The organism is Vibrio iocasae, from assembly GCF_042245395.1.
Lineage (GTDB): Bacteria > Pseudomonadota > Gammaproteobacteria > Enterobacterales > Vibrionaceae > Vibrio > Vibrio iocasae.
On sequence record NZ_CP145311.1, the window covers coordinates 57672 to 173014 of the forward strand.

Below are 115343 nucleotides of genomic sequence, written 5' to 3' on the forward strand. Positions count from 1 at the left end.
CTGAGACTGGCAAGAGTTTCCTGAGCAACATTCTTGAAATGGGTGGTAGCGAAGAACCTATGGAACTGTTCAAACGCTTCCGAGGACGTGAGCCTGAAATTGACGCTCTGCTAAGGCATGCAGGAATTAGCGCTTAAAAAGTGAATTATAAGGCCCGGAAATCGGGCCTTTTTTATGGATTCACGTTTCTGTTAATCGGGTTCTGAAGGGAGATTAGAGTTTCTGTTGACTGAACCTCATCAATCGCCTGAAGCTTATCAATAAGCACGTGTTGTAGCTCTTCGATGGATTTACACATCAACTTTACGAAAATATTGTAGGCACCTGTGGTGTAGTATGCTTCCACCACTTCATCGAGAGCATTTAGTTTTTCCAGAGCCGAGTGGTAATCTCTTGCTGCGTTCAGGTTGATGCCAATAAAACAGCAAACATCGTAACCAAGTTTCTTCGGGTTAACGATGACTTCCGTTCCTTCAATAATTTCTGCCGCTTTCATCTTCTCTATGCGTACGTGAATAGTTGCGGGGCTCACATCAAACTGTTTAGCCATTTCCGCATAGGGTCTGCGTGCATCTTCTAACAGTGTCTTCAGAATTGCTCGGTCCAGATCATCCAGACGAATAGTAGAATCCATATATTGGTACCAGCTTTTGTCAAACTTGTTGAATCGTAAAAGTATATTTTATTGTCTATGGTGATACTATACGTCGTTAACTTTTTCTAGGGAATTGGCAACTGTGCACAGGTTCATATGCTTTGTAGTACTGTTCTGGAGTAGCCTGATACAGGCAGCAGAAAATGATGTTCTTGTTATGCACTCCTATCACAAAGGCTACTATTGGACTGATGAATTTCAGCTGGGTATCGAATCGGAATTAGATAGTAGTGAAGTCTCATATCGTACGGTTTATCTTGATACCAAGCGCTTCCAGAGCCCGGAATATCTGAACGAGCTCTATTCCCTATACAAATTCAAATTTACCCAGGAGCGATTCTCAGCCATTGTTGTTAGTGACAATAACGGATTGAACCTGTTGCAAAGGCTCGCACCAGTCATTGGTGACACTCCTGTTATTTTTAGTGGCATCAACGGATACACTAAAGATATGCACTCTGATCTAAATGCTACAGGTGTTAGTTCCAGAGTAGAGATTGCATCGAACATTGCCTTAATTAAGAGACTCCAACCTAAGTCAGAGAAAATATTTGTCATTACCGAAGATACCGTGACCGGTCAGGCTGTAAGAAATACCGTGAATCAATATCTGGCGGAGCATCCAGACGATAAAGAGCGGGTAAAACACTTTATTCCGACGAGTTACGAAGTGCTCAAAGAGTTCGCCTCTAACACGCCTGAAAATTCAGCCATCCTTTTTTGGGGATATCGCGAGCCTGGTAAACCAACCGATCAAGTGATGAAGTTAAGGTTGCGCATCGATGATTATGCAAATGCTCCGGTATATCTGTTCCATGACAGCGGGTTTGGCTATGGCGCTGTTGGTGGATATATCCATAGTGGTGTTTCTCAGGGTAAATCGGTAAGTAAGCTTCTACTGGAGATACTTGCTCATCCAGATGCTCTCCTCCCAGAGATAAGAAATGCGACGCCAGAGCTCAAGCTTGACTATGAAGCTGTGAAGAAGTGGAACTTAAACTTTAGCCGCAGCGACAAGTTTTTTAATTCGCCAAAATCGACAAAAGAGAGTTTAACGGCTCAGCTTAAATATGTTGCTGTTGCGCTTTTAGTTCTTATCGCCATCATTTTAGCGCTCCTCTACTATATGCAAAGGCTGAGGACGAGTGAAATGAGAGCCAAGCAGAGCCAGTTGCTTCTGGAGTCCATTTTTGATCAGAGCCACCAATATATTGGCATTCTTGATGAGTATGGTCGCTTGATTTCCTGTAACAACAAGCTGCATAAGCTTTTGTTTGAACAGGGTTTAAATTTGGAACGACCTGTCTGGCAGCATAAAGGATGGGGTGAAAAGAGTCGCTCAAAAATACTTGAGTACTTTGAGAGTGGAAAAAGTTACATGTCGATTCGCCTGGAAGCAGAGGTGCTTTGCCAGGAAGTTGGAAGCCGTTTGCTTGATGTCGTCATCAATCCACTGCCTTCGGTAGATGATAATGAGCGCCAGTTCCTGTTTGAAGGTACAGATATCACTGCAGAGAAGCTAGCGGAACAGAAGCTGGTAGAGCGTGAATCCAACATGCGAGCTTACTACGAGCAACAGCCAGTTATGATGCTGACATTGGATGAGCGTAATCGTATTCAAGCCGCTAACCGTTTTACCGAAGAACTGTTGGGTTATGAAGATATGGCGATTCTCGGCCACTATCTGACAGACTTTTATGTTGATGAAGGCTCTCTTCCCGCCAGAAAAATGCTGCTACAGCCTAAACGTGCGATGAAAGACGTATGGCGAAGGGAGATTCGCTACAGACATAAAAGCGGTAATGCCCTTTGGATTCGCGAGAATATCCGACCTCTTGATGATACCGGGCAACTGTTGATTGTTGGTGAGGATATAACGGAGATTCATAGTCTTACGGAGCAATTAGAGTATCAGGCTCGCTATGATGTTTTAACCGAAGCTTTCAACCGGAACCACTTTGAAGCTGAGCTCGAGGATGCTCTTGCAGAGGTTCACAATCAGTTCAGAACTCACGCCATGCTTTATATCGATTTGGACCAGCTTAAAGTTCTGAATGATACTGCCGGACATGAAGCAGGGGATTCTGCAATTAAGTTCTCAGCAACAATCATAGAATCACTCCTGCCTTACAAATCAGTATTGGCACGTATGGGGGGAGATGAATTTGCGGTTCTTCTTCGTGACTGTACGGAAACGGATGCTAAGAAAATAGCTAAGGGCATTATTACTTCACTCGCCGCTAATCCATTTAAGTGGGACGATATCGTTCTTAATATTACGTGCTCAATCGGTATTCGTCTTATCGATGAAACAGCAACGTCTACCCAAATGGTACACGCTCAGGCTGACACTGCTTGCCACGCTGCAAAAGAAGAAGGGCGCAACCGTCTACACCTCTATCATGTTGATGATGAAGATCTTCGTCGTCGTCAGTTAGAGATGGAAAGTGTTAACTTAGTGCATGATGCTTTGGCAAAAGACAGGGTTGAACTGTTTGCCCAGAGAATATTGAGTCTTAATGAAGATCAAGAGAAAGAGTACTTTGGGTTCGAGATATTAGTCAGAATCCGGGATACCAATGGCGACTTTATTTCACCGGGTATTTTTATGCCCGCGTCTGAAAAATACAATGTTGCTCACCAAATCGATAAAGCGGTTGTTACTAAAACTCTGGTCTGGTTAGAGGCTCATCCTGAGGTTGTTGAACGTCTTGGAGCGTGTGCTATTAATTTGTCAGGCCAGTCATTCGGCAATAGGGAGTTTATTACTTATCTGGTTGATGCTATTCAGCATAGCTCTGTACCTGGAGAGAAGCTTGCTATCGAGATAACTGAAACAGCAGCGATGGGGAACATTAGTCAAGCGATTGAACATTTCTCTATGCTGAAAAAGTGTGGATGTAAAATTGCGCTGGATGACTTTGGCTCGGGACTCTCCTCTTTTGGCTATCTAAAACAACTACCGGTTGATACGGTTAAAATAGATGGATTGTTTGTTCAGGACATGGATAAGAACGAAACGGACTATATTATGGTGCGCTCTATCAATGACCTGGCGAAGCAGATGGGCAAGAAGACGGTTGCAGAGTTTGTTGAGAATGAACAAATCCTAGAAAGGCTTATTGAACTGGATGTTGACTTTGCTCAAGGGTATGTAATTGCTCGTCCAAAACCACTTGCAGAACTCATCGGTGAGTTAATGCCTGAGTTGAGTTAGAATAGCGCGCTTCAAAAACCAGTACACCGGAGAATACCTTGCAACTACAGTTAATATGTGAAGAGCCAGCACAGCAGTCTGCGTTGAATAAAATCGCTTCAGACTGGCAGCTAACGCATGATGAAAACAGTGAGTTTGCTTTGGTACTGACGCCAGAAAGATTAGAGCTGCGTAAACTGGATGAGCCGAAATTAGGTGCCATTTACGTTGATCTGGTTGGTGGAGCTGTTGGGCACAGACGCAAGTTCGGTGGTGGCAAGGGACAAGCAATTGCGAAAGCAGCGGGTCTTAATAAGGGAGCGACTCCGACAGTACTTGATGGTACCGCAGGTTTAGGTCGCGATGCTTTCGTTTTGGCCTCTTTAGGCTGTAAGGTCAAAATGGTAGAGAGAAACCCGGTTGTAGCTGCGCTTCTTAACGACGGGCTAGAGAGAGCTAAGCAAGATCCTGATATAGGTGCCTGGGTTTCTGAGAGAATGTCTATGGTGCATGCCTCTAGCCATGATGCTCTGGAGGCTCTTTCTGCTGATCCCGAGTTTGAAAAACCTGATGTTGTCTATCTTGACCCTATGTATCCGCATCCTGAGAACAAAAAGAAAAGCGCACTGGTTAAAAAAGAGATGCGTGTTTTTCAGTCTCTGGTTGGGTCGGATAAAGACGCTGACTCACTTCTTGAGCCTGCCAAAAAACTAGCCAAAAAAAGAGTCGTTGTTAAAAGACCGGACTATGCAAACTGGCTGGATGAAGAAAAGCCAACAATGGCGATAGAAACGAAAAAAAATCGCTTCGATGTTTATGTTTTGGCGTCAATGAGTTAACCGAATAGCATATTTTTCAGTCAAATATTCTCTTGAAATTCATCATAGAAAACGCTATATCTAAGCAATAATTATTATCATTCAACTTTGCTTGGAGCTGTATTATGGCGAAGCGTTTATGTAAATTAAGACGGCATGATATTGCTGAAAGCTTAGGTGAGATAACCAGCTTGGTTTCTGAATCTAAATATATGTGTCGCTCTTGTGCTCGTTCTTCTTCTGAAAAATCTTCGTTATGTAAGCCACTAGCTTTGTCACATCAACCAGAGCCATCTGTAGTACCAGAGGTTCAAGCAGAAGTTACAGATGGTGTAATGCTTTCTAAGAAGGTGCTCAAAAAAGCCAAAAAAGAAGCGAAGAAGCAAGAAAAGTATCAGAAAAAACTGAAGAAAGTTCTTAAGAAGCAAAAGAAGATGGTTAAGAAACATCAGGAGTTAGAGAAAGAGTTCTCTAGTATAAACATGACTCTGCTTAGCCTGAATGACTCCCTATCTGCCCAGGCAATTCACTAAAAACAACTCAGGCCGCATCAGCGGCCTGAGTTGTTTTTATTAGTTATCTTTTAGCGGAACCACTAGCATATCGACAGGGACACTGTTCAATAGCTGTTTTGTAGATGACAGAAGAACACTCCAGAAATCCTGATGGTGTCCACAAATCACCAAATCCACGTTTCTTTGGTTTATTGCGTCTTTCAACTCATAACCTAAATCGCCACTACCGACTAAAGTATGTTTGATAGGATAACTCGCATGATCAGCCAACTCGTTGAGCTGATTCATTGAAGCTTCCATTGCGTGGTTCTGAGTTTCGGCCAGATTAATATCTATCAGGCCTGTGTAGATTTCAGCATAGTTCACATCAATATGAATAAACGAAATTTCAGCATCAAGCGGTTTAGCCAGAGCAACGGCTTTATCGATGAGCACTTTGCTTTCATCAGTCAGATCTATTGCAACCAGAATATGTTTGTAACTCATAGTGCCTTCTCCATTTAAATCCCTAATACAATTAAAGATTAGCATCTAAATGAGATTATTTTTGTAGTTATGATCCCATTAAACTCCAGACAGTATAAATTGCCACCAATTCCAATATAACTTCGTGATATAATTGGATAAGACTAAAGACTAATAAAGCCTGAAAAAAGGTGTAAAAAAGGAGAAATTATGTTGTCTCAAGCTATGGTCGATCAATTAAATGAGCAAATTAACCTAGAATTTTTCTCATCCAATCTATACTTACAAATGAGTGCTTGGTGTGAAGACAAAGGTTTTGAAGGGGCAGCAGAGTTTTTAAGAGCTCATGCGACTGAGGAAATGGAGCACATGCAGCGTCTGTTTACTTATGTCAGCGAAACAGGAGCTATGCCTATTTTAGGCGCAATTGAGGCACCTCGTTTTGACTTCGAAACTTTGGGAGAAGTTTTCCGCGAAACATATGAGCATGAAAAGATGATTACTGAAAAAATCAACAAGCTTGCTCATGTCGCGTTTTCTAGCCAGGACTACTCTACGTTCAATTTCTTACAGTGGTACGTCGCAGAACAGCACGAGGAAGAGAAATTGTTTAAAGGGATATTAGATAAGCTGGAACTTGTTGGTGAAGATGGCAAAGCTCTATTCTTTATTGATAAGGATCTGGCAGCAATGGCAAAAGAAGGTTCGTCTTCTATCATGGATGCTGCTTCAGCTGAGTAATTCAGCGTAAGGAAAGATACCGCGATCGTCTTTTCCTTGAGCATCCTAGAAGATGTAGGGAGGAAAGGATGATCAGTGGAGATACTGTTCTTTTTGCATTGATGGTTGTCTTGTGTGTCAACCTGGCTCGTTATTTAAGTGCACTGCGCTCGTTAATTTATGTTATGCGTGAAGCTCACCCATTGCTTTATCAGCAAGTTGATGGTGGTGGATTCTTTACCGCGCATGGCAATGTCACCAAGCAAGTACGTCTTTTCAGCTACATCAGAGACAGAGAGTACTTGCATCACCATGATCCTGTGTTTTTGAAGAAGTGTGAAAAAGTGAGAGAGTTATTCATTCTCTTTGTGTCACTTCTTGGTGTGACTTTGCTGGCATCGGTGCTCTTGTAAGAACAAAGACCATTCCTTTTAGCTAGCTAATTGGATTTGGTGCTTAGAGGCGTTAAAATGCTCATTCTTTAAGTAAGGATGTACGGTGTTCGTGCATCCTTTTTGTTTTGGCTGGAAGAGTATGAGTAAAAAAGTCGATGTCGTAATTATTGGGGCAGGTGCTGCCGGGCTGATGTGTGCAGTTGAGGCTGGTAAGCGCGGACGAAAAGTGCTCGTACTCGATCATGCCAAGAAGCCCGGTAGAAAAATTCTCATCTCTGGTGGCGGTAAATGTAACTTCACTAACTATGATGTGAGTGCTGCCAATTACCTTTGCCAAAATCCGCACTTTGTTAAGTCAGCATTGTCTCAGTACACCAACTGGGATTTTATTTCTCTTGTTTCCAAATATGGTATTGAGTTTGAGGAACGGGACCATGGCCAGCTGTTCTGTTTAGACTCCGCAAAAGAAATTGTTTCGATGCTACTTCAGGAGTGTAATGGGCTAGATATCGAGTTTCTTTATCAGGTTGATGCTCATTCGATTGAGAAAAAAGATACTGGCTTTCAACTGCATGCGAATGCCGATCTTGTAGAGTGCGAGTCTTTGGTGATTGCAACTGGTGGCTTGTCGATGCCAAAACTGGGTGCCACTCCATTTGGTTATAAAGTCGCTGAGCAGTTTGGATTGTCGATGGTTCCCACTACAGCGGGACTTGTTCCATTTACTTTGCACAAAGAAGATAAAGACCTGCTGTCAGAGCTCTCTGGTATTGCTGTTCCTTCTGAGATTACAGCTGAAGATGGAACCGTTTTTAAAGAAGCGCTCCTGTTTACTCACCGAGGTCTGTCAGGGCCAGCAGTACTGCAAATTTCGTCTTACTGGAAAGCAGGTCAAAAGGTCTCTATTAATTTGGTACCAGAAGCAGATGTTGAAGAACTATTGTCTAAATCCAGAGAAAAGCACCCGAATCAAAGTCTGAAAAATACTCTTGCCAAGGTCCTTCCTAAGCGATTAGTTGAACTACTCATTGATCGTAAAGAGCTTCAGGACAAGCCACTTAAGCAGTTTAACCAGAAGAAATTGGATGCTGTCGTCCATCTGCTTGAGCATTGGGAAATAAAGCCCAACGGAACAGAAGGGTACAGAACAGCTGAAGTCACACTTGGTGGAGTAAATACAGACCAGGTATCATCTAAAACAATGGAAGTGAAAGACGTTAAGGGTCTGTACTTTATTGGTGAAGTGCTAGATGTCAGCGGCCACCTGGGTGGGTTTAACTTCCAGTGGTGCTGGAGTAGCGGGTTTGTCGCTGGTCAGTGGGTATAACGTCGTTATACCCGACATTCTGATTCGCTCTGAAGTGTAACTTATCTACGTCTTGTTAAATCAGGATGATTCGCGAACCACTCCTCTTTGGTTAAGTAAGTCTTGCCACCAGACTGATAGTATTCACTGCTTTTTTCCACATTCGATAAATCGTCTGCTGCAACGGTGGCCATGTAGAACCATCTAGGTTTGGTTGTTAAATACTGGAAACGACTTCCACCAACACCTGGCAGATAGTTTGCGTTTGCAAATGAACCATTCTGTACCGATGTTTCAAGCGAAGGATAATAGTCAGCACCGATGCTCATTAAGATCTTTGCTTCATCCACATCATGTGGCTTGTTGATATCATCTGGCATCAGCCAGGCTTTTACTCTCACAAAGCATGCAAGCACGTTCTTTCCATCCATGGACATCCTTGATGTGCCACCGTGGATTGGTTGCCGATCATTATTTAAAGAGTAGGTAACTACTCCGTTTTCTGTTGTTCCTCTTTTCGCACTAGAGCTTGAGTAAATGACTTTGTGGTCAAAGTAGCCAGCCCAAGTCACCTTTTGTCCCGACGGGGTGATGTTTTCCCATTTGGCCTTTCGAGGATTACCATTTGGTTGGGAAGCTCTTAACACCCATACATCCATATCTTTTAAGGCAACCCGAACATTGCGGGCGTTATTGTGCTTGCTTTCAAAGATGGTGAACCATGCTGTAATTGCATTCCATGGCTTACTGGTTGCAAGTGATTTATTTTGTATATCTTCTACCCAAAAACTAGGTGTGGAGTCTCCTCTGGGAACACCTTGGGCAACAATTCCCTGATGGGACCACATTGATTTGCTTGGAGCTTTGTAGAGTGGCGCATCATTTGGAAGGGCCATCGAGTTGTAAACACTTTTTCTAAAGTCTCGATTAGGTTTAATAATACTCGCTTCGGCAGAGAGAGTGACGCACGTAAGTAGGCTTAGACAAGAGAGGATTATACGTTTCATAGGTTTAAAGTGGTAAATGAAGAGCTTGGTCAAACCTTAACTAAATCATTGGCTTACCATGTCAGAGTAAATACATTTTTGATAGCGCCACAGTTATAGAATACGTTAGTAGTAAGAGATAATGTGAATTTCGAATATGCTTATTGCGTAAAAAATAGCCATCGACAATTAAGGTTTTGAACTATATTTTATAGGGAAGCTGGTTAGAGGGTGAGCTAATGAATCAAGAAGAACTGCTAGAGAAAGTCGAAGAACTTCCAAGGTTAGAAAAGGTTCTCCATGAAATATTAGATATGGTCAATCAGTTGGACTTCGATTTCAATGAGCTCGCGTTGAAAGTTTCTATGGATCAGGTTCTCAGTACCAGAATGTTAAGGATTGCCAACTCAGCACAGTTTGGTGGTCGCCGCGAAGTATCCTCGATAAACGAAGCCATTGTACGTGTCGGTAGCGATTCTGTTCGCTCTATGGTTCGCTCATCTGTGCTTTCTCAGGCATTCCCTAAGTTAAAAACCATTAGTCTAAAAGATTACTGGGCCAACACGTTTGAAGTCTCTATGATTGCAGGTCAGTTAGCTCCGAGAGCTAATCTGGATCCTGATGAAGTGTTTACAACCGGTACGTTACATAACATCGGTCTTTTGATGATACATACCAATGCCCCGGAGCAGGCAAAGATAATCACTCAAAGAATTGAAGGTGGTGAAAAGCCCTATGCCGTTCAGAGAGATGTTTTGGGCACTGATGTACCAGCGATAGGTGCTAAGTTGGCACAAGCCTGGGAGTTTCCGCCACAAATGGTCGATGCTATCGCCCATTCTCACGCGCCAGCTAAAGCCGAGGTTTGTCCCAAGCTAGCCTACTTACTCCGGTTCGCTATTGATGTGCATAAAGCATGGGATTCTCTACTTGATAGAGACAAAATAACATTTGTAACCATGCATCCATGTAGCAAGGTTTTAGGTTTCTCCCCTGATATTGCTGAGCTTATCAGTGAAATAAGAGGAGAAGGTTACGAGTTGGCTTACCAAATGTTTAGCTAGCGACTTTCTTTGCCTTAGTTTTTTTTTGCTGAACAACTAAGCCTAAAACAATCATTACCAGCCCAACCAGTGTGGAGGCTGGGATCGATTCACCGATAATATACGCAAGTAAGATTAGGGAGATAAATGGGGAAATAAATATCAGGTTACTGATTCTTGCCGTATTTTCCGTCGCTTTAAGAGCTGATAACCACAGTACAAAAGTCACCCCCATCTCAAACAGACCAACATAAGTCACAGCTACCCAACCACTGAAACTGATATTCCAGCTGGCTCCTTCATAAATTGCCAAGCCAAAGGCAAGAGGTAGGGCGACAAGAAAACCAAGCAACACACCAACAACAGGATCGGCCTTATTTTTGGTGTTTAAGATCCAATAGCCAGCCCAGAGTAGAGTTGATAGTAAAGCCAAGCCAACACCTAACGGACTGTCAAAGTTTAGTGACAGAATATCACCTTTAGTGGCAATAACGACCACGCCAGCGTAGCCAAGCGCGCAAGCTATCCAGTCCTGTTTTCTTATCTTCTGACCAAGAAAAACCGCTGCCATTAACGTTAAAGTAATTGCCCAGCTGTAGTTGAGTGGCTGAGCCTGAGAAGCAGGCAACAGGTCGTAGGCCTTAAAAAGAATTAGATAGTAAGCCAGAGGGTTTATAAGCCCTAAGATCAGATAGTAAATCGGATTTGAAAAAAAGGTCGTAAATAGCTGACCAAGCTTCCCTTGAAAGAAACAAATACCGATCAGTGTTAGTGCAGAAACCAGACTGGCCACGGCAAGCATCTGTATCGGAGTGAATTCCTGAAGTGTCAGCTTAAATGCGGTAGCAACGGTTGACCATAGCAGTACCGCTGAAAGCCCAAAAGCCAAGGCGTGTTTTTCGTTTTTCATCTTATATTTTGTTTCTTGTATTGGTGTTTTCTGGCAGCAATCATTTTATGAACGCACAGTGTACAGAAGAGTAGAAACTTATTCATGGCTGGACATTTATCCAGTATCTACATAAGATTTTCAAAAAATAGCTTGGTTATCGGCGTATGCAGTGGATTATTGAAAATCAAACAGTGGTTATTTCAGTTTTACTAAGCGGAGGTGTAGCTGCATTTCTTTCCGGCTGGTGGATGAAACAGAAGATGTCTTTTAGTCTGGAGCTTCAGAAGCAGAAAGCAGACTCTGAACAACAGCTGATATTAAGTCGATTGGCTGAGGCTGAAAAAGCTTTGTCAGAAAGTCAGAATGAGCTTAATGAGCTGGATGTTGAAAGAGACAAAGCGGCTTATGAGCTAAAACAGTCCCATGGCAAGCTGATGGCAGCCATGGAGAAGCTGCGTCATTTTGATAGCGTGAATCATGAAAGACAAAAGCATGCGGAATCTTTGGTTCAGGCCAGAGATAATATCGCCAGGCTCAATGCGGACTTACGTGAACAAGAAGCAAGGCATCAGGAAGAGAGCAAAGCCAATCATGAAAAACTGCATTTGCTGGAGCAGGCTGAGGAACGCCTGAAACAGCAATTCGAGCACTTGGCTAACCAATTGTTTGAAACTAAAACAGCCAAGGTAGATCAACAGAACCGCCAAAGCTTAGAAGGTTTGCTGTCTCCCCTAAAAGAGCAGCTGGAAGGCTTTAAAAAGCAGGTAACGGACAGTTTTGGCAACGAAGCCAAAGAGCGTCACACTCTGGTCCATGAAATCAAGAGCCTGCAAAAGTTGAATGAACAGATGACCAGGGAAGCAGTAAACCTGACTCAGGCACTTAAAGGAGACAACAAGCAGCAGGGGAACTGGGGAGAGGTTGTTCTTGCTCGGGTGCTGGCAGAATCTGGACTCAGAGAGGGGCATGAATATCAGACACAGGTTAGTTTGCAAGATGAGGCAGGTAAGCGCTATCAGCCAGATGTGATTGTTCACTTACCTCATGACAAGCAAGTTGTTGTGGATTCTAAAATGGCTCTGGTCGCTTATGAAAGATATTTCAATGCAGAGTCAAATGAAGAAAAAGACCGCGCGCTAAGTGAACACCTTACTGCTTTAAGAGCACATGTACGGGGTTTGAGCCAAAAGGATTACCATAAGCTAAAAGGTATTCAGTCACTAGATTATGTACTGATGTTTATCCCGGTAGAGCCCGCTTTTCAGGTCGCAATTGAAGCCGATCCATCTCTGATAAAAGATGCGATGGAAAACAATATTATCCTTGTTAGCCCGACGACTTTATTGGTTGCACTCCGCACCATAGATAACTTATGGCGAAACGAGCGTCAGAACCAGAATGCTCAGGTGATAGCTGACCGAGCAAGCAAACTTTATGACAAGCTAAGACTGTTTCTGGACGATATGGAGTCTATAGGTTCTTCTCTTGATAAGGCCAGTCAGAATTATCAGGGAGCGATGAACAAGTTGGCAACAGGAAGAGGCAATGTGCTCCGACAGGCTGAAAGCTTCAAAGAGCTGGGTGTTGAGATTAAAAAGCCGATTTCTACCAGCCTGTTAGAAATTAACCAAAATGAGGCTTTGGTAGAAAGACATCCCGATGAGGATAAAGTAAACTGAGCGTTCGCATCCACATGAGGAATTAGTGGATGCCAGTGAGGGAAATAATGACAGATATAAGCTTAGACGCAAATTCAGCCGCTCAAACTGAAGAAACGACACATTTTGGTTTTCAAACCGTTGCCAAAGAAGAAAAAGTTGCCAAGGTTGCCGAAGTTTTCCACTCGGTAGCAACAAAATACGACATCATGAATGACCTGATGTCTGGTGGTATTCATCGTATCTGGAAGCGATTCACTATCGACTGTAGTGGTGCTCGACCGGGACAGAAAATTCTGGATCTGGGTGGTGGTACTGGTGACTTAACTGCAAAATTTTCACGAATTGTTGGTGAAAAAGGTCATGTGATCCTTGCTGATATCAACAATTCTATGCTGAACGTAGGCCGTGACAAACTGAGAGACTCAGGTGTTGTTGGCAACGTTCATTATGTACAGGCGAATGCGGAAGAGCTGCCTTTCCCAGATGATTATTTTGACTGTATTACGATTAGCTTTTGTCTTCGAAACGTAACGGATAAAGACAAAGCCCTTCGTTCGATGTTCCGGGTACTAAAGCCAGGTGGTCGTCTGTTGGTACTGGAGTTTTCTAAGCCAATCCTTGAACCACTGTCTAAGATTTACGATACCTACTCATTCCATTTATTGCCTAAGATGGGTGAAATTATCGCGAATGATTCAGAAAGTTATCGCTATCTTGCAGAATCAATTCGTATGCACCCGAATCAGGACACGCTTAAAGGCATGATGAATGATGCCGGTTTTGAGCAAACCAGTTACTACAACCTGACTGGTGGTATTGTTGCTCTTCATCGTGGCTACAAGTTCTGAGGAAGTTATGCCTGAGTTAATGTCTTTGGATCCAATGGCGACAGCTGCGATTGAAACAGCACTCAACTCGCTTATTAAAGAGAGCCATGAGCAGAGTAAGCAACTACTTCGCTTGAAAGGGCAAGTATTGCAAATTCATCTTATCGAAGTAGATAAGACGCTTACCTTTATTTTTAGTCAGCAAATCGACGTGTTGGCTAATTATGAGGGTAAACCTGATAGTTACCTTTCTCTTCACCTTTCTGCTTTGCCTGAACTAAGAGATGAATCCAATATCACTCGCTTGATTAAACAAGAAAAGATCGAACTGGAAGGTGATATCAAACTTGTACAGAGTTTCTCTCAGTTGCTCAAAGATATTAAGCCTGATATTGAAGAACGAATGTCTCGGTATACCGGAGATATTGTTGCTCATACTGTTGTTCAGGGCGCAAAAGAGATTGGCTGTTGGGTCAAAAAACAGGCCAGAAAGCACGAAAGCCACTTAGCTCAGGTTTTGACGGAAGAGTGGAGAATTGCACCACCACCACTTGAAGTCGCATTTTTCTGTGATCAGGTTGATGATGTAAAGAATCAGGCTGAAAAGTTAGAATCTCGTCTTGCTAAGTTGTTGGAGAGAGTATGACACCAGCAGAACTCAAAAGGCTTTACACGATAACTAAAGTTCAACTGGAGTACGGGTTAGATGAGCTCGTTCCGGATCACCAGCTAACTAAGACGCCATTGTTAGCCAGAAAGGCACTATTCTGGCTTAAGAACAAACATACTGATAAAGCGTTAGGTGTAAGGCTTAGGTTGGCGTTACAGGAGCTAGGCCCGGTCTGGATTAAGTTTGGGCAGATGATGTCGACTCGTCGAGATCTGTTTCCTCCCCATTTGGCCGATCAATTGGCTTTGCTTCAGGATCAGGTTGAACCATTTGATGGTGCATTAGCAAAAGCCCAGATGGAAGAAGCGCTGGGCGGCCCACTTGAAAACTGGTTTACCGATTTTGATATCGAGCCTTTGGCGTCAGCATCTATTGCTCAGGTTCATACCGCTAAAATTAAAGATACAGGACAAGAGATTGTCCTCAAAGTTATTCGTCCCGATATCCGTCCGGTTATCGATGCGGATATCAAGCTAATGTACAGAATGGCTCGAATCGTCGCTAAAGCCGTCCCTGATGCTTATCGATTGAAACCCGTTGAAGTGGTTCGTGAATACGAAAAGACGCTTCTTGATGAGCTTGATCTAAGACGCGAAGCGGCAAATGCTATTCAGCTACGTCGAAACTTTGAAGGAAGTGAAGAGCTATACGTCCCAGAAGTCTTTCCTGACTTCAGCAATGAAACTCTGATGGTTTCAGAGCGAATCTATGGCATTCAGGTATCGGATATTGCAGGGTTGGAAGCTAATGGCACAAATATGAAGTTGTTGGCTGAGCGTGGTGTAAGTGTCTTCTTTACTCAGGTTTTTCGAGATAGCTTCTTCCACGCAGACATGCACCCAGGCAATGTGTTTGTACAATATGATCACCCTGATAATCCTCAGTGGATAGGACTCGATTGCGGTATTGTTGGCACGTTAAATAGTGAAGATAAGCGCTATCTTGCCGAAAATTTCTTAGCCTTTTTTAATCGGGATTACCATAAAGTAGCCCAACTCCATGTGGATTCTGGTTGGGTTCCGGCAGATACGAACGTACAGGAATTTGAATTTGCGATTCGTATGGTATGTGAGCCGATATTTGCCAAACCTTTATGTGAAATCTCATTTGGTCATGTACTTCTAAACCTGTTTAATACGGCTCGCCGATTTAACATGGAAGTTCAGCCTCAGTTAGTGTTGCTTCAGAAAACACTGCTTTATGTTGAAGGGTTAGGACGTCAGCTTTATCCACAACTTGACTTGTGGGCAACAGCGAAACCTTTCCTTGAAAATTGGATGGCGCATCAGGTTGGGCCGCAAGCTGTGATTGATGCAATCCAAGAAAAAGCACCATTTTGGGTGGAAAGAATACCGGAGCTTCCTGAGCTCATTTATGACGGCCTGAAAAGAGGCCGTGAAATAGACCTGAAGATGGAAAGAATCTATCAGGGGTATCAACAAACCAAGCGAAATCATGCAAAAGGCAAATTAATGCTTGGTGTTGGATCAACTCTCATCGTATGCTCTACGATACTGATGATGGGGCCATATAGTTACCTCGCTTGGGGTAGCGGTATAACGGGCTTCACATTTTGGTTGCTAAGTTGGCGTACATACAATAAATAATAGTACACTTAGCGGATTAATTTTTTTGTTCAATAATGTTCCCCGAGGTATTGAGAATGGGTGGTATTAGTATTTGGCAATTACTTATTATTGCTGTAATCGTTGTTTTGCTGTTTGGAACTAAAAAGCTTCGTAATATGGGCGGTGACTTAGGTTCCGCGGTGAAAGGCTTCAAAAAAGCAATGAACGATGATGAACCAGCTTCTAAGTCGGTAGAGAAAGATGCAGACTTTGAGCCTCAGAATATTGAGCAGAAGAAAGAAGAAGCTTCTTCTGAAGAAGTTAAAAAAGACAAAGAGCAGGCATAAACCGTGTTCGATATCGGTTTTTGGGAACTGATACTAATTTCTGTCGTTGGTCTGGTCGTATTAGGACCAGAGCGTTTGCCTGCAGCCATTCGTAGTGTTGCTAAGTTTGTTAACGGTGCAAAGGCGATGGCTAACGGTGTGAAAGATGAGCTTTCCCATGAACTCAAGATTCAAGAAATGCAGCAGAACCTCAAAAAAGCTGAGCAGATGAGCATGGAGGAGTTATCTCCGGATCTCAAAGCTTCAGTGGAGGAGCTAAAGCAAGCAGCCAAAGATGTTCAAAGGCCGTTTGCAAATGATGCTCCAGAAGAGAAGGCGCAAAGTTCTGAATCTCAGACAGAAAAAAAAGCCGAATAATAAAAGGTTCTACTATTCGGCAATATAGACAGAGCTGCCGAAATGCAGCTCTTTTTGTATTTGAGCGAGGTTTATATGTCTTCGGTTGATCAGCAGACACAACCACTAATTAGCCATTTACTCGAGTTGAGAAACCGCCTGCTAAGAGCAATGCTTGCGGTACTCGTCGTTTTTCTTGGGCTTATTTATTTTGCGAACCATATTTATGAGTTCATTTCAGCACCTTTAATTGAGCGTTTGCCTGAAGGCGCGACCATGATTGCAACCGATGTTGCGTCACCTTTCTTTACGCCTTTGAAGCTAACTTTAATAGCATCGGTGTTTGTTGCAGTACCGTTTATCCTTTATCAAGTTTGGGCCTTTGTTGCTCCGGGCTTGTACAAGCATGAACGTAAGTTGATTATGCCGCTGATGTTTTCGAGCTCAATGCTCTTCTACTGTGGTGTGGCGTTTGCGTATTATGTAGTATTCCCGCTGGTATTTGGTTTCTTCACCGCTATCTCCCTTGGGGGGGTAGAGTTTGCGACCGATATTTCCAGCTATCTGGATTTTGTTTTGGCACTCTTCATCGCTTTTGGTATCGCTTTCGAAGTGCCGGTAGCAATTATCCTGCTGTGCTGGACTGGCGCGACAGATGTGAAGAGTTTGTCTGAGAAACGTCCATATATTGTAGTGGGTGCGTTCATTGTCGGTATGATGCTGACCCCACCAGATATGATTTCGCAGACCTTACTCGCAATACCTATGTGTTTACTCTTTGAGGTGGGGCTATTCTTTGCTCGTTTCTACACAAAGCGTGATGACGCAGAAGAATCGGAAGAAACTGAAGAGTCCTAAGGTTTACCTGGGCTGAGTTATCAAAAGAGGAGCGTTTTGCTCCTCTTTTTGCATTTATAGGCTGAACAGCTTGGTTGCGTTGTCAGTCGTTAACTTGTCCACTTCATTGAGAGTTAACCCTCTGAGCTCAGAGATGCGTGTTGCTACAAGCTCAGTATATGAAGGTTCATTCCGTTTACCGCGATGAGGCACAGGAGCTAGGTAAGGGCAATCTGTTTCCAGAATTATGTCTTTCATATCTAAATGTGGAATGACTTTATCCATTCCTCCATTTTTAAATGTTGATACGCCACCAAGCCCAAGATGAAAACCCAAATCGGTAATCGCTTTTGCTTCATCTACGGAGCCACCAAAGCAGTGGAATACTCCACTAAGGGAACCATCCTGAACGGTTCTTAGCAATGCCAATGTTTCCTGAATCGAGTCCCTTGTATGAATGACAACAGGAAGACCCATCTCTTTTGCCCAACTTAGCTGCGTAATCAGAGCGTATTCCTGTTCTTTTCGGTATGTTTTATCCCAATATAGGTCAATTCCGATTTCACCCACGGCAATAAAGTTATGCTTCTCAAACCAAGAATGAATCTTTGCCAGAGTTTGTTTTACATCTGCATCGACATAACATGGGTGAAGACCCATCATGGACTTACAGATATCAGGGAACGCTTTTTCAGTTGCCAGCATAGGCTCAATAGACTCTAGATCGATATTCGGCATAAGAATCTGGTTAATGCCTTGTTCGAGGGCTCTGTTTACAACTTCGCTTCTATCGTTATCAAACTCTTGAGCATAAATATGAGCGTGAGTGTCAATCATGTCCGGTGTTTCCCCTAATCTTTAATGGGTAGATTATACGGTGATATCTCAAATTTGTATTCCGGATAGTGATTTTTCATCCTTCCATCTGGCCTGCAATCCTTGTAGTGATATGATGTTGAACAGATTTTTTATAGTAGTCAGGAGACTCTTGTGAGCGTTTCTATTCAAGGACAATTTCCGGGACGCAGAATGCGTCGTATGCGTAAACATGACTTTAGCCGTCGTTTGATGGCTGAGAATCAGTTATCAGTAAATGACTTAATTTACCCAATGTTTATTCTTATGGGTAAAAACAGACGTGAAGCTGTTGAGTCTATGCCGGGTGTTGAGCGTGTTTCGATCGATCTTCTGATTGAAGAAGCACAGTTGTTAGCAAATCTGGGTGTGCCGGCTATTGCGCTGTTTCCCGTCGTGAACCAGGACGTGAAAAGTCTTAATGCTGAAGAGGCCTACAATCCGGAAGGGCTTGTACAAAGAGCGGTAAGAGCACTTAAAGAGCATGTGCCAGACATGGGCGTTATCACTGATGTTGCTCTGGATCCGTTCACGACACATGGCCAGGACGGCATAATTGACGAAACTGGATATGTTTTGAATGACGAAACAACAGAGGTTTTGATCAAGCAGGCATTGTCTCATGCTGAAGCGGGTGCGGATGTTGTTGCGCCTTCAGATATGATGGATGGCCGTATCGGAAAAATCCGTGAAGCGCTAGAAGAAGCTGGCCATATTTATACTCAGATAATGGCTTATTCTGCTAAGTATGCATCAAACTACTACGGTCCTTTCCGTGATGCAGTTGGATCGGCTTCAAACCTGAAAGGTGGTAACAAGAAGAACTACCAGATGGACCCGGCTAACAGCGATGAAGCTCTTCATGAGGTGGCGATGGACATCAATGAAGGTGCAGATATGGTAATGGTTAAGCCAGGTATGCCATATTTGGATGTGGTTCGCCGTGTGAAATCAGAACTGCAAGTTCCTACATACGCTTATCAGGTGTCTGGAGAGTATGCGATGCACAAAGCGGCAATTCAGAACGGTTGGTTAAAAGAGAAAGAAATAGTTCTGGAATCTCTGCTTTGCTTTAAGCGCGCGGGTGCGGACGGTATTCTCACCTACTTTGCGAAAGATGTCGCGTTGTGGCTTGCAGAAGATAATGCCAAAGCGAAAGAGAGTATCAGCGAGTAAAATCAGATTCTAGTAAAAGCCAGATGTCGTGGTAAAAAGCCTTGATGTCTGGCTTTTTTATGTTTGGGAGAAAATATGAGCGTAAAAGTACGTGAAGGCTCGTTGGAAGAGTGCATTGCAGTTATCGGTGAGATATCAGAGTTTTCTCGCGCTGAAACTGTAGAGTCACTAGCTGAAAGGTTGGATGGACGAAAGTCTCTAATCCTGATCGCCGAAGAAAACGAAGAGTTGCTCGGAGTAAAAATTGGTTATGAACTGAACGCATCTCAGTTCTATAGCTGGTTAGGTGGAGTGTTACCGCGGGCAAGAGGAAAAGGTGTGGCGCAGGTGTTGCTGGTGGCTCAGGAACAGTGGGGCAGAGCTTCGGGATATAAGGAGATAAAGGTTAAAACCCGGAATCAATTTCCTTCAATGATAAGGCTTCTTTCCAGAAATAATTATCTTATTGAAAAGTTTGAGAAAAAAGAAAATAACCTGGAATCCAGAATTCATTTTATAAAGACACTGGAAAATAAATGAGAAAAATTCTCAATTAGTTGTTGACTATTAAATGAGAATGATTATTATTAATCCTGTCTTGGGGAGTTAAGGACAGTTTGGAAACGAACTTGCACTGAATTCTCGAATGACACGACATTGCTCACATTGCTTCCAGTGTAATTTAAGCTTACAGGGTAAATAGATAACATTCTCCGAAGTTTTCGCTTTACCGCTTATGCTAGGCGACATCGAAAGATGTCGCTTTCTTTTATCTGCTAAACAGCAAAATATCTTGTTCAGTTCCCCTTCCAATTGTTTATCTAGCTATTAACCATCAGATAACTTTTCCACATTGATGGATCATTTTAGGATCTTACTTAGAATTGATGATTTTGGTTTAAGTTGTTGTAATTTAAGTATTTGTTCTGAGTGTTGCACTCTGTTTGTAAAAAGTAAAAAAAAGTGATCATAAAATACAAACAGACTTATCCACAGATGTGTATACGTTTTACTTCGAATCTCTTACCCCTACCATAGAATAGTGAACAACTTCATGGCATCCTTAGCGCATCTTTCTCTACTCTTGGATACAGAAACGCATGGCAAGCATCCCTGAAAACCCACTTATCCTTATAGATGGCTCCTCCTATCTTTATCGAGCTTTTCACGCCTATCCGGGCACAATGAGCAACGGTGAGATACCTACGAATGCTGTTTACGGTGTTGTAAATATGCTGAGAAGTATGATGAGGCAGTTCCCATCAGATAAGATTGCCGTTATTTTTGATGCGAAAGGTAAAACTTTCAGGGATGACATGTACCCAGAGTACAAGGCAAATCGCCCACCAATGCCAGATGATCTTCGGTGTCAGATTGAGCCTCTGCACAATGTAATTAAAGCGATGGGCTTACCTCTTATTTCAATTCCTGGAGTTGAAGCGGACGATGTTATTGGTACATTGGCCTCTCAAGCTTCGAAGGCTGGCATGCCTGTCTTAATCAGTACTGGCGATAAGGATATGGCTCAGTTGGTTGATGACAACGTTACTCTAATTAACACCATGACGAATGTAGTGATGGATCGTGAAGGGGTTATTGAGAAGTTCGGTATACCACCGGAGCTTATTATCGATTATCTGGCCCTGATGGGAGATAAGGTCGATAACATCCCAGGTGTTCCAGGGGTGGGAGACAAGACTGCGACAGCCTTGCTACAAGGTATTGGCGGCCTCGATAAGCTATATGAGCAGCTGGATGATATTGCTGCTTTGGGCTTCCGTGGTTCAAAAACAATGTCGAAGAAGCTAATAGACAACAAAGAGAATGCGTACCTTTCTTACGAGTTAGCAACCATCAAGTTGGATGTTGAGTTAGAAGAAACCATAGAATCTCTGGTTAAAGCGGAACCAAGCAAAGATGAGCTTATTCAGCTTTACGGAAAGCTAACTTTTAAGTCGTGGTTAAATGAGCTTTTGGATGGTGGTTCTGGTGCTGTTGAAGCAGATGATAAATCTGGCCGAGCTCCGGCTACTGCCTCAACAATAGACTCTTCAGCCGTTACTATTGATCGTAGTAAGTATGAAACCATATTGGATAAAGAGAGCTTTGCTAACTGGCTAGATAAGCTAAAAGCTGCAGAAGTGTTTGCATTCGATACCGAAACTGACAGCCTGGACTACATGGTAGCGAACCTTGTTGGTTTATCCTTCGCAGTGGAAGAAGGTGTTGCAGCCTATGTACCGGTTGCGCATGACTATCTTGATGCACCTGAACAGCTGGACAGAGATTGGGTCCTTGAGCAACTGAAGCCTATCCTTGAAGATGAAAGTCAGGCTAAGGTTGGACAGAATCTAAAGTATGACGCGAGTGTTTTGGCTCGTTACGATATTGAAATGAAAGGCATCAGGCACGATACCATGCTTGCTTCTTACGTTTACAATAGCGTAGGTGGAAAGCATGATATGGATAGCCTTGCTCTTCGTTTCTTGCAACATAGCTGTATCTCCTTTGAAAGTATTGCTGGCAAAGGTAAGAATCAGCTTACCTTCAATCAAATCGACCTTGAACAAGCTGCATCTTATGCCGCAGAAGACGCGGATGTAACCTTACGTCTGCACAATCGTCTTGTAGAAAATATTGAGCAGGATGACAAGCTTAAGTCTGTGTATGAAGAGATAGAAGTTCCTTTGGTACCTGTACTTTCTCGCATGGAAAGAACGGGCGTATTTATTGACGATATGTTGCTTGGTGCTCAGTCTCAGGAAATCGCAGTTCGCTTAGAGCAACTTGAGAAGGAAGCCTATGAAATAGCAGGTGAAGAGTTTAACTTAAGCTCTCCAAAGCAGTTGCAGGCGATTTTGTTTGAAAAAATGGGTTTGCCAGTCGTTAAGAAAACACCTTCAGGAGCACCTTCTACTAATGAAGAAGTATTGCAGGAGCTTGCTTTAGATTACCCATTACCAAAGCGTATTCTGGAATATCGTGGATTGGCTAAGCTGAAATCCACATACACGGACAAGCTGCCTAAGATGATTAACCCAGAAACTGGTCGGGTGCATACGTCATACCATCAGGCGGTAACGGCAACTGGCCGATTATCTTCAACCGATCCTAACCTACAAAATATACCAATCCGTAATGAAGAAGGACGCCGTATTCGTCAGGCATTTGTTGCTCCTCACGGCTGGAAGATTCTTGCGGTGGATTACTCTCAGATTGAACTGAGAATTATGGCTCACCTATCAGGTGATCAGGCTTTGCTGGATGCGTTTAAGCACGGCAAAGACATCCATGCGGCAACCGCAGCAGAAGTGCTTGGCATTGAAATTGATCAGGTAAGCAGTGAACAGCGTCGCAGAGCTAAAGCGATCAACTTTGGATTGATCTACGGAATGAGCGCATTTGGTCTGGCTAAACAGTTGGGTATTCCTCGTGGTGAAGCGCAAGGTTATATGGATACCTACTTTGAACGCTATCCTGGAGTTATGCAGTACATGGAAGACACCCGAGCACAAGCTTCTGAGCAAGGCTTTGTTGAGACTTTGTTTGGTCGTCGACTACATCTACCAGAAATCAAATCTCGTAACGGTATGCGTCGTAAAGCGGCTGAACGTGCTGCCATTAACGCACCGATGCAAGGTACTGCTGCTGATATTATTAAGAAGGCAATGTTATTGGTAGACGAGTGGATTCAAAAAGAAGGTAATGATCGTGTAAGGCTATTAATGCAAGTGCACGATGAATTGGTTTTTGAAGTTGAAGAGAGCGCTCTGGCTGAAATTGAAAGTAAAGTACAGAATTTGATGGAGTCGGCAGCATCTATCAATGTTCCTCTAGTTGCTGAGGCTGGTCACGGTGATAATTGGGATCAGGCACACTAGACACTTTTTAGTTAAAGTTCGGTAAATAGCATGAGCCAGCGCACAACGCTGGCTTATTTTGTTTTTAAATAAAGTTTTTTCGTAAGAGCTCAAGAATGTAGTTAAATAAAAGTTTAATGAAAAAAAATTACAAAAAGGGTTTGCAATTGCGCTCAATTGTTGTACATTAACTCTCGTAGGGTACAGAGGTAAGATGTTCTATCTTTCAGACCTTTTGTTTCACGTTATTGGATTAGGCTGATTCAGCCGCCCCGGTCAGTTTTTGACCGGGGCGTTTTTTATTGGGTGAAACAAAATTTCAATGATTAATTAATTCTTTAAAATCAGTGTATTAAATTCGTTATCAACTTTCCCACCATTTCTGCTTGTTCCAACCTCAATTCTGCTTAATAAACATGTGGTGATATTTTTGTCATTAATGTAACCGGCAATAACCTTGTGAAAGTTAGAGTTATTTTCACTAAATGAACATGGTTGAATATGTTGTAATTTTAGTTCTTGTTACTAAAGATATTTATAGATAAAAAAAAAGTGGTAAAGGACTGGTTAGATATTACTTGGATGCAATGGGAATGGGTTATCTATAGAGAGTTTGAGGCAAAACGAGACCAATGATGGATTTAGCTGTTGAGATTGTTGCGATTTATTTCGATTTATTGAATTATGTCGGGATAATAATAAATACCTCCTAATTCTCTCCCGTTGCCCCACCTAATAAGGTGGGGATTTTTATAGGTAGTACCTTATTCTGTTTCCAGATCATCGATGTCATCTTCTGATTCAACATCGGTTAGTTCAGTGGCTGGAGCAAACCATCCGTCCAGAGTAGAGCGAAGCTGATCAACACCAATTCCTTTAAGAGAGGAAAATACGTCTACTTTTACATCACCGCCAAATGCTAACGAAGCTTCGCGAATTTTTAATAGTGTCGCTTTTCTTGCTCCGCTTTTTAGTTTATCTGCCTTGGTCAACAGAACCTGAACAGGGATATCAGACTCAATAGCCCAATAAATAAGTTGCTGATCCAGATCTTTCATCGGATGACGGATATCCATAAGTACAACTAAACCTTTCAGGCACTCGCGTTTTTGCAAGTATTCGCCTAATGATTTTTGCCATTTCTTCTTCATTTCCAGAGGAACCTGAGCGAAGCCATATCCTGGAAGATCGACAATGTGGCAGTTGTCCTGAACTTTAAAAAGGTTAATTAGCTGAGTTCGACCAGGTGTTTTACTGGTTTTAGCTAAGCTACGTTGATTGGTAAGGCGGTTTAAAGCACTTGATTTACCAGCATTTGAGCGTCCTGCAAAAGCAATTTCAACCCCTTCGTCTTCTGGTAAGTGACGAATATCAGGTGCACTAGTGATGAAATGCGTATTTTGATAATGAATTTTAACGCTCAATGTTAACTCCATCCGACTTTATGTAGTCAGTTGATTGATTTTTTGTTAATTTGTGTAAAATACACACGAAAGGTCGCCTATTGTATCACGACAATAATTTATAGGTGGTACTGGAAGCTCAATAATTATAATGGAATGTCATGAAAAAATTAGCGCTAATCTTGGGCCTGTTTGCCAGCTTTACTGTTTGGGCTCAAGGTAATATCGAGGCTGGCAAAGCAAAAACTACAACTTGTGTCGCATGTCATGGTACTGATGGCAATAGCCTCATTACTAACTATCCTAAACTGGCAGGTCAGCACGAAACTTATATTAAGAAGCAACTTGAAGAACTAAAGCTTGGTGGTGAAACGGCTGGTGAAAAAGGTCGCTATGATCCGGTTATGAGCCCGATGGCTATGCCATTATCTGAACAAGATATGGCTGATTTGGCTGCATACTATGCATCTCTTCCTATCTCAGACAACTCAACACCTGAAAATGTAGTCGAACAGGGTAAAGTACTTTACCTCGCTGGAGACAAAGAACGTGGCTTAACTGCATGTATTGCTTGTCATGGTCCAAGAGGCAATGGTACTGAGTTATCAGGGTTCCCTAAAATCTCAGGACAACATGCAGATTACGTTAAGTTGCAGCTTGAAAAGTTCCGTAAAGGTGAAAGAAACAATGACCTGAACGGCATGATGCAAGACGTTGCCAAACTTCTGACTGACGAAGATATCGAAATTCTATCTAAATATGTTGGTGGCCTGCACTAACAGAATTTAGTTCTGAAAAATAAAGAGCCATTATGGATATTATTCTGTAGTGGCTTTTTTTGTGACTAAATTCACTGATAACCATCGTCTACTCAGTGGTAAATATCTTTGTTCCTTGTAAGAGATCTGCCATTCACTCGAAATATATACTTTGTAACTATCTGAAAAGTCGCTGCTTAAGATATTTGATAACAAATAGTTGTGGTTTTTTTAGTTTCCTTGCTTGTTTGGGGAGGTGATTAGAGTAAATTAAACCTCAAGCAAGGAGCTCTTACTCTTCAGGATGAAGAAGACTAATGACTAGGAGTCATTAGAACATGGATGGTTGATTCGTTTCCGGGATGGAACAAGTAATGGATCAGGTTCAGGATGAGCCCTGCAACAGGATGTTGTATGGAGTTGTAAAACGCATCAGGATGATGGCAAACGAGAATTCGCAGGGAACGCACTAAAAACATACGGAATGTTGTGTTTGTTCGCAGTTTGCACACACAGTTTATTTGCCACTTTTCATTTCGGCAGCTTAGTAAGCGATAGTTATCTATCGCTTTTTTTATTTTGATGCCTGTTAACTCTGGCTTCTTGCTGCTTTTTTACTCCACTTATTCTCTCTTTTCTGCTATGTTTCGCATCCCTTAATTGAAGGATGTATCTATGTGCACTTGTCCTTTGTGTGAACAGACAGATTCCCAGTTTTTTTATCAGGATAAGCATCGACCGTATTATCGATGCTCTAACTGCATGCTGGTGTTTGTTCCAGAGGAAAACAGGTTGGATGCAAAAAGGGAAAAAGCCTTCTATGATCTGCACAATAACGATCCTCAGGATGAAGGATATCGCAGATTTTTATCCAGAATGTCTGTTCCGATGGCAGAGAGACTGTCTGAAGGTTCAAAAGGGTTAGATTTTGGTTGTGGGCCTGGTCCTACGCTTTCCCTGCTTCTGGAAGAACAAGGTCATAAAGTTTCGCTGTATGATATTTTTTATCATACAGATAAGCGTGTTTTGGATCGTGAGTATGACTTTATGACAGCCACGGAGGTGATTGAGCATTTGCATCACCCTAAACAAGTGTGGCAACAATGGTTAAGTCTGGTTAAGGCCGGAGGCTGGCTTGGTGTGATGACTAAGCTGGTTATAGATAAAGATGCGTTCGTAAACTGGCATTATAAAAATGACCTTACTCATGTCTGCTTTTATAGCAGAGAGACGTTTCAATATCTGGCCGCGAGAGACAATCTCCAACTAGAATTTATTGGTAATGATGTAATTTTACTGAGGAAACCCCAGTAATGAGTCGAAATAAGAAATCGAGAAAGCCAGGTTCTTTCGGTGACGTAGACCTGATTGTAACAAGAAACAGAAGTGAGGCTGATGTTGAAGGTCGCTTGCGCAAAAAAATGAAAAAGCGTAAGGGGCTTAAAACAGGTAACAGAAACTCAGAAGCTGTTGAGGCTAAAGAAAGAAAAGCTTCCCAGAAAAAAGATCCTCGTATTGGTAGCAAGAAAAAGATCCCTCTGATTGTTGAAGCTAAGCCTAAGTCAACGAAGAAAGAGCGTCTTGCTTCTGCTGAAAAAGAGCTGGAGATGCTTGAGAACGATGCACAATTAAACGTGCTACTGGATCGCATCGACAACGGTGAAAAGCTGGGCGCAGGTCTGCAGAAATACGTTGATGAGAAGCTGGACCGCATTGAAGTTCTGATGAATCAGCTTGGATTGATCGAGCCAGAAGATCCAGCAGAAGAGATCGAAGAAGTAGCGCCAGTAAAACCAGCGAAAGCGAAGAAGGCTTCATCGGATGATGATCTTCTTTCTCAGTTTGAAGATCTGGATCTGAATGACTTCAAAAGCTAAGGAGTAGCGGATGAACCTAACAGTGCTAATGATACTTGGCGCGATAGTAATTTTAGCTCTCGCAAGCTATGCGCTTATGTTACTGCTTAAAGTTCGCAAGCAAAGTAAGTTACGCCAGGAGTTCATTGATATCTCTGTGGCGAAGCGAAATGCAAATATCTTTGATAGCGTAAATACGCTTTGTCTGGCTGGTATTCAGGGACAATGTGATTTAGCGGAAGTGAGCATTCGTGTCTATCACATTCTTGATTATGTTCAGGGAGAACATCGAGTAGATGTGGAGAAGGAATATCCAGCACTGTTTGAACTGTTTAGTGTTGTGAAAGACTTTGCTCGTGGAGAGGACCGACAAAAGCTTGAAAAGCGTGAGCGAATGAAACAGGACCTTGAACGACATAAGGCAGAATCCCGCTTAACCGGTGCAATTATCGAAGAGCTTAAACAACTTCAGTCTCGAATCGCCCCATTAAGTGAGGCGCCAAAAGACGAGATTACAGTTACTCAGGCATAAAGGTCACAGCTCATGCACCACTTTGGGGCGTGAGCGGTTTATTTGAGTATCTCATCCGCATACCTCAAAAGTGCTAGTGATCAAACTAGCACTTCTGAACATTTATCCCGTATTCTATCTGTAATTACACATGCCTAACGCTGTGATATGGCAAAATAAACGGTCACAGCTAAACCTAAAGTCGTAAAGTGGAATAAAGCAATGTCTAGTGAACAAATCGTATGGGATCAGTCCATCCTGGAAAAATATAATTATTCCGGTCCAAGGTATACCTCCTATCCAACTGCTCTTGAATTTCATGAAGCATTCACGATTGCAGAGTTTGATATGGCTTGTCATCAGTACCCTGATCGCCCTCTATCACTGTATATTCATATCCCTTTCTGTCACAAGCTTTGCTATTACTGCGGCTGTAACAAAGTAATTACTAGGCATTCTCACAAAGCTGACGAGTACTTGGATGCTCTTGAACACGAAATTCGCCAGCGCGCATACCTTCTTAATGAAAGAAGTGTTACCCAGCTTCACTTTGGTGGAGGTACGCCAACGTTTCTGACGAAAGCTCAAATCACTCGTTTGATGACACTTATAAAAACGGAATTTGTTTTTGAGGACGAAGCGGAAATCAGTATTGAAGTTGATCCACGTGAAATTGAACTGGATATGTTGGATCACCTTCGTGCTGAAGGCTTCAATCGACTGAGTATCGGGGTTCAGGACTTCAACAAAGAAGTTCAGGTTGTAGTAAACCGTGAGCAGGATGAAGAGTTTATCTTTGCAATGGTAGAGAGAGCAAAAGAGCTGGGCTACCGCTCAACGAACCTCGACCTGATTTATGGCCTGCCATTACAAACCAAAGAAAGCTTTGCTGAAACCTTGGCTCAGGTGCTGAAAATGCAACCAGGGCGTTTATCTGTATTTAATTATGCGCACATGCCTAAGCTGTTTGCAGCCCAGCGCAAAATTAAAGATGAGCAACTACCGAAAGCAGAAGAAAAAATGGCGATTCTTCAGGATACCATTGCGACGTTGACTGATGCAGGCTATCAGTTTATCGGTATGGATCACTTTGCTAAGCCTGATGATGAGCTCGCAGTAGCGCAAAGAGAAGGTGTTTTGCATAGAAACTTCCAGGGTTACACAACTCAGGGTAATTGTGATCTTATCGGATTTGGTGTTTCGGCTATTTCTATGGTTGGTGATTGCTATGCGCAGAACCAAAAAGAGCTTAAGCACTACTATGCCCAGGTTGATGAAATGCGCCATGCACTATGGAAAGGTGTTTCTCTTGATGGTGATGACCTGATTCGTCGTGAAGTGATTAAAGAACTTATCTGTAACTTCTCTTTAGACAAGACAAAAATAGAGAAGAAGTTTGATCTGACTTTCAGCCAGTACTTTGACGAAGATCTGAAGCTTCTTCAGACCTTTATTAATGATGAGTTAGTTGAAGACACAGAGACGGCCATCAAGGTTACCCCGCGAGGTCGTTTGCTGATTCGAAACATCTGTATGTGTTTTGATAAGTATCTGCGCGACAGAGCGAGACAGCAACAGTTCTCAAGAGTTATCTAACGACAGATAACTAACAGATAAAATCAAAAAGCGCGAAGGTAAAACTTCGCGCTTTTGCTTATCTATGATCTGGGACTTTTAGCGAATTAGCTAATATCCAGCTCTTTAAGCTTACGAGTTAACGTGTTTCGCCCCCAGCCAAGTACTTTAGCCGCTTCTTGCTTATGGCCGTTGGTGTGGCTTAGAGCCGTTTTTAGCAGTATTCGCTCAAACTCTGGCAGTGCATAAGAAAGAAGCTCTGTCTCCCCGGATGCAAGTGCAGCATTAGCCCATGATTCTAATTCAGCCTGCCAACTACCACTGCCTCCGGCAGCTGCAGCGGATTTCTCTTCTAATAACTCTGCAGGTAGGTCAGAAGGTAGCACTTCACTACCGCTGGCCATTACAGTCAGCCAGCGACAAATGTTTTCCAACTGACGCACGTTCCCCGGCCATGAAAGGCGCTTCAACGAGTCAACAGTTGACGAGTGAAGCGTTTTAATCTCAACACCAAGTTCTTCTGCGGCTCTTGCAAGGAAGTGTAGTGTTAGCTTTTCAATATCCTGCTTTCTGTCTCTTAGGGCTGGAATTTGGACTCGTATAACGTTCAGGCGGTGGAACAAATCTTCACGGAACTTACCTTCGTGAACCAGCTTTTCAAGGTTCTGGTGCGTTGCTGCCACAATTCGCACGTCAACTTTGATGCCAGAGTGTCCACCTACACGATAAAATTGACCGTCAGCCAGTACCCTCAACAAACGGGTTTGAATATCCAGAGGCATATCACCGATTTCATCCAGGAACAATGTGCCTCCATTGGCCTGTTCGAAGCGGCCCTGACGAACATTGTTTGCCCCGGTAAATGCGCCTTTTTCATGCCCGAATAGTTCTGACTCAATCAAATCTTTTGGTATTGCAGCCATATTTAGAGCAATAAACGGATTCTTCGCTCTTGGGCTATGACGGTGAAGTGCATGAGCCACCAACTCTTTACCTGTACCTGATTCACCATTAATCAGTACCGATATGGATGAACGGGATAGCCGACCTATCGCACGGAAAACTTCCTGCATTGCCGGGGCTTCACCGATGATCTCGGGTGCATCTGTATCAAAGACATCGTCAGAGATAGCTTCCCTTTTTTGCTCATGGCTGTGAGTAATTGCTCGCTCAACAAGAAGTAGCGTTTCATCAATATCAAAAGGCTTCGGCAGATATTCAAACGCCCCCTTTTGATATGCGTTAACCGCTGCATCAAGGTCAGAGTGTGCTGTCATAATAATAACTGGCAGGTCAGGGTGTCGGCTATGAACCTGATTGAGCAGGTCCAAACCATCAATGCCAGGCATCCGTATATCAGAAACCAGTACATCCGGGGTTTCTCTTTCCAGCGCCATGAGCACACTTTCTGCATCTGCAAATGTTTCACACTGAATGTTTGCAGATGAAAGTGTCTTCTCCATTACCCAGCGGATGGAGCTATCATCATCAACAACCCAGACATATCCTTTACTCATACGAAACTTCCTTTCTTTTTCTGCCCGTTACATTAACCATTAAAGTTATCGAGCTACTTAAATAGGCAGATAAATAGTAAATGTGGTCCTACCCGGCCAGCTTTCAACATCGATCTTGCCTTTATGCTGGTCGATTAAATTCTGTGAGATTGATAATCCAAGCCCAGTCCCTCCCTCTCTTCCACTTACCATTGGATAGAAAAGCGTGTCCTGAAGCTTAGACGGGATGCCCGGCCCGTTATCAATAATTTCTATTCGGGCTGCAAGCTTGTAACGATGGCCATGAATATTGGCCTGATGCACCGTTCTGGTTTTTAAGATGATTTGCCCGTCATCTTGATTTGTCAGAATCTGAGCGGCATTACTCACAATGTTTAGCAGCGCCTGTTCAACCTGATCGGGATCCATGAGGATGTCTGGCAAACTAGGGTCATAGTCCCGGACAATCTCAATCTTAGGCGCTTCGAGTTCAACTAACTGACGTACCTTTTCAAGCACAACATGGAGGTTCTCTTCCTGTTTCTTGCCCGGCTTTTGTGGCCCAAGTAGTCGGTCAACTAGAGCCCGAAGGCGATCAGCCTGCTCAATGATGATTTGGGTGTATTCACCAAGTGAAGGGTCTGGCAACATCTTTTGCAGTAGTTGCGCTGCACCACGTAATCCACCCAGTGGGTTTTTGATTTCATGTGCAAGTCCGCGAACTAATAACTTGGCTGCTTGTTGCTGAGCATGTTGATTTAGCTCTTGAGTTAATCTTCTCTGTTGTCCTATTTTTCTCATTTCAACGAGCAAAAACAGGTTCTTTTCCCAAGACAGTGGGCTTACCGTGACTTCCAGCATCAAAGGCTTACCGTCGACAACAAAGGTAACATCACTATCGGTAATGCTTTGACCACTTTGCAAAGGCTGAGTCAGCAAGGCTAAGTCCATTGATGCATGCTGAATCACGTGAGACAGGTGTGTATCGATCAGCCTTTTTCTACTTTGTGAAAACAGTTGTTCGGCTGCGGGATTGGCATAGCGAATAAGCAGACTCTCATCCAGCATGATGGTCGCGGTTACTATGTTTTCCAGAATTGCGGTTGAAAGATTATTTGTGCTCACAACTCTCCCCTTAATCTGCGCCAAAATTGAGCTTTGCACCATAATGGTGCGTGGTAATTTATGAGTATGAGCCAAGATAGGGAGAACTCAAGAAAATTATTGATGGGAAAGCCTTATAGAGCGGGCTGTCTGCGATATTTCTTGGTTCTTCTATGCATCTCTGAGTACTCATGCACCGTTATAGAACATAGTAATGCAATTATCTTGCCGGATTAGTTTTGGAGATAGTTGTTTGTTAAATAAATAAAAAAGGCTTACCCGAAGGTAAGCCTTTCTGAATTTCCGGAGAAATAACTCTTATACAGAGTAGTACAGTTCAAACTCAAGTGGGTGAGTTGTCATGTTCACTTTCTCTACGTCCTGAGACTTAAGGTCGATGTAAGAATCGATGAAGTCATCAGAGAATACACCGCCAGCTGTCAGGAACTCACGGTCTGCGTCCAGACACTCTAGAGCTTCTTTCAGAGAGTAAGCAACTGTTGGGATTTCTGCTGCTTCTTCTGCTGGTAGGTCGTAAAGGTCTTTATCCATTGCTTCACCTGGGTGGATCTTGTTCTTAATTCCGTCAAGACCAGCCATTAGCATTGCTGCGAAGCATAGGTACGGGTTAGCAGATGGGTCACCGAAGCGTAGCTCGATACGACGTGCTTTAGGGCTTGGTACCACAGGGATACGGATAGAAGCAGAACGGTTACGTGCAGAGTAAGCAAGCATAACTGGTGCTTCGAAGCCTGGTACAAGACGCTTGTACGAGTTAGTTGATGCGTTCGCGAATGCGTTGATTGCGCGAGCGTGCTTGATAATACCACCGATGTAGTAAAGTGCAGTTTCAGATAGACCGCCGTACTTGTCACCAGCAAACAGGTTAACACCATCTTTGTTTAGAGACTGGTGAACGTGCATACCAGAACCGTTGTCACCAACTAGTGGCTTAGGCATGAATGTCGCTGTTTTACCGTATGCGTGAGCAACGTTGTGTACAACATACTTGTAAACCTGAATTTCATCAGCTTTAGCCGTTAGCGTGTTGAAACGAGTAGCGATTTCGTTCTGACCTGCAGTTGCAACCTCGTGGTGGTGCGCTTCTACTACCTGGCCCATTTCTTCAAGTACAAGACACATTGCAGAACGGATGTCCTGAGATGAGTCAACTGGTGCTACTGGGAAGTAACCACCTTTAACGCCAGGACGGTGACCTTTGTTACCTTCTTCGAAGTCAGCACCTGTGTTCCAGCTCGCTTCTACATCATCAATCTTGTAGAAAGAACCAGACATGTCCGTGTTGAACTTAACATCGTCAAATAGGAAGAATTCTGGCTCTGGACCGATAAGAACGGTATCTGCGATACCAGTTGAACGCATGTAATCTTCAGCGCGTTTAGCAACTGAGCGTGGGTCACGGTCGTAACCTTGCATTGTAGAAGGTTCTAGGATGTCACAACGGATGTTTAGTGTTGCATCTTCTGTGAATGGGTCAAGAACAGCACTTGCTGCGTCAGGCATCATCACCATGTCTGATTCGTTAATGCCTTTCCAGCCAGCAACTGAAGAGCCATCAAACATTTTGCCGTCTTCGAAGAAGTCAGCGTCTACTTGGTGTGCAGGAATAGATACGTGTTGTTCTTTACCTTTAGTATCAGTAAAGCGTAGGTCAACAAACTTAACTTCGTTTTCTTGGATCAGCGATAGAACATTTTCTACTGACATCTTGGATAACCTCCAGTGTTATTAAAGCGGTACAGTTCTGTATAACAAATCGTTATTGAACAACTTCAAGTCGATAAATTCGATAGTGATTTACTTATAGCTAGAACCGTGCCAAAAAAATTAATCCTTCAATTTCAAGGGCTTGGTATTTTGATGTTTTGTTTTGGTGCAGCGTTTGCACCAAAATGATCCTGTTATGCACGATATTGGTGCAACCAAATGTTCAGGAACTGTTCAAAACAAAAACTATTTCGCACGTTACTCATTCAGTTGTCAATGAACTTTTTATCTGAACATAATTGAATTGTTTTAAATCAAAACTAGAGTTAGGGCATGCAGCATTAGTATATAAGTGCTGAGATAGATCACATTTCTTAGGCGTTTTGCGAATTTTCTGGTACATTAAGCGCCGATTTTTAAACCAAGTGGCGAATAAACGTCACTTTTACTTTGAGTGAATCAAATTTCATGGCTACTCCACAGATCGATAAATTAAGAAATATCGCGATCATCGCGCACGTTGACCACGGTAAAACAACACTTGTAGATAAGCTTCTTCAGCAATCAGGTACGTTAGAATCTCGTGGAGAAGCAGAAGAGCGTGTGATGGACTCGAATGACATCGAGAAAGAGCGCGGCATTACTATTCTTGCTAAAAACACAGCAATCAACTGGAGCGACTACCGTATCAATATCGTAGATACTCCGGGACACGCAGACTTCGGTGGTGAAGTAGAGCGTATCATGTCTATGGTTGATTCAGTGCTTCTGATTGTTGATGCTGTTGATGGTCCTATGCCTCAGACTCGCTTCGTAACGCAAAAAGCATTTGCTCACGGTCTTAAGCCTATCGTTGTTATCAACAAGATTGACCGTCCGGGTGCACGCCCTGACTGGGTAATGGATCAGGTATTCGACCTGTTTGATAACCTTGGTGCGACAGATGAGCAGCTAGATTTTCAGGTTGTTTACGCTTCGGCACTAAATGGTTGGGCAACGCTGGAAGAAGGCGAACAAGGTGAGAACATGGAACCGCTGTTCGAAGCTATCGTCGATAACGTAGCTGCACCAGAAGTTGACCTTGATGGCTCACTACAAATGCAGATCTCTCAGCTGGACTACAGTTCTTATGTTGGTGTTATCGGTGTTGGCCGTGTTACGCGCGGTACAATTAAGCCAAACCAGCAGGTAACGGTTGTTGGTGCTGATGGTAAAACTCGTAACGGTCGTGTTGGTACTGTTCTTGGTTATCTTGGTCTTGAGCGTCATGAAACAGAGCAGGCAACTGCGGGTGATATCGTTGCAATCACTGGCCTTGGTGAGCTTAAAATCTCTGACACTATTTGTGACCAGAACGCTGTAGAAGCGCTTCCAGCGCTTTCTGTTGATGAGCCTACTGTTACCATGACTTTCCAGGTAAACACCTCTCCATTTGCTGGTAAAGAGGGTAAATTCGTAACTTCACGTAATATCCTTGAGCGTCTAGAGAAAGAATTGGTTCATAACGTTGCACTTCGTGTAGAGCAAACTGACGATCCAGATAAGTTCCGTGTATCTGGCCGTGGTGAACTTCACCTTTCAATCCTGATTGAAAACATGCGTCGTGAAGGTTTTGAACTTGCTGTATCTCGTCCGGAAGTAATCATCAAAGAAGAAGATGGTCAGCTTATGGAACCGTATGAAACCGTAACTATCGATGTTCTAGAAGAGCATCAAGGCGGTATCATGGAGAACATCGGTCTGCGTAAAGGTGAACTAACGGATATGTCTCCGGATGGTAAAGGCCGTGTCCGTATGGACTTTATGATGCCTTCTCGTGGCCTTATCGGCTTCCAGACAGAGTTTATGACCCTGACTTCAGGTTCTGGTCTTATGTACCATACGTTCGACCACTACGGTCCACACAAAGGTGGTGTGATTGGTCAGCGTAATAACGGTGTTCTAATTTCAAACGGCGCTGGTAAAGCACTGACAAACGCCCTGTTTAACCTTCAGGAGCGTGGTCGTCTGTTTATCGGACACGGTGTGGAAGTTTACGAAGGTATGGTTATTGGTATTCACAGCCGTGACAATGACCTGACGGTTAACCCGCTTAAAGGTAAGCAGTTAACTAACGTTCGTGCATCTGGTACGGATGATGCTCAGGTTCTTACTCCGCCGATCCTTATGACTCTAGAGCAGGCGCTTGAGTTTATCGATGATGATGAGCTGGTGGAAGTAACTCCTGAAAGCATCCGTATTCGTAAGAAGTTCCTTTCTGAGAACGAGCGTAAGCGTGCGGGTCGTGCGGCAAAGTAATCTGAATTAAGTTTCTAGATATTAGAAGGGCAGGAAGTGATTTCCTGCCCTTTTTCATTCTCTGAACGGTATTTACCGGAATGCTCGTTTCCACGAACCGCATAGTTACTCTGGTGTTGTCACTGTAGTTTCTTTGAGCGGGCATGTTCGTTACATCGAGCACACCCGGTAAACACCAGGATGATATCGCTAGTGCCTGAAGTGCTAGGTTGTTCTGGGGTTATTTAGCACTTAACTTACTAAGAAACTTGTCCGATTCCGCAATTGCCGCTTCCATATCTTTAATGGCATGGCCGATATCTTTTTCAAGGCTCATAAATTCTCCCTGTAGAGAGCCAATTGCGCTGGCGTTCAGGTTATGTTTTAAATACAAAGTGTTATCACGCAATGTATTCAGAACCGGGGTCATTTTCGCTTCCGCTTTTTTCATCGCTTTGAGCATGGTTTGATACGAAGATTTGGTTTCTCTTAGCTTTTGTTCGCTGTTTCGACGGAGTTTGCTACTTGTGTATAGCTCCAGCTCTTCTTCCCACTCTTCAAACAAAGCCTCAGAGACATCCTCAATCGCTGCGATTCTGGAACGAACGGTTTCAGCTGCTGCTTCGCTGTCTTCGTAATTCTCATTTACCTGATTGTACATGGCTTCAAGATCGCCACCATCAAACTGAGTCAGGTTCGATAGGGCATCTAAAGCACTGGTAAATTCTTCCTGTGCTTCTTGCTGAGAAACCTTGGCATCTTCAACCCGGTCAACCATAATGTCTCGCTTATGGATGCCTACTTTCTCCATAGCCGAGTAATAGGTCGACTGGCAACCCGTGAGCGCGGTAAGTGTTAGTAGTGTCGCTAGAATTAAGCGCATGATGAATTCCTTTTTATTAGAATTAGTTTTTGCCTTAGGTGACTATAATATATTGAATATATGCACCTAGGATGTACTACCTGTAACGGAGAAACAAGTTGAAGTTAAGTGATTCTGTGAAATTCACATTGTATTTTTTTCGCTATCTTTATCAGCGAATGAAACACGACAGGATTAATGTGAATGCAGGGTATCTTACCTACATCACTCTTCTTTCTTTTGTTCCCATGCTGACAGTGTTGGTTTCGGTCCTCTCTTTTTTCTCATTTTTTGAAAATGCTGGGCAGACAATTCAGACCTACATCATTACTAATTTTGTTCCCACCGCTGGCGATGTAATTAATCACGCATTAAATGGATTTGTTTCTAATGCGGGGAAAGGAACTGCGATGGGGGGATTGTTCCTTTTTATTGCTGCACTGATGCTGATATCCAACATAGATAAAAATCTAAACTATATCTGGAGAGTGAACCAAAAACGTAAAGCGATTTACTCTTTCTCTATGTACTGGCTGGTGCTCACTTCTGGCCCAATTTTAGTCGGTAGCAGCATAGCGTTAACCTCATATATTACTTCACTGAAAGTGCTAGAGTACGAGGCGTTTACCGGGGCTTATCAACTTTTCTTAAGCTGGCTGCCTTTCTTGTTGTCGGTCGTTGCGTTTCTTAGCTTGTATATCTTGGTGCCTAACAAGCAAGTTAAGTTCAGAGACGCGCTCCTTGGTGCGGCTGCAAGTGCTATACTGTTTGAGCTGGCTAAGAAGGGATTCGCGTTTTATATAACCCAGTTCCCGTCGTATCAGGTCATTTACGGCACACTTGCAACTATCCCAATAACCATACTCTGGATTTATCTTTGCTGGATGATTGTACTTATTGGTGCTGAAATAACCGCTTCACTCGGTGAGAGCGAAGAGTGGTGTAGCGCAGAAGTCATGTTAAACTCGGATGTTGATATAAGTCGTTCAACCAATAGAGAGTTAGGAAAAAGTAGTGATAGCGCTAATCCAGAGAGTGAGTGAAGCTGCGGTTAAAGTCGATGGCGAAGTTGTAGGTGAAATTGATAAAGGGCTTTTAGTTTTACTAGGTGTTGAACGTGATGACGACGAAGCTAAAGCCAAAAGGTTGATGGAGAAGGTGACAACCTATCGTGTCTTCGGTGACGATGAAGGCAAAATGAATTTAAACGTTCAGCAAGTGAACGGAAGTGTTTTAGTTGTGTCTCAATTTACATTACCAGCAGATACTAAGAAGGGAACTCGTGCAGGCTTTTCCCGTGGAGCGCATCCGGCTGATGCAGAACGCCTCTACGAGTATTTCTCTGACCGCTGTAAAGAAGTGTTGCCAACAGAACGAGGACGCTTTGCGGCCGATATGAAAGTTTCGCTAGTGAACGATGGCCCGGTTACGTTCTGGCTTCAGGTTTAGCCTTTGAAGCAACTTGATGTTTTTAGAAAAGGATTTCTATGTTTAAGCTAATCACGCCCAAGACCGAAAATCAGATAGCTAAGTATTATCAGTTTCGCTGGCAGATGTTGCGCGAACCTCTTCGTATGCCGAAAGGATCAGAGCGTGATGAGTTTGACGAAATGAGTCATCACAGGATGATTGTTGATAGCCGTGGAAGACCTATGGCTGTTGGCAGGCTCTATATTACTCCAGATAATGAAGGCCAGATTCGCTACATGGCAGTAAAGGCGAACCGACGTAAGAGAGGAGTTGGTTCACTTATACTTGTGGCATTAGAATCTTTTGCTCGTCAGGAAGGTGTCAAGCGTCTGGTTTGTAATGCCAGAGAAGATGCACTTGGCTTCTATAAGAAGAATGGCTTTGAGAGTCATGGTGAGCTTAGTGAACAACAAGGCCCTAACCGTCACCAGCAATTAGTGAAAGAGCTCGACCCTATGGCGAATGTACTTCGAAAGCCACAATGGTGCAGTGAGCTTCAGGAGCGTTGGGAGCAGCAAATCCCGATCAGTGACAAGATGGGTATCAAGATTAACCAATATACTGGCTATCAGTTCGAGTGTTGTGCTCAGCTAAACCCTAACCTTAACCCTCGAAACTCCATGTTTGCCGGCTCGGCCTTTACCCTTGCAACGTTAACGGGCTGGGGTATGACCTGGCTGTTAATGAAAGAGCGCAACCTGGCGGCTGATATTGTATTGGCGGATAGTAACATCCGGTTTCGCCACCCGGTAGAAAACAACCCAGTGGCTAAAACATCATTGGATGGCATAAGTGGCGATCTGGATCGATTGGGTAAGGGACGAAAAGCCCGAATTATTATTAATGTCACTATTTACAGCGATGATCAACCGGCCGTGGAGTTTGTAGGAACTTACGTGCTGCTTCCCGAAAAAAACAATGATGTTCAGGAGCAACAAGAAGTCTTAATCGACGCTGCAATGAATGTTTAATGATTCAGAGCCAGAAAGCAGATCCCACTCTTTTTTCTGGCATTCACGCTCAACGCAGAGCTTTAATAAGCTTTCTTCGAGATCCAGTAAATCGACGTTGGCTTCTAATGTTCCTTGTACTGATTCTCCAGATATCATCAAAGGCTTCATATCTATTATGCCCCTGGATGAAGTAAGTTCGATCTCTGTTAGTTGAAGAGGGTACTGGGCGAACTCCGATTCATCACTCATTTCTTCTATGAGTTCGGCCTCTCTGACTGATCCGGCAACCTCTGCACTGAATGAATGACGTAACATCAACTCATCACCACCCAACCCTGCTGCACTTAGCTGAAATTCTGTTATCCCTTGTACAGTTATCGGGAATTTATACCAATGGGAGGCAAACTCTAAAGGAATCCCATCCGCTGCAACTTCAAGCCTCCAGGGCTGACTTAAAGTATTGAGGTCGTAGGTGCCTGTCGCCTCAACTAAGCCATTTTCCAGAGGGATAAACGCTTCATCGAGTGACCAGATACCCTTGTTACTGGTTGTTCTTATAAACATCTGATTTGAAACAAGCTCTTCAAAGCTGGCACTATTTGCACTGATATCCAGCTTCCCTTTCCATAGCCCCCAACGTCCGCTTTGGATAACCGACAGGTCATCGCCTTCGATGTTGAGGCCACTGACTTGCCACTTATGTTTACCTGTTAGTTGGATAAATTGGCTATGTTTCACTTCCAGCTTATTGATGTTCAGAGTTTTGAGCCTAGAAAGTGCGTCAGTAATAAACTTGGTTTCATTGGCCTGTTCAGGAATCCACTTTAACCTGTTTATGGTTAACAGGTCTAAATCCATGCTCTCCGGTGTCAGCACACCTTTGGTATTAATACTGCCTTGCTGAAACTCAGTATTGAACTCCTCTACTTTTATTTGATTAGAGTAGAGATAAACCTGAAATGCAGGTTCTACAAAGTTTTGCTCTCCTACAGAAAAGCTGTCTGCATCGAGTGATGCGTACGCTTTATCCTGTTGCCAGACATTGAGCTTGAGATTTACGTTTTCCAACGACAGGTCAAAATTACTTATTGATAAATCTTGAGTTTCTATTGAGCTTTTTAAGATGTCTAAGCTGTTTATATGGTTTACATGAGCACGGACATCCCCTAAGCCTAGACGGTTCAATTCTTTCCAATCTTCTGCGCTGAGTCTTAATCCATCAATGGTGAAGTTAACAAGTGACCAACCGGAATCATATTGTTCCGCCTGACCAGAAAATTGGCCATCTCGCCAGTCAAAGGATAAACCGTAAATGGTGCTATTGCCTGGCTTGTAATCCGCATCGATTAAAACAGAGTCTAGTGCTTCTCCCCGCCAGTAGAGCTGTTCGGCAGAAAACTGAATCGAGCCATATGGCAAAGGGAGTTTACTCTCTTCAAATTTAGGATCTTTAATCTGAAGGTTAATATCTCGACCGACGATCTCTCCATTGGAGTAATCCAGATTCTTGATAGCCAGTTGTTTGAGGGTAACGGTCAGGTTATTCAGTAGTTTAGGAACACCATGCTGAAGGCTAATGCCATCTATAAGAATACTGTCTATTGTCGGAGAGGTACTGAAAAGAGAAGAAGGTGTTATCCATACATCCAGTTTGCTTACGGAGATTGGTTCTTCTTGTAATCCTTCGATATCAACACCAGAAAGCGAAACGTGATTAGGGAAGTTAAACTGAGCATCATAAACGGTGACTGGTAATGACAGTTGTTGTGAGATTCTGTTCACAACGGCACTTGCGTATTGACCCTGCAAAGCCCAATACAATGCACCCACAGCCAGGGTGATGATGAGCAGTATCGAAGCAGTGGTGATTACAAAAGTCCGTTTCATTTATTGGAGCCCGTTTAATCTGTTGTCTACAGAGTGACGCAAAAAAGTTCTGGATTCAATAAAAAAGCCCCTCAAATGAGGGACTTGAATAACAATTGACTATGTATCAGTGATTAGTCTAACTGAGGACCAGCTGCTACAAGTGCTGCACCTTCTGCATTATCAGTGTACTTCTCGAAGTTCTTGATAAAGCGACCAGCTAGATCTTCTGCTTTGCTTTCCCACTGTAGAGGATCTACATAAGTATCACGAGGGTCCAGAATTGCAGGGTCAACACCTGGAAGTGCTAGTGGAACTTCAAGGTTGAACACAGGAACTTGCTTAGTTTCTGCTTCATCGATAGAGCCATCAAGGATTGCATCGATGATACCGCGAGTATCTTGAATTGAGATACGCTTACCAGAACCATTCCAACCAGTGTTAACAAGGTATGCTTCTGCACCAGCAGCTTCCATACGTTTAACCAGAACTTCTGCGTACTTAGTTGGGTGCAGGGTCAGGAATGCAGCACCGAAACAAGCTGAGAATGTAGGTACAGGTTCTGTAATACCACGCTCAGTACCAGCTAGCTTCGCTGTAAATCCAGACAGGAAGTGGTACTTAGTCTGCTCTGCAGTTAGCTTAGCGACTGGAGGTAGAACACCGAATGCATCTGCAGTCAGGAAGATAACTTTCTGAGCGTGACCTGCTTTCGACACTGGCTTAACAATGTTGTCGATATGGTAGATTGGGTAAGATACGCGAGAGTTCTCAGTCTTCGATGCATCATCAAAGTCGATAGAACCATCGTTACGTACTACAACGTTTTCTAACAGTGCATCGCGACGGATTGCATTGTAGATGTCTGGCTCAGCTTCTTTAGAAAGACGAATCGTCTTAGCGTAACAGCCACCTTCATAGTTGAAGATACCATCATCATCCCAGCCGTGTTCGTCATCACCGATTAGCTGACGTTTTGGATCGGTTGATAGTGTTGTTTTACCAGTACCAGATAGACCGAAGAAGATAGCTACGTCACCCTCCTCACCAACGTTTGCAGAACAGTGCATAGATGCGATGCCTTTCAGAGGAAGGAAGTAGTTCATCATCGCGAACATACCTTTCTTCATCTCACCACCGTACCAAGTACCACCGATAAGCTGCATTTTCTCTGTTAGGTTGAACACAGTATAAACTTCAGAGTTCATGCCATGTTTTTCCCAATCTGGGTTTTCAGTTTTCGCAGCGTTCATAACTACGAAATCAGGTTCAAATGTTTTTAGTTCTTCTTCAGTTGGGCGAAGGAACATGTTCTTAACGAAGTGTACCTGCCACGCTACTTCAGTAATGAAACGAATCTTAATACGAGTATCTTCGTTTGCACCACAGAAGCAGTCCAGTACAAACAAACGTTTGCCTGAAAGCTGGTTAGTAGTTAGAACTTTTAAGTCGTCCCACGTTTCCTTGCTTATTGCCTTGTTATCGTTCTTCGCTTTTTCTGATGTCCACCACATGTTTTCTTCAGTAGTTTCATCTCTAACGATGAACTTATCTTTTGGTGAACGACCAGTAAAGATACCAGTGTCAACGGCAACAGCGCCTAGCTCAGTAACGATGCCTCTCTCAAAACCTTCGAGATCGTCTCGTGTTTCCTCTTCGAACAACATTTCGTAACTTGGATTGCGAACAATCTCTTTAACGTCAGTTAGTCCGTACTGGGTTAGGTCTAGTTGTGCAGCCTTAGTATGTTCCATAACGGTCATAGGTGCTCCTTATTGAGATTTTTGTAGGGATTTTGTAAAAATTTGTTTTTATGTCTGTTGACCATGCTAGCAACGTGAAAGCTAGAAAACAGGGAGACAAGTCAAAAAATACTCAAGAATAAAATGCTGTTTCTGTCTTTGGTTCACACTTTTTAGCGATTGGATTGCCACCAAAGTATAGGTTTGCGTTAGATCAAAAAATATTCAAAAAACTTTCGAGTTCGAGCATTTTGTTTTCGTTTGTGCGGTGTGGGGATTTTGTTTGAAGAGTGAAATATAAAATAAAAGCCAGTAAAAACTGGCTCTTACGTGGTGTTTCGATAATGTTCGTTTTGGTGGGTTTTAAACGATATTAATGCACAACATGATTGTCTTTGTCTGAACCCATAAACAGCTCGGATACCTGATTCTCGTCGAACGTGTATTGCGTGCCGCAATAATCGCAATGTAAAGAAATTGTACCTTCTTTTGTTAAGATGTCATAAACTTCCTCTTTTTCAATGCTCAAAATTGCACCAGCGCTCCTTTCGCGAGAGCAACCACAGTAAAACTCAACGTTTTGTGGCGTAAATAGTTGTACTGTTTCCTGGTTATACAATCGATAAAGCAGATCATTTGCTTCAAGAGAAAATAGTTCTTCGTTTTTAATTGTGCTGGTTAATTGCTCAAGGTGTTCGAAGTCTTCAGGTTTACCTGTACCATCTGGAACAACCTGCAATAGCATCCCAGCAGCGTGTGGTTTTCCGTCATGTTCACCAAGACGAATCCAGATGCGGGTTTTTAATTGCTCTGAACGGATAAAGTAGTTCTCCAAGACTTCAGACAAAGTATCGCCTTCTAGCCCTACCACACCCTGATAACGTTCACCTTTACTAGGAGTAATAGTCATCACCAAGTGACCTTTACCCATCAGTGTATGCAGGTCTGCATCATCATCGATATCGCCTTCCCAGCGCGCAACACCTCTTACTTTCTGATTGTGGTCACCATTAATTACAGCAAGTGACACAGGGCCATCTCCTTGCAACTGAAGAGTAATCGAACCTTCAAACTTAAGAGTTGCTGTTAAAAGAGTGGTTGCAACTAATAGCTCACCGAGCAGGTTTTGTACCGGCTGCGGATATTCCTTGCTGGAAATAATTTGTTGGTATGTCTCGTCCAGTTGAACCAACTCGCCACGTACTGATAGGTTTTCAAATAAGTAGCGGTTTAACACATTGTTTGCCATTGCAGGAAACTCCAGCTTTTATTGATGTTTAAATTTAATAAGATCGCGGCGTTGCTTTTTATCTGGCCTGCGATCCGGGCTTGGGCTGTGAAAAGCGTTCATTTTACGCTTCATGCTATTTTCTTCACGCCTTGCGATACTGTCTTCAGTTTCGCGATAAAGCGTTTGTGCTTCAGGAGCACCGCGTCTTTTATCGGAAATCTTTTCGATGACGACAGTCTTTTCTTCATTACCTTGTCGAAGCTTTATCTGAGCTCCGAGTTCAACAATCTTGCTTGGTTTTGTTCTTTGATCATTATAATGGACTTTGCCACCATCGATCATATTTCGAGCAATTGAACGTGTTCGGTAAAACCGTGCAGCCCAGAGCCACTTATCCAGCCTTACTGCTTCTGATGTAACACTCATATTAATTACTTATGTTTTTGCTATTTCTTGGAACTAAAAATGGTGATATAAGTCCACCTTTTCAAGGGTGATCAAATAATGAGCCTAAAATCACCCTATTGCTAAGCGTGTATGTTACTTTTATGCGTTGCATATAAATCTGTATGACTAAATATCAAGGTTACAACTCATGTCGTTATCGCTGAGTTCTGCAGGGAAGGTAGGTAACTTTATTTCTCTTATTCTGCAAGGACTTATGAATTCCCAGGTTAAAATAAGCCTATTGATTACCGCTGTGTTTATCTCTCTTTCTGCCTGGATTGTCGGAGAGCTCATTTGGTATGGCTTAGATAAGCAGTCAGTGAGTGAATGGAACGCTAGTAATGTGGCTCTCGCTGAACAGGAAAATGCTTCCCTGGATACAAGAGAGCTAAAGAGTGCGAACTTGTTTGGTTCCTACTCTGAGAAGGCTGAGGTGGTAAAACCGGTCGAAGTCGTGAAAGATGCACCGAAAACAAAGCTGAATCTTACTTTGGTAGGCGTTGTTGCCAGCTCTAACCAGGGCAATAGCCTTGCTGTCATTGCCAATAGAGGTGTTCAGTCTACCTACGGCATAAATGAAGACATAGAAGGTACGCGAGCAAAACTCAAGGCTGTTTTTGTTGATCGCGTCATTATTGATAATGCAGGCCGAGATGAGACCTTGATGTTGCAGGGTATCGATTACAAGAAGTTATCGACATCCCAAACAACAACGAGCAGTAGCCCGAACGTCAGAACATCAGGTAACAATCCAACCAACGCCTTGGAGGCGATCAAACGAGAGATTACTCAAGACCCACAACGATTACTTCAATACATCCAGTTGTCTCAAATGCGAGGAAAAGATGGGAAGTTGATTGGTTATCGGGTAAGACCGGGAAAAAACAAAGCGCTGTTTGATAGTGTAGGACTAAAAAGTGGTGATATTGCTACACATATTAATGGTGAAGATTTAGCAGATTCAGCCACCATGGGTAGAATCTGGACATCTCTTTCTGAATTAACTGAGCTGAGCCTGACGGTAGACCGAAAAGGCCAGACGGAAGAGATATATATTCAATTTTAGGAGTTTTGTGTGAAAAGGTGGTTGAGCAAAAGCGCTTGGCTATTGATGGGTAGCCTAATGTGCGCACCGTCGATAGCAAATGAGTTCAGTGCTAGCTTTAAGGGTACGGATATCCAGGAGTTCATCAATATTGTTGGGCGAAATCTGGAAAAAACCATCATCGTGGATCCGGCTGTACGAGGTAAAATTGACGTACGCAGCTATGATGTACTGAATGAAGAGCAGTACTATCACTTCTTTTTAAACGTACTTGAAGTTTATGGTTTCGCTGTTGTTGAAATGGAGAACAATGTTCTTAAGGTCATCAAAGCGAAAGATGCAAAAACATCTGCTGTTCCAGTTGTCGATAGCAGCAGAAATGTTGCTGGTGACGCTGTTGTCACGCGTGTTGTTGCTGTACGTAATGTCTCTGTTCGTGAGTTATCCCCTCTTTTAAGACAGCTAAACGATAATGCTGGTGCAGGTAACGTTGTTCATTATGATCCGGCAAATATTATTTTAATTACCGGGCGTGCAGCGGTTGTTAACAGACTGGCTGAAATCATTGAGAAAGTTGATCGCGCTGGTGATAAAGAAATTGAAGTTGTTGATTTACGCAATGCTTCTGCATCCGAGATGGTGCGTATTGTCGAAGCGCTGAACAAAACAACAGATACTAAGAACACTCCAGCGTTTCTTCAGCCTAAACTCGTTGCTGATGACAGGACGAACTCTGTGTTGATCTCTGGTGACCCTACCGTCAGAAAGCGTCTGCGTAAGTTGATACAACAGCTTGATGTAGAGATGGCAACCAAAGGTAATAACCGGGTTGTTTATCTGAAGTACGCCAAAGCAGAAGACATGGTCGATGTACTGAAAGGCGTCTCTGAGAACATTCAGAAAGAGAAGCAGGGAGCTGCTAAGCAAACTTCAACTAAAAATAGTGAAGTGATGATATCTGCACACCCCGATACCAACTCACTGGTTATTTCTGCTCAGCCGGATGTGATGAATGCACTGCAAGATGTTATAGCTCAGCTCGATATACGTCGTGCACAAGTTTTGATTGAAGCGCTGATTGTAGAAATGACAGAAGGCGATGGCGCCAACTTTGGTGTTCAGTGGGGCTCTCTTGAGTCAGGCTCAGTGATCCAGTACGGAAATACCGGAAGTCCTATTGGCAAGGTTATGGTTGGCCTTGAAGAGGCGAAAGACACCAGTAAAACCACAGCGGTATATGACAGCGATGGTAAGTTTCTTCGTAACGAAACGACCACAGAAGAAGGTGACTACTCCACACTGGCTTCTGCTTTATCTGGTGTAAACGGAATGGCCGCCAGTATTGTTATGGGTGACTGGACTGCTTTAATCAGTGCAGTTAATTCAGATGCCAACTCCAATATTCTGTCGTCACCAAGTATTACCGTAATGGACAATGGTGAAGCGTCCTTTATCGTTGGTGAGGAAGTACCGGTTATTTCTGGTTCTACAACAAGCTCCAACAATGACAATCCTTTCCAGACCGTTGAGCGTCAGGAAGTGGGTATTAAGCTAAAAGTAACACCTCAGATTAACGAAGGCGACTCGGTTCAGTTAAAGATCGAACAAGAAGTTTCTAGTGTGCTTGCAGCAGATGGTGCTGTTGATGTGCGATTTGCCAAGCGTCAGCTAAACACATCTGTCATGGTGCAGGATGGTGAGATGCTGGTTATTGGTGGTCTGATTGACGAGCATACACAGGAGAGTGAGTCTAAAGTACCTTTCCTGGGCGATATTCCTATTCTAGGGTACCTGTTTAGTTCTACATCCAACTCCGTAGAAAAACGTAACCTGATGGTATTTATTAAGCCAACTATTATCCGCGATGGTGTGACGGCTGATGGTGTGACACAGCGCAAGTACAACTACATGCGTGCAGAGCAGTTATACAAGTCTCAGGACGGAATGGCATTACTACCCAATGAGTTACCAGTGCTTCCAGTCTTTGGTGCTGATATGAACTACCCGGCTGAAATTCAAGCTTTCTTCGAGCAGGTGGAGATTAAGTAATGGGTGACATGGTTGGCTTCCAGTTACGTTTGCCATTTAGCTTCGCAAAGCGTCATCAGGTTGTTCTTGAGTATCCTGAAGGTGCTGATGAGCCCGTGCTGTACTTTGTTGCTCCACTGCGAATGAGTGCATTGGCAGAGACGAAAAGAGTGCTGAGACGCTCCTTTACACCTGTTGAAGTGGACAAGGATGCCTTTGAAGAAAAGTTAACTGAGGCCTACCAAAGAGACTCTTCCGAAGCCAGACAGCTAATGGAAGATATTGGCGCGGACGACGATTTCTTCTCACTTGCTGAAGAACTGCCAGAGAATGAAGATCTGCTTGAGTCTGAAGATGATGCACCCATCATCAAGCTGATAAATGCGATGCTTGGAGAGGCCATCAAAGAAGGGGCTTCCGATATTCATATCGAGACTTTCGAAATGTCACTTTCCATCCGATTCCGTATTGATGGAGTGATGCGCGAAGTGCTTGCTCCAAGCCGTAAACTGGCTCCTCTTCTTGTTTCTCGTGTGAAAGTTATGGCGAAGCTGGATATCGCAGAGAAGCGTGTCCCGCAAGATGGCCGTATTTCACTAAGAATCGGTGGTCGCGCGGTTGATGTTCGTGTTTCTACAATGCCTTCATCTCATGGTGAGCGTGTGGTTATGCGACTTCTTGATAAAAATGCTACGCGTCTGGACCTACACAGTCTTGGTATGACGGACTCTAACCATGATGAGTTTGCCAAATTAATTGAGCGTCCTCACGGTATTATTCTGGTGACCGGTCCTACTGGTTCAGGTAAATCAACCACCCTGTATGCAGGTTTGCAAGAACTGAACAGCACAGAGCGAAATATTCTGACGGTTGAAGATCCGATCGAATTTGATATCGATGGTATCGGCCAGACTCAGGTAAATCCAAAAGTAGATATGACCTTTGCACGTGGTCTAAGAGCTATTCTTCGTCAGGACCCAGATGTCGTAATGGTAGGGGAGATACGTGATTTAGAAACTGCTCAGATCGCAGTTCAGGCTTCTCTTACGGGCCACCTGGTAATGTCGACACTGCACACAAATACAGCGGTGGGTGCGATTACCCGACTAAGGGATATGGGCATTGAACCATTTCTGATTTCATCTTCTCTTCTGGGCGTGCTTGCTCAGCGTTTGGTCAGGACGTTATGTACCAGTTGTAAGCTACCTTATGAGGCAGATAAGGTTCAGAAAGAACAGCTCGGTGTCGCTGAGTCTGAATCTATGATTTTGTATCGCGCTGTAGGTTGTGAAGCTTGTAATGGAAAAGGGTATCGGGGTCGAACCGGTATTCACGAACTGTTGTTGATTAATGACGATGTTCAGGAGCTGATTCATAGTGAGCAGGGCGAACAGGCCATCGAGAAAGAGATTCGTCGATATACACCAAGTATTCGTGATGATGGTTTATCGAAAGTGCTTCAGGGCATCACAACGATTGAAGAAATTATGCGAGTGACCAAGGAAAGCTGATGGCGGCTTTTGAATATAAAGCTCTGGATGCCAGAGGCAAGCAAAAGAAAGGTGTTCTCGAAGGCGACAATGCTCGCCAGGTTCGGCAGCGCTTAAAAGAGCAGGGCATGGTTCCGGTAGAAGTTATCGAAACCAAGGCAAAAAGCAATGCTTCAGGGACCAACGCTGGTGGTGTTTTTCAACGGGGAATCAGCGTCAGCGATTTGTCTCTTCTGACTCGACAGCTTGCTACTTTGGTGCAGGCAGCAATGCCTTTAGAAGAGTGTCTGAAGGCGGTCGCGGAACAGTCTGAGAAACCAAGAATTCGCAATATGTTAATGGGTGTTCGCTCTAAGGTTGTCGAAGGATATCCTTTGGCTGATAGCTTAGGCGATTATCCCCACATCTTTGATGAGCTGTTCCGGTCGATGGTCGCTGCGGGGGAGAAGTCAGGTCACCTTGATGTTGTGCTCAATCGTATTGCTGATTATGTAGAGAACAGGCAGCAAATGCGTTCAAAGCTTCAACAGGCACTGATTTATCCAACAGTACTGACTGTTATCGCTATCTCTGTCGTTGCTTTTCTTTTGGCAACAGTTGTTCCGAAAATTGTGGATCAGTTCGTTGAAATGGGACAGGAATTACCTGGCCCAACTCAGATACTGCTGAATTTAAGTGAATTTGTGCAGAACTGGGGTGTCTATGTTCTGTTGATTATCATTGCGCTTACCTTTGTCATCAAAACACTGCTTAAGAAACCCTCAATCAGACTGGCGTGGGATCGAAAAATTCTTAACATGCCAGTAATAGGCAAGATTGCGCGGGGAATCAATACTTCCAGATTTGCCAGGACTTTGTCTATTTGTACATCCAGCGCGATTCCGTTACTCGACGGCATGAAGGTTGCGGTCGATGTTATGGGCAATCAGTATGTTAAAGAACAAGTACTGGTGGCTGCTGAAAAGGTGAGAGAAGGTGGTAGCTTGAGAAAATCTCTGGAACAAACCAGACTTTTTCCACCAATGATGCTACACATGATCGCCAGCGGAGAGCAAAGTGGTGAGTTAGAGCAGATGTTGACGCGAGCAGCTGATAATCAGGATCGGGATTTCGAATCAACAGTAAACATTGCACTTGGGTTGTTTACACCAGCAGTAGTCTTAATGATGGCAGGTATGGTGTTGTTTATTGTAATGGCAACCCTAATGCCAATTCTTGAAATGAACAATCTGGTTTCCTAAGTTATTGTTTTCTTACTTGGCAGCAATCTACTCATACAGAAATTAAGTATTAATAATACCAGTGATTTAGCTGGGAGGATAAATGAAAAAACGGAACAAAAAGCAATCTGGTTTCACCTTATTAGAGGTGATGGTTGTTGTGGTTATTTTAGGTATTTTGGCTGGTTTTGTTGCTCAGAGCATGTTTGGTAACGTAGATACGGCGAAGGTTCAGAAAGCAGTTGCTGATATTACTTCATTAGAAAGTGCTTTGGGCCGTTATAGGCTGGATAACAATGTATATCCAACAACGGATCAAGGTTTGGAAGCCTTGGTAACTAAGCCAAGTGGAAACCCAGAGCCTCGTCGTTATCCGGAGGAAGGTTATATCAAGCGTCTGCCAAAAGACCCATGGGGTTACGACTATCAGTACTTGAGCCCAGGCGATAACGGCACAATTGACATCTTTAGCTATGGCGCAGACGGTCAGGAAGGCGGTGAAGGTATCAACGCAGATATTGGTAACTGGAACATTCAGGACTTTCAGTAATCACTGAAATTAGCTGTACCGGATAGGCAGATGAACCGAATTAGAACCAGCGCAGGCTTTACGCTTTTAGAGATCATGCTTGTGCTGGTTTTGTTGTCTCTGGGGGCTGCGGCTGTAGTTATAAACCTTCCTGATAGCGAGGAAGATATAGCGAAAGAAGAAGCCAGACGTTTTTATCATCGACTACAGTTGCTAAATGAAGAAGCTATCCTGAATGGCAAAGATTTTGGTATTCGATTTGAAGAGTCTGCTGGGCGGTATCGGTTTCTGGAGCTAACGCAGGACGGTTGGCAGTTATCAGAATCCAAGTATTTTACGGAGAGGAAGCTGGAAGACGGGGGTAAGTTTGAGTTCACTCTGGGTAGTAATGCCTGGAACAATAACGATAGCCTGTTCGACGGTACAACGCTGTTTGACGATGAAATGTTTGCTGAGTTAGAAAAAGAGAAAAAACAGCAAAAGCCTCCTCAGGTATTTGTTCTCTCCAGTGGCGAAATTACCCCATTTAGTTTGGGTTTTGGTTTTGATGATAAGAAAGATATTGAGCAAAAATGGCGGGTAAAAACGCTTGAGTCTGGCGTTATCGAACTTCTTGCTCCGGGTGATGCTGGTTTGGAGGCTCCTCAGTGAAGTATATCAACAGAGGCATGACTCTAATTGAAGTGTTAGTTGCATTAGCAATTTTCGCTACGGCATCTCTCAGTATTATGAAAGCGGTGAGTCAGCATACGGATACACTAAGTTACCTCGAAGAGAGAATGTTTGCTTCAATGGTGGTTGATAATCAGATGGCTCTTGTGCTGCTTGATGGTGCGCCAAACTCAACCAAAAAAGGAAAAACAGAATTAGCTGGCCGCGAGTGGTACTGGAAAGTCACACCAGTAAAAACAGAAGCTAATTTTGTTCAGGGTTTTGACGTTAGTGTCTCCAGTGATAAAGATGGTAAAGACCCTATTGTTACGGTGCGAAGTTATGCGTCAAAGTAGCAGAGTTTTTAGCCGGGAAGCTGGATTCACACTAATAGAAGTGCTGGTCGCAATAGCGATTTTCACTATGCTGAGTTTCTCTGCTTATCAGGTATTAGATCAAACTCAGCAGAGTAACTATCAATCGATAGAGAAAACTGAGCGGCTCAAAGAGATTCAGCGCGCGATGGTCGTGATCGACAATGATTTTAACCAGATAGCTTTGAGACAATTTCGCAATAACGGAGAAGAGGCATCTTCCAGGTTGTTTTGGTGGGAGAGTGGCCTTTTGGGTTCCGATGGTTACGGAGCTTTGTTTACTCGGCTAGGATGGCATAACCCTCAGCAAATGTTTCCTCGCGGTGAAGTTACAAAGGTTGGTTACCGAGTTCGCGATGATGTGCTGGAAAGAATCTGGTGGCGATACCCGGATACACCTGCCGGACAAGATGGATTAGTTACACCCCTGCTTTCTGGGGTGGAAAAAATTGATATGCGTTTTTACGATGAAGGTTGGCAACAGGGTTGGGACGAAGCATATTCATTACCTGAAGCTGTGGAGCTGACACTGACTCTCGAAGAATACGGTGAGATCCCAAGAGTTTACTTAACATCGGGAACAAAGCTCGATGTGTCTGCTGCCAATGAGGAAGACAACTAGTGAGAACTAAGCAATGACAGGCAGGTATAACTTGCAGTCATCCCAACGGGGTGTGGCTCTCATCGTTGTTTTGCTGATTCTTGCTGTCATGGTTTCATTGGCTGCGACTATGTCAGATCGACTGTTCACCAATTTTAAACGAGCTGAAAACCAAAAAAGCCATCAACAGGCATACTGGTATGCTGTCGGTGTGGAAGCTCTGGCTAAATATGCCATTAAAGAGAGCAAAGAAGATGGTGATACGGTAAACATGAGTCAGCCCTGGGCTCTGGAAAAGCAAGTGTATCCATTGGACTATGGTAAGGCTGCGGGGCATATCAGAGATATGCAGTCATGTTTTAATATCAATTCATTGTCTGGGAATCTGAAGATCTCAGGTAATGATACTAAACCGTATTTGGCGTCTGTATTACAGTTACTGCTAGAAGAGCTAGGGGTAGAAAACTATAAAGCAGAGGTAATAGCCGACTCAGCGTTCGAATTTCTGGATAGCAATAATGGCGTAACAACGGCATTCGGTGTTGAAGACAGCACTTATGAAGGGATGCAGCCATCCTATCTGACTCCGGGTAATACTGTTGCAGATAGTTCTGAGTTTAGGGCTATTTACCAGACGGATCCGGTTATTATGAAGCTTGTCGACCCAGTGATTTGTGCAATCCCTTCAGATGACTGGCGATTAAATGTGAACACTATTGACGAGCGCGGAGCCTATATATTAACGGCATTGTTTTCGCCTCATCTGAGTTTGAGTGATGCTCAAGCTCTGGTAAAAAATCGCCCATTTGACGGCTGGCTTAGTCTGAATGACTTTATGGCCGAAAGCAGTATCGCCAGTGTCGAAGGCAGTATAAAAGATCGCGCTAAAGGTTACCTAACCATCGATAGTAACTACTTTGAACTTGATGCGCAGGTTATGGTTGAAGATTCAAGAGTAAGAATCAGAAGCTTACTCTACAGTGCAGAAGGTGGCGACGTCACAGTAATACGTCGTCGCTTTGGAGGATTTAGTGAGTGAGTTCTTAACTGTTCGATTGAGCAGACAGGAAGACAAGCCAGTTAATTGGCTGGTTTGGTCATCTTCGCAGAATGAAATAATTGCCAGTGGAGAGTTGGCCAGTCGGGAGCAATTGGATGAACTGACAACATATGCCCGACAGAGAACAACGATACTGTTACTTGATAGCAGCGATATTGTTTTATCTGAAGTAGAGATACCAGCGGGGGCATCAAGACAGTTAGACAAGATGCTGCCTTACATCATGGAAGAAGACATCGCACAAGACGTTGAGAAGCTGCACTTCCATGTACTTAGGAAAACAGCATCCACTGCCTATGTTGCTGCGATTGAAAGTGATTACCTTAAACATACTCTGGAAAGATTTAAGAAACAGGGAATTGAGGTTAAAAAAGTCCTTCCAGATGTGCTTGCACTACCAGTTTCTGACGACGCAATCTCTGCGGCACAGTTGGATGGGCAATGGTTACTAAGAAAAGAGGAGCACAAAGGGGCAATTATTGATGCCGAATGGCTGCCGTATTTTGTTAGTTCTGACTGGTTTACTGAGCACGACAAAGAGAAACAGATAGCGTGTTATACACCAGCCCCAGAACTGGGTGACCAACAAATTGAATGGATCGAAGAAGAACCAGAGCTAGTGATGCAATTGCTGGCTAAAGGCGCTATTTTTTCCTCAATCAACATTCTGTCAGGTCCGTTTAAACCTCAGTCTGCCATTTTTAAGAACCTTAAAGTCTGGAAAAGCGCAGCGTTTGCCGCTTGTCTGTTTTTGTTGGTGCTATCAGCCAAAAGCTATATCGAAGTAGAGCGTGCTGAAGTTCAGGGGGCAGCGTACCGGGCAGAAAGCGAGCGTATCTTCAGGTCTATCTTCCCAGATAAGAAACGCATCCCTACCGTGAGCTATTTGAAAAGGCAAATGAACGATGAAGAAAGTCGCCTTTCAGGATCAAGTTCAGAAGGTAGTGTATTGCACTGGTTATCCAAGCTGCCTGATGTTCTGAAAGATCAGGACGACATAAAAATTACTGCAATTCGATATGATGCCAACCGAGGTGAAATGCGTATTGAGGCTGAAATGGCAGATTTCCAAACCTTTGAAGTCGTTAGAACTGAGCTGGCAAAGTCTTTTGCTGTAACGCAAGGTCCGCTAGACCGCGATGGCAAGAAGGTGACCGGTAGCTTTACTTTAAGGAGACAGGGATGAGTCAATTGAAACATTCAATTTATGCCTGGTGGTCTGGAATCACTCAAAGAGAGCAGAGGCTCGTGATTGTGTGTGTCTCCTTAATTGCACTGGCAAGCCTCTACTGGGGTATTGTTCAGCCTATTAGTGAACGTTCTGAGCTGGCTCAAGCAAGGATAAACAGTGAGAAGCAACTGCTTAGCTGGGTGGAAGGCAAAGCGGATAATATTGCAGCTCTAAGGCGCAGTGGTGGACGTGCTTATTCGAACACACCATTAAATCAGGTCGTTTCATCCTCTACAAAGAGGTATCGCATTGAGCTGGTAAGAATACAGCCAAGAGACGATTCTTTGCAGGTTTGGGTTCAGCCGGTGCCATTTAATCAGTTCATTGACTGGCTGACGTTTTTAAAGGAAACGCAAGATATAGGTGTAGAGTTTATGGACCTTTCTGCATCTGACGCTTCAGGTGTCGTAGAGGTAAAAAGATTGCAGCTTAAGAGGGGAATCTGAGTTGAAGCGGATAATTTATTTCTCTCTTCTGTTTTTATTTGTTCTGACGGCTAGTGTCATTGCTCATCTTCCTGCTTCATTTGTCTTTAATCAGATTCCTAAAATCAGGGGCTTAGATGTTACTGGTATCTCTGGAACGATTTGGCATGGTCAGGCAAATGAAGTTCGATGGCAGGGGACGAATGCGGGGCAGTTTCGTTGGAACTTCTCTGCGATGAAGTTATTACAGGGAAAGGCTGAATACGCGTTAAGGTTTGGACGTGGTAGCGATATACAGTTAACTGGTACAGGCAACATGGGTTATGGTCTGCAAGGGCTTTATGCTGAAAGGGTGCTCGCTTCAATTCCAGTGAATGCAATTATGGAGCGTGCTGCTATTCCGTTCCCTATTGATGCGAAAGGAACGGTAGAGCTGACTCTCAATAGTTTCCAGTACGTTCAACCATGGTGTGGCGAAGCGAAAGGCGCATTGGTATGGAATGGTAGTGAGATTGACTCACCTTTAGGTACTTTAGAACTTGGTACAGTGTTCACCGATTTTACCTGTAGCGACAATAAACTCACACTATCTGGTAATCATGAAGCAGCACAGGCATCTGGTGCTATGGATACAGAGCTTACACCGGATATGAGGTACAAACTATCCGCCTGGTTCAAACCAGGAGCGGAACTTCCAGAGGCGATGCAATCACAGCTTAAATGGTTAGGGAATCCTGAGAATGATGGCAGGTATATATTTGAGCTGTCAGGTAAGCTCTAGCTGTGATAGATTCATTGTTAACAAATTATTAAAACGTTAGGAGAAAGCTATGCCAAGCAAAAAGAAGCCAGTGATCAAGTCGGTTGAACTCGTTGCGAAGTCTAAGCTTTTTTCAATTGAATCTCTTGAGCTTGAGTTTTCAAATGGTGTTCAGAGAACCTATGAGCGAATGAAGCGCAGTGGTCGTCAGGCGGTACTAATGGTGCCAATTACTGAAGATGGCGACCTGTTATTAATAAGGGAATACGGAGCTGGTACCGAAGAGTATGAGCTTGGTTTTCCAAAAGGGTTAGTAGATTTAGGTGAAACTCCTGAGCAAGCTGCCGATAGAGAGTTAAAGGAAGAAATCGGCTTGGGGGCCAGAAAGCTGACACCACTAAAAGATGTGGTGCTTGCTCCATCTTATTTCTCCAGCAAGATGACGCTATTTGTGGCTAGAGATCTTTATCCAGAGAAACTGGAAGGTGACGAGCCAGAGCCGTTGGAAGTTGTGAGGTGGCCGCTTCAGCAGGCTGAAGAGCTGTTAACGCATATGGACTTTAGTGAAGCGAGAAGTATCGCTGCACTTATGCTCGCGTTACGACTACTCTCTCAGGAATCTGAGTAAGGATTAAAAAATGGCTAAAGATCTCTCAAATCTTTTGCCTTCAGTAATTGAAGTTGCAAGAGCAGCAGGCCAGCTCATTCTGGATATATACGAAAATAAAGAGTACGAGGCGTTCACTAAGTCTGACTCTACACCTGTGACCAGTGCAGATTTAGCGGCACATAAGTTCATTAGTGAACAGTTAAGTGAGCTAACTCCTGATATCCCCGTTTTGTCGGAAGAAGATGCAGATATAAGTCTTGAAAAGCGTTCTCAATGGGACCGCTACTGGCTGATTGACCCTCTTGATGGCACTCAGGAATTTATCGCACGTAGTGGTGATTTCGCCACAATTATTGCTTTAGTAGAAAACAACAAACCGATAATGGGCGTTGTTTATGCACCAGTATCAGGTGTGACTTACTATGCCTGCGATGGACAAGGTGCCTGGAAAATTCCTCAGTTGGGTGAATCTGTACAAATTCAGACTCACCTGCACGAAGAGAAGAGCAATTCGCTGGCTATAGCGATAAGTCGTCGTCAGGATATCAACAATATCACTAACCGAATGTGTCCTTCCTGGAACTATGATTTGGTGCCATTGGGTTCTGCTGCTCTGAAGGCTTGCTTGGTTGCGGAAGGTGCAGTTGACTGTTATCTGCGCCTTGGTCCAACAGGAGAATGGGATACCGCTGCGACACAATGTATTGTTCAGGAGGCCGGGGGAAGAATTCTAAGTACCCAGCTTAAGGCGCTTTCATACAATGAGCGAGATACGCTAGAGAACCCGAATTTTATTGTTCTTGGGGATGAAAGGTTGCCGTGGGATCAGATTCTTAAGGTGAAGGATTAGTCTGATAGGCGATGGGCTATAGGCGATAGGCATTAGGTCAAGATACCTGGTGATAGTAGAAAAATAAAAAGCGCGATTGGGTTGAACCATCGCGCTTTCTTTTTAAATTTTGTACAGCCTACAGCCTACAGCCTACAGCCTACAGCCTACAGCCTACAGCCTACAGCCTACAGCCTACAGCCTACAGCCTACAGCCTACAGCCTACAGCCTAGTAGTAAGAGTGTTCACCACGAGCGTGCTCAGTTGAGTCGCGAACCGCTGTTAGTTCACCTTCAAACTGTTGTAGTAACTCTTTTTCGATGCCTTCTTTAAGTGTCACATCTACCATTGAGCAGCCATTACAACCACCACCAAAGGTAACCAGAGCAACACCATCTTCAGTAATTTCATTCAGGCTAACGTGACCACCGTGGCCAGCAAGTTGAGGGTTTACCTGAGTTTGAATCGCGTAATCTACTCTTTCCATCAAAGACGCATCATCAGATACTTTACGCATTTTAGCGTTTGGCGCTTTAAGTGTTAGCTGAGAGCCCATTTTGTCTGTTACAAAGTCAATCTCAGCATCTTCCAAAAATGGCATGCTTAGCTCATCAACAAATGCAGAAAAGCCTTCAAATGGCATTTCAGTATCTGCTGCTTCAACAGCTTCTGGTGGACAGTAAGATACACCGCACTCCGCATTTGGCGTTCCTGGGTTTACAACAAATACACGAATATTGGTTCCTTCAGGCTGTTGCTCGAGAAGTTTAGCAAAGTGAGCCTGAGCATTTTCTGTGATAGTAATTATATTTGACACGACTAATACCTGAGTAATTTTGTAGGTTATTTCAGATTTATTGTACTCCTGTCATAAAAGGATGCCACCTTTTTTTATTTCTTTGCTTAACCATCGGGTTCAGGAGTACGGGATATACAGTAAATATCAATTTTTTCTATTTCAAATTCAAGCAGTAAGTTGCATAAATGTCGTACCGTACTGCCTGTTGTGACCACATCGTCAATGATTGCAACATGATTGCTTTTTGGTAGCCGATTAAGCTTAAACGCGCCTTCAAGATTTCGTTGTCTGTCTTCGTAACGTAATCCCTGCTGAGGCGGTGTAGATTTGCTTCGGAGAAAAATATCCCGCTCAACGGTAGGGGAGTTTGGAAGATGTTGAGCTAGAAAGTTTGCCAGAACCTCACTTTGGTTGTATCCGCGCTGGGCTAGCCTTTTCCAGTGAAGCGGAACCGGGAGTAGTGTTGGTGCCGGATTCCCAATCTGCTGTGCAAGCAATGCGGTTAGGTCATAAGCTATTTTATAGTTGTTTGAGTATTTTAGTTGCGATATGTAGTTGGATAGCGGTGGCTGATGATCATCAACACAATAAAGTCGTCGCCATGCTGGTGGTTCTTTGATGCAACGATCGCATTTCTCAACCTGCGTAATGGTTGTTAATCCACAACACTGACACCGAGGTAGAGGTGAGAAGTAACGAATGCAGTGTTCACACCAAATAAGGTGGCTATCGGGCTGGTTAATGGTGAGACCACATAAATCGCATTGAGAGGTACAATGGCTATGTATTTTGTTTCTGATCCAGTTTGAGAGCATAGCACCCTGGTGTTACATTGAGCTGATATCAAGATGGTAATTAAGAACCGAATAACCACAGTGTGGCTTTAGTGGGAGAAAAAGAGAGCATGAGCACAACTTTACACTGGCAAGTACTTGGCAGCGGAGAAGATGTTGTCCTGGTACATGGTTGGGGCATGAATGGCGCAGTTTGGACCCAAACAGCAGAAGTGCTGTCTCAGAACTTTCGGGTTCATATTGTTGATCTTCCCGGCTACGGGCACAGTGCGGATTTGCACGCAATCGATCTTGAAGATATTGCCACTCAGGTTCTTAAAGATGCTCCCGAAAAGGCTATCTGGATAGGTTGGTCACTAGGAGGATTGGTTGCAACACAAGTCGCTCTTAATCACCCTGAACGGGTAAGCAAGTTAATTACAGTTGCCAGTTCTCCTAAGTTTGCCGCAGATAAGCCTTGGAAAGGTATTCAGCCAAAAGTTCTCTCAGCGTTTACTCAACAGCTTGTTGAAGATTTTCAGGTGACTATTGAGCGCTTTATGGCGCTTCAGGCGATGGGTAGCCCGACAGCAAGGCAAGATGTGAAAGCTTTGAAAAAAGCGGTCTTATCACGTCCTTCTCCGAATCCCGACTCTTTACTTGTCGGTTTAGGACTACTGGCAGATGTTGATTTTCGGACGCAGCTCAAAAATTTGACGATGCCATTTTATCGACTGTATGGTCGGCTGGATGGGCTTGTTCCAGTGAAAGTTGCTGAAGATCTGCAGGAGTACACAGAAAATTCAGAGTATTTCACTTTTAATTCGTCATCTCACGCGCCTTTTATGACAGAGCTGGACGAGTTTTGTACTAAGATTACTCAAATTATTGGTAAATAATTGAGCAAACTGGCCGATAAGTAGTCTAACCAGGCAGGAACGAGATTATTTATCGGTCATGCTTTTCTGGTTAGCGTTGTTTTATCAGTAGTAGAAACTGATAACGCGATGCGAGAGTAGAAGGAGGTTTGTCATGATTGTGTCGCCGACCAACGTGAGCGTGCCACTGATTGCCCCTTCGGTCAATGTTCAGACGGAGCAGGCTGCGCGGGAGAACAAAGTTCGAGAACCCGTTACCCCTCCGGTTGAATTGGCAAAAACCAATGCTGAAAGACGCGTGAAAGCGGAAGATAAACGTCGCAAGCGTCCTGCGTGGGAGCCATCTGACCACCCTGAGTATGATTTGGACAATGAGGCAAGTGCGTCGACAGCACAAAGTGAAGAACCACAAGATACGTTAGCCAGACTGTTTAGGTTAATTGCATTGCAAACCTACTCAGAAAAGCAAGGTATGGGATACACTATTCGCTTTCGATTGCCAAAAAAGCTTCTAGAGGCAGCGATTGTTCAGGGGAAAATGGAGCAACGCCGTACTGTGATTAAGTATCACTATGGTCATGCTGTTGCACCTAACTCACCTTCAGAGGTTATAGCGGTGCTATAAAAAAGGCTCTGGTGTTGATACATCAGAGCCTTTGCTTTATCTGTATTTAAGAGTTACTTCTTTGCCTTTGCAAACGCTGCTGCGAAAGCGCCACCCATAGCGTTATTCCCAGACTGATTACCACGAGAGTCATTTCGCTGACAGTTTCCTCTTTGCTGGTTAGCTCCGCGATTTGATGGTGCATCTTTAGAACGATTATTTTGTCCCGGTTCGTCTTTCAGTCTCATTGAAAGAGAGATGCGCTTACGCTGTACATCCACTTCCATCACTTTTACTTTAACGATATCACCTGCTTTCACGACTTCGCGTGGGTCAGACACAAACTTATCGGTTAGTGCTGAAATATGAACGAGTCCATCCTGATGAACACCGATATCAACAAAAGCACCAAAGTTAGCCACGTTAGATACCACACCTTCTAGTACCATACCTGGCTCTAAATCCGATACTTCGTTAATGCCTTCTGCAAAAGTTGCGGTTTTAAACTCAGGGCGAGGATCTCGGCCCGGTTTATCCAGTTCTTTAATGATATCGGTGACAGTAGGAACACCGAAGGTATCATCTGTGTAATCTGAAGCTTTAAGCTTTTTCAGGAAGTCGCTGTCACCAATAATTGCCTTAGTGTTTTTGCTGTTCTTCTCTGAGATGGCTTTAACCACAGGATAAGCTTCCGGGTGAACGGCAGAGGCGTCCAGCGGATTTTTGCCATCCATAATTCTTAAGAATCCAGCACACTGTTCGAACGCTTTAGGTCCAAGGCGAGCTACTTTTTTCAGTGTGGTTCTGGCTTCAAAGCGACCATTAGTGTCACGGTAATCAACGATGTTCTGAGCAATGGTGGCAGACAGGCCAGCTACGCGTGTCAATAATGCCGGAGATGCGGTATTCACATCAACACCTACTGCGTTTACACAATCTTCAACCACAGCATCAAGACGTTTCGCCAGTAAGCTCTGGCTTACGTCATGCTGGTATTGGCCAACACCGATAGACTTAGGGTCGATTTTTACTAGCTCGGCCAGTGGATCCTGAAGGCGTCTGGCAATAGAAACGGCACCACGCAGCGATACATCAAGCTGCGGAAACTCTTTCGCAGCCAGCTCGGAAGCTGAGTAAACCGAAGCCCCAGCTTCACTCACAATAATGGTCTGTACACTCAGGTTCGCTTTCTTTAGGGTATGCGCGACAAAGGCATCTGTCTCGCGAGAAGCCGTACCGTTACCAATAGCGATAAGGTCTACATTGTGTTTACGGATAAGTTGTTCAACCACCTGAGCTGATTTCTCTATCTGCTTTTGTGGCGGGTTAGGGTAGATGGTTTCTGTAGCCAGAACTTTACCTGTAGAGTCAACAACAGCGATCTTTGAACCTGTTCTTAAGCCAGGATCCAGACCCAATGTCGCACGAGGTCCAGCAGGTGCTGCCATAAGCAGATCTTTCAGGTTGGTAGCAAACACTTCAATAGCATCGACTTCTGCACGCTCTTTCATTGCGGCCATCAGTTCCGTTTCCATATGCATAGAAACTTTGATGCGCCATGCCCAACTGATAACCTGTTTACGCCAGTTGTCAGCAGGAGCATCGCTTAAGTGGATGTTGTAGTGGTTGGCAATGATGGACTCACAGTATGAACCGCGAACCGATTCATCTTGGTCTGGGTCTGCGTTCATGGTCAGTTGCAGGAAGCCTTCATTGCGACCGCGAAGCATTGCAAGTGCCCGGTGAGAAGGAGCCTTGCTTATGGGCTCGTCATGCTCAAAGTAATCTTTGAACTTCTCGCCTTCACGCTCTTTCCCTGCGACTACACGAGAGTTGATCTGAGCTTGTCGTTGCAAGTGATGACGAATTTTCTCCAGAAGGTCAGCGTCTTCTGCAATTCTTTCCATCACAATTGCGCGAGCTCCATCAAGCGCGGCTTTAGAATCTGCAATGCCTTTGTCTGTATCAACAAATTTCGCTGCTTCTGTTTCTGGTTCTGTTTCTGGGTCATCCCATAGCTTGTCCGCCAGAGGCTCTAACCCTGCTTCTTTCGCGATTTGTCCTTTTGTTCTTCTCTTTGGCTTGTATGGAAGGTAGAGATCTTCAAGGCGAGTTTTGCTGTCAGCATCGTTGATGGCTTTTTCCAACTCAGGGTTCAGTTTACCTTGTTCAGAAATCGACTTAAGAATAGTTTGGCGTCTATCATTCAGTTCGCGAAGGTATGACAATCGGGTATCCAGAGTACGTAACTGTCCATCGTCCAGAGCTCCGGTCACTTCTTTACGGTAACGTGCGATAAATGGAATCGTACTGCCTTCATCAATCAGTTTTACGGTAGCGGTAACCTGATCGACACGTACATTCAGTTCTTGTGCTATCTGATTGCAAATGTTCTGTTGAGCTGAGTTAAGTTGACTCATCTTTCTTCTCTTTAAAAAAATTTTATTTTCTTGGCTATAAATGGGGATAAATATCGTATTTTCTAGGTCAGTAACAAAGAATGACGTAATGCTGCATTTTGTTTCTCTATTATGAGCTAGAATAAAAATTGCATACTATATTTGGCTAGAAGATAAAGCGATATCAATAGATTAGATGTCGTTATTATTCAGATTACAGGCGATAAGAATGAAAAAAATCCCTCTTGTGCTAACTTTGATTGCATCCAGTATTTTACCTTTTGTGGCTCAGGCAAAAGATACTGCAAACTACACAACTCAAAACCCTGCTTATCATTTAGATGATAAAACTGTCCTTGGTCGGTTAGAGCAGATCTATTTTACCCGTAATCCTGAATATGCTCATATTCCTTTCGATGCCAAAATAGATACGGGAGCTGATACAACGTCTACGCATGCAGAAAATATTCATCTGCACAGTCTTAATCCTGATTACTCAGGCAAGGTAGACACGGAACTGCTAAAACAGATTGTAGAAGAGTATGGTGGTACCAAGAGTTTCCGCTGGAGAGATGACTATGACAACGAAGAAAAGCAGATCATAGTGACATTTGATCTCCGTAACCCAGATACGGGCGACCTTCTTTCTTTTGAAACACCACTCCACCGAATTAGTGTAGTAAGAAGCCGCACGAGTAAAGAGCCGCTCTACCGACCTGTAATCAAAGTACAGATGAGAATTGGCGATATTGAGATTGAGTCTGAAACAAGCTTAACCAATCGGGAGAACTTCAGTACACCTGTGCTGATAGGTAAAACTTTCCTCAAAGAAAATGCCTGGGTATTTGCGGGCTACGATTATCTGCAGGAGCAACCAAAAGCACAGGTTATCGGGCGCTCTGAAACCATGATGATCGATGATCTCGCGATGGATGTGAGTTTCTCGATGACCAGCAAGTACTCATCGATGCACGCGACGAACATCAAGGTTGATGAGAAGAAGCATCAGGTCAGTTTTACCACTGAAGATAAAGACGGCAACGAAAAGAACATGACAATGCCGTTGGCTGGATATGTTTCTTTTGGTAAGACAAAAAGACCAGAAGTCTACATTCAGGCGAAAGGCAAAGAGAGCTTCGATGAGAAGCTACAGGTTTATTTAAAAGATCGCTCAAAAAGCTCAACTCAGTTGCGATTGGGTAAAGAGGTGCTTAGTAAGCATTTTGTCGTCAGTGCGACAGATAAATACTTGTTAGATAAGCCCGCAGAGTTATTTAAAACCCGAGTAGCTAAAAAGAATCCGCTTATTGTCTCTCCAGAAGAGTTGATTTCTGTCGACGGTATTGAAGTAGAAGCTAAACCAGACTTTAGTGTACAAACACCTTTGTTGAAGGTTCCTAGCTTTGAAATTACAAGCGCAGACAAAGGGGAGCAGGTGACTTACTTCCTTGAGGATGAAGACGGAAAATCTAAGAAATATATTAAACCGATTATTAAGAAGCTCCGTGTTGGAGATTCAGTACGCCCTGTGGTTGAGGTTAAGCTGGAAGCTGGTGGTGAGTTTAAAACCTATGATGTGGCGTTAGAGGCTCTGGACAAAAACGATGATCCTAAACCTGTTTTCCTTATCGGCAGAAAAGCTTCAAAGAACGGTGTGCTTGTAAATACCAGAACAGAACTTCTGTTGCAGTCGCACGACCTGGTTAAAGCCGGTTATATAGAGAATGCAACGGTCGAAGGCATGAGCTTCCCAGTTAAGCTGGATACCGGTGCGGACGTTAGCTCCATCAACGCGCAAAACATCGAACTGTTTAAAGAAAACGGTGTAGATATGGTACGTTTTGTGTATGAAAATAGTGAGGGGCAAAAGAAGGAGTTCACTAGAAAAGTTGTTCGTATGATGACTATCAAGGCAAAGGAGGGTGAGAAGCCAAACCACCGACCTGTTGTTAAGATGGATGTTCAGATCGGAGATATTAGAGAAAAGGTTAAAGTTAACTTACAGGACCGTTCTCGATTCGAGTACAGCATGATTTTGGGTGAAAACTTTCTTCGGCATGGGGTTGTGGTGAGTAGTGACACCACGTTTATGCTTGGGAAGTAGGGCAAATGAGTGATACGGAATTTTTAATGCAGGAAGGTGCTTTTCCATGTGCAATGCGGGCATGGAGTCAACATGAGCAAGCCTTACTGCATTGGTTGCTAAAAGAAACACACGATAAAGAGCTTTCTCAGGACTTGTTGCAGGAAGTGTTTGTGAAAGTAATGCAGCAAAGAGAAAGCTTTTGCAGTGTTGAAAATACCAAAGCCTGGATGTTTCGTGTTGCACAGAACTTGTTAATCGACCAGATCAGAAAAGACAGATATCACCCATTGGACGAGCAATCAGACAGTGAGGATGAAGAACCTCAGTATGATGCTATTGATCTACTGGCACTGAGTTGCCTGCCAAGAGTCATCTCCGAGCTGGAGCAGTCGAGCAGAGAGGTGATAACCGCCTGTGACTTACAGGGAATGAATCAGCAAGACTATGCAATCCAGCATGGTCTTTCTCTCCCCGCTGTCAAATCTCGATTAAGAAGAGCCAGAGAAAAGCTTAAACAGCAGATAGAAGTTTCATGCAAAGTGAAGCTGGATGAGAATCAGAATGTCTGTTGTTTTACTGCCAGAACATAATTTTTAAACTTTTTGAGGATCCTTTTAGAAGGTAGTACGTCTATGTATCAGATAGACGAATTATTACTCCTAAAGGATTCACATGTTTCAAGTTTTTAGCGATCTCGCTACCTGGCTCGTTTACGGTCTGCTTGATCTGTCACCGGATACAAAATTCGGTGAAGCACTGCATTTCTTTGTCGAAGATACCACCAAAATATTTGCGCTTCTTATCGTGATGATTTATGTCATCGCACTGCTTCGTGCGTCCCTGAATGTCGAACGAGTCAGAGACTATCTGGCTGGAAAACACCGTATGTTTGGATATGTAATGGGCGCAGTGTTTGGTTCTATCACTCCTTTCTGCTCTTGTTCCAGCATTCCTGTATTTCTTGGTTTCACCTCTGCTGGAATACCGCTTGGTATAACAATGGCATTTCTTATCACCTCTCCTCTGATCAATGAAGTCGCGGTACTGCTTTTAGTAGGGTTGCTAGGTTGGAAATTCACGGCAATGTACATCCTGATCGGGATTGCTGTCGGTATTCTTGGTGGTATGTTCCTTGATGCCATAGGAGCCGAGCGATGGTTGCAATCATTTGCTGCCGATGCGCTCAAAAGAGGCCGTGAAAGTCAGGAAGATGAATCTCTCGAAGTGCAGGATGAAACGAAACTAACTCTGAAAGAGAGACATGAGTTTGCTAAGGATGAAACGACAGAGATATTTGGCCGTGTTTGGAAGTGGGTTTTTATCGGTGTAGGTCTGGGTGCTGCTCTTCATGGCTTTGTTCCCGATGGTTGGATCGAAGCACATCTGGGTGACCGTCAGTGGTGGTCTGTTCCTGCCGCTGTTCTACTCGGTATTCCTCTCTACTCAAATGCCACAGGTGTTATTCCGGTAATGGAGAGCTTGATTGTAAACGGTCTGCCAATTGGCACCACACTCGCATTCTGTATGAGTACCGTTGCCGCGAGCTTTCCTGAATTTATTCTTCTTAAACAAGTCATGCAGTGGAAATTGCTAGCAACACTATTTGTCGTGCTACTAACCGCATTCACTCTGGTTGGCTGGTTCTTTAACTATATCCCTTTAATCTAAATTGATAGGTAATAATATGAAAACAGTAAAAGTATTAGGTTCTGGTTGTAAAAACTGTCAGGTGACGGCTGATCTTATTGAAAAGGCAGCGAGTGTGGCTGGTGCTGAGATTGAGCTAATAAAGGTAACTCAACCACAGGACATTATGGCTTATAACGTGATGAAAACACCGGCAGTCGTTATTGACGAGAAAGTGGTTCACAAGGGTAGTGTGCCTAAAGAAGCAGTGGTCGCTGGCTGGTTTAACTAAAAATTTTAAAGAGTAGTTGGACCTTTGGTACTACTCTTTTCCCCTTTGGTGCACGTACTAAAAACCCATTGCCTACCTCTTCCCCAAAAGAGCTCTGAGCAATGGGGAGTTTATAGAGATGTATCCCTTTGCGTCTTCTGTGACTCCATTCGGCCTCACGAACCGAATTGTAAGTACGTCACCACTCTTAACGTGAACTTCTTTTTCAACATAGTATTTGCATTCTCATCAGTTGGTTGTTGGTGAATATGGCAGTATAGTCTTTCCCTATACACATAAGCTTTTTGCCTAAAGTGATATTTAGTGCACTAAAAAGGCATGGCAGCATTTATCGATAACTTGGATTGTAGAAGTGAAAACCAAACTAATAACCAGAGAAGGCTACAATAAGCTTAAAGCTGAACATGATCATCTGTGGAATGAGAAACGACCAGAAATAACCAAGATAGTGACTTGGGCGGCTAGCTTAGGAGACCGTTCAGAAAACGCAGATTATACGTTCAACAAGCGCTTACTACGCCAAATCGATCGTCGCGTTCGTTTTTTGCGTAAGTTCTTACCGGAAGTGACCATTGTTGATTACTCACCACAGCAGGAAGGCAAAGTGTTCTTTGGTGCCTGGGTAGAAATCGAAAATGAAGCGGGTGACATTAAGAAGTTTAGAATAGTTGGACCGGAAGAAATCTACGGTGATGCTAAGGATTATATTTCTATCGACTCACCTATGGCGCGTGCACTGTTGAAAAAAGAGGTCGATGATGAAGTCGTCGTTCGTACGCCTGAAGGTGACAAAGAGTGGTTCGTCAACTCAATCAGTTATAGTAAGTCCTAGATTGTTTAGTGTTCGTAATGTGAGTTTTGAGGTAATCAAAGGCAATTAATTTTTAAAGGAAAATAAGTTTGTTCTATCTCTTGTTTACCGTAGTCTGGTAAATAAGCTAGTTTCAGCAACAGGTTAGGGCTGATTTCTATTTATATTTGCAGACAAAATATTTGGGTACGTAATAAACATTAACAATTATTTGCGCAAATTTTACTCTGGCAATGATACAGTTTCCTATGCTTATAAAAAGTAAATAGTTACTGACGGATGTAAAAGAATGCAAGAGAATTATAAAATTTTAGTTGTCGATGATGATGCGCGATTACGTTCTTTGCTGGAGCGTTATCTTTCTGAACAAGGCTTTCAAGTTCGAAGTGTTGCCAATAGTGAACAGATGGACCGACTACTTACCAGGGAAAATTTCCACCTGATGGTATTGGATCTAATGTTACCAGGAGAGGATGGTCTATCCATTTGCCGTCGTCTTCGAAGTGCTGAAAATATGATTCCAATCCTGATGTTAACAGCCAAAGGTGATGAAGTAGACCGAATAGTAGGCCTGGAAGTAGGTGCTGATGACTACCTGCCTAAGCCATTTAACCCACGAGAGTTACTTGCCCGAATCAAAGCAGTTTTGAGACGACAGGTTATTGAAGCACCGGGAGCACCGAGTTCCGAGGAATCTATCGTTGAATTTGGTGAGTTCAGGTTGAACCTTGGTACTCGGGAAATGTTCCAGGGAGAAGAAGCTTTAACACTAACTTCTGGTGAATTTGCGGTATTGAAAGCGCTAGTAACGAATGCCCGAGAGCCTATGTCCCGAGATAAGTTAATGAACATGGCCAGAGGACGTGAGTACTCAGCTATGGAGCGCTCAATAGACGTTCAGATTTCACGTCTTCGCAGAATGCTGGAAGAAGACCCAAGCAAGCCTAGGTATATCCAAACCGTATGGGGTTTAGGTTATGTTTTTGTTCCGGATGGAAAAGAGGCATAAGTCTATTTTTTAATGTAGCTATTTCCCCGCCCAGTGCGGGGGATTAAGATTGATTATCTTGTATAAAATTTGAGGCGCATATGCGAATTCGCAGCTCTCGTACTCAGGCAATTCTACTCTTTGCTGTTGTTTTAATTGGTAGCCAAGTCTTCTCATATTACGCAGTTTTCAACTACGCACTTCTTCCGAGTCTTCAACAATTCAATAAAATTTTGGCGTATGAAGTCAACTTAATGCTGGATCAAGACGTCGAACTTGAGAATGGCACCCTTCACCTGGAAGATAATGTTCGAGATAGGCTTCTGGAGCGTCTGGGGGTGACACTCCATCCATTGGATGACCCATTGGTGAAAGAATTTGAAAGTGCTTCTGTTATGGATTTCCTTGGTTCTGATATTAGTGAAGAGCTTGATACTTCTGCGGAAGTGAGGCTTTTACTAGGGTCTGAAAGTTACATTCTTTGGATACGGCTCGATGAGCTGCCTAACTACTTGCTGAGAATTCCATTGTCCGAGCTGCAGGAAGAGGATTTTATTCCTCTGTTTCGCAATAGCTTAATCATGGCTTTGCTTATTATTTTGGGAGGATGGATTTTTATAAGAATCCAGAATCGCCCACTTATGGCTTTGGAAAAAGCCGCTTTAAAAGTCGGAAAAGGTGAAATTCCGCCACCGCTTAAAGAGCAAGGGGCAACAGAGATCAAAGCTGTGACTCAAGCGTTCAACAAGATGTCGAAAGGTATTCAGAGACTGGAGGAAGACAGGGCACTTCTCATGGCCGGTATTAGCCACGATCTCAGAACACCATTAACTCGCATACGTTTAGCTACAGAGATGATGTCTGAGCAGGATAGCTATCTGGCTGAGAGTATGATAGAAGATACGGAAGAGTGTAACGAAATAATCAGTCAGTTTATGGATTACCTTAAGCCAGTAAAAGCGGATAGCTTTGAAGAGGTTAGCTTAAACGGAATTGCATCAAGCCTTGCCAATGCAGAATCAACGTCGGATTTAGATATAGAGCTTAAGACGGATGTTCAGTTAAAAAGTGTCAACGGAAATCCTATTGCGATTAAACGTTCAATTAGTAATTTAATTGTGAACGCCAGAAGATACGGGAATGGTTGGATAAGAATGTCGACAGGTATGACAGCTGATAATCAGTTGGCCTGGGTATGTATTGAAGATAATGGCCCTGGTATTGAGGAGAGTCAGCTTGGTAAGTTGTTTGAACCCTTTACCAGAGGAGATACCGCAAGAGGAAGCGAAGGTACAGGGCTAGGGCTCGCCATTGTTCAGAGAATAGTGAGTCAGCACAACGGCACTATCGCTGTAAATAACCGTTTAGAGGGTGGTTTAAAAGTGCAGTTGAGCTTTCCCGTCGTAATGAAAGGAAGAACTTAAGCATTTGAGTAGATATCGCGATTTTCCAGCCATCGGTTAATGATCGCCTGTGCATTCTGTGGGTAACGCTCATGGATGTGACGGGCGATACGCTGTACTTCAGGAATCATTTTTTGGTCTCTGACCAGATCAGCAATTTTAAACTCAGCGACACCGGTTTGTTTCGTTCCAAGTAACTCACCAGGACCACGAATCTCTAAATCTCGTTGAGCAATAACAAAACCATCATTGCTTTCTCTCAAGACTCCCAGGCGTTTTTGCGCTGTTTTAGATAAAGGGGCGTGGTAGAGCAAAACACAGTGACTAGCCACAGAACCTCGACCAACTCTTCCTCGTAGCTGATGAAGCTGTGCTAAGCCAAGGCGCTCAGGGTTTTCTATTATCATCAGGCTAGCGTTAGGTACGTCAACACCCACTTCAATAACCGTAGTCGCAACTAACAGGTGTAGCTCATTGTTTTTGAATTGCTGCATGACTTCCTGTTTTTCTGCTGGTTTCATCCGACCGTGGACAAGGCCGATTTTCAGTTCAGGAAGTTGTCTTTGTAGTTCATCTGCTGTGTCTGCTGCGGCTTGAGCTTCTAGTACCTCAGACTCATCAATTAGTGTACATACCCAGTAAGCTTGTTTGCCCTCATTAAGGCAGGCATTTCTTACTCGCTCGACAATATCATTACGTTTGGTATCGGGAATGGCCACCGTCGTGATTGGCGTTCTTCCCGGAGGCAGTTCATCTATCACAGACGTTTCAAGATCTGCATAGGCTGTCATAGCCAATGTTCTGGGAATTGGTGTTGCTGTCATAATTAGTTGATGCGGAAAAGCACCCTGAGCTTCACCTTTCTCACGAAGTTTAAGGCGCTGGTGGACTCCAAACCGATGTTGCTCATCGATGATAACCAGAGAAAGGTGGTTAAACTGAACATGTTCCTGAAACAGTGCGTGAGTACCTACTACCATCTGAGCTTCTCCGCTGGCAATGCGAGATAACTCAGCCTCCTTGGTTTTCCCCTTTAGTTTCCCCGCTAACCAGCCGACTTTAATACCCATAGGCTCAAGCCAGTTGGCAAAGTTAATCGCATGCTGTTCTGCCAGAAGTTCCGTTGGTGCCATCAATGCAACCTGATACTCATTCTCTATTGCTCTGACTGCGGCAAGTGCCGCCACCAAAGTTTTACCTGAGCCTACATCTCCTTGCACTAATCGCATCATAGGGTGTGGTTTAGATAAATCCTCTTCTATCTCATTAACCACTCTTGCCTGTGCATTGGTTGGAGAAAAAGGAAGTTGATCCAGCAGCTGAGATTTGAGTTTATTAATGGGCTTTAACGGAAGTGCAGAATCCAGTTGTCCTTTGCTTCGAACCGCCAACATAGAGAGGTTCTGAGCCAGTAGTTCTTCCAGTATTAGCCGTTTCTGTGCTGGGTGTTTGCCTTCATCAAACTCTTCGATATTAATATCTGGTGGTGGTCTGTGGATTGTATGAAGCGCTTGCCCCATGGTGAGCTGGTGGTCGTACAGCCCATTAGGTAGGAGTTCCTCTATTGCGGACTTATCCAACAACTCAAGGGCTTGATCGGTGAGGTTTCTTAATGTTACCTGTCTTAGACCTTCTGTTGTTGGGTATACCGGAGTGAGATTGTTTTCTGTATCAGGTTTCTGCGCAGGTGAGAAAAACTTAAAGTCAGGGTGGACAATCTCCAGCCCATAGCTGCCTCTTTTAATTTCACCATAAGCATGTACTAACTTACCTTTGGCGAAATTGTTCTTCATTCCAGCAGTAAAGTTAAAGAAGCGGAGAGTAACACTGCCATTACCATCGCTGATCTTTACTGTCAGCATTTTTCGGCGGCCAAAGATGGTATCGCAACTCATCACCTTGCCCTGAACGGCCCCCCAAAGTCCCGGGTGGAGCTTCGCCATAGGGTAAACACGAGTTCTGTCTTCGTAACGGAGAGGAAGGTGAAAAAGGAGATCCTGAATAGTCGATAAGCCAACCTTAGCCAGCTTTTCTGCAACCTTGGCACCAACACCAGAAAGTGAAGTAATAGGAACAGCAGAAAGTAACTGGGACATAAGCAAATCTCAGGAATTGAATGTAATCAGCTACATTCAATCATTTTACTGTCTTTTTGTACAGGTGGTTTTGATGGTTATTTACGTTGCATCTCGGCCCACCACTCCTTGTCTGCGACTATCTGGCCTTCATCATCCAGCGGAGGATAGGGTAGTTTTTTACGCTTAGCGACTTTTGCCAAAACCGGATGACCACGTTCAAACAGAGTTCGATGAATCACCTCTTCAGGCAGTGCAGACTTCTCACGTTCATACATACCCGCTAGTTCTCTTTGACGTTGAGCTTCAAATAGTATTAACGCGCTGGCTACTGAAACATTCAAAGACTGTACCATTCCAACCATGGGAATAATGATATCTTGATCGGCCAGTTCGAGGGCTTGCTTTGAAATGCCGTGCTTTTCACCACCAAGAACTATCGCAGTTGGTTTGGTGTAATCAATTTTTCGGAAATCGACAGCGGTATCCGACAAGTTTGTGGCAAGTACCTGCATTCCCTGACTTTTCAGAGTGCTGATAGCATCGCAAACTGAATCATGTGTATCTACTTCCACCCAGTTTCTTGCACCTGCAGAGGTATGACTCAAGGTTCTCATCTTTTCATCTGGCCAGACAGCATGGATTTTATGTAAGCCAACAGCATCTGCCGTTCTGATGACTGCTGAGACATTATTAGGCTTATGTACTTCTTCCAGACACAGAGTCAGGTCAGGCTGGCGAGCTTTGAGTACCGTTTGGATGCGGTTGTAGCGTTCAAGATTCATGGATGTTGCTCTGGAGATAGTTTCTTTTGGCGATAAAAAAACGCCTTCTGATTTGGCTCAGAAGGCGTGATTAGATTCTATGGTCTGCGGCGGCGTACTTTCAGTGCGTTAGGCATAACACGGATTTTCTTCATGATACCCGCAAGGTGCACACGATCTTTAGTCGTTAGCGCAAGAGTGATGGTGTATAAACGCCCATCTTTTTCCTCGGTAGAGATGCCATGGATATTGGAGCCAGTTCTGGAGATAACATTAGTCAGCTCCGCCAAAGCACCTTGCCTGTTATGCATATCGATTTGAAGTTCAGAGATGAACTCTTGTTCATGCTCATCTTCCCACTCAACACTCATGTACTTATCAGGTTCTTTCTGATAACCACGAACGTTTGAACATACTTCACGATGTACAACCAGGCCACGACCCGGCGATACGTGGGCGATAATGTGATCACCTGGAATAGGGTGACAACATTTTGCGTAGTTGAGAAGAATGCCATCAGCGCCTTTAATCGATAATTTCTTACTCGACTTAGATGGTACCGAACTTGTTTCTGTCAACTCATCGGCATCACCAAGCAGGCGGCGAGCGATTACAATACTCATCAACTCACCGAGACCTATTGCTGCAAGTAAGTCATCAACAGACTCGATCTTCAGATCCGTGAGCACGTGCTCAATATTTTCTGGGTAAATCGTGTCGATAGAGTGGCGACCAAGTGCGTGGTTCAGAAGTCGACGTCCAAGTGCTACAGACTCTTCGCGACGCATGGTTTTTAATACCTGTCGAATCTTAGTTCGTGCGCGTGAAGTAACTACGTAGTTTAGCCATGCTGCGTTTGGACGAGCGCCTGGGGCACTAATGATTTCGATGGTTTGTCCGTTTTTGAGTGACTTACTTAACGGGTAAGGCTGACGATCAACCCTAGCACCGACACAAGTGTTACCCACATCAGTGTGTACTGCATAAGCGAAGTCTACGGCAGTAGCACCAGCAGGCAGTTCTACAATTCGTCCTTTCGGAGTGAATACAAAGATTTCATCCGGGAAGAGATCAGATTTAACGTTCTCGATAAACTCAAACGAGTTACCTGCGCTTTGCTGAAGTTCTACCAGACTCTGCATCCAGCGTTGTGCTTTAACCTGCGCCGTTGTGCCTTTTCTGTCTCCACCGGCTTTATAAGACCAGTGAGCAGCGACACCTTTGTCAGCCATCTGATCCATATCTTCAGTACGGATTTGCACCTCTACTGGTACACCATGAGGACCTACCATAGAAGTATGCAATGACTGATAGCCGTTTGCTTTTGGTACTGCGATATAATCCTTCATCCGGCCCGGACGAGGCTTGTACAAATTGTGAACCTGACCTAGTACTCGATAACAAGTATCCGCATCATCTACGATCACACGAAAAGCGTAGATATCCATAATCGTATGGAATCGTTGCTCTTTGGTTTTCATCTTGTTGTAGATGGAATAGAGGTTCTTTTCTCGACCAATAACACGGGCATTCAGACCAACTTCATCAAGACGGCCTTCTAACTCCGTATGGATGCGTTGAATCATCTCTTTACGGTTGCCGCGAGCCGCTCTCACAACTTCTTTAAGAACCTTGTATCGGTTTGGATACAGAGCCTCAAAACCAAGCTCTTCCAGCTCGGTTTTAATGTTGTGAATACCAAGGCGGTGTGCAAGTGGTGCGTAGATTTCTAATGTCTCACGAGCTATGCGGCGTCTTTTGTCCGGACGTAATGCACCGAGAGTACGCATGTTGTGAGTACGGTCAGAAAGCTTAATCAGAATGACTCGAATATCCTGAACCATCGCAAGAACCATCTTGCGGAAGTTTTCAGCCTGAGCTTCTTTTCTGTCACGGAACTTAAGCTTGTCCAGCTTAGAAACACCATCCACCAGTTCGGCAACAGTATCGCCAAATTGTTCTGCCAGTTCTTCTTTTGATACTTCTGTATCTTCAATGACATCGTGCAGAATTGCCGCCATCAGAGTCTCATGATCCAGACGCATTTCTGCTAGGATTCGAGCTACAGCAACAGGGTGAATGATATAAGGTTCGCCACTGGAACGAGTTTGTCCCTCGTGAGCGTCTTTTGCTACCACATAAGATTGACGCAGAGCCTCTAATTGAGGCTCTGTTAGGTATTCCTGGGCAACGTCTTTGAGACTATCGAATAGATACAAATTATAGGCCCGAAAGGTTTCGTAAATTCAAATACAGAATTAACGGTTGTGAGCGATGCTGCTCACTGCTGCTAGTTCTGCTGCTTCCTGCTCTTGCTGCTCCTGACGCTCACGTGCATCAAGAACTTCCTTAGTGATCAAACCTTCTTCGATTTCACGAAGAGCGATAACCGTTGGCTTATCGTTCTCTTCAGGCACTAATGAATCTTTACCGCCAGTTTGCATCTGACGTGCGCGGCGAGCCGCAATAAGAACTAGGTCGAAACGGTTGCCAACTTTTTCAACTGCGTCTTGTACAGTTACGCGTGCCATGAGGACTCCCAATAGTTACAAAAAATTTAATATGACGAGAAATTATACACTCTATACCCAAACAACCTCAAGTTGTTACTTGAATATAAAGGGTTACTCAGAAAGTAGTGCTGTAAGCATGCCACTATATTTAGAGGTTTGCTTATCTTGCTTCAGACGCTCAGCACGAATAATTGCTTTAAAGTCCATAATGGAAACATCAAAATCGTCGTTCACGATAACATAATCATATTCATCGTAGTGTGACATTTCTGATTTTGCTTCACTCATGCGCTTTGCAATTACCGCTTCGCTATCCTGACCACGGGTTGTTAGTCTGCGCTCCAGTTCACCATTTGATGGTGGCAGGATAAAGACACTTTTAGCCAGTGGCATTTGTTCACGGATCTGACGGGCGCCTTGCCAGTCAATATCTAAGAATACGTCGATACCTTTGTTCAACGTCTCTTCAATCCATACACGAGAAGTACCATAGTAATTACCAAACACTTCTGCATGCTCAAGAAATTCGCCTTTTTCGATCAGCTCTTCAAACTTCTCTTTCTGTATAAAGTGGTAGTGTACACCGTCCTCTTCACCCGGACGCATACCGCGAGTAGTGTGAGAGACGGAAACTTTCATGGCGTATGTAGGATTCTTTTCCAGCAACGCATTGATCAAGCTAGATTTACCAGCGCCACTTGGTGCAGATACGATGTAAAGAGTGCCTGTAGCCATCTCGTTTACTCCACTTTGATTCGAAGTTAAGGATGAGTTTACTGGCATCCAGATTAAGAAACCAGCATAGAAAAATGGAGGCGAAGGGTAGCATGATGTGACGGCAATACACAACAGATCTATTAGTAATGGTGAATCTATGAATGCTTTGCAATGAATTAATTAGCCATCCAGACGTTTGTATTTTTAACGCATCACAAGTGCGCTATAATCCCGTTTAAATTATCACTCTGAAAAATATTTTTATTTTATAAAAGGATTTGTATATGAACTTAACTGCAAAAACAGTTGTTGTTATAGCAATTGGCGCTGCACTTTATGGTATCGGTGGTTTACCAATGTTTGGTATTCCGGTATTTGCCAACACTACTCTAAAACCTGCAATGGCAATTCTTGCGCTTTTCTCTGTTCTTTACGGGCCAATTGTCGGTTTCTTAGTTGGTTTTATCGGCCACTGGGTTACAGATCTATTTGCGGGTTGGGGAGTTTGGCTCACATGGGTGCTTGGATCGGGCATTGTCGGCTTGGTTATCGGGTTATTTCCTTCAATCACCAAAGGAAGAATCTCTCAGGGATTGTTTGAAGGAAAGGACTTTGTGATTTTTGTTGTGTTAACAATTGTAGGCAATGTTGTTGGTTACGGATGCTCTGCATTCCTTGACACCATCTTGTACGCGGAACCTTTCGCAAAAGTCTTTACGCAGCTAGTTATCATCGCTGCTGGCAATACTGTACTTATTGCTATTGTTGGCTTCTTTATCCTGAAATCTGTGGCTAAAAGAAACCAGCAAAGCCTAAATCTTAAAGAAGAATAAATATTAATGACTATCGAGTTTTCTGACTTTTCTTTCCAGTATGACTCGCTAGATAAGCCCACATTATCAAATATCAACCTTCAAATTAAGAAGGGTGAGAAGGTTGTTATTGTGGGCCCTAGCGGAAGTGGAAAATCTACTCTTGGGCAATGCCTCAATGGCCTCATACCACATGCTCGGAAGGGTAAAATTTCTGGCTCACTTACAATAGATGGTCATGACGCACTAAAGTTTGCTATGAATGACTATACCGAGAAGGTTGGCACCGTACTTCAAGATGCGGATAACCAGTTTGTTGGCTTGAGCATAGGAGAAGATATTGCCTTTGCTTTAGAAAACCAGCTAGTTAAGAGTATCGATATGTACCCAATTGTGAAAGCTACCGCTGGTATGGTGGATTTAGAGGGTATGCTGGATCACTCACCACATGAATTATCTGGTGGACAGAAACAACGTGTTTCACTTGCTGGAATTCTGGTTGATGATGTTGATGTTCTACTTTTTGATGAGCCTTTAGCAGCCTTAGATCCGAAAACTAGTCAGAAAACGATTGATATTATAGATAAGCTTCATTCAGAAAGTGGAAAAACAGTCATTATCATTGAGCATCGATTAGAAGATGTCTTATACCGAAACGTCGACAGAGTGGTCTTGATTGATAAGGGTACAATTGTTGCTGACATGACTCCAGATGAGATTTTGGCTTCTACTCTTCTTAAAAAGCACGGTATAAGAGAGCCACTTTATCTTTCTGCGTTGAAGGTTGCTGGATGCAAAATTGAAGTTGAAAAATCGCCTAGCAAACTTTCTGACATGCCGATAACTGATTACAAGGAGAGGGTAAATTGTTGGTTCGAGAAAAAGCCTAGTCCAATCGAACTTGAAAAAAAGGATCCTCTGTTAAGTATTGAAGCACTTTCTTACTCATACGATGGTGATGCAAAAGCTTTGAGTGATATTGGTTTTAATGTCCATAAGGGCGAAGTCATCTCTGTTCTCGGTAAAAACGGTTCAGGAAAATCAACGCTGACTAAGCTCATTATGGGAGTCATCAATCCAGACTCCGGAGCTATAAAAATAGGTGGAGAAGACCTTTCTGAACTTTCTATCTTTGAACGAAGCCAAAAAGTAGGCGTGGTAATGCAAAACCCTAATCATATGATTTCGCACCATATGATATTTGACGAAATTGCTTTTGGGTTGCGCAATCGTGGAGTTGATGAATCTACAGTGACGGAAAAAGTTGGTCATATACTGGAGCTTTGCGGACTTAAGAAGTATCGAAACTGGCCAATAGACGCATTAAGTTATGGTCAGAAGAAGAGGGTTACCATAGCCTCTATTTTGGTTTTAGAGCCAGAAATACTGATTCTGGATGAGCCTACAGCGGGTCAGGACTATCTGAATTACACTTCGATGATGCGCTTTGTTCAGAAGTTAAATCGAGAGCTTGGCATTACAGTAATAATCATCTCCCACGATATGCATTTAGTGCTTGAGTACACGACTCGCTCAATCGTGATATCCGATAGTTTTCTGATAGCAGATGCTCCAATGACTGAAGTGTTTTCACAACCAGATTTACTGGATAAAGCCAACTTAGCGACGACGAGTCTATATCAGCTTGCCATTGATATGGGAATACAGGATACCAACACCTTCATGCAACACTTTATTGAGCAAGAGAGGGCAGCGTGAAGGATTCAAAAATAACATTTGGCATCAACTACATCGATACCAACTCACCGTTACATCAGCTCAATGGCATTACCAAATTTGCTCTATTTATTGCGTGGACAACGGTTGTCTTGACAACGTTTGACTTGAGAATGATTGTGTCTCTTTTAGTCATTGGCCTTGTATTACTTAAAGTTTCCGCTATTCCACTTAGGATATACAAACCGTTACTGATAGCGACAGCTAGTGTGTTAACGCTTAATGCACTTTTCATCTTCTTGTTGGCACCAAACCAAGGTACAGAGATCTTAGGAAGTGAAACGATTTGGTTATCACTACCTTATGGGTACTCGATCACTAAAGAAACGGTATTTTATTTAGTGACGGTGACACTGAAGTATTTCAGTATGTTCCCAATTGCTCTGGTGTTTGTATTTACTACTCACCCGACAGAGTTTGCTGCTAGCCTTAACAAACTAAAAGTCCCCTATAAAATCGCTTATGCAGTTAGTCTTACACTGAGGTATTTGCCAGAGATTAAAAAAGATTTTGTGAATATCATGCATGCTCAGCAAGCTCGAGGGATAGAGCTTTCAAAAAAAGCACCTTTCTTTGAGCGAGTAAAAAATATTGTAAGAATTCTTGGTCCGTTGATTTTCTCTAGTTTAGATAAAGCTGATGACATATCTAATGCAATGACGCTCAGAGGGTTCGGGCGTCATCAAAGTCGTACTTGGTATAGTTTAAAACCGATTAAAAGAGTGGATGTTGTCTGTATACTGGGGATTATGCTGATTACTATTCTAGCGATAGCTAAACGCATTATTGAAGAGGAACTTTTCTGGTATCCGCTTTAACATTTTTTGGCCCTATTATAGGGCCAAATAAATATTTAAGCAGCCATTTCTAATAAACTTTCAAGATTTAGAAGGGCAGAAAAAGTCAGCAATTTCTTTTCTCTTGTGTAACGCTTTTCTGGCGCATGCTGCAAAACACCTAAATTACTTTCGTAGATCCAGGGCCATTTGTACTCTTCTGGTTTTAGGCTTCTGTGCAACCCGCATCTCATACAAAGTTCAAAATATAACTCTCGACATTCTGCCCGGTCGTTTTTTATATAGCTATTCTTAAGTTCGTTAATTAGCACATTGTTGTTCATTATTTATTGCTTGTTTTATAGTTTTGACCACTGTTTTATCTATTTTTCATTCGCATGCCGTATTTTATGTCATCGAAATGTCAGACTTAGCCATTAGCTGAGGGAAATCAAAATAAAAAAATAGCCTCGTTAATTCGAGGCTAAATTGCAATAAACTAATGAGTGATATTTTACTCAATATTCTGAATTTGCTCTCTCATCTGCTCGATTAGAACTTTTAGCTCGACACCGGAAGCAGTGATATCTGTGCTGATAGATTTAGAAGCTAGTGTGTTCGATTCACGGTTAAACTCTTGCATCATAAAGTCGAGGCGACGTCCACATGCCCCACCTTTTTTCATGATGTTCGTTGCTTCTTTAACATGAGAGTCTAAGCGATCCAACTCTTCCGCAACATCAACCTTTTGCGCTAAAAGGATCAGCTCCTGCTCTACACGGCTCACTTCAAGTTCAATTTTTGCTTCTTCAAATTTGGTAATGATTCGTTCGCGTTGCCACTCCAGGATTTCTGGCATGCGAGCACGAACCTTTACAACTTCATCAGTGATAGCAGAAAGACGCTGTTCAATCAGAGACTTCATGTTTTCACCTTCACGACCACGAGCATCGATAAAGTCTTGTACGGCTTCATCAAAAGCACTTAGAAGATCTTTATTTACAGCATCCATATCTTGCTCTGGTGTTTCCATAACACCTGGCCAGTTCATAACCTGGAATGGATTTACGCGGCTTAGTTCACCAGTCATATGCATGATTTGATTGGCTGCATCAATAACCTGGTTCGCTAAGGTTTCGTTGATTGTCAGCTTACCTGTTGCGGATGGGTTTGCCTCAAAGCGCAGGTGGCACTCAACCTTTCCTCGTGCCAGACGTTTACGGAAGCGCTCTCGTAGTATCGGCTCTAGTCCACGGAATTGCTCCGGTAGACGGAAGTAGGTTTCAAGATAACGTTGGTTTACAGAACGGATTTCCCACACTGCTGTACCCCAATCACCCTTTACTTCTTTACGCGCGTAGGCGGTCATGCTGTAAATCATTACAATACCTTTATGGAAACCGATTAGATAAATCGGTGGGAGATAATAAGTTTAGAATTGCCATAATGTTAGCACACAAATGACTTCATATGGCTTGAAATCAATACTGGCTCTATGAACAAAATTTGATTTCCTATATAATTCGTCGCCAATTATGTGACCCCATACTAGGAAATTTCCATGCGTCCAAATGACAGAAGCCCTGAACAAGTTCGTCCCATCAAAATGACCCGAAACTACACAGCTTATGCTGAAGGTTCTGTGCTTGTAGAATTTGGTAATACAAAAGTCCTTTGTAACGCTACTGTTGAGGAAAATGTACCTCGCTGGCTTAAAGGTCAGGGGAAAGGTTGGGTAACGGCTGAATATGGCATGCTACCAAGAGCAACACACTCTCGTAACCGTCGTGAAGCAGCAAGTGGTAAGCAAGGTGGACGCACAATGGAAATCCAACGCCTTATCGCGCGCAGCCTTCGTGCGGTTGTTGATCTGGAAGCGATGGGCGAAATCATGGTTACTGTAGATTGTGACGTGATTCAGGCAGATGGCGGCACTCGTACGGCTTCTATCAGTGGTGCAAGCGTGGCAATGGCTGACGCATTCCAGCATCTGGTTAAAGAAGGTAAGCTAAAAGCGAACCCAATGAAAGGGCATGTTGCCGCAGTTTCTGTTGGTATTGTCGAAGGCGAGGCGCTTTGTGACCTTGAGTATGTTGAGGACTCAGCAGCTGATACAGACATGAACGTTGTGATGACTGAAGAAGGCAAGATGATTGAGGTTCAGGGAACGGCAGAAGGCGAACCGTTTAGTCATGAAGAGTTGATGGATTTACTGGCTCTGGCTAAGAAAGGCATTGCCGACATTGTTGAGATTCAGAAGTCGTCGTTAGAAAATTGATTGATAAATAGCTCCTTTTAAGGAGCTATTTTTTTGTGCGGACTAAAGATAGATCTGCGTGAGTAATTGAAGATAGATATTAATTAGAGGAATAGCATGAAAGCTTATCAGCGTGAGTTTATTGAATTTGCCTTAGAGAAAGAAGTGTTGAAGTTTGGCGAGTTTACTTTGAAGTCTGGCCGTAAGAGCCCTTATTTCTTCAACGCTGGTCTGTTTAATACCGGCCGTGATCTGGCACGCTTAGGGCGCTTTTATGCAGCAGCGCTTGCTGATTCTGGTATCAATTACGATGTACTGTTTGGCCCTGCATATAAAGGGATTCCAATTGCTACAACGACAGCAGTCGCTTTAGCTGATCATCATGACACTGATACGCCTTACTGTTTCAACCGTAAAGAGGCGAAAGATCATGGTGAGGGTGGTAATCTGGTAGGTAGCCCGCTTGAAGGCCGCATCATGCTAGTGGATGACGTAATCACTGCGGGTACAGCGATTCGAGAGTCCATGGAAATCATTAAAGCAAACGGTGCAGATTTAGCTGGTGTTCTTGTTGCTATTGACCGTCAGGAAAAAGGTAAAGGTGAATTGTCTGCGATTCAGGAGGTTGAGCGAGACTTTGGTTGTGCAGTTATCTCAATTGTTAGTCTGACAGATCTGATTACTTATCTTGAAGAGAAAGGTAATAGCGCTAAACACCTTGAGGCGGTAAAAGCTTATCGTGCTGAATACGGTATCTAAGAGCTGATTACTCGATTAGATACCATAAAGGCGAGCATGGTGCTCGCCTTTATTACTTTAAAGCATCTCACTAAGAACGGTAGATATCTTTACCGTCCCTCTGAGTCTCTAACAAGTAAAGATTCCACATATACTGCTCAGGCCTTTCCATAAGCAACTCTTCAATTGCCTGATTCATTCTTCTTGCATCCAGCTCTTCATCACCCGTTGGGAAGTCTTCTAGTGCAGGAAGGATGTGAACCTCATACTTACCCGTTTTGTCATTATAGGCCGGAAGGATCGGAACTACTTTTGCTCTTGAAAGTTTTGCCATCTTACCAAAGCCTTTAAGAGTGGCCTTCTCAGTGCCGAAGAACGGTACAAAAACAGAGTTCTGCGGGCCATGATCTTCATCTGGAAGCCAGTAACCAACATACCCATCCTTAATTGAACGAATAAATGGTTTTATTCCAGCACTGCGAGCAAAGATTCGTCCACCATATTGCATACGCTGCACGTGCATCAGCCAGTCACCGATAGGGTTGTTCTGTGGCTTCATTATCGTTGCTATCTTATAGCCTCGGGCAGCCAGCATGATTGCCGGGTAATCAACAGCCCAGGCATGTGGTGCGAGAACAATAACTTTTTCGCCTTTATCAAGGTGAGGAATAATGTTCTCTTCGCCAATCATTACACCTCGATTCTGGTTGTGTTTTGTTGAACGAACCAGTAGTTCAGAGTAGCCCAGCATAAACTGCGCTGCTTTGGCGAAGCAGTTATCAATAATTTGCTGAATTTCTGTTTCGCTTTTTTCTGGGAAACACTTAGTTAGATTGATTCGGGCCCGTTTTACTACGCGACCATTTCTTTTAACGATCTGCTTTGATAGTGAAGTTGCTATAGAGTCTCTGATTCTTGGCGGGATAAACGCCAATATGACCGAGAACAGAATACCCAACCATGTAGGCCAGTGCTTCGGGTGCAAAAACGCCCACTGGAAAGTAGGTTTGTAAAGGTAACTGTCTATGCTGCTTTTTGCACTATTTTTACTATTGTCGTTCGCCATTCGGCTGTACACCTTCTATAGATAGCGTTCGTTAGATTTGTTCTTGTCTGGCATCGATTTAAAGCGTTTGTGTAACCACATCCACTGATCCAACCCACGAAGAATTACTTTCTCCATTGATTTGTTTAGTAGAGCTGCACCGGCAGTCATATCCTTTTGAGGATAGTCTTTTATTGCCTCATCGACGAGGATATCGTATTTGCCATCTTTGTTACGGAATCCAGAGCCTGACACGATTTCACACTTACTTGGGTAGGCAAGAATGCTAGGACCTGTTGTTGTACAAGCTTCTTCAACACCAAAGAATGGCACAAATACTGATTTGTTGTGACCATAGTCATGATCCGGTAGGTAGAATAGACGTTCCCCTTTTCTAAGCACTCTAATCATTCCTTTTACGTCACGACGGTCTATCAAACGGTTTCCACCATGAGTTCGGCCCCAGTACTGGATTAAGTTATATGCAGGGTTGGCATGAGGTCTATATACACCGTATCCCGCGAGGCCAAATGTAGTAAATGCACGAGCTGTAATCTCAAGATTAAGTGCATGAACACAGCAGAGCAAAACCCCTTTTTTATTTTCATTAAAGTGGTTCAGCTCGGTCATATCGCCAACATTGAGAATTCGCTTAAATCTCCACGTTGGCCAAAACCAGGTGATGCCTGTTTCCATCAAAGCCATTCCGGTGTTTTTAAAGTTTTCGACCACAATAGTATCGATTTCTTCTTTACTCATATCCGGAAATGAGAGCTCTAGATTTCGGGTAGCAACATGTACGCGTTTTTTTCCATAACGCATACCTATTTCACCAATCTTTCTGCCAATGTACAAAAGAACCTTGTACGGCATAATATTGACAAACAGTGCTAAAAAGCCAAATCCAAGCCATACACCCCAGTATTTGGGATGAAGTAGGGCAGTGGAGAATGTTGGTTTTATGCTATTACTCATACTTGTTACTGAATCTGCGCACTTAGAAGCGCCCAGTATTCCTCAAAATTTTCAGTGGGTTGATACTTAAAGTCAGATCGAACAAATCGATTCAGGCTCCCTTCGACCTGACCAAGCAGTTGTGCTGCCAGTATCTTCTCGTCGACTGGGAATGACTTGCCCTCTCTGAGCATACGCTCACGAAGAATTTGTCTAAGTTGTGTTTCGATACGCTCAAACAGCTGGTTAATACGATCTCTTAGTCTTTCATTTTCAAACATCAGAGCATGGCCAGACATAATCCGGCTAAGGCCAGGGTTTCTCTCTGCGAAAGCTAATAATAGCTGTAGAACCAGTCTCAAGCGTTGAAGCGTATCTTTCTCTTCATCCAGAATTCGGTTGATTCGAGTCATGATGGCATCTTCAATAAACTCAATCAGACCTTCAAACATTCTGGCTTTGCTTGGAAAGTGGCGATATAGAGCTGCTTCTGAAACACCGACTTGTTTCGCAAGTTTTGCCGTCGTGATTCGCGATGCGCCTTCACTGGTCTCTAACATATGAGCGAGAGCCTGAAGGATCTCTTCACGACGATTGGATTTTCTCGTGCCGGACATCTATCAATTCCTTTTTATTTTCTACAACAGAGAGAACGTATCTTTTCTCGAAGCATCATTCTAACTAAGAGATAGAATAGTGCGTAGCTTTTTGTTTACTTTACTGTTTGCCAGAGTGACCGAAGCCACCTTCTCCGCGTTTAGTTGCGTCAAAGTCATCAACAATATTGAACTCAGCCTGTACAACGGGCACAAATACCAGTTGTGCAATACGATCGCCCGGCTCAATTGTGAATGTAGTTTGTCCACGGTTCCAGACTGATACCATGAGTTGTCCCTGATAGTCTGAATCGATAAGTCCGACAAGGTTCCCCAGCACGATCCCATGTTTATGGCCCAGACCAGAACGAGGAAGAATAGTAGCGGCTAGGTTATGATCGGCAATATGGATTGCCATACCTGTTGGCACCAGGTGTGTTTCACCGGGCTCTACAGTTAATGCCTCATCAAGGCATGCTCGCAGGTCAATTCCGGCAGAACCTTCCGTAGCATAAGTGGGTAATGGAAACTCGTTACCAATACGAGAATCCAGAATTTTTAAGTCGATTTGTTTCATGAACAAGGGTCCTGAAATTCTTGGATAAGCCCTGTGGCTACAGGGCTAACAATTAAATTAATTCTGAAATCTTAATCAAGATATCTGAAGCGATGCCGGCTTTTGTATCAAGTGGAAGAGCTTTTTCTCCACCATTCCAGTACAAGTGAATAGCATTGTTACTGCTATTAAAACCTTGTCCTTCTACCGATACATCATTAGCACAGATAAGGTTCAGATTCTTTTTCTCCAGCTTGCCTCTGGCGTACTGTTCCACATCTTGTGTTTCTGCGGCAAAACCAACAGTAAATGGTCGTTTTTCCGCAAGTGCTGCAACGGACGCGACAATATCAGGGTTTTTCACCATTGCAATAGACATGGCATCATTGTCGTCCGTTTTTTTAATCTTCTGCTCAGCAATATTTTCCGGGCGGTAATCCGCAACCGCAGCGCAGGCAATAAATATGTCTTTACCCGGCGCAGTCTGCATGACTGAGTCATACATATTCTGAGCGCTTTCCACATCGATACGGGTAACATTAACAGGTGTTTCTAAACTCACTGGGCCACTTATCAGTGTTACATCTGCACCAAGCTGAGCTGCTGCCTGAGCTAAAGCAAAGCCCATTTTTCCAGAGCTATGATTAGATATATAACGAACAGGGTCTATTGCTTCTCTGGTGGGGCCCGCAGTGATAACCACTGATTTACCTTCCAGAAGTTTTGGTTGGAGGAAATTTTCACATAACCCTACTAGTTGCATAGGTTCGAGCATTCTACCCATACCCACATCACCACAAGCTTGCTCGCCAGCTCCAGGCCCCCAGATATGCATACCACGACGTTTCAGAGTCGCAATGTTCTCCTGAGTTGCAATGTTCTGGTACATTTGCTGGTTCATGGCAGGGGCTACAGCAACAGGTGCGTCTGTCGCCAAAACTAATGTAGAGAGCAGATCATTACCCATACCTGCAGTTACACGAGCGATTAGATCTGCTGTTGCTGGTGCCAGAAGGACTAAGTCAGCCCACTTACCTAGTTCGATATGGCCCATTGAAGCTTCTGCTGCCGGATCTAACAAGCTATCAGATACCGGACGTCCAGATACTGCTTGCATTGTAAGAGGAGTTATAAATTCTTTTGCAGCTTTCGTCATTACGACTTGTACAGTTGCACCTCTTTCAGACAGTCTGCGGGTTAATTCAGCACATTTATATGCAGCAATCCCACCACTGATTCCGAGCAGGATTTTCTTTCCTTCTAATGTTTGCATTTTCAGGTTCTCCAAAATTCTGTGCAAACCATACCATAAATTGCTTAAAGGGCTTATTGAACTTTCTGAGTTCTAATATTTGATTTCTGACTACTATCTATAGGTTTGGGAGCTGTTAGGACGTTTACACCTTGCATTGATATTTGTGAGCTAAATTCAAAACTCATAAAGCCTCTGTGATTTCAGGCTCATCTTTGCAATTTTTCAGTCGATATAATCGAAAAGGCTAATATTTAACTGGATCGGCAACTTAACAATAAAAATCAGCCGACAATATTGTGGAGAGAGTGTATGAGCTTAAAAAGTCGTGGGAAGTTACTTTCAATTACTATCATTCCCCTGCTATTAATCACGTTTCTGGTAACAGGGGTTTTTTATTGGAACGGATTAAATGATCTCGAAGAGCAGCTAGAACGTTATCAAACTGAGCTCATCAATAATAAGAAAACAGAATTGACGGCTCATCTCCGTATGGGGCGGACCGCTATTAAATCTTTGTATGATGAGGATCAGAATGGTGAGAACATTGAAGCTGCAAAAGTAATACTTAGCAACATGCGCTTTGCTGATGATGGTTACTTTTTTGCTTATGACTCAAAGGGCGTTAATACCATGCACGCCATCAAGCCGCAATTGGTCGGAAAAAATTTATACGGCTTTAAAGATGAAAATGGTGTACCTGTGATCGCAGGTCTGATTGATGCGTCAACTAAAGGCGATGGTTTTTTAAACTTCTCTTGGCATAAGCCTTCAATCGATGCACTTGCACCTAAGTTGGGTTACGCAGAGCATCTGCCTAAATGGGATTGGGTTCTGGGGACTGGAGTCTATATAGACGATATTGATGCGGCTGTGAGCGAATACCGCCAGCAACGTGAATCTGAAATTCTTTCAGACACGCAATTTGCCATACTTATTTCTTTGGTTGGCTTGGCTTTAACTGCACTCGTTGTGAGTTTACTGGTGAATAAAGGCCTCGCACCGCTTCATAGCATGTCTCAGAAGCTTAACGATATAGCAGAAGGTGATGGTGATCTGACAGAGCGTCTTGAAGCAAAAGGCAGTGACGAAGTTGCTGAGTTAGGTCGAGCCTTTAACAAGTTTATGGATAAACTTCAGCCTATCATGCGTGATGTTCAGTCCAGCTCTACAGATGTACTTCAGGCGTCCAAAGATTTGGATGGTCAAACATCAATCGCTAGTCAGACAATGCAGAGTCATAGTGTAGAAACAGAAAAAGTAGTAACTGCAGTGACAGAGATGGCAGCTACTTCCAGAGAAGTGGCAAACAATACAAATGCTACTTCAGATGCAATTAGTTCAGCAAATCAGCAAATTCAGGATGCGCAGCTGGAAGTATCACAAGCGATCAATAGTATCAACGAATTGGTGGCAGAAGTTAACGTAACTTCTGGAGCAATTGAGTCATTAAGTGACCAAACAAACCAGATTACCAGTGTCATTGAGGTGATTGGTGGTATTGCGGAACAAACTAACTTGTTGGCTCTGAATGCGGCTATCGAAGCGGCGCGAGCTGGAGAGCAGGGACGTGGTTTTGCTGTGGTAGCAGATGAAGTACGTAATCTGGCAAGTAGAACCCAATCCAGCACTGAAGAGATTAACGATATGCTTACTGCGCTTCAGTCTGGTGTGAAAACAGCCGTGACCACGATGACAGAAAGCCAGCAGCGTGGAGAGAAGACGATTCAAGACTCATCTATGATTCAGGAGCGGCTGACGGGAATTCTGGAAGCGGTTAGCATTATTCACGAGATGGGTATACAAACAGCCTCTGCTGCGGAGGAGCAGAGCGTGGTATCCGAAGAGATAAATCAGAATCTTGTTGCGATTCAGCAGATGGTGATGGGGTTGAGTAACGATCTTCAGCAGTCTGAGCTTATTAGCTCTTCGCTCGCGAATTCTGGTTCCAAAATGAATGATCTGGTTGGACACTTTAAGGTTTAATTGTTCTTCAAAAAGAGTTAGCAAAAATGGCAAAGTGATTTTATTACTTTGCCATTTTTTATTGCCGATAAGTTGTTCTTGTTTTAACTACCCCGCAAACTACTCATTATCGATTGCATGACAGCCGATTCCTCAGCTTACTAACGTAAGAGGAGGGCGTATGTCCATTAAATCATTACCCAAAGAGTCACAGCCGAGAGAAAAGCTTTTGCTACGTGGAGCACAATCTCTCTCCGATGCAGAATTGTTGGCGATATTTTTGCGAACAGGGGTTAAAGGAATGAACGTCATAGAGCTTGCAGACTATCTCATAGAGGATTTTGGCTCTTTGCGGGCATTGTTTAGCTGTAAGAAAGAGGAATTTTGTAAACATAAAGGATTGGGGGAAGCCAAGTATGTCCAACTTCAGGCTGTTATTGAAATGACTCAAAGATACTTAGCTGAAACCTTGCAGCGCAGTGATGCTCTGTGTAGTCCTCAACAAACACGTATGTATCTTTCCAATAAATTGAGGGATAGGCAGAGGGAGGTGTTTATGGCCTTATTTCTTGATAACCAGAATAGGGTCATCTGCGATGAGATACTTTTCGAAGGAACGATAGATAGTGCAAGTGTTTATCCCAGAGAAGTGGTCAAGAGAGCTATAGCAAACAATGCGTCTTCATTGATTTTTGCGCATAATCATCCTTCCGGAATTGCTGAACCTAGTCAGGCTGACAGGCGTATAACTACCAGACTTTCAGATGCATTGGCTTTGGTTGATATCAAAGTACTGGATCACTTTGTTATTGGGGATGGAGAGGTGGTCTCGTTTGCTGAACGTGGATTAGTATAAAAATCTTAATTACTGGTTGTTCAAAACGTGAAATCTGCTACAATCCGCGCACTATTTTTGAACACAAATTCAGCTCTGCTCAAAAAAAGATCACGAAATCCTGCAAAAAGGATCTGTTCGGCTCTTGAGCTATGCACGTCAAGTTAGTATAATGCGCGACCTTTGATAGCCTTGTATGGGTTTCCATAACGGTTTTTACCTCCGTTCTTTTGAACAAATAAGAGGTTCGGCCACCAAGGTTGATATCGAGCTGAAACGATTTGGAGAAGACTTAAATGTCCCGAGTATGCCAAGTAACTGGTAAGCGTCCAGTAACGGGTAACAACCGTTCACACGCACGAAATGCTACAAAGCGTCGTTTTCTGCCGAACCTACAAACTCATCGTTTCTGGGTAGAGAGCGAAAAGCGCTTCGTTAAACTACGTCTAACTGCTAAGGGTATGCGTATCATCGACAAGAAAGGCATTGATGCTGTTCTTGCTGATATCCGTGCTCGTGGCGAGAACGTATAAGAGGAATTGAACAATGGCTAAAGGCATTCGTGAGAAAATTCGTCTAGTATCTTCTGCTGGTACTGGTCACTTCTACACAACTGACAAGAACAAGCGTAACATGCCAGGCAAATTCGAGATCAAGAAATTTGATCCAGTAGTTCGCAAGCACGTTATGTACAAAGAAGCAAAAATCAAGTAATTGGTTTTACAGTTTCTCTAAAAACCCAGCTTAATAGCTGGGTTTTTTATTATGTGAAGACATGGTATTAGACTTGAGGAGGGGCATCAGTCAGATCCAAAAAGATCCCTTGTGTATACTTTATCAGCGACATCCTCTAAGACGTCGGTCATTCGATTAGCAACGATGACGTCAGACATATTTTTAAACTCATCCAAGTCTCTCACAACTTTCGAGTAGAAAAAGTGCTCTTCCTGCAAAACAGGCTCATATACAACAACTTCTATACCTTTGGCTTTTAACCTCTTCATTATGCCTTGAACGGACGATGCTCTGAAATTATCGGAACCGGATTTCATGATCAGTCGATAAATACCAACGACTTTGGGTCTTTGGCTATAGATAGAGTCAGCAATAAAATCTTTTCGGGTTCTATTTGCATCCACAATGGCACCAATAATATTGTTCGGCACCTTACGATAATTAGCGAGCAGTTGTTTTGTATCTTTTGGCAGGCAGTATCCGCCGTAACCAAAGGAAGGATTGTTATAATGATTTCCAATTCGTGGATCTAGACCTACCCCTTCAATAATCTGTCTTGTATCTAGCCCATAGGCCTCGGCATATGAATCCAGCTCATTAAAGTAAGCGACTCTCATCGCTAAGTAAGTGTTTGAGAAAAGTTTTACAGCTTCTGCTTCAGTGGAGTTTGTAAACAAGACCGGAATATCGGTTTTCTCAGCTCCTTGGACTAGCATTTCAGCGAATAGTTGTGCACGTTCGCTTCGCTCTCCAATAATAATCCGAGAAGGGTAGAGGTTATCGTATAGGGCTTTACCTTCACGAAGAAACTCCGGAGAGAAAATGATATTGTCACATTCAAAGTGGTCTTTTATCTTTTCCGTATAACCAACAGGCACTGTTGACTTAATTATCATTACAGCTTTTGAGTTAATACCAATAACGTCACGAATAACTGACTCTACTGATGAAGTGTCGAAGAAGTTCGTATGTGGGTCGTAGTCTGTGGGCGTAGCTATGATGACATACTCGGCATCTTTATAAGCCGCTTCTTTGTCTAATGTTGCGGTAAAATTGAGATTCTCTCTGGTGAGAAACTCTTCAACTTCTTTATCTACGATAGGTGATTTTTTATTGTTTAGAAGAGAGACTTTCTCGTCGATAATATCGACAGCTACAACTTCATGATTTTGAGCCAGTAGCAGCGCGTTTGATAAACCAACGTAGCCTGTCCCTGAAACTGCTATCTTCAATGTGACTTCCTCAATCTTTTATTCCTTTAATCAGTAAGATAAATATAGTCCTACAAAGATTGCAGATCTATTAATCAGTTCAGATAGTTCAGTTTGTCTTAGAACTATGACTTATTGATGGTTTTGTACGTTTCTATAACGAGTTTTCATGTTTTGACTCAAAGGCAGATTAAAAAACGCTAGCCATTTAGGTTTCACAAAGCAACAATAGTGCTCATTCAATATGATAAAACAACAGTTGTCGTGATTGATGATGAGACTTATTAGAGAGATTGGAAACTAATGAAACTTTCTAGGCGTGGATGGAACAATGTATTGATGCTTGGGGTTATCGTTTTTATGATGGCTCTTAACCTGCCAAATATCCTCAAAGGTGCCATGGAAGACTCTGAGCAAGTTTCTGAGTATCCATATCTTATGGACCCCAATTCTCACCCCGTTCAAGTACACTTTTCTGACTGGTCCATAATTAAAACGGAAGCAGAATGGTCGGCAACAGAAGAGTTATCTATCAGCGCTTCTGAGTTGGTCCAAAGGTGGAAGAAGCTTGTCGGTACGGAAGTATTGGCTTCAACCTTCGACAAGCTGAAAGAGAAACTTAATAGCGCTAATACGATAGAAGTGTGGTATCAGGATATTGAGGAGCCGCAACGAATTACTTACTACGAGACGCCACAGTTCTGGTTAATGCAGAACTGGCAAGGTAAATGGATTGCTGTATCTGTTGATAGTGAGTACTTGTTTCCGTTGAAGTGAGCGATGTGAGAAGGTTAAATGCCAGAGTTACCTGAAGTAGAAGTCAGCAGGATGGGAATAACTCCCCATCTAAAAGATCAGACAATCAAAGAGATCGTAATCAGGCAGCCTCAGTTGCGTTGGATGATTCCCGATGAGCTGTCTCAGCTATCAGGAAAAGTCATCCTGGATATCGAACGTCGAGCAAAGTATCTTCTGATTCGCCTGGATACAGGCTCAATTATTATTCACCTGGGTATGTCTGGCTCTTTAAGAGTGCTTGATGAAAGCTATGCTTCTGAAAAGCATGATCATGTGGATCTTGTATTAGAAAATGGAAAGTTACTTAGATATAACGATCCCCGACGTTTTGGTGCATGGTTGTGGCAAGAGCATGATCAGCTTCATGAGCTTTTGGATCATCTAGGCCCAGAACCTTTAGAAGGTTGCTTTACTCCAGAATACATGCAGGAAAAGGCGAAGAATAAAAGAACGGTAATCAAGCAGTTCATTATGGATAACAAGGTTGTTGTCGGTGTCGGTAATATTTATGCCAATGAGTCCCTGTTTTCGTCACATATTCATCCAAAGACCCCATCGGGTAAGCTAACGACAAAGCAATGGCGAGTTTTGGTCGCAGAGATTAAGCAAGTGCTTGCTACGGCTATAAATCAAGGTGGAACAACACTTAAGGATTTTAGTCAGGCTGATGGGAAACCAGGATATTTTGCTCAGGAGTTGCTAGTCTATGGCAAGGCTGGTGAACCTTGCCCTGTGTGTGGTGCTGAGATTGAGCAGTTAAAAATAGGGCAGAGAAACAGCTTTATCTGCCCTGATTGTCAGCCTATTTAGTTTTTTCTAGTAGAGCTTTGTTGACCGCTTCGGGTACAAATTGAGCAACATCTCCGCCATGAATAGCGGTCTCACGCACGATAGTTGAAGAGATAAAGGCATGCTCTTCTGCTGGAGTTAAGAACACGCTCTCTAGTCCAGGAGAAAGTCGACGATACATATTGGTTAATCCAAATTCGTATTCAAAATCCACAGTCGTTCTTAAACCACGAATTAACAGGTGAGCATCTTCTTCTTTTACAAAACCAACGAGTAGACCAGAGAATCCTTTAGCAGATACATTTGATAGGTGAGAGGTAACCTCTTGGGCAAGAGAGACGCGCTCATCCAAAGTAAACATGGTTTTTTTAGATGGGCTTGCAGCAACTGCGATTAGTACTTCATCAAACATTTGAGCAGCGCGCTCTACAAGGTCTAAGTGGCCATTAGTAATTGGGTCGAATGTTCCAGGGTAAAGGACCTTAGTTATTTTTTTCTCAGTCACAAGCTCATCTCTACATTGAATCTTTTATCTCGTTAAATACTAACAAAAATACTCAAAATTACCTATTTAACTCTGTATGATTAGGGTTTATCGCTTTAGGAACTGGTAAGTATCAAATGAAGAAAATTCTGGTAGTACGTAATGATAAGATAGGTGACTTTATGCTTGCATGGCCTAGCTTTGCAATGCTGAAGCAATCGCTACCAGACTGTCATATAACGGCTCTCGTTCCTAAGTATACCGTTGCTCTTGCCAACCTTTGCCCATGGATAGATTCAGTGTTGATTGATCCAACTAAGAACGCAGGCAAAGGCGATATAAGTAAGTTAATGAATGAGATGAAGGCTGAAAAGTTTGATGCCTCCATTAATTTATTTTCCACTACCTACAATGCAAAACTAGTTTGGAAAGCGAAGATCCCATATCGCCTGGCACCGGCAACTAAACTAGCTCAGATTTTTTACAATAAAAGAATCAAACAAAAACGCTCTCAATCGGCTAAGCCGGAGTATGAATACAATCTGGATTTAGTTCGGGAGTTTTTGCAGGACAATAAGATTGATGTTGTTGAACCTAAGGCTCCTTACTTATCTATTGATAAACACGATATTTTGATGCAGAGAGAGAAATTAGCTGAACAGCTCAATATTGCTTTAGACAAAAAGTGGTTGTTTGTTCATGCAGGAAGTGGCGGTTCTGCCAATAACCTGTCTCTTGAGCAGTATGCAGACTTAATAATAGGCATAGAAGCGGAGAAAGAGGTTATTCTAACTGCTGGTCCGGGTGAAGAGGAAAAAGCCCGAGAGCTTTCAGGGCTTATCAATAACAGAGGCCATCGCTCAGTGGTTTATGACAAAAATGATGGGCTTGTGGACTTTTCCTGTTCCATTGCGTGTGCAGATCTTTTTGTGGCTGGTTCGACAGGCCCTTTACATATCGCTGCTGCGATAGATGTACCGACGATCGGCTTTTTCCCAAGAAAGCGTTCAGCAACCCCGTTGCGTTGGAAACCAATAAACTCGGAAGGTCGACACATTGCATTTTGCCCACCAGAAGCTGACGACAAAGCAAATCAGGAAAACATGAGCCGTATCGATATCAACACGGCTCTAAAAGAGGTTAACCCTTGGGCTTCTCGGTACTTGTCCTAATCCAGAGATCTGCGTATTTCACAAAGGTAGAGTGCGCGGAAAGTATGGAAAGTAGGAATCCTTGCTTTCCATCCAGAAAGCCAGCTTTCAACACATACATTTTTAGGAAGCAGGTAAAGGCGTGAATGAGCCCCTGACTAATGCTGCTTTTTTTCCCTTTCTTCTCTCTCTGCTCTGCCCATGCTTTAGCGTAGCCAGCTGACTTAACCAGATAGTGGTTCATGTCGTTGTAGGTAAAGTGGATAGCATCACCTTTGAGATTTTCCACTTTCATATTTCCAGATACTTCTACTTTTTCATGAACTAGCGCGTCGTTATATTGCGTGAGCTTTGTTGGGTATAAACGAAGTACTCTATCCGGGTACCAGCCACAGTGGCGGATATATCGACCAAACACCCAGCTTAAACGAGCAAACCTATATAAGGTGTCAGGCTTATTTGCTTTTACAGCCTTCAAAATACTTTCTTTAAGCTCTTCTGTAACGCGTTCATCCGCATCTAACCAGAGCACATAATCTGACTTAACGTAAGATTGTGCCAAACGTCTCTGTGGACCGAACCCTGGCCATTCCTCGTTGACAAAAAACTTTTCGGTGTACTGACGCGCAACTTCTTCTGTATCATCAGTGCTTCCGGAATCCAGAACGACTATCTCATCTACCCAACCTTTTACAGTATCCAGGCAAGCTTTCAGGTGCTGCGATTCATTTTTAACGATTAAGGCGACAGCTAAAGTTGGTTTGCTCACTGAGATACCTCTGCATTGGTGTTTTGGTTATTAAGTGAATAGTCAGCAACGATTCTATCAAACATCTTTACAACGGCTTCTGACTTAATTAGGTTCATCGCTTGCTTGTCTTTTACGCGAGCCCTCCAGCTAAGCTGCTCCGGATGCTTTCCTGTCTCGAGCTTAATGGCTTCTTCGTAAGCAGAGACGACATAATCTCTATACTGGTAAGGACCAGTGCGTTGCGGGTTGTGATGCGCATAAAGACCTAGTACTGGTGTGTTTAAGGCATTGGCCATATGAGCGGGACCAGTATCAGGAGCAATAACCATATCAGCCAGATCCAACAAGGCGAGCATCTCTTTTAAACTGCTTTTTCCTACTAGGTTAAGCACAGGCTTTTTCAACAATCCTTCAACATCTTCGGCAAGATCTAGCTCAATTTGAGCTGGGCTGCCGGCCAGTATGATATTCCAGCCTGAAAATTGGGCATGATGGATAACGTCAGCATAACCCTGAGCATTCCAGTTTTTATAAGCTTTACTGGCCGCAGGAACAATGACCAGGTTTTTGCCGTCAGGTTTTATATGTTGCTTCGCCCAACGACAATCAGATTCGGAATAAGGAATAGACCAGGATGGTAATGTGTCTTCAATTCCCAAAGTCTTACAAAAAGAGAGTAAGCCATCTAAGACATGTGGTTCATTTGGCGAGGGTACTTTTATATTTGTAAACAGAGTCTGAAAATCCTGACTTCTAACGGAATCGAACCCCAGCTTGTAATTCGCTTTTATCCCTAAGGTAGCGATACTGGCTCTAAACGCATATTGCATGTGCAGTAAAGCATCAAACTTACGACCCTTAAGTGATTTCCACAAAGACTTATAACCATTCCAGCCTTGTTTTTTATCAAATACGACAACTTCAATACCATCTAAACCTTCTATCAGATGTGCCTCTAGTTTTCCAGTTATCCAGGTTATGTGCGTGTTGGGCCATTGTCTTTGGATAGATTGAACAGCGGCTACCGTATTGCATACATCACCAATGGCTGAGAGCCTTAGAATACAGAGTGATTCTGGAGCCGAAGAAAAAAGAGGCATGAGATAATATCGCTAGTTATTTGATTGCTAAGAATTATGCAGTGGGTGCAGATAAATGTAAAATGTTTAGGCTTCATGCAGTCAGTATGTATAAGGAATTGAGTTTGAAAACGATCGAAAGCAGCAAACAAAGAATATGGTTCGATGAATCTTTGTTGAAAGAGCCACCAGAATCATGTTTTGAACCAGTATTCTGGCAAGAGAAAGATGCTGTTATTGGAAGCGCCGAAGGCCGGGGAACGACCTGGTTTGTCCAAACACAAACCATTCCAGCTGCACTAAGGCACTATCGTCGTGGTGGGCTTTTTGGCAAATTAGTCAAAGATCACTATATTTTTTCTGGCTGGGAGAAGACTCGAAGCTATCAGGAGTTCCAGCTACTACTTAAGTTAATTGAAGCAGGAGTTAATGTTCCTCGACCAATTGCTGCCCGAGCGACAAAGCGAAACTTTTGTTATCAGGCGGACCTGTTGAGTGAAAAAATTCCTAGTGCTCGCGATCTGGTTTCCATTCTGCAAGAAGCACCTGTATCAGCAAAGATTTACCAGAAAATCGGCAAAGAGATTCGTAAAATGCACGATGCTCAGGTGAATCACACAGACCTGAATATTCACAACATCCTGATAGATGACAATGAAAAGGTCTGGATTATCGATTTTGATAAGTGTTGTGTTCAACAAGGAGATAGTTGGAAAGCTAGCAATCTTGAGAGGCTCAAGCGCTCGTTTGCTAAAGAGGTGGGTAAGCGAGGGATATGTTGGGAAGAACAAGATTGGCAGTGCTTAAGTGATACGTATGAACTCTGAGTAACTTATCTGGTGAATCTCTCATTTTCATAACGATACTCTGATATTATCAGGCTACTAATATTATTATTAGTTTCATGCTAAACATATCATTGAGCCTAATTTTGGGGCTGTTACAGTTGAGATTATTAAGTGAGTGACAAGTTAGGAAGACGCTTAGAAAAGTATGTTAAGTCCAGAATAATGAGGCTAAAGCTTACGAATATAGAGTTCTCAATAATTTCAAATAACTGCTGGGGAACGTTTGTTTATAAACAGTTTGATTTACCCTATCAGTCTCCCTTCATCAATCTACTTATCTATGGTCCTGACTATATAGCGCTCTTAGAAAAACTGTCACCTGAGCTGCTTCAGAAGTTAACGTTTATAAGTAAAGAAGAGTCTAAGTATAAAGAAGAGCTAATAAAAGCGGGCTATTACCAGTTGTCATACCCGATTGGGCTACTCGATGGTAAATATGAAATTCATTTTTTACATTATGACAATGAAGATGAAGCTCGTTCAAAATGGCTTAAGCGCTGCAATAAAATTAATTACGAGAAGTTAATAGTTAAGTTCTCTGATAGTAATTTATTTGATGATGGTATGGCTAAGCAGTTTGAAAACCTACCATATAAGAATAAGGTTTGCTTTACAGCGAAACCCTACGAAAACTTTCAATCTATAGTTTATTTGGATTTTTTTAAAGGTAAAGAGGCGGTAATCGACGAATGGAAAAAATTTTGGAGCTCATACAACCTTTACAAGGTCATTAATCAACTCGGTTCGTCTGCTAAGGATGAGTAACTATGTCTTCATTAGTTAATCATTGCTATTGTTTTGGCAATCGCTCCCTTATTTTTGTCAACAACTGCTATTGCTGATGCTGCCATGCTGTTTCGAAGCTGAACGTTATCAATTAATTGGTGAACCTGAGACGCTAACTCGCTACTAGTATTACAAAAAAGTAGCGCTTGCTCTTTTTTGAGCTGGTGTGTTATATCTGTAAAGTTGAAGTAGCTAGGACCATTAATAATGGCCTTACCCAGAGCGGCAGGCTCTAACAGGTTATGTCCACCAACCTTATCGCCTATAAGGCTTCCACCCATAAAGCAAATATCCGCAGCACCCATAAGCACGAGCATTTCCCCCATAGTATCAGCTAAGTAGACATTGGTACTATCAGATACAACTCGTTGGCTAGAGCGTTTAACAGTATCAAATCCCATTTTTATAGAGAGTTGCTCTACAGTTGAGAATCTCTCTGGATGGCGAGGCACTAGGATTAACAGGCAGTCGGGGTAAGCCGAGGTTATCGTTTTATGCGCTTCTAAAACCTGTTCATCTTCTCCTTCATGAGTGCTGGCTGCAATCCAAACAGGGCGATCTTGACCAAGTATCTCGCGAAGTTGCTGTCCTTTATTGATTACCTCATCGTTGACTTCAATATCAAACTTCACCGAACCGGTAATGTGAACCTTGTTTTCTGGAATTCCAAGTGATACGAATCGGTCAGCATCATCCTTATGCTGGCACAAAACTGTCGATAGGTTCTTTGCCAAGAGGTCGAAAATTGGTTGGACTTTTTTGTACCTTTTGCATGAACGTTCAGATAGACGGGCATTGATAACAGTAATTGGAATACCAACCTTTGTAACAATATTTAAGGTGTTTGGCCAAAGTTCGGTCTCCATGATTAAAAGTTTGCTAGGAGATACTGATTTCAGAAATCCCTTTAAAGCGAAGGGAAAGTCGAGAGGCATATAGCGATGCTCGACTAGGTTACCTAGCTTGGCAGCTTGCTCTGCACCAGTGGTTGTAGTTGTGGTAAGAAGAATAGTTAGCTCTGGATCTTGTTTTTTTATCGCCTTAATTACAGGAATAGCTGCAATAATTTCTCCAACAGAAACAGCATGAATCCAAAGTGGGGGGCTTACAGTATCCAACTTTGGTGTGACACCAAAATATTCTTTCCAACGTTTACCAATATGTGGTTTCCCCTCTCTTTTTTTTAGCAAGCTGTATAAAAAGAAAGGGGAGACTATGATAAGGAGTAATGTGTATATAATCCTAAGCAACATGCTTATTTAAGAAGCTCTTTGGGCTTTTTGTGAGTCCATTTACTATTTGGTTTATCCAGATATTGGAAGTGTTCGTTAGTAAATGCTCCTTGTATACAAACAAACTTACGCTCTACGGACTTGTACTCTTTACCTTCAAGAATTTCTGTTAAAACACCTGGACCGGTAAGGAAGTAAACACCTTCTTCCACTCTTTTATTCTCGATGTTATCAACCATCTTATCGATGGCGATTGCATAGTCAGCATTGTTCGGGGCTGAAGCTAAAAAGAAGTTGGTTACATGATTGTTTTTCTTCAATGAAACATAGAGAGCGTCATCTTCGGTTTCGATTAACTTCTTGAGAGGCCTGACTAGGCTTGCATCCATATCAAGATAGATTCCGCCATCAGTGTTTAGGGTCACTAAACGCCAAAAGTCAGCTTTCGCTGCACCATCATTAAGCTTTAGATAGGCTTGATAAGCTTGTTCAGAGGTATGCTCTTTGATATATGCAGCTGCTTCGTCATCGCCTACATATCGATAATCATATTCTAGTGACATCAGTCGATTAAACAGATAGTTCATATAGACTGGAAAGGTCACTTTGTTTGAATAGTTTGTCTGCCAGATTGTTCTTGGTATACGAGAAGGTTTTGAAGCTACAACCTTTGCCTGAGAGTACTCCGGAATAACGAATCGTTTCTTCGGCATCAACCAATGAACGGGATAGGCCAGTACCTTAAATAGGTTGCCTGTGAGTCGGATCAATCGGTTTGAAATCACGATTAGGATTTTGTCCATTTGCTAATACCTTAAAAACTGTACGACTGTAGCGTATTCTATTCGTTACTTAGCTCTACACCAATAGCATCTACGATTTGTTGTGAGCTTGGTGCATCGGCATTAGCATTCATCACAATGTGATGGCGTTCGTACCTTGGTGTATAACGATATGGAACCGTAGCGAAGAATAACCCTATAGTTGGAGTGTGAGTTGATATTGCGATATTTCTGATTCCAGTATCTGGAGCAACGACCATTCTTGCTTTAGCAATCAACTCAATGACTTCGTCTAAGGGCAAGCACTCCTGAATTTCGAAATTGTCCTTTTTTGTGAGGTCTTGGAGGTAGGCACCTTTTTCAAAGTCATTTTTCCCTTCAAGATAAATATGCTTTACATCAGGGTATGCTGTAGTTGCATCTTCAACCAGCTGCTTCATTTGCTCTTTAGTCAAGATCTTGCGTAATTGAGAAGCACCATTAAAGTAGAGAATATAAGGCTCACGCTTGTTACATAGATCTCTATGATCTGGGTAAGCAAACTCAAGAGGGTAAGTCGGATTGTGACCAAGCATTTTTAACATATGCAGCATGCTTTCTACTTCTGGTACAAAGTCAGAACGGTGGACAGCAATGTTATATAAGGTGCCACAAAGGTAACTGCGGTATGGGAAGCCAAACTTCAACTTAGCTTTATTTAGGCCCACCATCCAATATGAGCGATTGGTACATGCAAGATCAAAGATGATATCTTGTTCACCAAGTTCTTTAGTGTTCTTAATTTTGTCTTTGAAGGTGACTTGATTCTTCTGCTCTCGACCAGGCTGAACGATTACGCGATCAACTAGGTCAGATGGCATACCATATTGATAGTTTGAAACACCGATAAGTGTTATCTCTGCATTTGGAAAAAATTTCCTGGCTTCTATCAAAAAGGGACGTACGATAACCTGATCACCTAAAGCGGCATGGCGAATTACAGCAATCTTCTTCACCTTTTCTGGTGAGAACTCATCATTCAGGTAGTGTTTAGCTTGTTTCGAGGCATAAGCACCTTTCTCAAACCACAGATGTTTCATGTTATACATATTACTGAGTCACTTTATTTACTGCTGTCATAACAGTTTCGGGTGATAATTTTTTAAGGCAGTTCAAATGTCCTAATGGGCACTCTCGCTTAAAGCAAGGGCGACACTCGATATCGGTATGTATTACTTCTAATTTATCGGTTAACGGGGGAGTATACTCTGGAGAGCTAGAGCCATAAAGCGCAACTACATTGCATCCTACAGCTGCTGATACATGCATAAGCCCCGAATCATTACTAATAACCGTATGGCATGCAGCAAGTAAGTCGACGGCCTCAATCAGACTAGTTTTCCCAGCCAGGTCAAAGCAAGATGCTTTGTATTCATCTGGCAGGGCGTTACGTATTCTTTGCGTTACTTCGCGATCTTTAGCCGAACCAAATAACCAAACCTGTTTACCATCAGCAATTAATTGCTTAGCTACTTCTGCATAGTGTTCATCAGGCCATCTTTTTGCTGGTCCAAACTCAGCTCCGGGGCATAAGCCGATAGTCACTTTGTCTTGATTTAAACCTAGTCGATTTATCGCATTTATCTGATCTTTATGGTCTATGTACAAGCTTGGTTTAGGGCAGTTATCGAGTGAAACCTGGCTTTTCATTTCGTTTTTTGAGTACGCTAATGCGACATAGCGCTCGACCATATACTGGAAAACCCGTTTGTCTGGCCTTAAATCGTTTAAAAGGCCATAACGCATTTCGCCTTTCCAACCTATACGATTGGTGATGCCAGCGAAAAGAGGTATCAGAGCCGACTTAGCTGAGTTTGGTAAAACGTACGCTTGGTCGTAATTACTACTTGCAACGCTGCGGCCTAACTTCCAACGTCCGGGTAGATCAAAAGAGCCGTGACCAATAGGCATTTCAATAGCTCTATTAACCTCAGGCATTCTTTCCAATATAGGTTTACACCATGCTGGTGCAAGAACATCGATAAGAGCATTTGGGTACTGCTGCTTGAGAGTTGTATATAAGCTTTGTGACATAACCATGTCACCAACCCAAGATGGGCCTATTATTAGGATGTTCATTTACTAAGATAGTATTCCTGACATTTAACCAGCTAATATGTTAGCTCTTCACGCCATTCAATACCACTAGCAACTACTTTCGCAGGGTTACCAACAGCAATTTGTTGGGAAGATATGCTTTTAGTCAAAGTTGAATTGATGCCAACTACGCTGCCTGCACCAACAGCAACTCCTTTTAAAATTGTAACGTTGTCGGCCAGCCAAACTTTGTCACCAATGGAAATTGACTTTGCAGGGTTAATCCGTTTTCCTTCTTTCAATATGTCGTGGCCATCGCTAGTCATCACCTTTACATTCCGAGACAACATGCAACCTTTACCCAGTGTTAACGTAGTTCCCTTCTCCCTTACAGACAGGTAACAGCTTTCTCCGATAACACAATTATCTTCAATTATGAGCTGACAGCTATCACCATCAACCTCTATGGAGACATTTCGTAGCTTTACATTCTTTCCAACTCTTAAAGAGTTGTTATTTCCCAAAATGCTAACCTTGCAGTCACGCAATTTGGCTGTTGAATCAATATTAACCGAATGGGAACCCTTAAGCCTCAATTTATTTCGCAAAGATAGTACTAGTTTTTGTAAGGTATTCATGGGCTGCTATCCTTTTTATCAGCCAACTCTTGCTGGGTAAATGCAAGAAACACTGCGAGCATAAATCCATAAAATGTACTGATTAAGTTTTGTTGTAAAGCAGCTTCAGTTAAGCAATATATACAAAAGCCAGCGACAAAAACGGCTCCTATGTAAGCGTAATCAGATTGCCTTGAGTGGCGCAAAAAATAACCGAGCGGAACAAAAAGCATTAGAATAAATGCCGCTATACCCAATAAACCACCACTTGCCATCATCTCGAAGTATTGGCTGTGAGCGTGGCCTCGATTTACGGTTGTTGTCCATCTATTAATAATTTCCATCTCATACATTTTTTGAATTTGCTGCTCTCTTTCTGCATAAGTTGAACCAATTGAAGGCCTGTTCTTAATAGCCTCGATTGACGCAATCCAAAGTTGAATTCTAGCTCCTGTGGAAGTAGATTTATTTATATCACCACTAAGAATCTCAGATAGCTCGTGACTTGTGTAGTCCAAGCGATTTTTGACAGCAGGGGCATACTCATATAAGGCAATACTTATTGTAATCAATACTATGATAGCAACTAATAATTTTTTAGGTTTGAACTTGTATGTTCTTAGTAGTGTGGCTAAGGCTATTAGTATAGGGATTGCAAAAATTGCACCACGTGTAAGTGTCATCAGTGTGGTGGCACATCCAAGCACAAAGCAGGAATACAATAGAGCTTTATATTTAGAACGTTTTGCAAGGCAAAACGCTATAAACGACAAGGCACAGTTCAAATAACCAAAATTAATACTATATAGGAAACCATCTACTCTGGGGCGACCCTCTACATAGTACTGGAATACTGCTAATAGAAAGGCACCAAATAAGCCTAAAATTGTCCCCCACTCTACAAGGGGACGCATTCTTTTAGTGTCTAAGTGAATATTACGTAGAGCTAAATATACTAGTGCTAAGGGGAGTATTCTTGATCCTCCTCTAAAGTATCTAAAGTTATCACCATCAATAATAGTGATAGGGATAACAGAAATAAAATAGGCGCAAAAACATATAGTAAACAACCAATCAAGTTGAGATAACTTGATATTTCCCCTATCAGTAAATAACAAATATAGCGAGATAATGAGCGCAAGAGCTATAGCTGCAACAGAACCGTTTTTGGTTGTTAATAGTAGCAAAGGAGTTAAGAAAAGGGTTGAGCCCCAAAGGCGCTCCATTGTTAATGTCATATCTGTGATGCTTATGTAAGATAACTTTCTAGTGAATTTATATGTTTTTCCATCGAAAAGTGCTTTTTGGCTCTGAGGTAGGCTTTTTTTGCATTTTCGTGTCTAAGTGATGCATTATTTAAATATGTTTCTAGCTTTTTAGCAATCGCCTTTGGGTCGTTAGGTGAGCACAGTAGGGATACACCATCTAAAATCTCAGGAAGCGCCCCAGTGTTAGCTCCTACGATAGCCTTTTTTGCTGCCATAGCTTCAATAGCAGTCAGACCAAAAGCTTCATTGTGGTATGGAAGGCTCACAACATCCATAATCGAGTACATAGCCTGTGTGTCTTTCTGAAATCCGGCTAGATGAATTCTATCCGAGAACAATGATGATGAGACTTTTGATTTTACCAGTTCAACATAAGAATTATCAGAGCCTTCAGCAATATCTAAACCTCCAACTACCAATAAATGAGTGCTAGGAAAAGATTTAGCAACTAATTCGAATGCTTTAATCAATTCTAGCTGCCCTTTACCACTGCAGATTCTACCTACTGTACCTACTACTAACGAACTCTCTGGAATACCTAACTTAGTTTTGGTTTGTATTAGTTGGCTATTTGATTTTATAGGTGCTTCAGGTATGTCAGTGCCAAGCCATAACCGAGCAATTTTCTTATTACTTACAGGTAACGCATTAAGGTTTCTTTTGAGTGTTTCATTACTTATAGAGAGCACTTGTTCAATATGGGAGTAAACTAATTTGTGGTAAATGTCTTTTTTAGGCCTTGTTACTCCCATGTGTTCCGTGAAGAGCGTTTGACGTTTTTTAAGTAAACTCAATAACGCAGATACAAGTATGTCACCAGACTTGTGACAATGTACTACGTCTATGTTATTTTTTTTTAGCCATTGATTTAGTTTTATTATCTGAAACGCAATAAGGTTTTTTTTGCTTTTGACCTGAAAGGTTTCTATGCCTACTTTTTCCATACCTTCAGCGACTTGCGTACCTGAAACACACAAACCATAAACTTTATAGCCTCTTTGGATAAACTCTTTACCCACTCTAATAGGGTACATCTCTAACCCGCCCCACCCAGTGGAAAGGCAGATATGTAATATAGCTTTCTTTGTCATAAGTTAGTCAGACCCCAAAAGGTCTCTTGTGTACACTTTGTCTGCGACATCTTCTAGGATATCTGTCATTCGATTAGAGACTATTATGTCAGACATTGGCTTGAAATCATCCAAGTTTCTGCCAACTTCCGAATGAAAAAAGTATTTATTCTGTAATGCAGGTTCAAAAACTATAACTTTAACCCTTTTGGCCTTGAGTCATTTCACAATATTTTGAACTGAAGAGGCTCTGAAGTTATCAAAATCAGACATCATGATTAGTTGGAAAATACCAACGCTTATAGGGCTTCAAGCGTAGATAATAAAGAATAGCCCTGCAGTGGTTGCAAGACTATGAATACATTCGAATTCTGCTGTGCTTCCCAGATATATTACTTGTTGATACTCTGCATATATTCAGCAACACCTTCAGACACTGATTTGAACGTATGGTCGCATCCTGCAGAACGTAATTTAGTTAAGTCTGCTTGTGTAAACTCCTGATACGCTCCTTTTAAGTGTTTAGGGAAAGGGATAGTTTCGACTTCTCCTTTTCCGTGATGCTTTATCACAGCCTTAGCAACTTCGCTAAAAGATTCAGCGTTACCAGTACCCAGGTTGAAAATTCCAGGTTTATTATTTTCCCAGAACCATAGGTTAACCTCAGCTACATCACCTACGTAGACAAAATCACGTTTAAAGTGTTCGCTACCTTCAAACAGCTTAGGGTTTTCACCAGCGTTCATTTGGTTGTTTAGATGAAATGCTACAGAAGCCATGCTTCCTTTATGTTCTTCGCGGGGGCCATATACATTAAAGTAGCGGAAGCCAGTAATTTGAGAAAGTTCTTCACCATGTTCTTCTGCATCTCGCCAAATGCGTCGAACATAATTATCGAACTGCTGTTTGGAGTATCCATAAACGTTCAGAGCACCTTCATATTCTTTTTCTTCTATAAACGTATTTGTTTCACCATATGTGGCGGCAGAAGATGCATATAGGAATGGTATTTTACGCTCTAAACAGTAGTGGAGAAGTTCTTTTGAATATTCATAGTTGTTAAGCATCATGTACTTCCCATCCCACTCTGTTGTCGCAGAGCATGCACCTTCGTGGAATACCGCTTCAATAGGACCGAAGTCCTCTCCTGCAATAACTTGCATCAGGAAATCGTCACGATCCATATAGTCAGTGATGTCCAGATCTACTAGGTTTTTGAACTTTTTACCGTTTTTTAAATGATCAACAACTAGTATATCGGTATGTCCTTTATTATTTAGAGTTTTGACAATGTTGCTGCCGATCATACCAGCGCCACCGGTTACAATAATCATATTCAGAGTTCCTTGGTGCTAAAAAAAAAGAGTATATCAGTTTTGGGGAGTGAATGTAGAGGTTGCATTTGAAAGCATCGCGACATGGCTTACTTAGTTGTACCAACTTTCTGGCGCGGAGTATGTTTATACGAAGGAAAGGAATCCTCCAATTTTGGTTATTTTTTAGAATAGCTTAACAGCCAGTAGGGAATACGTACTATTAATTGTTTTTTCTAGCTGCTTGTTTAGCATACTCAACGGGTGGCAAGTAATTGAGTGAACTATGTGGTCGCACATTGTTATAGTACTTACACCACAACTCGACTTCGTATCTTGCAATTTCCAAGCTCCTAAAACAGTGTTGATTTAAACATTCGTTTCTGAACTTACCGTTCAGGCTTTCGACAAAGGCGTTTTGAATTGGCTTTCCAGGCTGTACAAATCCAAGCTTGACGTGGGGTTGCTTTGACCAGAAAAACATTGCGTTACTGGTGAATTCTGTGTCGTTATCGCAAATAATCGTCTCTGGTCTACTTCGTTCTTCAAGTAATTGAGATAAGAAGCGAGCGACTTGTTGGTCACTGATTGAAACTGATACTAGGTGACCAACAATGTCGTGTGAAAAATCGTCCACAACATTCAATACTCGGAAGCGACGACCACTACGCAATTGATCTGATACAAAATCCATAGACCAACTTTGGTTAGGTGTGTACTGGGCACGGTCATTGGCGAACGTGGGCGTATTCATTTCTTAAGTTTTCTGGTTTTGACTTGTAAACCTTCTTCCGAATATAATCGGTAAGTATACTTCTTGTTCACAACCAGCCCGTCGTTCTTGGGCAAGCTATGTAACATCAGGTAACCGTATCGGGGATACTTCGATGCAACCTCTCTGATGGTTGTCAATTAAATGCCGTTCTGCGGGCTTTGTGGCCGCTGGCGTTACCACTTTTTTGAGACTACGCCCTTCATAGCCTCAACTTCGAGTAGCTTCTCAGCGAGCAGTTTCTAGAGCTTGTTGTTCTCAGAGTCGAGTTCTTTTAGCCGCGTTGCTTCGTTCACTTCCAGTCCTGCGTATTTGCTTCGCCAATTGTAAAACGTGACTGATGATATCCCTATGTCACGACAAATATCATCCACTTTAGCACCAGCCTCATGCTGCTTTATCGCCTTAATGATCTGTTCTTCCGTGTACCGTTTTTTCATCTTGAGATCTCCGTTGTTTCTAGCGTACTAGAAATCTCATCAAAGCCATGGTGCTAATTTAGGGGGAAACGTCAAGTTTTGTATGGTATCTCGGAATTGTAATTTAGACTTTATTCAGGTAGAAGGGTTCTTCTAAAACTTGTACAATCCACCGACTTTGACATCCTAACCGCTAGTGTATTTGGTTACGTAATAGTTTTACAGTCAATAGGACTAAGGCAGTTTTCATTTAGTCTAATAGAAAAACCATTATATGACTCAAATAGAGCTAGCGGTAATGTCCAACAAAACATATTACTCTGGCAAAAGGGCATATTGTGAGCAAACTCGCTTTATCAAAACAAGAAGACCAACTACAGCTACATAATCATGGAGGGCATTCAGATGATGAAATAGACTTGAAAGAGATACTAATTACAATTTGGAAAGGAAAGTGGATTGTAGTATTTCTTGCAATTATTATTGGGTTATGCGCCACAGTATATAGTTTTACATTACAAGAGTGGTGGAGTGCAAAAGCTAAGGTTGTTCAACCTCAATTAAGTGACTTTGAGCAATACCGAAATCAAGTGACAAAATTCCAACCAATTTTTGACGTTTATCAGGCTGATGGAACGTTATTGGTTAGTGAGGAACTAAATGATTTAATAGACCCCGAAGTAATATATTCAACTTTTCTTCAACAGTTTAATTCTTCAAGTAATAAAATAAGCTTTTTTGATGATATGGGAGTTTTTACCAAGTATGAGAGTGAGCACGGTAAAGATTTAAGTGAAGATGAACTAAATAATTTATACTCTGTATGGCGTCAGAAAATTAATTCTACTATTACTCCAGTTAAAGAAGGAGGAGTTGCAAGTTTGTCTTTGCAGGCTGAAAAGAAAGTAGAAAGTTATTTTTTCTTGAATAAGTACATTGAAAGAGTTTCTAATAAGACTCAAAAAATTCTCTTGAAGAATCTTGAAGTCGCCATAAGTTCCAAAAAGAATGCCCTTCATCAAGAGAAAAAAGCTTTGGAGTTTAGAGCAAAGTCTACACTTAAGATAGAAGTTGAAAAAGCTAGGTATGCATTAAAGATTGCCAAATCTGCATCTCTTGACTCACCCTCTAATAATTTAGTTTTAAATGAAAAGGAGTTGTTTTCAATAAATCTTGGAGCTAAGGCATTGGCTTCAAAGATAGATGTTTTGGGTTCTATCTCTAATTTGGAAATTATTGAGCCAAGTTTAGTTAAAGTAAATGCAAAAATTGAAGCCTTAGATAAATTTAGCATAAAAGAAAATGTAGATTTTAAACCATTTGGTTTCTTAGAAGATGTTTCACAACCGACTTCAAAGGATAAGCCTAAACGTTTAGTAATAATATTTTTAGGTGTATTCTTGGGAGTCTTTTTGGGTATGCTATTCGTTATTGTACAAGCTGCTTTAACAGAAAAAAACAGAATCAACTAAATATTTAACGAGTTGATGTATTTATGTGCTTTGGAAAATTGAGAAAATAATATGATGTTAAAAAATTTAAATATAGGCATTATTGGATTGGGTTATGTAGGTTTGCCTCTCGCAGTGGAGTTCGGCAAAAAATATCCAACAGTAGGTTTTGATATTAACAAAGAACGTGTAGAGGAATTAATTTTGGGTAGTGACTCAACTTTAGAGTGTACTTCCGAAGAGCTATCTCAAGCAGAGTTTCTTAAATATACTTCAGATCTTAACAATATAAAAGACTGTAACTTTTATATTGTTACGGTACCGACTCCAATTACAGAAGAAAAAACACCAGACTTAACTCCTCTAAGAAGAGCTTCTGAATCTATCGCGAGTGTTATCTCGAAAGGAGATATAGTTGTTTTTGAATCAACAGTATACCCAGGAGCTACAGAAGAGGTTTGTATTCCGATTATAGAAAAGGTTTCTGGTCTAAAATTTAATGTGGATTTTTTTGCTGGTTATAGCCCAGAACGAATTAATCCAGGTGATAAGGAAAACAGACTGACGACAATCGTTAAAATAACGTCGGGTTCTAGCGAGTTGATAGCAGATTTTGTTGATGAAGTATACGGTTCAATAGTCAAGGCTGGTACTCATAAAGCGACAAGTATTAGAGTTGCTGAAGCTGCGAAAGTAATTGAAAATACGCAACGAGATTTGAATATTGCGATTATCAATGAGTTTGCCAAAATATTTAATAAATTAGGTATTGATACAGAAGAGGTATTAAAAGCGGCAGGAACAAAATGGAACTTCTTGCCTTTTAAACCAGGCCTAGTAGGAGGACATTGTATCAGTGTCGATCCTTACTATCTTACTCACAAGGCCCAAGAAGTAGGATATAGGCCTGAGGTGATTCTTGCTGGACGCCGTATCAATGACGGCATGGGTGAATATGTGGCAACACAGCTAGTAAAAAAGTTGTCCAACAAAAAGATACATGTTGATGAGGCTAGAGTTCTTATTATGGGTATTACATTTAAGGGGGATTGCCCAGATGTTCGTAATACTAAGATAGTTGAGATAATTAAAGAGCTAAAAGATTTTAATATGGAAGTGGATGTTTATGACAACTGGGCATCCAAGGCTGAAGTTAAAGAAGAATACGGAATTGAATTAATTGACACCCTGGAAAAAGGGAGTTATGACGGGATTGTGTTAGCTGTAGATCATAGTGAGATCAAAGAAATGGGTGTAACAGCGTTACGTGCGTTAGGTAAAAAGCAACACGTTTTATATGATGTTAAGCACATTTTGCATCACGAAGATGCAGATATCAGACTTTAGGAGGCTTTAGATGAAAAGATTTGCACTTATAGGCGCAGGGGGCTATATAGCGCCAAGACACCTCAAAGCTATAAAAGAAACTGGAAATGAGCTAGTCGCTGCAATGGACATAAATGACTCTGTTGGAATTATGGATATGCATTTTCCCAACGCAGAGTTTTTCACCGAGTTTGAAGACTTTGCAGCATATGTAGAAGACGAAGCCCTAAAAGGAAATAAACTCGACTATATTTCTATATGCACCCCTAACTATCTACATGCCCCGCAAATGAAGTTTGCACTTAAAAACGGCATTGATGTAATCTGCGAGAAACCATTAGTTCTTAAATCATCAGAAATTGATACATTAAGTCAGTATGAAGAAGAATATAACTCAAAAGTAAACTCAATACTGCAACTGAGACTCCACCCTTCCATCATTACTCTGAAAGAAAAAGTTGAAAAAGCACCTAAAGATAAAGTTTTTGATGTAGAGCTTACGTATATGACTTCGCGAGGTAAGTGGTATCTTAAATCTTGGAAAGGGTTTGATCAAAAGTCAGGTGGTGTGGCGACCAATATTGGTGTTCACTTCTTTGATATGTTGCACTTTATATTTGGGGATATAATAGAAAATGAAGTGCATTATCGTGACGACAAAACTACTGCCGGCTATTTAGTGTATGAGCGAGCAAAGGTAAAATGGTTCCTGTCAATTGATGAGAACAATTTGCCTGATAACGCTGTTGAAGGAGAGAAAAAAACCTTTAGAAGCATTGATATTGAAGGTGAGCAACTTGAGTTCTCAGGTGGTTTCACAGATCTCCATACTCAAAGTTACGAAAAAGTTCTTGCCGGGAATGGTTATGGACTTGAAGAAAATCGTACCGCAATTGAAACGGTAGAAAAGCTTAGAGAGCAGCCTATGGTTTCAAATGAACATAATTATCATCCGTTGGTTTACAAATTGCTTAGCTAACTAGGTGTTAGGCAATATGCCTAACACAAACTAAATCTGGAGTAAGAAATGTCTTATTTTAAGCATGAGACTGCAATCGTTGATGACGGGGCCCAAATTGGTGAAGATACTAGAATTTGGCATTGGGCACACGTATGTGCCGGTGCTCTTATCGGCAGCAAGGTTTCTCTTGGGCAAAATGTGTTTGTAGGCAATAGAGTTTCTATAGGAGAGCGGTGCAAAATACAGAATAACGTATCAGTTTACGATAATGTTGTTCTGGAAGAAGGGGTATTTTGTGGGCCAAGTATGGTTTTTACGAATGTATACAATCCTCGTTCCTTAATAGAGAGAAAAGATCAATACCTAGATACTTTGGTCAAAAAAGGCGCTACTTTAGGAGCTAATTGTACAGTAGTTTGTGGGGTGTCAATAGGGGAATTTGCTTTTATAGGGGCTGGGACAGTCGTTAATAAAGATGTAAAACCTTATGCACTGATGGTTGGTGTTCCTGCAAAGCAAATTGGCTGGATGAGTGCTTTCGGTGAAAAGTTAGACTTGCCTTTAACTAGTGAGGGTTCAATCTCAACTAAATGCCCTCACACTGGTGATATTTACACTCTTCAAGGTGAAAATCTTTCTTGTAACACGAATTCTTAGGAGTAATATAATTGAACTTTATAGACTTAGAGGCTCAATATAAGCAACTTAAAACAAAAATTGATTCTCGAATTAATGATGTTTTGTCTCATGGAAAATATATAATGGGGCCTGAAGTTTTTGAGCTTGAAGAGAAACTGGGTGAGTTCACTGGAGTCAAACATGTAATAACATGTGCTAATGGTACAGATGCGCTGACATTGGCAATGATGGCGCTTGATATAGGTCCAGGGGATGCAGTTTTTTGTCCTACATTTACTTTTTTTGCCTCTGCAGAGACAATAGCCTTTTCTGGTGCTACACCTGTTTTTGTTGATTCAGATGAGTTTACTTTTAATATTTGTTCTGTCGATTTGGAAAATAGAATTCTATCCATAATAGATGAGGGAAAACTGAATCCCAAGGCCATAGTGTCCGTGGATTTATTTGGTCTCCCTGCTAATTATGATGAGATTACTCAAATAGCAGATAAGTACGATTTAAAGATAATAGAAGATGCAGCTCAAGGGTTTGGTGGAGCCATAAAAGATAAAAAAGCAGGTAGCTTTGGTGATATAGCTACCACAAGTTTTTTTCCTGCTAAGCCTTTGGGTTGCTATGGTGATGGAGGGGCAATATTTACTAATAACGATGAGTATGCTGAGCTTATTCGATCATACAGAGTCCATGGCAAAGGAAGCAATAAGTATGATAATGTTAGGGTTGGGCTTAATAGTAGATTAGATACAATACAAGCGGCTATATTATTAGAGAAACTTACAGCTTTTCCGGCTGAACTTGAAAGAAGGAATGCTGTTGCTGAGTCATATTCCAGCAAATTAAATAAAGAACTGCTTATTCCAACAGTACCAAACAATTATTATAGTTCTTGGGCTCAATATACGGTGCGCTCGACTATGCGAGACATATATATTGAAAAATTTAAGTTGGAAGGGGTTCCTGTTATGGTTTACTATAACAAATGTATGCATGAGCAAACAGCTTTCCAACATCTGGGCTACAAGAAAGGAGATTTTCCAGTCGCTGAGACTTTAAGTAAGCAAGTGCTTAGTTTACCGATTAGCGGGTATATTAATGAACATGATTTGGCATTAGTTATCAAGGCTAGTTACTAGTGTGAGTAACTATTTTAAAAATATAGCACGGTTATTAACTGGAAATGTTATTGCACAACTTATAGCTTTTTTGGGCTCTATTGTTATACCGTTATATTATACTCCAGAACAAGTTGGCGAGTTAGGAATTATAGTATCAGTAATATCGATACTAAGTATTATTATTACATTGAGACTCGACACTTACTTGTTGGCGGTTAACAATAGAGTGCTAAAACCCGCTGTTAAGTATGTGATTCAAGTTATTCTTATTCAGTCTATTATTTTAAGTTGTATTCTATTATTATGTGGCGACTATATTAATAACCAGCTTAGCTATACGTTTAGTTATGGTGAGTATGTGTTTATGTTGATATGCGCTATACTTACGTCTATAACTTTCGTATATAATAGTCTTTTATGTAGGTTGGAAAAATTTAATAAGGTTGCAGCTGCAAATGTTATACGCTCTATAGTGCTTTCATTATGCCAAGTTTTATTTGGCATTTTTTCTATATTGAAGGGGCTCTGGTATCCACAATTTCTTTCTAGAATATTTCAAGTCTTTTACCTTGTTCGTAAAGAGAATGTCTTTGATGGTTTGAATACTGAAAAGTACGACAAGGGTACTTTTCTAAGAGAGTCAAAGCCATTTGTTACATTTACCTTTTTATCAAGTTTAGTCGTTACTCTCTCAACGTATATACCTGTTATTTTAATTCCTCAAAATTTATCTGTTCAAGATAGCGGTATATATTTCTTTACCATTCAAATCATAATAACACCTGTTAGTATGATTGTGCAGTCGATATCCAAAGTATTTTCGGTAGAGTTTATCAAGCACTCATCGACAAACTCAATAAGACTCTTTTATAAGACCTTTCTATCATTATTAATATTGGGTGGTTTGTATTACTTTGCGTCTATACCAATAATAAAACATTTTTCTTTTTTAGTTCCGATAGAATGGAGGAGTATTTTAGATATCGCGGATTTGGTTGTTTTGTATTCAGTGGCGATACTGGCGGTTTCTTCAGTTTCACAAGTTTTTAATTTGGTTAACGGACAGAAACTACTTTTCATATCTGAGTGTATCAAATTGGCTTTGGTTTTATTTGTGTTTTATAACATCGATTCTTCAACGGTTAACTTGCGGAATATAACAATTGATATTACTAGAGCTGCGTTCGTAGGTTATACTATCCAGTTTGTCTTAATGCTTGTATGCTTACGCCGCTACAGAGGGTAAATTTTGAATAAACTCCTATCGAAGGTTTCTACAGCATTTCTTTATATATTTCTCTATGCAATAATGTTATATGGCTACGAAATATATGTGCATGAAAATTTCTCCTATGCTGGATTTTCTTATGAATATAATATTTTTCGCTCATTTTTTAGCATTTTACTAATATCAACTATTTCTTTTTTATTGCCAGTAAAGTACAAGAAAACATCTGATTTCTTATTGAATATTCACTTTATAATGCCTGTTATCCCAATGTTTGTATTGTTTAGTGTTGGCAAAGGAAATGTTTGGTTTGTTTCATTTTTGTCTCTTTGTTTTGTTTATATCGTTTTTTTATCTAGGGTTAAAATTAGAAATGTAAAAGTAAAAAAGCTTAATGAAAACAAAATGTTGTGGTTATTGTTAACTTTCTCTATGCTTATAATTTTTGTAATAGTAGCTATGGGAGGGTATAGGTATATTAATTTTGATATTACTAAAGTATACCAGTATAGGGCCGTTGCTGCTAATAACTTGCCAAATATATTCGGCTATATAAACCCTTGGGTATCAAAAATAATCATACCTATTTGTTTAGTTATAGCTATTAGAAACAAACAATATTTTTTTGCAATAATTTCGATTCTTTTCAGTGTATCTATGTTTGCTCTAACACATCATAAGTCAATATTGATTATGCCTTTTTTTGTATTAGTGATGTACATTATTTTAAGTGTCAAAGAAAATATTAGGATACTACAAATAGGCATGCTTTCTTTAATACTATTTCCTCTTATTACGTACAACTTAAATGTTTTTGGGGAACTATCAAATTTGTTCAATTCATTTGTGTTGAGGCGAGTGTTCTTTGTACCAGCTAACTTAAACTTAGAGTATTATAATTTTTTTAGTAATAATCAATTTATGTATTGGTCTGATAGCAGAATTACATTT

112 protein-coding genes and 2 pseudogenes (2 of these 114 cut by a window edge) are annotated in these 115343 nt (G+C 42.5%); 71 read left to right on the top strand and 43 right to left on the bottom strand.

The features are described 5' to 3' along the window. Nucleotides 1-137: the end of an oligopeptidase A gene (gene prlC, locus SNR28_RS09740; RefSeq protein ID WP_375752101.1), read on the top strand. The gene continues 1906 nt to the left of window position 1, outside the view; 137 of the gene's 2043 nt are visible here — the last part of the coding sequence; the start codon falls outside the window, past its left edge; it ends in the stop codon at nucleotides 135-137. 35 nt (nucleotides 138-172) lie between these two features. Here prlC and asnC read toward each other — a convergent pair whose 3' ends face one another. After that, entirely contained in the window at nucleotides 173-634 is a 462-nt protein-coding gene (asnC, locus tag SNR28_RS09745; RefSeq protein ID WP_375752102.1) for a transcriptional regulator AsnC, read from the bottom strand. Between the two features lie 178 nt (nucleotides 635-812). On the opposite strand from asnC, the gene SNR28_RS09750 reads away from it, so the two are divergent. From SNR28_RS09750 to SNR28_RS09760, 3 genes are all read left to right on the top strand, one after another. Beyond that, nucleotides 813-3872, top strand: coding sequence for an EAL domain-containing protein (locus tag SNR28_RS09750; RefSeq protein WP_375754065.1), 3060 nt, complete (start codon nucleotides 813-815; stop codon nucleotides 3870-3872). A gap of 38 nt (nucleotides 3873-3910) precedes the next feature. Continuing rightward, on the top strand, nucleotides 3911-4690 hold the full coding sequence (locus SNR28_RS09755; protein ID WP_375752104.1) for a class I SAM-dependent methyltransferase: 780 nt from the start codon (nucleotides 3911-3913) through the stop codon (nucleotides 4688-4690). 104 nt (nucleotides 4691-4794) lie between these two features. Continuing rightward, the gene (locus SNR28_RS09760) at nucleotides 4795-5202 is read left to right on the top strand and encodes a hypothetical protein (protein WP_375752106.1); all 408 of its coding nucleotides are present in this window, start codon (nucleotides 4795-4797) and stop codon (nucleotides 5200-5202) included. A gap of 39 nt (nucleotides 5203-5241) precedes the next feature. On the opposite strand, the gene uspA is transcribed toward SNR28_RS09760, so the two are convergent. Next, a complete protein-coding gene (gene uspA / locus SNR28_RS09765; RefSeq protein ID WP_375752107.1) occupies nucleotides 5242-5670 on the bottom strand; it encodes a universal stress protein UspA in 429 nt (142 codons plus the stop codon). A 189-nt stretch (nucleotides 5671-5859) separates the two neighbouring features. On the opposite strand from uspA, the gene ftnA reads away from it, so the two are divergent. The 3 genes from ftnA to SNR28_RS09780 all read left to right on the top strand — a co-directional run bounded on the left by ftnA (nucleotide 5860) and on the right by SNR28_RS09780 (nucleotide 8091). Further along, nucleotides 5860-6390, top strand: a complete 531-nt coding sequence (gene ftnA, locus SNR28_RS09770) for a non-heme ferritin (RefSeq protein ID WP_375752108.1) — start codon at nucleotides 5860-5862, stop codon at nucleotides 6388-6390. A gap of 68 nt (nucleotides 6391-6458) precedes the next feature. After that, the gene (gene uspB, locus SNR28_RS09775; protein ID WP_375752110.1) at nucleotides 6459-6782 is read left to right on the top strand and encodes a universal stress protein UspB; all 324 of its coding nucleotides are present in this window, start codon (nucleotides 6459-6461) and stop codon (nucleotides 6780-6782) included. A gap of 121 nt (nucleotides 6783-6903) precedes the next feature. Continuing rightward, entirely contained in the window at nucleotides 6904-8091 is a 1188-nt protein-coding gene (locus SNR28_RS09780) for an NAD(P)/FAD-dependent oxidoreductase (protein ID WP_375752111.1), read from the top strand. 41 nt (nucleotides 8092-8132) lie between these two features. Here the strand turns inward: SNR28_RS09780 and SNR28_RS09785 are convergent, their stop codons facing one another. Then, nucleotides 8133-8966, bottom strand: coding sequence for a hypothetical protein (locus tag SNR28_RS09785; protein ID WP_375752113.1), 834 nt, complete (start codon nucleotides 8964-8966; stop codon nucleotides 8133-8135). A 329-nt stretch (nucleotides 8967-9295) separates the two neighbouring features. Here SNR28_RS09785 and SNR28_RS09790 point away from each other — a divergent pair, with 329 nt between their 5' ends. Beyond that, nucleotides 9296-10120 carry an HDOD domain-containing protein gene (locus tag SNR28_RS09790; RefSeq protein ID WP_375752114.1) on the top strand — a complete coding sequence of 275 codons (825 nt, stop codon included), beginning with the start codon at nucleotides 9296-9298 and terminating at the stop codon, nucleotides 10118-10120. Here the strand turns inward: SNR28_RS09790 and SNR28_RS09795 are convergent. Beyond that, a complete protein-coding gene (locus tag SNR28_RS09795; protein ID WP_375752115.1) occupies nucleotides 10113-11009 on the bottom strand; it encodes a DMT family transporter in 897 nt (298 codons plus the stop codon). The two genes, SNR28_RS09790 and SNR28_RS09795, sit on opposite strands and share 8 nt — an antisense overlap. A 146-nt stretch (nucleotides 11010-11155) precedes the next feature. Here SNR28_RS09795 and rmuC point away from each other — a divergent pair, with 146 nt between their 5' ends. The 7 genes from rmuC (at nucleotide 11156) to tatC (ending at nucleotide 17258) form a co-directional block, all read left to right on the top strand. After that, nucleotides 11156-12670, top strand: coding sequence for a DNA recombination protein RmuC (rmuC, locus tag SNR28_RS09800; protein ID WP_375752116.1), 1515 nt, complete (start codon nucleotides 11156-11158; stop codon nucleotides 12668-12670). A 47-nt stretch (nucleotides 12671-12717) separates the two neighbouring features. Then, nucleotides 12718-13500: a bifunctional demethylmenaquinone methyltransferase/2-methoxy-6-polyprenyl-1,4-benzoquinol methylase UbiE gene (gene ubiE / locus SNR28_RS09805; protein ID WP_375752117.1), complete on the top strand. Its 783-nt coding sequence runs from the start codon at nucleotides 12718-12720 to the stop codon at nucleotides 13498-13500. 19 nt (nucleotides 13501-13519) lie between these two features. Continuing rightward, a complete protein-coding gene (locus SNR28_RS09810) occupies nucleotides 13520-14125 on the top strand; it encodes an SCP2 domain-containing protein (protein ID WP_375754066.1) in 606 nt (201 codons plus the stop codon). Then, entirely contained in the window at nucleotides 14122-15756 is a 1635-nt protein-coding gene (ubiB, locus tag SNR28_RS09815; protein WP_375752118.1) for a ubiquinone biosynthesis regulatory protein kinase UbiB, read from the top strand. Before SNR28_RS09810 ends, ubiB begins: the two co-directional genes overlap by 4 nt. 56 nt (nucleotides 15757-15812) lie before the next feature. After that, on the top strand, nucleotides 15813-16064 hold the full coding sequence (gene tatA, locus SNR28_RS09820) for a Sec-independent protein translocase subunit TatA (RefSeq protein WP_375752120.1): 252 nt from the start codon (nucleotides 15813-15815) through the stop codon (nucleotides 16062-16064). A 3-nt stretch (nucleotides 16065-16067) separates the two neighbouring features. Further along, nucleotides 16068-16421, top strand: coding sequence for a Sec-independent protein translocase protein TatB (gene tatB / locus SNR28_RS09825; protein ID WP_375752122.1), 354 nt, complete (start codon nucleotides 16068-16070; stop codon nucleotides 16419-16421). Nucleotides 16422-16496: 75 nt separating this feature from the next. Beyond that, nucleotides 16497-17258, top strand: a complete 762-nt coding sequence (gene tatC, locus SNR28_RS09830; protein WP_375752123.1) for a twin-arginine translocase subunit TatC — start codon at nucleotides 16497-16499, stop codon at nucleotides 17256-17258. Between the two features lie 54 nt (nucleotides 17259-17312). Here the strand turns inward: tatC and SNR28_RS09835 are convergent, their stop codons facing one another. Beyond that, on the bottom strand, nucleotides 17313-18074 hold the full coding sequence (locus tag SNR28_RS09835; protein WP_375752124.1) for a TatD family hydrolase: 762 nt from the start codon (nucleotides 18072-18074) through the stop codon (nucleotides 17313-17315). Nucleotides 18075-18227: 153 nt separating this feature from the next. Between SNR28_RS09835 and hemB the strand changes: the two genes are divergently transcribed. The 3 genes from hemB to polA all read left to right on the top strand — a co-directional run bounded on the left by hemB (nucleotide 18228) and on the right by polA (nucleotide 23128). After that, on the top strand, nucleotides 18228-19268 hold the full coding sequence (gene hemB / locus SNR28_RS09840) for a porphobilinogen synthase (protein ID WP_375752125.1): 1041 nt from the start codon (nucleotides 18228-18230) through the stop codon (nucleotides 19266-19268). 75 nt (nucleotides 19269-19343) lie between these two features. After that, the gene (locus SNR28_RS09845) at nucleotides 19344-19787 is read left to right on the top strand and encodes a GNAT family N-acetyltransferase (protein ID WP_375752126.1); all 444 of its coding nucleotides are present in this window, start codon (nucleotides 19344-19346) and stop codon (nucleotides 19785-19787) included. A gap of 560 nt (nucleotides 19788-20347) precedes the next feature. Beyond that, the gene (polA, locus tag SNR28_RS09850; protein ID WP_375752127.1) at nucleotides 20348-23128 is read left to right on the top strand and encodes a DNA polymerase I; all 2781 of its coding nucleotides are present in this window, start codon (nucleotides 20348-20350) and stop codon (nucleotides 23126-23128) included. 743 nt (nucleotides 23129-23871) lie between these two features. On the opposite strand, the gene yihA is transcribed toward polA, so the two are convergent. Then, nucleotides 23872-24543, bottom strand: a complete 672-nt coding sequence (gene yihA, locus SNR28_RS09855) for a ribosome biogenesis GTP-binding protein YihA/YsxC (RefSeq protein ID WP_375752128.1) — start codon at nucleotides 24541-24543, stop codon at nucleotides 23872-23874. A 128-nt stretch (nucleotides 24544-24671) separates the two neighbouring features. Here yihA and SNR28_RS09860 point away from each other — a divergent pair, with 128 nt between their 5' ends. The 5 genes from SNR28_RS09860 (at nucleotide 24672) to hemN (ending at nucleotide 29231) form a co-directional block, all read left to right on the top strand. Beyond that, nucleotides 24672-25289, top strand: coding sequence for a c-type cytochrome (locus SNR28_RS09860; protein WP_375752129.1), 618 nt, complete (start codon nucleotides 24672-24674; stop codon nucleotides 25287-25289). 654 nt (nucleotides 25290-25943) lie between these two features. Then, nucleotides 25944-26582 carry a class I SAM-dependent methyltransferase gene (locus SNR28_RS09865; RefSeq protein WP_375752130.1) on the top strand — a complete coding sequence of 213 codons (639 nt, stop codon included), beginning with the start codon at nucleotides 25944-25946 and terminating at the stop codon, nucleotides 26580-26582. Further along, a complete protein-coding gene (gene yihI, locus SNR28_RS09870) occupies nucleotides 26582-27145 on the top strand; it encodes a Der GTPase-activating protein YihI (protein ID WP_375752131.1) in 564 nt (187 codons plus the stop codon). The genes SNR28_RS09865 and yihI overlap by 1 nt, the downstream gene beginning before the upstream one ends. A gap of 10 nt (nucleotides 27146-27155) precedes the next feature. Then, nucleotides 27156-27656, top strand: a complete 501-nt coding sequence (locus tag SNR28_RS09875) for a DUF2489 domain-containing protein (RefSeq protein ID WP_375752132.1) — start codon at nucleotides 27156-27158, stop codon at nucleotides 27654-27656. 201 nt (nucleotides 27657-27857) lie between these two features. Continuing rightward, the gene (hemN, locus tag SNR28_RS09880) at nucleotides 27858-29231 is read left to right on the top strand and encodes an oxygen-independent coproporphyrinogen III oxidase (RefSeq protein WP_375752134.1); all 1374 of its coding nucleotides are present in this window, start codon (nucleotides 27858-27860) and stop codon (nucleotides 29229-29231) included. Between the two features lie 86 nt (nucleotides 29232-29317). Here the strand turns inward: hemN and glnG are convergent, their stop codons facing one another. The 3 genes from glnG to glnA all read right to left on the bottom strand — a co-directional run bounded on the left by glnG (nucleotide 29318) and on the right by glnA (nucleotide 33538). Beyond that, entirely contained in the window at nucleotides 29318-30727 is a 1410-nt protein-coding gene (glnG, locus tag SNR28_RS09885; protein WP_375752135.1) for a nitrogen regulation protein NR(I), read from the bottom strand. A gap of 57 nt (nucleotides 30728-30784) precedes the next feature. Next, entirely contained in the window at nucleotides 30785-31831 is a 1047-nt protein-coding gene (glnL, locus tag SNR28_RS09890; protein WP_375752137.1) for a nitrogen regulation protein NR(II), read from the bottom strand. A 297-nt stretch (nucleotides 31832-32128) separates the two neighbouring features. Next, the gene (gene glnA / locus SNR28_RS09895) at nucleotides 32129-33538 is read right to left on the bottom strand and encodes a glutamate--ammonia ligase (RefSeq protein ID WP_375752138.1); all 1410 of its coding nucleotides are present in this window, start codon (nucleotides 33536-33538) and stop codon (nucleotides 32129-32131) included. A gap of 468 nt (nucleotides 33539-34006) precedes the next feature. Between glnA and typA the strand changes: the two genes are divergently transcribed. Then, complete coding sequence (gene typA, locus SNR28_RS09900; RefSeq protein WP_375752139.1) at nucleotides 34007-35836, top strand: translational GTPase TypA; 1830 nt, start codon at nucleotides 34007-34009, stop codon at nucleotides 35834-35836. Between the two features lie 220 nt (nucleotides 35837-36056). Here typA and SNR28_RS09905 read toward each other — a convergent pair whose 3' ends face one another. Next, nucleotides 36057-36698 carry a DUF2959 domain-containing protein gene (locus tag SNR28_RS09905; protein WP_375752141.1) on the bottom strand — a complete coding sequence of 214 codons (642 nt, stop codon included), beginning with the start codon at nucleotides 36696-36698 and terminating at the stop codon, nucleotides 36057-36059. 98 nt (nucleotides 36699-36796) lie between these two features. Between SNR28_RS09905 and SNR28_RS09910 the strand changes: the two genes are divergently transcribed. Genes SNR28_RS09910 through SNR28_RS09920 form a run of 3 tightly spaced genes read left to right on the top strand, consistent with a single transcriptional unit; the run spans nucleotide 36797 to nucleotide 39118 of the window. After that, complete coding sequence (locus tag SNR28_RS09910; RefSeq protein ID WP_375752142.1) at nucleotides 36797-37720, top strand: virulence factor BrkB family protein; 924 nt, start codon at nucleotides 36797-36799, stop codon at nucleotides 37718-37720. Continuing rightward, on the top strand, nucleotides 37692-38126 hold the full coding sequence (gene dtd / locus SNR28_RS09915; RefSeq protein WP_375752143.1) for a D-aminoacyl-tRNA deacylase: 435 nt from the start codon (nucleotides 37692-37694) through the stop codon (nucleotides 38124-38126). The genes SNR28_RS09910 and dtd overlap by 29 nt, the downstream gene beginning before the upstream one ends. A gap of 38 nt (nucleotides 38127-38164) precedes the next feature. After that, nucleotides 38165-39118, top strand: coding sequence for a YiiD C-terminal domain-containing protein (locus tag SNR28_RS09920; protein WP_375752144.1), 954 nt, complete (start codon nucleotides 38165-38167; stop codon nucleotides 39116-39118). Here the strand turns inward: SNR28_RS09920 and SNR28_RS09925 are convergent. The 4 genes from SNR28_RS09925 to hslR form a co-directional block, all read right to left on the bottom strand. Next, nucleotides 39092-40987: an AsmA family protein gene (locus SNR28_RS09925; protein ID WP_375752145.1), complete on the bottom strand. Its 1896-nt coding sequence runs from the start codon at nucleotides 40985-40987 to the stop codon at nucleotides 39092-39094. The genes SNR28_RS09920 and SNR28_RS09925 overlap by 27 nt on opposite strands. 113 nt (nucleotides 40988-41100) lie before the next feature. Next, nucleotides 41101-42729, bottom strand: a complete 1629-nt coding sequence (gene pckA, locus SNR28_RS09930; RefSeq protein WP_375752146.1) for a phosphoenolpyruvate carboxykinase (ATP) — start codon at nucleotides 42727-42729, stop codon at nucleotides 41101-41103. A 352-nt stretch (nucleotides 42730-43081) separates the two neighbouring features. Beyond that, nucleotides 43082-43957: an Hsp33 family molecular chaperone HslO gene (gene hslO / locus SNR28_RS09935; RefSeq protein ID WP_375752147.1), complete on the bottom strand. Its 876-nt coding sequence runs from the start codon at nucleotides 43955-43957 to the stop codon at nucleotides 43082-43084. Between the two features lie 18 nt (nucleotides 43958-43975). Then, nucleotides 43976-44365 carry a ribosome-associated heat shock protein Hsp15 gene (hslR, locus tag SNR28_RS09940; protein ID WP_375752148.1) on the bottom strand — a complete coding sequence of 130 codons (390 nt, stop codon included), beginning with the start codon at nucleotides 44363-44365 and terminating at the stop codon, nucleotides 43976-43978. Between the two features lie 169 nt (nucleotides 44366-44534). On the opposite strand from hslR, the gene gspC reads away from it, so the two are divergent. From gspC to cysQ, 14 genes are all read left to right on the top strand, one after another. Continuing rightward, nucleotides 44535-45452 carry a type II secretion system protein GspC gene (gene gspC, locus SNR28_RS09945; protein WP_375752150.1) on the top strand — a complete coding sequence of 306 codons (918 nt, stop codon included), beginning with the start codon at nucleotides 44535-44537 and terminating at the stop codon, nucleotides 45450-45452. A 9-nt stretch (nucleotides 45453-45461) separates the two neighbouring features. Continuing rightward, on the top strand, nucleotides 45462-47480 hold the full coding sequence (gene gspD / locus SNR28_RS09950; RefSeq protein ID WP_375752152.1) for a type II secretion system secretin GspD: 2019 nt from the start codon (nucleotides 45462-45464) through the stop codon (nucleotides 47478-47480). Then, entirely contained in the window at nucleotides 47480-48970 is a 1491-nt protein-coding gene (gene gspE, locus SNR28_RS09955) for a type II secretion system ATPase GspE (RefSeq protein ID WP_375752153.1), read from the top strand. Before gspD ends, gspE begins: the two co-directional genes overlap by 1 nt. Next, nucleotides 48970-50190: a type II secretion system inner membrane protein GspF gene (gene gspF / locus SNR28_RS09960; protein WP_375752155.1), complete on the top strand. Its 1221-nt coding sequence runs from the start codon at nucleotides 48970-48972 to the stop codon at nucleotides 50188-50190. Before gspE ends, gspF begins: the two co-directional genes overlap by 1 nt. 82 nt (nucleotides 50191-50272) lie before the next feature. Continuing rightward, entirely contained in the window at nucleotides 50273-50719 is a 447-nt protein-coding gene (gspG, locus tag SNR28_RS09965; RefSeq protein ID WP_375752156.1) for a type II secretion system major pseudopilin GspG, read from the top strand. Between the two features lie 30 nt (nucleotides 50720-50749). Further along, on the top strand, nucleotides 50750-51349 hold the full coding sequence (gene gspH / locus SNR28_RS09970; protein ID WP_375752158.1) for a type II secretion system minor pseudopilin GspH: 600 nt from the start codon (nucleotides 50750-50752) through the stop codon (nucleotides 51347-51349). Next, entirely contained in the window at nucleotides 51346-51705 is a 360-nt protein-coding gene (gspI, locus tag SNR28_RS09975) for a type II secretion system minor pseudopilin GspI (RefSeq protein ID WP_375752159.1), read from the top strand. Before gspH ends, gspI begins: the two co-directional genes overlap by 4 nt. Next, entirely contained in the window at nucleotides 51692-52345 is a 654-nt protein-coding gene (gspJ, locus tag SNR28_RS09980) for a type II secretion system minor pseudopilin GspJ (RefSeq protein WP_375752161.1), read from the top strand. Before gspI ends, gspJ begins: the two co-directional genes overlap by 14 nt. A gap of 13 nt (nucleotides 52346-52358) precedes the next feature. Continuing rightward, complete coding sequence (gspK, locus tag SNR28_RS09985; protein ID WP_375752163.1) at nucleotides 52359-53363, top strand: type II secretion system minor pseudopilin GspK; 1005 nt, start codon at nucleotides 52359-52361, stop codon at nucleotides 53361-53363. Then, on the top strand, nucleotides 53356-54570 hold the full coding sequence (gene gspL / locus SNR28_RS09990; RefSeq protein WP_375752164.1) for a type II secretion system protein GspL: 1215 nt from the start codon (nucleotides 53356-53358) through the stop codon (nucleotides 54568-54570). The genes gspK and gspL overlap by 8 nt, the downstream gene beginning before the upstream one ends. After that, the gene (locus tag SNR28_RS09995) at nucleotides 54567-55061 is read left to right on the top strand and encodes a type II secretion system protein M (RefSeq protein ID WP_375752165.1); all 495 of its coding nucleotides are present in this window, start codon (nucleotides 54567-54569) and stop codon (nucleotides 55059-55061) included. Before gspL ends, SNR28_RS09995 begins: the two co-directional genes overlap by 4 nt. Nucleotide 55062: 1 nt before the next feature. Continuing rightward, on the top strand, nucleotides 55063-55821 hold the full coding sequence (locus SNR28_RS10000) for a type II secretion system protein N (protein WP_375752166.1): 759 nt from the start codon (nucleotides 55063-55065) through the stop codon (nucleotides 55819-55821). A 49-nt stretch (nucleotides 55822-55870) separates the two neighbouring features. Continuing rightward, a complete protein-coding gene (gene nudE / locus SNR28_RS10005) occupies nucleotides 55871-56428 on the top strand; it encodes an ADP compounds hydrolase NudE (RefSeq protein WP_375752168.1) in 558 nt (185 codons plus the stop codon). Between the two features lie 10 nt (nucleotides 56429-56438). Then, nucleotides 56439-57260, top strand: coding sequence for a 3'(2'),5'-bisphosphate nucleotidase CysQ (gene cysQ, locus SNR28_RS10010; RefSeq protein ID WP_375752169.1), 822 nt, complete (start codon nucleotides 56439-56441; stop codon nucleotides 57258-57260). A gap of 209 nt (nucleotides 57261-57469) precedes the next feature. Here the strand turns inward: cysQ and nfuA are convergent, their stop codons facing one another. Then, entirely contained in the window at nucleotides 57470-58057 is a 588-nt protein-coding gene (gene nfuA, locus SNR28_RS10015; protein ID WP_375752171.1) for a Fe-S biogenesis protein NfuA, read from the bottom strand. An 86-nt stretch (nucleotides 58058-58143) separates the two neighbouring features. After that, nucleotides 58144-58854 (bottom strand): ComF family protein, encoded by a 711-nt coding sequence (locus SNR28_RS10020; protein WP_375752173.1) that lies wholly within the window; start codon nucleotides 58852-58854, stop codon nucleotides 58144-58146. 89 nt (nucleotides 58855-58943) lie between these two features. Between SNR28_RS10020 and bioH the strand changes: the two genes are divergently transcribed. Together bioH and SNR28_RS10030 are read left to right on the top strand one after the other, a co-directional pair. Continuing rightward, entirely contained in the window at nucleotides 58944-59711 is a 768-nt protein-coding gene (gene bioH, locus SNR28_RS10025) for a pimeloyl-ACP methyl ester esterase BioH (protein WP_375752175.1), read from the top strand. 133 nt (nucleotides 59712-59844) lie between these two features. Beyond that, nucleotides 59845-60315, top strand: coding sequence for an ATP-dependent Lon protease (locus SNR28_RS10030; protein ID WP_375752177.1), 471 nt, complete (start codon nucleotides 59845-59847; stop codon nucleotides 60313-60315). Nucleotides 60316-60368: 53 nt separating this feature from the next. Here SNR28_RS10030 and SNR28_RS10035 read toward each other — a convergent pair whose 3' ends face one another. After that, nucleotides 60369-62714, bottom strand: coding sequence for a Tex family protein (locus SNR28_RS10035; RefSeq protein ID WP_375752178.1), 2346 nt, complete (start codon nucleotides 62712-62714; stop codon nucleotides 60369-60371). 208 nt (nucleotides 62715-62922) lie between these two features. On the opposite strand from SNR28_RS10035, the gene SNR28_RS10040 reads away from it, so the two are divergent. The 7 genes from SNR28_RS10040 to envZ all read left to right on the top strand — a co-directional run bounded on the left by SNR28_RS10040 (nucleotide 62923) and on the right by envZ (nucleotide 69920). Next, nucleotides 62923-64797, top strand: coding sequence for an ATP-dependent zinc protease (locus SNR28_RS10040; RefSeq protein WP_375752180.1), 1875 nt, complete (start codon nucleotides 62923-62925; stop codon nucleotides 64795-64797). Between the two features lie 5 nt (nucleotides 64798-64802). Continuing rightward, nucleotides 64803-65369 carry a sigma-70 family RNA polymerase sigma factor gene (locus SNR28_RS10045; RefSeq protein ID WP_375752182.1) on the top strand — a complete coding sequence of 189 codons (567 nt, stop codon included), beginning with the start codon at nucleotides 64803-64805 and terminating at the stop codon, nucleotides 65367-65369. A gap of 82 nt (nucleotides 65370-65451) precedes the next feature. Then, nucleotides 65452-66447: a permease gene (locus tag SNR28_RS10050; protein WP_375752184.1), complete on the top strand. Its 996-nt coding sequence runs from the start codon at nucleotides 65452-65454 to the stop codon at nucleotides 66445-66447. Between the two features lie 16 nt (nucleotides 66448-66463). Beyond that, nucleotides 66464-66697, top strand: coding sequence for a thioredoxin family protein (locus tag SNR28_RS10055; protein ID WP_375752186.1), 234 nt, complete (start codon nucleotides 66464-66466; stop codon nucleotides 66695-66697). A 352-nt stretch (nucleotides 66698-67049) separates the two neighbouring features. Beyond that, nucleotides 67050-67529 carry a transcription elongation factor GreB gene (greB, locus tag SNR28_RS10060; protein ID WP_375752187.1) on the top strand — a complete coding sequence of 160 codons (480 nt, stop codon included), beginning with the start codon at nucleotides 67050-67052 and terminating at the stop codon, nucleotides 67527-67529. A gap of 268 nt (nucleotides 67530-67797) precedes the next feature. Beyond that, nucleotides 67798-68517 carry a two-component system response regulator OmpR gene (gene ompR, locus SNR28_RS10065; protein WP_375752189.1) on the top strand — a complete coding sequence of 240 codons (720 nt, stop codon included), beginning with the start codon at nucleotides 67798-67800 and terminating at the stop codon, nucleotides 68515-68517. 80 nt (nucleotides 68518-68597) lie between these two features. Further along, nucleotides 68598-69920 carry a two-component system sensor histidine kinase EnvZ gene (gene envZ, locus SNR28_RS10070; protein ID WP_375752190.1) on the top strand — a complete coding sequence of 441 codons (1323 nt, stop codon included), beginning with the start codon at nucleotides 68598-68600 and terminating at the stop codon, nucleotides 69918-69920. Here envZ and recG read toward each other — a convergent pair. The 5 genes from recG to gmk all read right to left on the bottom strand — a co-directional run bounded on the left by recG (nucleotide 69917) and on the right by gmk (nucleotide 75986). Further along, entirely contained in the window at nucleotides 69917-71995 is a 2079-nt protein-coding gene (gene recG, locus SNR28_RS10075; RefSeq protein ID WP_375752191.1) for an ATP-dependent DNA helicase RecG, read from the bottom strand. The genes envZ and recG overlap by 4 nt on opposite strands. A gap of 77 nt (nucleotides 71996-72072) precedes the next feature. Further along, nucleotides 72073-72759 carry a tRNA (guanosine(18)-2'-O)-methyltransferase TrmH gene (gene trmH / locus SNR28_RS10080; RefSeq protein ID WP_375752193.1) on the bottom strand — a complete coding sequence of 229 codons (687 nt, stop codon included), beginning with the start codon at nucleotides 72757-72759 and terminating at the stop codon, nucleotides 72073-72075. Nucleotides 72760-72836: 77 nt separating this feature from the next. Further along, the gene (gene spoT, locus SNR28_RS10085; RefSeq protein ID WP_375752195.1) at nucleotides 72837-74957 is read right to left on the bottom strand and encodes a bifunctional GTP diphosphokinase/guanosine-3',5'-bis pyrophosphate 3'-pyrophosphohydrolase; all 2121 of its coding nucleotides are present in this window, start codon (nucleotides 74955-74957) and stop codon (nucleotides 72837-72839) included. A gap of 39 nt (nucleotides 74958-74996) precedes the next feature. Next, nucleotides 74997-75269 (bottom strand): DNA-directed RNA polymerase subunit omega, encoded by a 273-nt coding sequence (gene rpoZ / locus SNR28_RS10090; RefSeq protein ID WP_047049053.1) that lies wholly within the window; start codon nucleotides 75267-75269, stop codon nucleotides 74997-74999. Between the two features lie 93 nt (nucleotides 75270-75362). Then, the gene (gene gmk, locus SNR28_RS10095; RefSeq protein ID WP_375752197.1) at nucleotides 75363-75986 is read right to left on the bottom strand and encodes a guanylate kinase; all 624 of its coding nucleotides are present in this window, start codon (nucleotides 75984-75986) and stop codon (nucleotides 75363-75365) included. A gap of 266 nt (nucleotides 75987-76252) precedes the next feature. Between gmk and SNR28_RS10100 the strand changes: the two genes are divergently transcribed. From SNR28_RS10100 to SNR28_RS10110, 3 genes are read left to right on the top strand one after another with little or no spacing between them, the layout of a single operon-like run. Then, the gene (locus tag SNR28_RS10100) at nucleotides 76253-76801 is read left to right on the top strand and encodes an ECF-type riboflavin transporter substrate-binding protein (RefSeq protein ID WP_375752198.1); all 549 of its coding nucleotides are present in this window, start codon (nucleotides 76253-76255) and stop codon (nucleotides 76799-76801) included. Between the two features lie 6 nt (nucleotides 76802-76807). Then, complete coding sequence (locus tag SNR28_RS10105; RefSeq protein WP_375752200.1) at nucleotides 76808-78499, top strand: ABC transporter ATP-binding protein; 1692 nt, start codon at nucleotides 76808-76810, stop codon at nucleotides 78497-78499. After that, entirely contained in the window at nucleotides 78496-79335 is an 840-nt protein-coding gene (locus SNR28_RS10110; protein WP_375752202.1) for an energy-coupling factor transporter transmembrane component T family protein, read from the top strand. Before SNR28_RS10105 ends, SNR28_RS10110 begins: the two co-directional genes overlap by 4 nt. Nucleotides 79336-79370: 35 nt before the next feature. Here the strand turns inward: SNR28_RS10110 and SNR28_RS10115 are convergent, their stop codons facing one another. Beyond that, a complete protein-coding gene (locus tag SNR28_RS10115) occupies nucleotides 79371-79637 on the bottom strand; it encodes a hypothetical protein (RefSeq protein ID WP_375752203.1) in 267 nt (88 codons plus the stop codon). Between the two features lie 170 nt (nucleotides 79638-79807). Further along, on the bottom strand, nucleotides 79808-80674 hold the full coding sequence (locus tag SNR28_RS10120; protein ID WP_375752204.1) for a YicC/YloC family endoribonuclease: 867 nt from the start codon (nucleotides 80672-80674) through the stop codon (nucleotides 79808-79810). Between the two features lie 180 nt (nucleotides 80675-80854). On the opposite strand from SNR28_RS10120, the gene rph reads away from it, so the two are divergent. Both rph and pyrE read left to right on the top strand, forming a co-directional pair. Beyond that, the gene (gene rph / locus SNR28_RS10125) at nucleotides 80855-81571 is read left to right on the top strand and encodes a ribonuclease PH (protein WP_375752206.1); all 717 of its coding nucleotides are present in this window, start codon (nucleotides 80855-80857) and stop codon (nucleotides 81569-81571) included. A gap of 96 nt (nucleotides 81572-81667) precedes the next feature. Beyond that, nucleotides 81668-82309: an orotate phosphoribosyltransferase gene (gene pyrE, locus SNR28_RS10130; protein ID WP_375752207.1), complete on the top strand. Its 642-nt coding sequence runs from the start codon at nucleotides 81668-81670 to the stop codon at nucleotides 82307-82309. Between the two features lie 70 nt (nucleotides 82310-82379). Here the strand turns inward: pyrE and lpxM are convergent, their stop codons facing one another. The 5 genes from lpxM to coaBC all read right to left on the bottom strand — a co-directional run bounded on the left by lpxM (nucleotide 82380) and on the right by coaBC (nucleotide 86712). Beyond that, nucleotides 82380-83354, bottom strand: a complete 975-nt coding sequence (gene lpxM, locus SNR28_RS10135; RefSeq protein ID WP_375752208.1) for a lauroyl-Kdo(2)-lipid IV(A) myristoyltransferase — start codon at nucleotides 83352-83354, stop codon at nucleotides 82380-82382. A gap of 15 nt (nucleotides 83355-83369) precedes the next feature. After that, a complete protein-coding gene (gene lpxL, locus SNR28_RS10140) occupies nucleotides 83370-84308 on the bottom strand; it encodes an LpxL/LpxP family Kdo(2)-lipid IV(A) lauroyl/palmitoleoyl acyltransferase (protein ID WP_375752210.1) in 939 nt (312 codons plus the stop codon). A gap of 5 nt (nucleotides 84309-84313) precedes the next feature. Further along, nucleotides 84314-84904 (bottom strand): nucleoid occlusion factor SlmA, encoded by a 591-nt coding sequence (slmA, locus tag SNR28_RS10145; protein WP_375752212.1) that lies wholly within the window; start codon nucleotides 84902-84904, stop codon nucleotides 84314-84316. A gap of 100 nt (nucleotides 84905-85004) precedes the next feature. Continuing rightward, on the bottom strand, nucleotides 85005-85460 hold the full coding sequence (dut, locus tag SNR28_RS10150; RefSeq protein WP_375752214.1) for a dUTP diphosphatase: 456 nt from the start codon (nucleotides 85458-85460) through the stop codon (nucleotides 85005-85007). A 52-nt stretch (nucleotides 85461-85512) separates the two neighbouring features. After that, on the bottom strand, nucleotides 85513-86712 hold the full coding sequence (coaBC, locus tag SNR28_RS10155) for a bifunctional phosphopantothenoylcysteine decarboxylase/phosphopantothenate--cysteine ligase CoaBC (protein WP_375752215.1): 1200 nt from the start codon (nucleotides 86710-86712) through the stop codon (nucleotides 85513-85515). A gap of 291 nt (nucleotides 86713-87003) precedes the next feature. On the opposite strand from coaBC, the gene SNR28_RS10160 reads away from it, so the two are divergent. The 4 genes from SNR28_RS10160 (at nucleotide 87004) to rpmG (ending at nucleotide 90205) form a co-directional block, all read left to right on the top strand. Then, nucleotides 87004-88677 carry a methyl-accepting chemotaxis protein gene (locus SNR28_RS10160; protein WP_375752217.1) on the top strand — a complete coding sequence of 558 codons (1674 nt, stop codon included), beginning with the start codon at nucleotides 87004-87006 and terminating at the stop codon, nucleotides 88675-88677. Nucleotides 88678-88837: 160 nt separating this feature from the next. Then, nucleotides 88838-89512, top strand: coding sequence for a DNA repair protein RadC (gene radC, locus SNR28_RS10165; RefSeq protein WP_375752219.1), 675 nt, complete (start codon nucleotides 88838-88840; stop codon nucleotides 89510-89512). A 275-nt stretch (nucleotides 89513-89787) separates the two neighbouring features. Beyond that, entirely contained in the window at nucleotides 89788-90024 is a 237-nt protein-coding gene (gene rpmB / locus SNR28_RS10170) for a 50S ribosomal protein L28 (RefSeq protein ID WP_021704597.1), read from the top strand. A gap of 13 nt (nucleotides 90025-90037) precedes the next feature. Beyond that, nucleotides 90038-90205, top strand: coding sequence for a 50S ribosomal protein L33 (rpmG, locus tag SNR28_RS10175; protein WP_004405486.1), 168 nt, complete (start codon nucleotides 90038-90040; stop codon nucleotides 90203-90205). 86 nt (nucleotides 90206-90291) lie between these two features. Here rpmG and SNR28_RS10180 read toward each other — a convergent pair whose 3' ends face one another. Continuing rightward, entirely contained in the window at nucleotides 90292-91458 is a 1167-nt protein-coding gene (locus SNR28_RS10180; protein WP_375752222.1) for a nucleotide sugar dehydrogenase, read from the bottom strand. Nucleotides 91459-91740: 282 nt separating this feature from the next. Here SNR28_RS10180 and SNR28_RS10185 point away from each other — a divergent pair, with 282 nt between their 5' ends. Together SNR28_RS10185 and mutM are read left to right on the top strand one after the other, a co-directional pair. Further along, nucleotides 91741-92214, top strand: coding sequence for a hypothetical protein (locus tag SNR28_RS10185; protein ID WP_375752224.1), 474 nt, complete (start codon nucleotides 91741-91743; stop codon nucleotides 92212-92214). Nucleotides 92215-92232: 18 nt separating this feature from the next. Then, nucleotides 92233-93045, top strand: coding sequence for a bifunctional DNA-formamidopyrimidine glycosylase/DNA-(apurinic or apyrimidinic site) lyase (gene mutM / locus SNR28_RS10190; protein ID WP_375752225.1), 813 nt, complete (start codon nucleotides 92233-92235; stop codon nucleotides 93043-93045). Here the strand turns inward: mutM and coaD are convergent. Beyond that, the gene (gene coaD, locus SNR28_RS10195) at nucleotides 93038-93529 is read right to left on the bottom strand and encodes a pantetheine-phosphate adenylyltransferase (RefSeq protein ID WP_375752226.1); all 492 of its coding nucleotides are present in this window, start codon (nucleotides 93527-93529) and stop codon (nucleotides 93038-93040) included. The two genes, mutM and coaD, sit on opposite strands and share 8 nt — an antisense overlap. Before the next feature lie 116 nt (nucleotides 93530-93645). Here coaD and SNR28_RS10200 point away from each other — a divergent pair, with 116 nt between their 5' ends. Continuing rightward, on the top strand, nucleotides 93646-94680 hold the full coding sequence (locus SNR28_RS10200) for a glycosyltransferase family 9 protein (protein ID WP_375752227.1): 1035 nt from the start codon (nucleotides 93646-93648) through the stop codon (nucleotides 94678-94680). On the opposite strand, the gene SNR28_RS10205 is transcribed toward SNR28_RS10200, so the two are convergent. Then, entirely contained in the window at nucleotides 94649-95434 is a 786-nt protein-coding gene (locus tag SNR28_RS10205) for a glycosyltransferase family 2 protein (protein ID WP_375754067.1), read from the bottom strand. The genes SNR28_RS10200 and SNR28_RS10205 overlap by 32 nt on opposite strands. Next, nucleotides 95425-96510 (bottom strand): glycosyltransferase family 9 protein, encoded by a 1086-nt coding sequence (locus SNR28_RS10210; protein ID WP_375752229.1) that lies wholly within the window; start codon nucleotides 96508-96510, stop codon nucleotides 95425-95427. Before SNR28_RS10210 ends, SNR28_RS10205 begins: the two co-directional genes overlap by 10 nt. A gap of 86 nt (nucleotides 96511-96596) precedes the next feature. Here SNR28_RS10210 and SNR28_RS10215 point away from each other — a divergent pair, with 86 nt between their 5' ends. Both SNR28_RS10215 and SNR28_RS10220 read left to right on the top strand, forming a co-directional pair. Beyond that, complete coding sequence (locus tag SNR28_RS10215) at nucleotides 96597-97316, top strand: 3-deoxy-D-manno-octulosonic acid kinase (protein ID WP_375752230.1); 720 nt, start codon at nucleotides 96597-96599, stop codon at nucleotides 97314-97316. A 132-nt stretch (nucleotides 97317-97448) separates the two neighbouring features. After that, nucleotides 97449-98102, top strand: coding sequence for a DUF1919 domain-containing protein (locus tag SNR28_RS10220; RefSeq protein WP_375752232.1), 654 nt, complete (start codon nucleotides 97449-97451; stop codon nucleotides 98100-98102). A gap of 11 nt (nucleotides 98103-98113) precedes the next feature. Here SNR28_RS10220 and waaA read toward each other — a convergent pair whose 3' ends face one another. The 10 genes and pseudogenes from waaA to SNR28_RS10270 all read right to left on the bottom strand — a co-directional run bounded on the left by waaA (nucleotide 98114) and on the right by SNR28_RS10270 (nucleotide 107693). Beyond that, on the bottom strand, nucleotides 98114-99376 hold the full coding sequence (waaA, locus tag SNR28_RS10225; RefSeq protein WP_375752233.1) for a lipid IV(A) 3-deoxy-D-manno-octulosonic acid transferase: 1263 nt from the start codon (nucleotides 99374-99376) through the stop codon (nucleotides 98114-98116). A 2-nt stretch (nucleotides 99377-99378) separates the two neighbouring features. Beyond that, nucleotides 99379-100158 (bottom strand): glycosyltransferase family 32 protein, encoded by a 780-nt coding sequence (locus SNR28_RS10230; RefSeq protein ID WP_375752234.1) that lies wholly within the window; start codon nucleotides 100156-100158, stop codon nucleotides 99379-99381. A 38-nt stretch (nucleotides 100159-100196) separates the two neighbouring features. Further along, nucleotides 100197-101216 carry a glycosyltransferase family 9 protein gene (locus SNR28_RS10235; RefSeq protein WP_375754068.1) on the bottom strand — a complete coding sequence of 340 codons (1020 nt, stop codon included), beginning with the start codon at nucleotides 101214-101216 and terminating at the stop codon, nucleotides 100197-100199. Nucleotides 101217-101226: 10 nt separating this feature from the next. Continuing rightward, on the bottom strand, nucleotides 101227-102255 hold the full coding sequence (waaF, locus tag SNR28_RS10240) for a lipopolysaccharide heptosyltransferase II (protein ID WP_375752235.1): 1029 nt from the start codon (nucleotides 102253-102255) through the stop codon (nucleotides 101227-101229). Nucleotides 102256-102287: 32 nt separating this feature from the next. Continuing rightward, entirely contained in the window at nucleotides 102288-102851 is a 564-nt protein-coding gene (locus SNR28_RS10245; RefSeq protein WP_375752237.1) for an acyltransferase, read from the bottom strand. Further along, entirely contained in the window at nucleotides 102848-104068 is a 1221-nt protein-coding gene (locus SNR28_RS10250; RefSeq protein WP_375752238.1) for an O-antigen ligase family protein, read from the bottom strand. The genes SNR28_RS10245 and SNR28_RS10250 overlap by 4 nt, the downstream gene beginning before the upstream one ends. 11 nt (nucleotides 104069-104079) lie before the next feature. Continuing rightward, entirely contained in the window at nucleotides 104080-105189 is a 1110-nt protein-coding gene (locus tag SNR28_RS10255) for a glycosyltransferase family 4 protein (RefSeq protein WP_375752239.1), read from the bottom strand. 3 nt (nucleotides 105190-105192) lie between these two features. Beyond that, a pseudogene (locus SNR28_RS10260) lies at nucleotides 105193-105477 on the bottom strand (UDP-glucose 6-dehydrogenase); the annotation flags it as partial. 83 nt (nucleotides 105478-105560) lie between these two features. Further along, nucleotides 105561-106502 carry an ADP-glyceromanno-heptose 6-epimerase gene (gene rfaD / locus SNR28_RS10265; RefSeq protein ID WP_375752240.1) on the bottom strand — a complete coding sequence of 314 codons (942 nt, stop codon included), beginning with the start codon at nucleotides 106500-106502 and terminating at the stop codon, nucleotides 105561-105563. 202 nt (nucleotides 106503-106704) lie between these two features. Continuing rightward, nucleotides 106705-107693: pseudogene (locus SNR28_RS10270) on the bottom strand (IS3 family transposase). A gap of 317 nt (nucleotides 107694-108010) precedes the next feature. Between SNR28_RS10270 and SNR28_RS10275 the strand changes: the two are divergent. The 7 genes from SNR28_RS10275 to SNR28_RS10305 form a co-directional block, all read left to right on the top strand. After that, nucleotides 108011-109144: an LPS O-antigen chain length determinant protein WzzB gene (locus tag SNR28_RS10275; RefSeq protein WP_375752241.1), complete on the top strand. Its 1134-nt coding sequence runs from the start codon at nucleotides 108011-108013 to the stop codon at nucleotides 109142-109144. A 51-nt stretch (nucleotides 109145-109195) separates the two neighbouring features. Then, nucleotides 109196-110470, top strand: coding sequence for a Vi polysaccharide biosynthesis UDP-N-acetylglucosamine C-6 dehydrogenase TviB (tviB, locus tag SNR28_RS10280; RefSeq protein WP_375752243.1), 1275 nt, complete (start codon nucleotides 109196-109198; stop codon nucleotides 110468-110470). 10 nt (nucleotides 110471-110480) lie between these two features. After that, on the top strand, nucleotides 110481-111428 hold the full coding sequence (locus SNR28_RS10285) for a Gfo/Idh/MocA family oxidoreductase (RefSeq protein WP_375752244.1): 948 nt from the start codon (nucleotides 110481-110483) through the stop codon (nucleotides 111426-111428). A 48-nt stretch (nucleotides 111429-111476) separates the two neighbouring features. Beyond that, nucleotides 111477-112067, top strand: a complete 591-nt coding sequence (locus SNR28_RS10290; RefSeq protein WP_375752245.1) for an acyltransferase — start codon at nucleotides 111477-111479, stop codon at nucleotides 112065-112067. Between the two features lie 11 nt (nucleotides 112068-112078). Then, a complete protein-coding gene (locus SNR28_RS10295; RefSeq protein ID WP_375752247.1) occupies nucleotides 112079-113182 on the top strand; it encodes a DegT/DnrJ/EryC1/StrS family aminotransferase in 1104 nt (367 codons plus the stop codon). A gap of 1 nt (nucleotide 113183) precedes the next feature. Then, nucleotides 113184-114410 (top strand): lipopolysaccharide biosynthesis protein, encoded by a 1227-nt coding sequence (locus SNR28_RS10300; RefSeq protein ID WP_375752248.1) that lies wholly within the window; start codon nucleotides 113184-113186, stop codon nucleotides 114408-114410. A gap of 87 nt (nucleotides 114411-114497) precedes the next feature. Then, nucleotides 114498-115343, top strand: the 5' portion of a protein-coding gene (locus SNR28_RS10305; RefSeq protein WP_375752249.1) for an O-antigen polymerase. 348 nt of this gene lie beyond the right edge of the window; the window shows 846 of its 1194 coding nt (coding positions 1-846); its start codon is at nucleotides 114498-114500; the stop codon falls past the right edge of the window.

Excerpts from the sequence above, each read along its gene's own strand:
- asnC (WP_375752102.1), bottom strand. The coding sequence starts at position 634 with ATGGATTCTACTATTCGTCTGGATGATCTGGACCGAGCAATTCTGAAG.
- SNR28_RS09750 (WP_375754065.1), top strand. The coding sequence starts at position 813 with ATGCACTCCTATCACAAAGGCTACTATTGGACTGATGAATTTCAGCTG.
- SNR28_RS09760 (WP_375752106.1), top strand. The coding sequence starts at position 4,795 with ATGGCGAAGCGTTTATGTAAATTAAGACGGCATGATATTGCTGAAAGC.
- uspA (WP_375752107.1), bottom strand. The coding sequence starts at position 5,670 with ATGAGTTACAAACATATTCTGGTTGCAATAGATCTGACTGATGAAAGC.
- ftnA (WP_375752108.1), top strand. The coding sequence starts at position 5,860 with ATGTTGTCTCAAGCTATGGTCGATCAATTAAATGAGCAAATTAACCTA.
- uspB (WP_375752110.1), top strand. The coding sequence starts at position 6,459 with ATGATCAGTGGAGATACTGTTCTTTTTGCATTGATGGTTGTCTTGTGT.
- SNR28_RS09780 (WP_375752111.1), top strand. The coding sequence starts at position 6,904 with ATGAGTAAAAAAGTCGATGTCGTAATTATTGGGGCAGGTGCTGCCGGG.
- SNR28_RS09785 (WP_375752113.1), bottom strand. The coding sequence starts at position 8,966 with ATGGCCCTTCCAAATGATGCGCCACTCTACAAAGCTCCAAGCAAATCA.
- SNR28_RS09790 (WP_375752114.1), top strand. The coding sequence starts at position 9,296 with ATGAATCAAGAAGAACTGCTAGAGAAAGTCGAAGAACTTCCAAGGTTA.
- SNR28_RS09795 (WP_375752115.1), bottom strand. The coding sequence starts at position 11,009 with ATGAAAAACGAAAAACACGCCTTGGCTTTTGGGCTTTCAGCGGTACTG.
- rmuC (WP_375752116.1), top strand. The coding sequence starts at position 11,156 with ATGCAGTGGATTATTGAAAATCAAACAGTGGTTATTTCAGTTTTACTA.
- ubiE (WP_375752117.1), top strand. The coding sequence starts at position 12,718 with ATGACAGATATAAGCTTAGACGCAAATTCAGCCGCTCAAACTGAAGAA.
- SNR28_RS09810 (WP_375754066.1), top strand. The coding sequence starts at position 13,520 with ATGTCTTTGGATCCAATGGCGACAGCTGCGATTGAAACAGCACTCAAC.
- ubiB (WP_375752118.1), top strand. The coding sequence starts at position 14,122 with ATGACACCAGCAGAACTCAAAAGGCTTTACACGATAACTAAAGTTCAA.
- tatA (WP_375752120.1), top strand. The coding sequence starts at position 15,813 with ATGGGTGGTATTAGTATTTGGCAATTACTTATTATTGCTGTAATCGTT.
- tatC (WP_375752123.1), top strand. The coding sequence starts at position 16,497 with ATGTCTTCGGTTGATCAGCAGACACAACCACTAATTAGCCATTTACTC.
- SNR28_RS09835 (WP_375752124.1), bottom strand. The coding sequence starts at position 18,074 with ATGATTGACACTCACGCTCATATTTATGCTCAAGAGTTTGATAACGAT.
- SNR28_RS09845 (WP_375752126.1), top strand. The coding sequence starts at position 19,344 with ATGAGCGTAAAAGTACGTGAAGGCTCGTTGGAAGAGTGCATTGCAGTT.
- polA (WP_375752127.1), top strand. The coding sequence starts at position 20,348 with ATGGCAAGCATCCCTGAAAACCCACTTATCCTTATAGATGGCTCCTCC.
- yihA (WP_375752128.1), bottom strand. The coding sequence starts at position 24,543 with ATGGAGTTAACATTGAGCGTTAAAATTCATTATCAAAATACGCATTTC.
- SNR28_RS09860 (WP_375752129.1), top strand. The coding sequence starts at position 24,672 with ATGAAAAAATTAGCGCTAATCTTGGGCCTGTTTGCCAGCTTTACTGTT.
- SNR28_RS09865 (WP_375752130.1), top strand. The coding sequence starts at position 25,944 with ATGTGCACTTGTCCTTTGTGTGAACAGACAGATTCCCAGTTTTTTTAT.
- yihI (WP_375752131.1), top strand. The coding sequence starts at position 26,582 with ATGAGTCGAAATAAGAAATCGAGAAAGCCAGGTTCTTTCGGTGACGTA.
- SNR28_RS09875 (WP_375752132.1), top strand. The coding sequence starts at position 27,156 with ATGAACCTAACAGTGCTAATGATACTTGGCGCGATAGTAATTTTAGCT.
- hemN (WP_375752134.1), top strand. The coding sequence starts at position 27,858 with ATGTCTAGTGAACAAATCGTATGGGATCAGTCCATCCTGGAAAAATAT.
- glnG (WP_375752135.1), bottom strand. The coding sequence starts at position 30,727 with ATGAGTAAAGGATATGTCTGGGTTGTTGATGATGATAGCTCCATCCGC.
- glnA (WP_375752138.1), bottom strand. The coding sequence starts at position 33,538 with ATGTCAGTAGAAAATGTTCTATCGCTGATCCAAGAAAACGAAGTTAAG.
- typA (WP_375752139.1), top strand. The coding sequence starts at position 34,007 with ATGGCTACTCCACAGATCGATAAATTAAGAAATATCGCGATCATCGCG.
- SNR28_RS09905 (WP_375752141.1), bottom strand. The coding sequence starts at position 36,698 with ATGCGCTTAATTCTAGCGACACTACTAACACTTACCGCGCTCACGGGT.
- SNR28_RS09920 (WP_375752144.1), top strand. The coding sequence starts at position 38,165 with ATGTTTAAGCTAATCACGCCCAAGACCGAAAATCAGATAGCTAAGTAT.
- SNR28_RS09925 (WP_375752145.1), bottom strand. The coding sequence starts at position 40,987 with ATGAAACGGACTTTTGTAATCACCACTGCTTCGATACTGCTCATCATC.
- pckA (WP_375752146.1), bottom strand. The coding sequence starts at position 42,729 with ATGACCGTTATGGAACATACTAAGGCTGCACAACTAGACCTAACCCAG.
- hslO (WP_375752147.1), bottom strand. The coding sequence starts at position 43,957 with ATGGCAAACAATGTGTTAAACCGCTACTTATTTGAAAACCTATCAGTA.
- hslR (WP_375752148.1), bottom strand. The coding sequence starts at position 44,365 with ATGAGTGTTACATCAGAAGCAGTAAGGCTGGATAAGTGGCTCTGGGCT.
- gspC (WP_375752150.1), top strand. The coding sequence starts at position 44,535 with ATGTCGTTATCGCTGAGTTCTGCAGGGAAGGTAGGTAACTTTATTTCT.
- gspE (WP_375752153.1), top strand. The coding sequence starts at position 47,480 with ATGGGTGACATGGTTGGCTTCCAGTTACGTTTGCCATTTAGCTTCGCA.
- gspF (WP_375752155.1), top strand. The coding sequence starts at position 48,970 with ATGGCGGCTTTTGAATATAAAGCTCTGGATGCCAGAGGCAAGCAAAAG.
- gspG (WP_375752156.1), top strand. The coding sequence starts at position 50,273 with ATGAAAAAACGGAACAAAAAGCAATCTGGTTTCACCTTATTAGAGGTG.
- gspH (WP_375752158.1), top strand. The coding sequence starts at position 50,750 with ATGAACCGAATTAGAACCAGCGCAGGCTTTACGCTTTTAGAGATCATG.
- gspJ (WP_375752161.1), top strand. The coding sequence starts at position 51,692 with ATGCGTCAAAGTAGCAGAGTTTTTAGCCGGGAAGCTGGATTCACACTA.
- gspK (WP_375752163.1), top strand. The coding sequence starts at position 52,359 with ATGACAGGCAGGTATAACTTGCAGTCATCCCAACGGGGTGTGGCTCTC.
- SNR28_RS09995 (WP_375752165.1), top strand. The coding sequence starts at position 54,567 with ATGAGTCAATTGAAACATTCAATTTATGCCTGGTGGTCTGGAATCACT.
- nudE (WP_375752168.1), top strand. The coding sequence starts at position 55,871 with ATGCCAAGCAAAAAGAAGCCAGTGATCAAGTCGGTTGAACTCGTTGCG.
- cysQ (WP_375752169.1), top strand. The coding sequence starts at position 56,439 with ATGGCTAAAGATCTCTCAAATCTTTTGCCTTCAGTAATTGAAGTTGCA.
- SNR28_RS10020 (WP_375752173.1), bottom strand. The coding sequence starts at position 58,854 with ATGCTCTCAAACTGGATCAGAAACAAAATACATAGCCATTGTACCTCT.
- bioH (WP_375752175.1), top strand. The coding sequence starts at position 58,944 with ATGAGCACAACTTTACACTGGCAAGTACTTGGCAGCGGAGAAGATGTT.
- SNR28_RS10030 (WP_375752177.1), top strand. The coding sequence starts at position 59,845 with ATGATTGTGTCGCCGACCAACGTGAGCGTGCCACTGATTGCCCCTTCG.
- SNR28_RS10035 (WP_375752178.1), bottom strand. The coding sequence starts at position 62,714 with ATGAGTCAACTTAACTCAGCTCAACAGAACATTTGCAATCAGATAGCA.
- SNR28_RS10040 (WP_375752180.1), top strand. The coding sequence starts at position 62,923 with ATGAAAAAAATCCCTCTTGTGCTAACTTTGATTGCATCCAGTATTTTA.
- SNR28_RS10045 (WP_375752182.1), top strand. The coding sequence starts at position 64,803 with ATGAGTGATACGGAATTTTTAATGCAGGAAGGTGCTTTTCCATGTGCA.
- SNR28_RS10050 (WP_375752184.1), top strand. The coding sequence starts at position 65,452 with ATGTTTCAAGTTTTTAGCGATCTCGCTACCTGGCTCGTTTACGGTCTG.
- SNR28_RS10055 (WP_375752186.1), top strand. The coding sequence starts at position 66,464 with ATGAAAACAGTAAAAGTATTAGGTTCTGGTTGTAAAAACTGTCAGGTG.
- ompR (WP_375752189.1), top strand. The coding sequence starts at position 67,798 with ATGCAAGAGAATTATAAAATTTTAGTTGTCGATGATGATGCGCGATTA.
- envZ (WP_375752190.1), top strand. The coding sequence starts at position 68,598 with ATGCGAATTCGCAGCTCTCGTACTCAGGCAATTCTACTCTTTGCTGTT.
- recG (WP_375752191.1), bottom strand. The coding sequence starts at position 71,995 with ATGTCCCAGTTACTTTCTGCTGTTCCTATTACTTCACTTTCTGGTGTT.
- trmH (WP_375752193.1), bottom strand. The coding sequence starts at position 72,759 with ATGAATCTTGAACGCTACAACCGCATCCAAACGGTACTCAAAGCTCGC.
- rpoZ (WP_047049053.1), bottom strand. The coding sequence starts at position 75,269 with ATGGCACGCGTAACTGTACAAGACGCAGTTGAAAAAGTTGGCAACCGT.
- gmk (WP_375752197.1), bottom strand. The coding sequence starts at position 75,986 with ATGGCTACAGGCACTCTTTACATCGTATCTGCACCAAGTGGCGCTGGT.
- SNR28_RS10100 (WP_375752198.1), top strand. The coding sequence starts at position 76,253 with ATGAACTTAACTGCAAAAACAGTTGTTGTTATAGCAATTGGCGCTGCA.
- SNR28_RS10105 (WP_375752200.1), top strand. The coding sequence starts at position 76,808 with ATGACTATCGAGTTTTCTGACTTTTCTTTCCAGTATGACTCGCTAGAT.
- SNR28_RS10115 (WP_375752203.1), bottom strand. The coding sequence starts at position 79,637 with ATGAACAACAATGTGCTAATTAACGAACTTAAGAATAGCTATATAAAA.
- SNR28_RS10120 (WP_375752204.1), bottom strand. The coding sequence starts at position 80,674 with ATGATTTACAGCATGACCGCCTACGCGCGTAAAGAAGTAAAGGGTGAT.
- rph (WP_375752206.1), top strand. The coding sequence starts at position 80,855 with ATGCGTCCAAATGACAGAAGCCCTGAACAAGTTCGTCCCATCAAAATG.
- pyrE (WP_375752207.1), top strand. The coding sequence starts at position 81,668 with ATGAAAGCTTATCAGCGTGAGTTTATTGAATTTGCCTTAGAGAAAGAA.
- lpxM (WP_375752208.1), bottom strand. The coding sequence starts at position 83,354 with ATGGCGAACGACAATAGTAAAAATAGTGCAAAAAGCAGCATAGACAGT.
- lpxL (WP_375752210.1), bottom strand. The coding sequence starts at position 84,308 with ATGAGTAATAGCATAAAACCAACATTCTCCACTGCCCTACTTCATCCC.
- slmA (WP_375752212.1), bottom strand. The coding sequence starts at position 84,904 with ATGTCCGGCACGAGAAAATCCAATCGTCGTGAAGAGATCCTTCAGGCT.
- dut (WP_375752214.1), bottom strand. The coding sequence starts at position 85,460 with ATGAAACAAATCGACTTAAAAATTCTGGATTCTCGTATTGGTAACGAG.
- coaBC (WP_375752215.1), bottom strand. The coding sequence starts at position 86,712 with ATGCAAACATTAGAAGGAAAGAAAATCCTGCTCGGAATCAGTGGTGGG.
- SNR28_RS10160 (WP_375752217.1), top strand. The coding sequence starts at position 87,004 with ATGAGCTTAAAAAGTCGTGGGAAGTTACTTTCAATTACTATCATTCCC.
- radC (WP_375752219.1), top strand. The coding sequence starts at position 88,838 with ATGTCCATTAAATCATTACCCAAAGAGTCACAGCCGAGAGAAAAGCTT.
- rpmB (WP_021704597.1), top strand. The coding sequence starts at position 89,788 with ATGTCCCGAGTATGCCAAGTAACTGGTAAGCGTCCAGTAACGGGTAAC.
- rpmG (WP_004405486.1), top strand. The coding sequence starts at position 90,038 with ATGGCTAAAGGCATTCGTGAGAAAATTCGTCTAGTATCTTCTGCTGGT.
- SNR28_RS10185 (WP_375752224.1), top strand. The coding sequence starts at position 91,741 with ATGAAACTTTCTAGGCGTGGATGGAACAATGTATTGATGCTTGGGGTT.
- mutM (WP_375752225.1), top strand. The coding sequence starts at position 92,233 with ATGCCAGAGTTACCTGAAGTAGAAGTCAGCAGGATGGGAATAACTCCC.
- SNR28_RS10200 (WP_375752227.1), top strand. The coding sequence starts at position 93,646 with ATGAAGAAAATTCTGGTAGTACGTAATGATAAGATAGGTGACTTTATG.
- SNR28_RS10210 (WP_375752229.1), bottom strand. The coding sequence starts at position 96,510 with ATGCCTCTTTTTTCTTCGGCTCCAGAATCACTCTGTATTCTAAGGCTC.
- SNR28_RS10215 (WP_375752230.1), top strand. The coding sequence starts at position 96,597 with ATGTATAAGGAATTGAGTTTGAAAACGATCGAAAGCAGCAAACAAAGA.
- waaA (WP_375752233.1), bottom strand. The coding sequence starts at position 99,376 with ATGTTGCTTAGGATTATATACACATTACTCCTTATCATAGTCTCCCCT.
- SNR28_RS10230 (WP_375752234.1), bottom strand. The coding sequence starts at position 100,158 with ATGGACAAAATCCTAATCGTGATTTCAAACCGATTGATCCGACTCACA.
- SNR28_RS10235 (WP_375754068.1), bottom strand. The coding sequence starts at position 101,216 with ATGAAACATCTGTGGTTTGAGAAAGGTGCTTATGCCTCGAAACAAGCT.
- waaF (WP_375752235.1), bottom strand. The coding sequence starts at position 102,255 with ATGAACATCCTAATAATAGGCCCATCTTGGGTTGGTGACATGGTTATG.
- SNR28_RS10245 (WP_375752237.1), bottom strand. The coding sequence starts at position 102,851 with ATGAATACCTTACAAAAACTAGTACTATCTTTGCGAAATAAATTGAGG.
- SNR28_RS10250 (WP_375752238.1), bottom strand. The coding sequence starts at position 104,068 with ATGACATTAACAATGGAGCGCCTTTGGGGCTCAACCCTTTTCTTAACT.
- SNR28_RS10255 (WP_375752239.1), bottom strand. The coding sequence starts at position 105,189 with ATGACAAAGAAAGCTATATTACATATCTGCCTTTCCACTGGGTGGGGC.
- rfaD (WP_375752240.1), bottom strand. The coding sequence starts at position 106,502 with ATGATTATTGTAACCGGTGGCGCTGGTATGATCGGCAGCAACATTGTC.
- tviB (WP_375752243.1), top strand. The coding sequence starts at position 109,196 with ATGATGTTAAAAAATTTAAATATAGGCATTATTGGATTGGGTTATGTA.
- SNR28_RS10285 (WP_375752244.1), top strand. The coding sequence starts at position 110,481 with ATGAAAAGATTTGCACTTATAGGCGCAGGGGGCTATATAGCGCCAAGA.
- SNR28_RS10290 (WP_375752245.1), top strand. The coding sequence starts at position 111,477 with ATGTCTTATTTTAAGCATGAGACTGCAATCGTTGATGACGGGGCCCAA.